This window comes from Bradyrhizobium campsiandrae (assembly GCF_014529705.1).
Taxonomy (GTDB): Bacteria; Pseudomonadota; Alphaproteobacteria; order Rhizobiales; family Xanthobacteraceae; genus Bradyrhizobium; species Bradyrhizobium campsiandrae.
This window is the reverse complement of the sequence record NZ_JAANIH010000011.1, coordinates 56,002-168,457: the sequence shown is the minus strand read 5'-3', so window position 1 is coordinate 168,457 and position 112,456 is coordinate 56,002. Positions and strand designations below refer to the sequence as shown.

Here is a 112,456-nt window from a genome sequence, read left to right as displayed (position 1 = left end):
AACCCCCTCCCTGACCCTCCCCCACAAGGGGGGAGGGAACGGAGAGAGTGTGCCTCGGAAGAGTTCGCAGCCACCGAGCTTAATCCGATCACGCCGCTTTCGACTCGGCCGCGAGCGAGGCAAACGTCTTGCCCTCTGCAGCGAGTTTCTTCAGCAGCGGCGCGGGCTCGAGGCTCGGGTCGTTGGTCTCCTTGGCGTAGAAGGCCAGACGATCGGCGATGTGCTTGAGGCCGACGCTGTCGGCCCAGAACATCGGGCCGCCGCGGTAGATCGGCCAGCCATAGCCATAGAGCCAGACCACGTCGATGTCGGAGGGACGCGCCGCAATGCCCTCTTCGAGGATCTTCGCGCCCTCGTTGATCATCGGGTACATCATGCGCTCGAGGATCTCCTCGTCGCTGACGATTCGCTTCTTGCGCCCCAGACGCAGCAGCGTCTCGTCGATCAGCTTCTCGACTTCAGGGTCGGGCAGCGGCGCGCGGGAGCCGGCTTCGTACTTGTAGTAGCCCTTGCCGGTCTTCTGGCCGAAGCGGCCGGCTTCGCACAGCGCATCCGCGATCTCGGACTTGATGCCGCGATCTTTCCGCGAGCGCCAGCCGATGTCGAGGCCGGCGAGATCGCCCATCGCGAACGGTCCCATCGGCATGCCGAATTTCGTCACCACGGCATCGACTTGTTGCGGCAAGGCACCTTCGAACAAGAGCTTCTCCGACTGCTTGCCGCGCTGGGCGAGCATGCGGTTGCCGACGAAGCCGTCGCAGACGCCGACCACGGCCGGCACCTTCGCGATCTTGCGCGCGATGCTCACGGCGGTGACCAGCGCATCCGGCGCGGTCTTGTCGGCGCGCACGATCTCACACAGCTTCATGACGTTGGCCGGCGAGAAGAAGTGCATGCCGAGCACGTCCTGCGGTCGCTTGGTCGACTTCGCGATCTCGTCGATGTTCAGATAGGAAGTGTTGGAGGCGAGCACGGCGCCCGGCTTGGCGTACTGGTCGAGCTTGCCGAACACTTCCTTCTTCACCGCCATGGTCTCGAACACGGCTTCGATGACGAGGTCGGCATCGCCGACATTCTCGATGCCGACGACGCCGTTGATCAGCGCCATGCGCTTGGCCGGTGCATCCGCGGGAATGCCGCCGCGCGCCGCGGTTGCCTCCCAGTTCTTCTGCATGATGCCCATGCCGCGCTTGAGCTGCTCCTCGCCGGTTTCGATCAGGGTGACGGGGACGCCGGCATTGGCAAAGGACATCGCGATGCCGCCGCCCATGGTGCCGGCGCCCAAAATGGCGACTCGGTTGACGGGACGGGGCTTGGTGCCTTCAGGCACGCCCGCGATCTTGTTAGCCTCGCGCTCGGCGAAGAAGGCGTAGCGCTGCGCCTTGGACTGGTCGCTGGCGACCAGCTTGAGGAAGCCCTCGCGCTCCTTCTTCAGACCTTCGTCGAATGGAAGATCGATCGCGTAGCCGACGGCATCGGCGGCCGCGAACGGCGCCTCCAGGCCGCGCGACTTCTTGGTCATGGCGGCGACCGCATTGGTGAAGATCGAGCGGTCGGCCTTGGCGGCCGCGATCTTGGAATCGTCGTCACGCAGGCGGCGCAGCGGACGCTTCTCGGCCAGCAGCTTTCGCACGAAGGCTTCGCCGCCCGACGCCGGCCCCTCGATGATCTCCTCGATCAGGCCGTGCTTGAGCGCTTCCGCAGCCCCGATCGGGTCGCCACCGACGATCATCTTGACCGCGAGCTCCGGCCCAACCGCGCGCGGCAGGCGCTGGGTGCCGCCGGCGCCCGGCAAGAGGCCAAGCTTCACCTCGGGCAGGCCGAGCTTGGCCTCTTTCACCGCGACGCGGAAATGACAGGCGAGCGCGACCTCGAGGCCGCCGCCGAGCGCGGTGCCGTGGATCGCGGCGACGACGGGCTTGGGCGAATTCTCGATCTCGGCGAGCACCTCATTGAGCGCAGGCGGCTTTGGCGGCTTGCCGAATTCGGTGATGTCGGCGCCGGCGATGAAGGTGCGGCCGGCGCAGGTCAGCACGATGCCCTTGATGGCGGGATCGGCGACCGCGGCCTTGATGCATTCCAGGATGCCACCGCGGACTGCGGCACTCAGCGCATTGACCGGCGGGCTGTCGACCGTGACGATCCCGATTTCGTCATGACGCTCAAGCTTGACCACTTCGCTCACGGTGTCCCTCCTTGGTGGGGATTTACTTTTGTTCGATTTCGCGGTGCGGAATTTAATTCCGCATCTTGACGGCAGGGTTATTTTGAAGCACGTGGCTTGTCAACGACTCCGCGCAAGAAGCAGATCAGGGATGAAGCGTACAGGAAAGAAGACTGCGACCGATCGGAATTTCGTCGTCGCGCTTTCCCGCGGACTGGACGTATTGCGCGCTTTCCAACCCCATGACGGTCTGCTCGGCAACCAGGAGATTGCGGCCCGCACCAATCTGCCGAAGCCGACCGTGTCGCGGCTGACCTACACGCTGACGAAGCTCGGTTATCTGACACCGGTTCCCCGTTTCGAGAAGTACCAGCTCGCACCGGCTGCGATGGCGCTGGGTTATGCGGCGTTGTCCAATCTCGGCGTTCGGCATTTGTCCGAACCGTTTCGCGAGGAAGTGATGCGCGCGACCGGCGGCGCCGTCGCGATCGGCGGCCGCGACCGCCACAGCATGATCTATTTCGGGCAAAGCCGCGGCAGCGAGACGGTCGGCGTTCAACTGGACGTCGGCTCCCGCGTGCCGATTGCAACCAGCGCGATGGGCCGCGCCTATTTCTGGGCGCTCGACGACGAGAACCGCGCCGAGGTCACGCGCATCCTGCGCGAACATTACGGCAGCCGCTGGCCCAAGATGCGCGATGGACTGGAACGTTCGGGCGAGACGGTCGCGAAATACGGTTTCGCGATTTCGGTCGGCGACTGGCATGACGACATCGGCGCAGCCGGCGTCGCGCTCAAGCTCAACGACGGAACCGGGCCTTACGCATTCAACTGCGGTGCACCCGCATTCCGCTTCACGGAAGAGCGCTTGATCAACGACATTGGACCGCGCTTGCTGGCGATGGTAAGGAACATCGAAGCGGCACTGGGGGGCCTGATGCCGCAATCGAAAAAAGAAATCAGCAAAAAGCTGAAACCAGGAGGAAAAGTTGCGCGTGTGGCCGAGGGGTTCAGATAGCCTTTGTCATCATCGGGAGCGGTCCGCATCGCCCCAACGCCCACTGAGTGACGTGGGCGAGACGACATGACGCAGGCACAGCTCGCGCAGGGGACATCGCCCCTGCTCGCGGTACGCGACGTCAGCGTCGTGTTCGGCGGCATCGTCGCGCTCAACGGCGTGTCCTTCGACATGCACCAGGGCCAGATCCTCGGCTTGATCGGCCCCAACGGCGCCGGCAAGACCACGCTGTTCAACTGCCTCTCCCGGCTCTATCAGCCCTCATCCGGCGACATCCTGATGGAGGGCGTGAGCATTTTGTCGCGCCCGCCGCACCGCATCGCCGAGATCGGCATCGGTCGCACCTTCCAGAACGTGGCACTGTTTCCGAACTTGTCGGTGATGGACAATGTCCGCGTCGGCACCCATGCCCGCACCTCCTCCGACATCATCAGCGACTCGCTGCGCCTTGCCTGGATACGCAAGAGCGAGAGCAGCGTGAACAAGAAGGTGCACGAGATCCTCGCCTATCTCGACCTGGAGGACGTCGCCCACACCGCCGTCTCCGGTCTGCCCTTCGGCACGCAGAAGCGCGTCGAATTGGCGCGGGCGCTGGCGGCTGACCCGAAGATCCTGCTGCTCGACGAGCCCGCCGGCGGCCTCAACCACGAAGAGGTCTATGTTCTCGGCGACCTCATCCGCAAAATCCGGGACGAGCGCCGCATGACCGTGCTGCTGGTCGAGCACCACATGGGCCTCGTGATGTCGATCGCCGACCACGTCGTGGCGCTGAATTTCGGCAAGAAGCTCGCGGAAGGCACGCCCGCCCAGGTGCAGGCGGACCCCGACGTCATCAAGGCCTATCTCGGGAGCAAGGACCAATGACGCAACTTCTCAACGTCAAGGACCTGCGCGCCTATTACGGCCAGGTCCAGGCGCTTCACGGCCTCACCTTCTCGCTGAACGAGGGCTCGCTGACGACGCTGCTCGGCGCCAACGGCGCCGGCAAGACCACGACGCTGCGCGCGATCTGCAACATGGTGCGCTCCACCGGCGGCATCGAGTTCGACGGCAAGCCGCTGAACAACCGATCCACCGAAAGCATCGTGCGGTTCGGCATCGCCCATGTGCCGCAGGGCCGCGGCACCTTCACCACCATGACGGTGGAGGAGAATCTCCAGCTCGGGGCGATCACGCGCAAGGACAATGCCGGCATCGTCTCCGACATCGAGCGCATGTACGCGCATTTCCCGGTGCTGAAGCAGCGGCACACCCAGCAGGCCGGCACGCTCTCCGGCGGCGAGCAGCAGATGCTCGCGGTCGCCCGCGCCTTGATGTTGCGGCCGCGGCTGATGCTGCTCGACGAGCCGTCCTTCGGCCTTGCCCCGCTCGTCGTGCGCGACCTGTTCGGCATCCTCGGCAAGATTAACCGCGAGGACAAGGTGTCGATCCTGGTGGTCGAACAGAACGCCCAACTCGCGCTCGAACTGGCCGACCAGGCCTATGTGATCGAAACCGGCCGTATCGTGATGTCGGGCAATGCCAAGGACATCGCGAACAACGAAGAAATCCGCAAATCCTATCTGGGTTACTGAGGAGCCGGCACGATGGAGCTGTTTACCAACCAGGTCCTGGCCGGCATTGCGACCGGCGCGATCTATGCCTGCATGGCGCTCGCGGTGGTCATGATCTACCAGGCCATCGACCATCTCAATTTCGCCCAAGGCGAGATGGCGATGTTCTCGACCTTCATCTCCTGGCAGCTGATACAGTGGGGCGTGCCCTATTGGGGCGCCTTCATCATCACGCTGGCGTTTTCGTTCGTCGCCGGCATCGCGATCGAGCGGATTCTCTTCAAGCCGCTCGCCAAGGCGCCGGTGCTGACCAACGTCGCCGGCTTCATCGCGCTGTTTGCGATCATCAACTCGTCGGCCGGCCTGATCTGGGACTTCACCATCAAGCAATATCCGACCCCGTTCGGCTCCGCGCCGTTCCTCGGCAGCCAGCTGATCTCGACCCACCAGGCCGGCATGATCGGCGTCACCGTGCTGCTGCTGCTCGGCCTCTACTTCTTCTTCCAGTACACCCGCATCGGCCTTGCCATGCGCGCCGCCGCCTCGGTGCCTGAATCGGCCCGCCTCGTCGGCATCAACACCTCCTGGATGATCGCGCTCGGCTGGGGCATGGCGACTGCGATCGGCTCGATCGCAGGCATGCTGATTGCCCCGGTCGTGTTCCTCGAGCCCAACATGATGGGCGGCGTCTTGATCTACGGCTTTGCCGCGGCCGTGCTCGGCGGCCTCACCTCACCGTTCGGCGCCGTGGTCGGCGGCTTCCTGGTCGGCATCTTCGAGAACCTCGCCGGCACCTACATTCCCGGTGTCGGCAACGAGCTGAAACTCCCGATCGCGCTCGCGCTGATCATCTCCGTCCTGGTCGTCAAACCCGCTGGCCTGTTCGGCCGGCACATCGTCAAGCGAGTTTGATCATGAGCGCAGCCGAAGAAGTCGTCGCCGAAGGCAACGAGGCGGTCGAAGCCGTTCCGAAGCGGGCCATGACGCTGGGCACCGGCACCTCGCTGGTGGTGCTGCTGCTTCTCATCGCCGTCCCCTTGTTTGCGAAGAATTTCGTGATCTTCCAGCTGACCCAGCTGCTGTATCTGGGCCTCGCCGTGCTGGCGCTGAACATCCTGACCGGCGGAAGCGGCCAGTTTTCGCTCGGCCAGAGCGCGTTCTACGGCATCGGCGCCTACGTCACCGCCGTGATGATGGAGCAGTTCAACGTCCCCTATTTCCTCTGCCTGCCGGTGGCGGGCGTGCTCTGCTTCGGCGCCGGCTTCCTGTTCGGCCAGCCGGCGCTGCGACTCTCCGGCGTCTATCTCGCGCTTGCGACCTTCGCGCTCGCCACCGCGATGCCGCAGCTGCTGAAGCTGAACTTCCTCGAGCACTGGACCGGCGGCGTGCAGGGCCTCGTCGTCACCAAGCCCGACGCACCGTTCGGGCTGAAGATGTCGCAGGACATGTGGCTCTACTACTTCACGCTCGTCGTCGTGCTCATGATCTACGTCTTCTCGGTGAACCTGTTGCGCTCCCGCTCCGGCCGCGCCTTCATGGCGATCCGCGACAACGAGATCGCCGCCTCCGCCATGGGCGTCAACGTCGCGCTCTACAAGACGCTCGCCTTCGGCGTCTCCGCCGGCATCACCGGCGTCGCCGGCGGCCTCAGTGCGATCGCGGTGCAGTTCGTCGCGCCCGACAGCTTCACCATCACGCTGGCGATCCAGCTGTTCCTCGGCATGGTCGTCGGCGGCGTCGGCTGGCTGCCCGGCTCGATCATCGGCGCCGCCTTCATCATCTTCGTGCCGAACATCGCGGAAGGCATCTCCAAGGGCCTCTCCGGCGCCGTGTTCGGCGTGCTCCTGTTCCTGGTCATCTACCTCGTGCCGCATGGCGCGAGGCAGGTCGCGATCCTGGGCCAGCAACTCGCCGGTCGGCTCAGGAAGAACTAACCCCATCGTCAAGACAGTCATATCAACCAAGGAGACCCAATTGCTTTTCGGAAGAACACTGCGAACCGCCACATTTGCAACGGCGGTCGCCGCGCTCGCGACCAGCGCCGCCCTCGCCCAGAAGACATACGACACCGGCGCATCCGACACCGAGATCAAGATCGGCAACATCATGCCGTACAGCGGCCCGGCCTCGGCCTATGGCATCATCGGCAAGACCGAAGAAGCCTATATCAAGATGATCAACGACAAGGGCGGCATCAACGGCCGCAAGATCAACTTCGTCAGCTATGACGACGGCTATTCACCGCCGAAGGCCGTGGAGCAGGTCCGCAAGCTGGTCGAGAGCGACGAGGTGCTCGCGGTGTTCAACCCGCTCGGCACGCCCTCGAACACTGCGATCCAGAAATACCTCAACGCCAAGAAGATTCCGCAGCTGTTCGTCGCCACCGGCGCCACCAAGTGGAACGACCCGAAGAACTTCCCCTGGACCATCGGCTGGCAGCCCTCCTACCAGAGCGAAGCGCAGATCTACGCGAAATGGCTGATGAAGGAGAAGCCCGACGCCAAGGTCGCGATCCTCTATCAGAACGACGATTTCGGCAAAGACTACCTCAAGGGCACCAAGGATGGCCTCGGTCCCAAAGGGGCTTCCATGATCATCATGGAAGAGAGCTACGAGATCTCCGAGCCGTCGATCGACGGCCACATCGTCAAGCTCAAGGCCGCCAATCCCGACGTGTTGCTGATCTATGCGACGCCGAAGTTCGCGGCGCAGACCATCAAGAAGACCGCGGAGCTCGGCTGGAAGCCGCTCCAGATCCTCACCAACGTGTCGATCTCGGTCGGCAGCGTGATGAAGCCGGCCGGCTTCGAGGCCTCGCAGAACGTGCTCTCGGCGGCCTATGCCAAGGACTCCACCGACCCGCAATGGGCCAACGACCCCGGCATGAAGAGGTGGAACGAATTCGTCGACAAGTACATGCCCGGCGCCGACAAGACCGACACCGGCATGGTCTACGGCTATGGTGCCGCATCGACCTTGGTCAAGACGCTGGAAATGTGCGGCGACAACCTGACCCGCGCCAACGTGATGAAGCAGGCCGCGAGCCTGAAGGACTTTGCACCGGATACGCTGCTGCCCGGCGTCAAGATCAACACCAGCGCCACCGACTTCGCGCCGATCTCGCAGCTTCAGATGCAGCGCTTCAAGGGCGAGAAGTGGGAACTCTTCGGCGACATCATCAACGGTGACGTCGCTCCGGAATAGCGCGTCGTCGCAATAGTCCAAACTGACGAGGCCCCCGCGAGCGATCGCGGGGGCTTTTTGTTGACGTCATGGATCAATCTTGTTCAATGCGATGCCGATCCAGGTGAGGCGGGAGAGCAATGGCTGTCGTTCGGTTTCAGGTTGCAGCGCTTTCGGCTGCATTCGCATTGTGCACTGCGATGAGCAATCCCGCGCTGGCGCAGAAGGCTTACGACAGCGGCGCCTCCGATACCGAGATCAAGATCGGCAACATCATGCCCTATAGCGGCCCGGCCTCCGCCTATGCCGTGATCGGCAAGGCCGAGGAGGCCTATTTCAACAAGGTCAATGCCGAGGGCGGCATCAACGGCCGCAAGATCAAATTCATCTCGTATGACGATGCCTATTCGCCGCCCAAGACGGTGGAGCAGGCGCGCAAGCTGGTCGAGAGCGACAACGTGCTCCTGATCTTCGGCTCGCTCGGCACCTCCACCAATGGTGCCATCCGCAAGTACATGAACGAGAAGAAGGTCCCGCAATTGTTCGTGGCGAGCGGCGCCTCGAAGTGGAACGATCCGAAGCAATATCCCTGGACCATGGGTTGGCAGCCGAGCTACGCCAGCGAGGCCAGGATCTACGCCAAGTACATCATGAAGGAGAAGCCTGACGCGAAGATCGGCGTGCTCTTCCAGAACGACGATTTCGGCAAGGACTACCTGAAGGGCCTGAAGGACGGGCTTGGCGCCAAAGCCGCGATGATCGTGTTGGAGGAGCCCTACGACACTTCGGAGCCTGCGGTCGACGAGCATGTCGTCAAGCTGAAGGCCTCGGGCGCCGACGTCTTCCTCAGCATCACCACGCCGAAATTCGCGGCGCAAGCGATCAAGAAGGCGGCCGAGATCAACTGGCACCCGGTCCACATCATCTCCAACGTCTCGGCGTCGGTCGGCGGCGTGATCGAGCCGGCAGGACTCGAGATCTCGCAAGGAATCCTGTCGGCAAGCTACACCAAGGACGGCTCCGATCCGCAATGGAATGCCGATGACGGCATGAAGAAGTTCTACAACTTCCTCGCGCAGTACGATGCGAAGGCCAACAAGCTCGACGCCGGCGTGGTGTTCGGCTATGCGGCCGCACAGACCATGGTGAAGGTGCTGCAGATGTGCGGCGACAACCTGACCCGCGACAACGTCATGAAGCAGGCCGCCTCATTGCGGGATTTCGAGCCCGACACGCTGCTGCCCGGCATCAAGATCAACACCGCGCCTGACAATTTCGCGCCGATCGAGCAGCTCCAGATGATGCGGTTCAAGGGCAAGGCCTGGGAATTGTTCGGCGACATCATATCGAGCGATCTCGGACACTGACCGCAGCCAAAGATTGCTTCTACTTAATAGATCAACCCGAGAGAGCTGCTCCGTCTCGCAGTTGCGCAGGCGTGTCTGACTACTAAAGACGCAGCCCCTGCGACGCCGGCGCGCGGGCTTTCTGTTGAAGGCCCCGCGCAAATCGTATTGAATTGCCCTCGCGCGGCCCAAGAACAATCAAGCCAAGAAAAGGAGCGCACACACCGAGAAAAATAGGGAGATTGGAATGCCCGCTGTCACCGGCAAGCTTGCGGCCGCGTCACTGGCGCTCGCGCTCATTGCGGCCACGACCTCCATCGCATCGGCCCAGAAGAAATACGATACCGGCGCGACCGACACCGAGATCAAGGTCGGCAACATCATGCCCTACAGCGGACCGGCTTCCGCCTACGGCCTCATCGGGCGCACCGAAGCCGCCTATTTCAAGAAGATCAACGAGGAAGGCGGCATCAACGGCCGCAAGATCAACTTCATCTCCTACGACGATGCCTATTCGCCGCCGAAGGCGGTCGAGCAGGCCCGCAAGCTGGTCGAGAGCGACGAGGTGCTGTTCATCTTCAACTCGCTCGGCACGCCGTCGAACTCGGCGATCCAGAAATATATGAACTCGAAGAAGGTGCCGCAGATCCTGGTCGCGACCGGCGCTACCAAATGGAACGATCCGAAAAATTTCCCCTGGACCATGGGCTGGCAGCCCTCGTACCAGAGCGAGACGCAGATCTATGCGAAATGGCTGCTCAAGAACAAGCCAGACGCCAAGATTGCCGTGCTGTTCCAGAACGACGACTACGGCAAGGACTATCTCAAGGGCCTCAAGGATGGTCTCGGCGCCAAGGCCGCCTCGATGATCGTTGCGGAGGAAAGCTACGAGACCTCCGAGCCGACCATCGACAGCCATATCATCAAGCTGAAATCGAGCAATGCCGACGTCTTCATGAACATCACGACGCCGAAATTCGCGGCGCAGGCGATCAAGAAGGTCGCGGAGGTCGGCTGGAAACCGCTGCACTTCCTCAACAACGTCTCGGGTAACGTCGGCGCCGTGCTCAAGCCCGCGGGCTTCGAGAACGCGCAGGACATCATCTCCGCCGACTACCTGAAGGACGTGTCGGATCCGCAGTGGAAAGATGATCCCGGCATGAAGGGCTTCCTCGCCTTCATGGACAAATACTTCCCTGAGGGCGACAAGCTCGACCACGGCACCGTCGTCGGCTACGGCGTGGCACAGACGCTGGTCCAGATCCTGAAGCAGTGCGGTGACGATCTCACGCGCGAGAACGTCATGAGGCAGGCCGCCAATCTGAAGGACTTCCGCACCGAAGTGCTGCTGCCGGGCATCCAGATCAACACCTCCCCGACCGACTTTGCCCCGATCAGCCAGCTCCAGCTCGAGCGGTTCAAGGGCGAAAAGTGGGATCTGTTCGGCGACGTGATCAGTGCCGATGTCGGCGGCTAAGCCCATCTAGACGATAGCAAGCCCCCGGCGATCACCTCGCGGGAGGCTTTTGTCGTCGGCCTGTTATCATCACGCGATTGCACAATCGAATGATGGTAAAGGCTGCTTACCCTTTTGCGCTCGATGCGCTAGGCAGGAGAATGGCGACGTCCTCGCCACAGCTCTAGTCTGCCCACGAGTCTGCTGAAGGCCATCGTCATGACCGACCGACGCCCCCTGCTCCGCGCGCTCTACGACGCCGCCGTCGCCGCCGCCCATCCGAGCACGATCCTGGCGCCGCACCTGCGCCCCGCGCCGAGGGGACGCGTCATCTGCCTCGCCGCCGGCAAGGGCGCCGCCGCGATGGCCGCGGCTGCGGAGCGGCATTACCTCGACACGCTCGAGCTCGCGCCGGAACGGCTGGTCGGCATCGCCACCACGCGGCACGGCTATGGCGTCCCGACGCGCCGCATCCGCCTGGTCGAGGCCGGCCATCCCGTGCCCGACGAAGCCGGCCTGAAGGGCGCGGCCGATACGCTCGCGCTCGCGAGCGAGGCCGGCCCTGACGATCTGCTGCTGGTGCTGCTCACCGGCGGCGGCTCGGCGAACTGGATCGCGCCGGTCGAGGGGATCAGCTTTGCGCAGAAGCAGGCGGTCAACAAGGCGCTGCTGCGCTCGGGCGCGCCGATCGGCGAGATGAACATCGTGCGCAAGCATCTGTCGCGCATCAAGGGCGGACGACTGGCGCGCGCCGGCAGGAATGCCGCCGAGATCGTGACGCTCGCGATCTCCGACGTGCCGCATGACGATGCTTCCGCGATCGCCTCGGGTCCGACCGTGCCCGATCCGACCACGCGGGCCGATGCGCGCGCGATCGTCGCGAAGTACAAGCTCAGCGTCGACGATGCCGTCACCCGCGCGCTCGCGGATCCCGCCAACGAGAGCTGCAAGCCTGGCGACACCGCTTTCGCGCGCGCGTCGTTCGAGCTGATCGCGCGCCCCAGGCAATCGCTCGACGCCGCGGTGAAGCTCGCCAAGGACGCCGGCTACGAGACCATCGATCTCGGCGCCGATCTCGAGGGCGAGGCGCGCGAGATCGCGGCCGATCACGCGAGACTCGCGCTGCAGGCCCGCGCACACGGCAAGCGCGTCGCCATCCTCTCCGGCGGCGAGCTCACGGTGACCGTGCGCGGCAATGGACGCGGCGGCCCCAACCAGGAATACGCCCTGGCGCTCGCCTCGCTGTTGAAGGACACGCCAGACATCTCGGCGCTCGCCGGCGACACCGACGGCGCCGACGGCGGCGCCGGCCATCCCACCGACCCCGCCGGCGCGCTGATCGACGCGGCGACGTTCGCGAAAATGAAGGCGCTGGCGCTGCAGCCGCAAGCCTATCTCGACAACAACGACGCGACGACGTTCTTCGAGGCGACCGGCGATCTGCTGCGGCCCGGCCCGACGCTGACCAATGTCAACGACATCAGGGTGATCCTGGTGGATTGAACCGTCCGGCAAGCGGCCGACCGCCGCGCACGGAGCTGTGCCGTGCGGCGGTTACGCCGGCTTGCCGAACGCCTCCCGGTAGGCGGCCGGTGTCGTTGACATCTGCAGTCGGAAATGGTGGCGCATCGTGGCCGTGGTGCCGAAGCCGGCGAGCCCGGCGACCTCCCCGATCGAGGCAGCGGACCCTTCGAGCAGATCGCGCGCTTTGGTCATGCGTTCCGCCAGAAGCCAGCGAGCCGGCGTCATGCCCGTCGCAGCTTCGAAGCGCCGCAGGAACGTCCGCCCGCTCATGCCGGCGCGCTTCGCGAGCGCTGCGACCGAATGGTCTGCTCCGAGGTTTTCCCGCATATGATCGAGCAGGGGACCGAGCCGGGAGCTTTCATCCGGCCTCGGCACCGGCTGAACGACGAACTGCGCCTGGCCACCGTCGCGATGCGCGGGGATGACGAGCCGTCGCGCCACCACATTGGCCGCCCGGGCACCGAAATCCCGGCGGATCAGATGCAGGCAGAGGTCCAGCCCGGCGGCTGTCCCCGCCGATGTCAGCACATCGCCCTCATCGACATAGAGCACGTCAGGCATCACGACGATGCCCGGGAAACGCTCCTCGAGGGCGTCGACATAGCGCCAATGCGTGGTCGCGCGCTTGCCTGTCAGAAGGCCGGCGGCGGCGAGAACGAACGCGCCGGAGCAGAACGACAGGACGCGGGCGCCGCGTGCATGAGCCGCCCTGAGGGCCTTGATCAACCGATCCGGGACCGGGCTGTCTGGTCCGCGCCAGCCGGGCACGACAATCGTTCCGGCCTTGCGCAGCAATTCGAGCCCGCCGTCCGTCGAAAACCGCAAGCCTCCCGTCGCGCGCATCTCTCCATCGTCGACCGCTGCGACGGCGAAGCGATACCAGTCAGGCCCCATCTCGGGTCGCGCCAGCCCGAAGACTTCCACCGCGATTCCGAACTCGAATGTGCAGAGCCGATCATAGGCCAGCGCCACCACCAGCGGATTGCCATGATATTTCGGGGCGTCGGAAATTGGCATGATCTTGACCATATTAGGCATATACGCCACCTGCAAGTCCGGCGTGACCGACGCTAGGGTGAGCCTCACGACATGCCGGAGCACACCATGAGCCTCGTCACCGACTTTCCTGCAGCGAGGGCCGACGTCGCCGCAGACCATTTCGTCAAGCGCCTCTCGGTCGAGACCGACTGCGACGACGTTGCGTCGGCGATGAGAGCCGGCGACCAGGACTTCGTGCTCTTGCATGTGGTCGGATCGCCCGACGCCTACGCGAGGCGGCATGTCCCTGGAGCGCTGCATCTGCGCCACCGCGATATCACGCCCGAACGCATGGCGGAGTGGCCAGGCGACACATTGTTCGTCGTCTATTGCGCCGGTCCCCACTGCAATGGAGCCGATCGGGCGGCCCTTGCGCTCGCGCGTCTCAAGCGCCCGGTCAAGATCATGCTCGGCGGCATCACCGGATGGGCCGACGAAGGCTTGCCTTTCGCGACCGGCCCGGAGCCCGGCAAGCTTCTTTGATCGGACATCGCGCGGGTCGCCGCCCCTCGGAATGGCGCCGTCGACAGGGCGGCCCATGCTTAACACCGGCTTTACGCAGGCGGCCCGTATCCCGATCGCACCGGATTTCTTAACGCGAAATTCGTTGCAACTCCAGGAACTGCCTGCGGAAGGGGCAGATCATGGCGATCGTTCACCCCTGCTCTGCTCTAATGGCCGGCGCGCTTGAGGAGGGCAGGGAGTCATGGACGATCGTGCCAGGCAGGTCGGGAGCCTCGACCCGCTCGTCCTTGGCGGGCTGCTCGACCAGGCCGTCAACAACCTCCGGCTCGGCATCATCCTCTTCAACGGGAACCGCGAGGTCGTCTATTGCAACCGCCGCTACATGGACATCTACGGCCTTTCGCCGGAGCAGGTGCGAACGGGCACGCCGGTCGGTGATCTGATCCAGCATCGGCTCAAGCTCGGGCTGAAGATCCGCGGCGAGGCCGATGCCTATATCCGCGCCCGGACCGAAGGCACGATCGTCAGCGAACGAACCGTGCAGGAATTCGCGGACGGGCGCATCATCGCCTACACCGTCCTGCCCATGCCGGATGGCGGCGGCATGGCCACCCACGAGGACATCACCGAGCGCGAGGAGCTCAGCGCACGGCTGCAACAGCGCAACATGCAGTTCGACATCGCGATCAACAACATGCCGCACGGGCTCTGCTTCTTCGACGCAAGCCACCGGCTGATCGTGTGCAACAAGGACTTCATCGACATGTACGGGCTGCCGCCCGAGCGCGTCCGCCCCGGCACGCCGCTGACCGATATCGTCGACATGCGCTTCGAGGCCGGCAGCGTGCCCGCGATGACGCGGGACGAGTACATGAAATGGCGAACCGGCGTCGTCGTTTCGGCCGAGCCGGTCGACAGCATCATCGAGATGCGCAACGGGCGCACCTTCAAGGTGCGCCATCGCCCGATGCCGGATCTCGGCTGGGTGGCGACCCACGAAGACATCACCGAGCAGCGCCAGGCCGAGCTCAGAATCGCGCATATGGCCCATCACGACGCGCTGACCGATCTCGGTAACCGGGCCTTGCTCAGCCAGAGGCTCGCGCAGGCTTTCGCGTCGGGCCGGGCGTTCGCCGTGCATCACATCGACCTCGACAAATTCAAAGCGGTGAACGACACGCTGGGACATCATGCCGGCGACGCCCTGCTCCGGGGCGTCGGCGAGCGCCTGCGCCGTCTCGCCCGTCCGGGCGATACGATCGCGCGGATGGGCGGCGACGAATTCGTCGTGCTGCAGACCCCGATCGAGAGCGAGGACGAGGCGGAGATCCTCGCGCAAGGGATGATCGCGCAGATGGCGGCCCCTTTCGAGATCGACGACGGGCAGACGATCGCGGGCGCCAGCATCGGCATCGCCATTGCGCCGGCCGACGGCACGACGCCGGAACAATTGCTGCGCAATGCGGACCTTGCGCTTTACCGGGCGAAGAGCGACGGCAGGGGCACGTATCGCCGGTTCGAACCCGCCATGGACGCGCAGGTGCAAAGCCGCCGCGCGCTCGAGCTCGATCTGCGCAAGGCGCTCGCCGGCGGCGAATTCGAGCTGCACTACCAGCCGCTGGTCAGGAGCCGGAACGGCGAGATCAGCGGCTTCGAGGCCCTGATCCGCTGGCGGCATCCGCAGCACGGGCTGATCGCGCCTGGCAGCTTCATTCCGCTCGCGGAGGACACCGGCCTGATCGTGCCGATCGGCGAATGGGTCATCCGGCAGGCTTGCAGGACCGCGAGCCGCTGGCCCGAACACCTCCACGTCGCCGTCAACATTTCCGCGGTTCAGTTCCGCTATGCCGGCCTCGCCGAGGTGATCGTCGGCGCGCTCGCGGCCAGCGGGCTCAAGGCCAGCCGGCTCGAAATCGAGATCACGGAGAGCGTCCTGGTGCAGGACAAGGAAGGGACGCTGGCGATCCTGCACAGGCTGCGCGAACTCGGGGTCCGGATCGCCATGGACGATTTCGGCACCGGCTATTCGTCGCTGACGTACCTGCAATGTTTCCCGTTCGACAAGATCAAGATCGACCGCTCCTTCGTGCGCGACGTTGCGACCGATGCCGGATCGCTCAACATCGTGCGGGCGATCACGGCGCTCGCGAACGGGATGGGAATGACGGCGACCGCCGAGGGCGTCGAGACGCGCGAGCAGCTCGACCGGATCGCGGCGGAGGGTTGCACGGAGATGCAGGGCTATCTGTTCAGCCGCCCCCTGCCCGCGGACGAGATCGAGCGCCGCTTCCTCACCGCGGAAGGACCCGCGATGCCGGACCGGTTCGCCGCGGCGTAACCGACCGGCTGCAGCCCGGCCCGAGGCCCACGCCTCACCGCTTGGCGCCGACGTGTTCCAGCAGGGCGAGCAGGCCCTTCAACAGGTCCGTTGGCGACGGCGGACAGCCGTTGATGTGCAAATCCACCGGAACGGTCTCGGAGACGCCACCGGCACAGGCGTAGCTGCCTCTGAAGATGCCGCCATCGATCGCGCAGCCGCCAACCGCAACGACCCATTTCGGATCGGGCGTTGCGTTGTAGGTCCGCTCCAGCGCCTGTCGCATGTTCTTCGTCACCGGACCCGTGACCAGCAGCACGTCGGCATGGCGCGGCGAAGCGACGAAGCGCAGGCCGAAACGTTCGATGTCGTAGAAGGCGTTGGACAGCGCGTGGATCTCCAGCTCGCAGCCGTTGCAGGACCCGGCGTCGACCTCGCGGATGGCGAGAGAACGACCAAGCCTGGCCTGGGCGGCGCGATCGACTTTCGCGGCGAGCTCCGCCAGCGCCTGATCGTCCGGCGCCGGCGCGGGCTCCGTCAGCGAACCGTAGGTGAGACTTTCGAGCAATGTCTTGCGCATGGCTTAGAGGTCCGCGCCGGAATAGGAGCAGTTGAACGACTTGTTGCAGAGCGGGAAGTCGGCAATGATGTTGCCCTCGATCGCCGTTTCCAGCAGCGGCCACTGGAACCACGACGCATCGCGCAGATGGCAGCGTTCGACGCGCAACGCGCCATCGAGCCGCAGCCAGACCAGAACGTCGCCCCGGAAGGCCTCGGCGAGCGCCATGCCCTCAACTGCACCGCGGCCGTTTCCGGGAGGCAGCGCGGTCTCGAGCGTTCCCGGCCGAAGTCGGTCGAGGATCTGCCCGATCAGCTCGACGCTCTGTTCGACCTCGCGGATTCGAATCCAGACCCGCGCGTTCACATCGCCGGCGTCCAGCACCGGCACCTCGAACGACAATTGGTCGTAGGGCGCGTAAGCCAGCGTGCGTCGTGCATCGAAATTGCGGCCTGAGGCGCGACCGACATAGCCGCCGGCGCCGAACCGGCGCGCATAGTCCGCCTTGACGATACCCGTGGTGACCGTGCGGTCCTGCAAGGACGCCGTGTTGTCGTAGAGCTCGATCAGGCGCGGGAAGACCCTGCGCAGCTCCGCAAGCAGCGCGCGCAACGCGGAAACGCCGTCCGGCGCGATGTCGCGCGTCACGCCGCCGGGCACGATGACGTCCATCATCAGACGATGGCCGAACGCGACGTTCGCGGCGCGCAAGCAGCGCTCGCGCAGAATGCCGGTCTGCGCATGCATCAGCGCGAACGAGGCATCATTGCAGATGGCCCCGATGTCGCCCAGATGATTGGCGAGCCGCTCCAGTTCCGCCATCAGCGCCCGCAGCCAGGTCGCGCGCTGCGGCGCCTCCACGTCCAGCGCGGCCTCGGCAGCGCGCGCAAAGGCGAATGCGTAGGCGACCGCGCTGTCGCCGGAGGTGCGGTTGGCGAGCTTTGCCGCGGCTCTGAGGCTAGCGCCCTGCATCAACGATTCGATGCCCTTGTGGGTGTAGCCGAACCACTGCTCCAACCGCACGACATGCTCACCATTGGCGGTGAAGCGGAAATGGCCGGGCTCGATGATCCCGGCGTGGACCGGGCCGACCGCCACCTGATGCAACCCCTCGCCCTCGGCCGGGAGGAACTGGTAGGGCCGCGTGTCGCGCGATGCGTTGTGGCCGGAGAGCGGATAGGATTTGCCCCACGCATCGTGATCGAGCCAGGGCCGTAAATCTGGCCGCAGATCGTCCGCGAGAGTTGGAACAAGCCCGAACAGATCATGAATGGTCCGTTCCAGCCGAAGCGCCGGCGGATGATGGCTGGCCACGCTTGGAAATGTGCCGGCCGTACACGCGTAGGTCACGACCGCGATCTCGGCCGAGCCGCCGTCGAGCACGGCCATATGCACCGCTTCCGTCTCACCCCAAAAGCCAAGCAGTGTGAGGCTTCCCTCGACCAGTCGATCTATCGCCGCCTGCCAGCCCGCCTCCCCGACGACCGCGCGCGGCCAGGGCCGATGCGACAACACCGCATTCACATGGGGGATGCTGTCGAGGATGCCCATCGCCTACCCCAGCAGCTTCGCGACGTTCTGGAAACCGCTGACCAGCACCGGCGGCAAATAGATGCCGGCCATCAGGACCAGCGCGAGGTGCGTGAACATCGGCACGTAGGAGGCCTCTGCGGGTGCGGTCTTGCCCTTGGGGTCGCCGAACATCACCGGGCCGATCCGCAAGAAAAGCCCGCCGAGCGCGATGATGATGCCGAGCACCAGGATCACGGTCAGCCAGGGCGCGCGGGCGAAGGTCGAGCTCACCACGAGAAACTCGCTCATGAAGATGCCGAGCGGCGGCAGCCCGACAATGGCGATGACGCCGAGCATGAGGCCCCAGCCGAGCGCGGGGTTGGTCGCCGTGAGCCCGCCGATCTCGGCGATCTTCTGTGTGCCCTTGACCTGCGCGATATGGCCGACGGCGAAGAAGATTGCCGACTTCGTCAGCGAATGCATGGTCATGTGCAGCAGCCCCGCGAAATTCGCGAGCGGCCCGCCCATGCCGAAGGCGAAGACGATGATGCCCATATGCTCGATCGAGGAATAGGCGAACATCCGCTTGATGTCGCGGCGCCGATACAGCATCAGCGCGGCGAAGATCACCGAGATCAGGCCCATGGTCACCATCAGAGGACCCGGCGTGATCGCCGCCGAGTTGACCGCGAGCATCATCTTGAAGCGCAGGAGCGCATAGAGCGCGACATTCAGCAACAGGCCCGAGAGCACCGCCGAGATCGGCGTCGGGCCCTCGGCATGCGCATCGGGCAGCCAGGCGTGCAGCGGCGCGAGGCCGACCTTGGTGCCGTAGCCGAGCAGAAGGAAGACGAAGGCGACGTTGAGCAACGCCGGGTCGAATTGTGCGGCGTGCCTGACCAGCACCGTCCACACCATGCCGTCCATCCCCTCGCCCACCACAGGGCGCGCCGCCATATAGACCAGGATCGTGCCGAACAGCGCCAGCGCGATGCCGACGCTCCCGAGGATGAAATATTTCCAGGCGGCTTCCAGCGCCTCATGGGTACGGTAGATGCCAACCATCAGCACGGTCGTCAGCGTCGCCACCTCGACCGCGACCCACATCAGGCCGATATTGTTGGCGATCAGCGCGAGGTTCATCGCCAGCATCAGCATCTGGTACATCGCGTGGTAGAAGCGCAGGAAGGCCGGCGTCAGCCGTCCGGTCTCGATCTCGTGATGGATGTAGCTCGCGCTGAACACGGATGTCGTGAACCCGATGAAGGTCGTCAGCACGATAAAGACCTTGTTGAGGTCGTCGAGCAGCAGATACTGCCCCGAATGCGGCTCGATCACGAACAGCGACAGCGAGGTGAGGAAGGTCGCAAGCGCCGCAACGACGTTGAGCTTCGCCGTCAGCATGTAGCCGGGCAGGATCGCGAGCAGCGCGGCCGAGATGGCCGGGATCAGGAGAATTGCGCCGAGGGCGTCGATGTTCATCGCCGCTCTCCGCGAAAACGATCGAGCGCCTGCACGTCCACGCTGTCAAAACGCTCGCGGATGCGAAACAGGAAGATGCCGATCACAATGAAGGCGATCAGCACCGAGAAGGCGACGCTGATCTCGACCACCAGCGGCATGCCCTTGGCGCCGGTCGCCGCCAGCACCAGCCCGTTCTCCAGCGACATGAAGCCGACGACCTGGCTCACCGCGTTACGCCGCGTCACCATGATCAGGAGCCCAAGCAGCACCACTGACAACGCAAAGGCGAGATCCTCGCGGGCGAGCGCATCCGCACCCGGCGTCACCCGCAGCATCACCACCATCGAAAGCGCGACGAGGCCGATGCCGGCCATCATGGTCAACCCGACGCCGATCACGTTCTCGATCTCGCGATGGATGCCGAGCCGCTTGATGATCCGGTGCAGCGCGACCGGGATGATGACGGCCTTGAAGACCAGCGCGATCAGCGCCGTGACATAAAGATGCGGCGCCTGCTGTACATAAGCCTGCCACGCCACCGACAGCGCCAACACGCCGGCATGCAGCGCATAGACATTGAGCAGCGCGTAGAGCCGGTCCTGGTAGAGCATCATGAAGCTCGCCAGCACGAGGGACCCGGCGAGCAGATGGGCGATGTCGAATTGCAGGCTGCTCATCTTCTAGAGACTCCCCGACACGAAGCGCAGCAGGGTGGCGAGCAATGCCAACATCAGCGCCACGCCCAGGAACTCCGGGATCCGGAACACGCGCATCTTGGCGATCGACGTCTCGAACACGGCGAGCAGAAAGCCGAGGACCGCCAGCTTGCCGAAATAGAGCAGCGCGCCGGAAACGAGCCTCGCAACGCTGGCGTCCGCGGTCGCCGTACCCCATGGCAGGAACACGCAGGCGATCAGCGAGACGTAGAGCAGGAGCTTGAGCTGCGACGACAGATCGATCAGCGCGAGATGACGGCCCGAATATTCCAGCACCATGGCCTCATGGACCATGGTGAGCTCGAGATGGGTGGCGGGGTTGTCGACGGGAATACGGGCATTCTCCGCCAGCGCCACGATGGTCAGGGCGACGAAGGCCATACCAAGCGACACGCGCAGGCCGACTGCATCCGAACCCATGAATTCGGCGACGTAGGAGAGCTGGGTCGAGCCCGCGATCATCGCCACTGAGAAAACGGTGATCAGCATCGCCGGCTCGGCGAGCGAGGCGATCATGACCTCGCGGCTGGAGCCGATGCCGCCGAAGGCCGTACCAACGTCCATGCCGGCGAGCGCCTGGAAGAAACGGGCGCTGCCGAGCAGCGCGATGATGGCGATGAGGTCGGCGGTCCAGGAGAACAGAAGCCCGTTGCCAAAAGTCGGCACCAGCGAGGCGGCCACCCAGGTCCCCGCGAACATCAGATAGGGAATGACGCGGAACAGCCAGGATGCGTTGTCCGCGAGCACGACGTCCTTGCGCATCAGGCGAATGAGGTCGCGATAGGGCTGGAGCAGCGGCGGCCCCCGCCTGCGTAGCAGCCGAGCCTTCACCTTGCGGACGAAGCCGGTGAGCAGCGGCGCGAGCAGCAGCACGAGGCCCATCTGGACGCCTTGCGAGAGGATGTCGCGAAACGCCGTCATAGCGCCACCACCAGGAGCAGCACGATCAAGGCGGCGAAAACGAGCGTCAGATAACTGCGGATGGTGAGGAACTGCAGCAGATTGATGCGCTCGGTGACAAAACCGATCACGGTGGCGATCGGCGCGTAGAGCGCATCCCAGATCAGGTCGCGCATCGCGACCGTCAGCTTGGCCGGCGCCGCCGCCAGCGGCTCCGGCATCTCGCCGATCTCGCGGGCGGCGAAGATCACGCTGCCGAAGACGCGGCGGATCGGCTGCGAGAAGCTGGAGGCCGAATACTGGATCGCCGGATTCGCGTCCGGATAGCCGCAGTCCCAGGCCGGCGCACGGCGCAGGCGATCGGAGGCGAGCCGATGGATGGCGGACGCCGCCGCCGTGCCACAAAACGCCGCGAACAGGAACACCAGCAGGCCGTTATAGGAGCTGCGGCTCTCCGCAATCGGCACGATGGTCAGCCACTGCAGTCCGGCCTGGTGCGGCATGATGTTGCCGACCATGGTCTTGCTCACCGGCGCCAGCGCGTCGATGAACAGGCCGGGCAGGACGCCAGCGAGCAGACAGAGCGCGGCAAGCGCGAGCATCGCGGCAATCGAGAAGCGATCGGTCTCGTGCGCGGATGCGGCAACGTCCGAGCGGGGACGACCGAGGAAGCTGATGCCGTAGAGCTTGACGAAACAGGCGGCGGCCAGCGCGGCGGCGAGCGCCAGCAGTCCGCCGACCGCCGGGATGATCAGCTTCAATCCCCAGCTCGGCAGTTGCGGCGAGAGCAGGATCGCCTGGAAGGTCAGCCATTCCGAGACGAAGCCGTTGAACGGCGGCAACGCGGAGATCGCGACGCAGCCGACCAGAACCGCGAACGCCGTCTTCGGCATGCGATGGATCAAACCGCCGAGCTTCTCCATGTCGCGCACGCCGGTGGCTTCCAGCACCGCGCCGGCGCCGAAGAACAACAGGCTCTTGAACAGCGCGTGATTGAAGACGTGCAGCAGCGCTGCCGTGAAGGCGAGCGCGGCGACCCAGTCGAGCCCCTGCGCCTTGAAGGCGAGCGCCAGACCGAGACCGGTGAAGATGATGCCGATATTTTCGATGGTCGAATACGCAAGCACGCGCTTGATGTCGCGCTGCATCAGCGCATAAAGCACCCCGAGCGTCGCGGTTGGTCCGCCAACGAGCAGCACCACGATGCTCCACCACCACACCGGCTCCGGCAGCAGATCAAAGACGATGCGCACGAAACCGTAGACGGCGACCTTGGTCATCACCCCGCTCATCAGGCCGGAGACGTGGCTTGGAGCAGCGGGATGGGCAAGCGGCAGCCAGGCATGCAGCGGCACCAGGCCGGCCTTGGAGCCGGCGCCCACCAGTGCGAGGATCGCCACCATGGAGGCGAGCGCGGCAGATGGATGCGAGGCTCGGATCGCATCGAAATCGTAACCGGCGCTGCTCGCGAGCAGGCCGAAGGCGAGCAGCAGCGCCAGCGTGCCGAAACTTGCCATCAGAAGGTAGACATAGCCGGCGCGGACATTCTCGGCCTCCCGGTGGTGCGACACGACCATCGCCCAGGAGGTCAGCGACATGAATTCCCAGGCGACCAGGAAGCTGAAGGCATCGTTGGCCAGCACGACGACGTTCATGGCTGCGAGATAGGCAGGATAGAACGGCAGCACGCGGCCAGGAGAGTCCTCGTGCCGGCCGTAGCCGAGCGCGAACAGACTCGCCGCCAAGCCGCCGAGATTGATCACGACAAGAAAGAAGGCGGACAGCGCATCGAGCCGGAAATGGGCCCCGAGCCAGGGCAGCCCGACCGGCAGTGTCGCGCTCAACACGGGATGCGCGGGATCGAGCAAATGAAGCAGCGCGGTAACGCAGAGCGTCGCAGTGACAACGAGGCAGGCGCCATAGAGCACGACCGAGCCGCGCGGACGCATCGACAGCGCGATTCCGGCAGGCGCCAGCGCCAGCAGCACCGCCACTGACCATAGCGCCACCGCGATCATGGCCGCTCCTCGATCATGATCCGCGCGCGCGCCGTCATCGCTGTTGGCCGCCCGCGCTCGGGGGTGGAGACTTCAGCCGCACACCGCGGCCCCCGGCGCTCGAGGTCGCCCCTTCGGCGATCAGTTCGACGCCGGCAACCGATAGCGCCTCGACCAGCTTCACCAGGGAATCGACATTGCCGCGGATCAGCCCTTCGGAAGCCTCCATGCGCTGGATCGTCGGCAGCGACAGCGAACAGAGCTGAGCGAGTTCGCGCTGATCGATCCTCAGCAGGGCACGGGCGGCTCGAAGCTGCGCGGCGGTGATCACGGGCTGTCCGTGGCAATTACAGTGATTGATTTAGCAAGCGTAGAGCACGCAAAGTGATGTTTCAAGCATCATTTTCTATATGCAGCGCATCATTCCGTCGGACGCCGACGGAGCTACGCCCAAGGCATGACGGCCGCACCCATGCGACGAGATTCCGGGGGCGCGCTCGCACGCGCGGGCGAGAATGACGGCCCCGCTCAAAACTCGTTGGCGATCTTCGAGAGCATCTCGAGCAGGGCTTCGCGATTGGCCTGGCCCAGCAGCTCGTTGAGCCGCGACTCGTGCTTGGTGGCGACCAGCTTCTTGGCGCGCGTCAGCACGGCCTTGCCCTTGTCGGTCAGGACCAGGATGTGCGAGCGGCGGTCGTTGGTGGAGCGGATCCGGGCGCAGAGGTCGCGGCTCTCGAGATTGTCGAGCAGGGCGACGAAGTTCGGCCGCAGGATGCCCAGGGTGGAGGCGATCTCGGTCTGATTCCGGCCGGGGTTCTTCTCCACCAGCAGCAGCACCGAGAACTGCGCCGGGGTGAGCTGGAGCGAGGCCATGCAACGCAGGAAGTTCTCGAACACCTTGAGCTGCGCCCGCTTCAGCACGTAGCCGAGCTGCTCGGAAAGCTCGCCGAGCTGAAGCGCCTCGGGCAGGCCTTCGGCAGTGTCCTTGCGGCCCTTGGCGGCGTCACCAGCCTTTTCAGAGGACTTTTCAGCGGTTTTGGAAACGGTCATCGCCTCGTGCTCGTAATCCCGTTAAATTCGGGACGGGTCGTCCGCCCACCCTTGATGTTATATTTGATAATTGTTATGGACCATATCAAATATCGTCAGCGTATTTCAATGGCTGTGAGGGGACCATCCACCGCAATCGCGGCGACCGGTCCCTAATCTTCGAGGGGGAGCGTCCGGTCTTGAACACCACCATCATGCTGTTCCTGCTGCAGGACGGCATCACCAATGGCGCGATCTATGCGCTGCTCGGCCTGGCGCTGGTGCTGGTGTTCGCCGTCACCCGCGTCATCCTCATCCCGCAGGGCGAGTTCGTCACCTATGGCGCGCTGACCTACGCCTCGCTGGCCTCGGGCCAGATGCCGGGCACGGCCAAGCTGGCGCTGGCCATGGGCATCGCCGCCTGCGCCTTCGACCTGTTTGTGGCCCGCAAGGCGCTGCATGGCCGGCTGATCCTGCGCAGCGTTCTCGCCAACATCGTGTTGCCGGCCGCCGTGCTCGCGCTGACGATTTACTTCGCGGCGCAGAAGCCGCCCGTCGCGGTCTGCATCGCGCTGTCGCTGGTGATCGTCGCCATGATCGGCCTCTATCTCTACCGCGTCGCGTTCCAGCCGCTGGCGCACACCTCGGTGCTGGTGCTGCTGATCGCATCAGTGGGCACGCATCTGGCACTTCAGGGCCTCGGCCTGTTGTTCTTCGGCGCCGAGGGCCAGCGCGGACCGGCGGTGCTGTCGGGCGCCTTTACCGCGGGCTCGCTGCGCTTCACCGGCCAGAGCCTCACGGTCTACGGCATCACCATCGCCTTTATCGTCGGCCTCTGGCTGTTCTTCGGCCTGACGCTCTACGGCAAGGCGCTACGCGCCACCGCCGTCAACCGGCTCGGGGCGCGGCTCGCCGGCATCCGCACCACGCTGTCGGGCCAGATCGCCTTCCTGCTGGCGTCCGTCATCGGCGCGCTGTCGGGCATCATGATCGTGCCGATCACGACGCTCTATTATGACAGCGGCTTCCTGATCGGCCTGAAGGGCTTCGTCGCCGCGATCATCGGCGGTCTCGTCAGCTATCCGCTCACGGCGGTGGCGGCCCTGTTCGTCGGCACCGTCGAGGCGTTCTCGTCCTTCTATGCCTCCAACTACAAGGAGGTGATCGTGTTCATGCTCCTGATTCCCGTGCTGCTGCTGCGCTCGCTGGCTGCGCCCGCGGTCGAAGAAGAGAAGGACTGACGCCACAATGCAGAGCCGTCTTCCCATCCTCGTCTTCGCGTTTGTCATGGCCGCGATCCCGTTCGTCCCGGGAATGCCGCCGTTCTGGATCGTGCTGCTCGACAATATCGGCCTTTCTGCGCTGGTCGCGATGGGCCTCGTGCTGCTGACGGGCGTCGGCGGCCTGACCTCGTTCGGCCAAGCCGCCTTTGTCGGCTTCGGCGCCTACACCACGGCGCTGCTGACGACGGCGTACGGCCTGTCGCCCTGGCTGACCTTGCCGCTGTCCCTCGTGGTCAGCGGTTTGCTGGCGGTGCTGCTCGGCCTGGTCACGGTCCGCCTCTCCGGCCATTATCTGCCGCTCGGCACGCTGGCCTGGGGGCTCGGCCTGTTCTACCTGTTCAGCAAGCTGGAGGTCTTGGGCCGCAACGACGGCATCTCGGCGATCCCGCCGCTGTCGATCGGCTCGTTCAGGATGCTCTCACCGGGCTCGATCTATTTTGCGATCTGGGTCGCGGTGATCCTCTCGGCTCTGCTGACGATGAACCTGTTGGATTCCCGCACCGGCCGCGCCATCCGTGCGCTCCGCCGCGGCCATGTCGCGGCCGAAGCCTTCGGCGTGCATACGCCGCGCGCCAAGCTCTTGGTGTTCATCCACGCCGCCGTGCTCGCCGGCCTGTCCGGCTGGCTCTACGCGCATTTGCAGCGCGCGGTGAATCCGACGCCGTTCGGAGCGCAGGCCGGCATCGAATATCTCTTCATCGCGGTGGTCGGCGGCGCCGGCTATGTCTGGGGCGGCGTGCTGGGCGCGGCGATCGTCGTGGTCCTGAAAGAAGTGCTGCAGAGCTATCTGCCGCTGATCCTGCCCGGCTCCGGCCAGGTCGAGACCATCGTGTTCGGCATCATGCTGGTGGCGCTGCTGCAGCTTGCGCCCGGCGGCGTCTGGCCCTGGCTGATGTCGTTCCTGCCCGAAAGGTCCGGCGGCAGGAAACCCGATACCTCGCTGAAGCTGGAGCAGCGTCCGCGCGCATCCGGCGAGGCCAGCATCCTCCTTCAGGTCGAAAAAGCGCGAAAACAGTTCGGCGGCGTGGTCGCGGTCAACAACGTCTCCTTCGACGTTCAGGCCCGCGAGATCGTCGCGCTGATCGGACCGAACGGCGCCGGCAAGAGCACCACCTTCAACCTGATCACCGGCGTGCTGTCGGCAACCTCGGGCTCGATCTCGGTGCTCGGCAGGAAGGTCGATCGCGCGCCGCCGCAGGAGATCGTCAAGCTCGGCATCAGCAGGACCTTCCAGCACGTCAAGCTGGTGCCCGACATGACCGTGCTGGAGAACGTTGCCATTGGCGCGCATCTGCGCGGCCATTCCGGTCCCGTCGCCGCGATGCTGCGGCTCGACCGGGCCGACGAGGCAAAACTGCTGGCGGAAGCGGCGCGGCAGATCGAGCGCGTCGGGCTCACTGACCAGATGCATCAGCTCGCAGGCTCGCTGTCGCTCGGCCAGCAGCGTATCGTCGAGATCGCGCGCGCGCTCTGCGTCGACCCGCTGCTGCTGCTGCTCGACGAGCCGGCCGCGGGCCTGCGCCACATGGAGAAGCAGCAGCTCGCCAAGCTGCTGCGCGACTTGCGCGACGGCGGCATGTCCGTCCTTTTGGTCGAACACGACATGGGCTTCGTGATGAACCTCGCCGACCGCATCGTGGTGCTCGATTTCGGCACCAAGATCGCGGAAGGCACACCCGCCACGATCAAGACCAATCCCGAAGTGATCAAGGCCTATCTCGGAGTGGCGGCATGAGCGCGCTGTTGTCAGTCACCGACGCGCATGTCGCCTATGGCAAGGTCGAGGCCGTGCGCTCGGTTTCGCTTCAAGTCGGCCAGAACGAGATCGTCACCATCGTCGGCGCCAACGGCGCCGGCAAGACCACGCTGCTGTCGGCGATCATGGGCGTTTTGCCGCTGAAGGGCCGCGTCGCCTTTGCCGGCCAGGACCTGGCGCAGCTCGACATCGAGGACCGCGTTGCGATGGGGCTCGGGTTGGTCCCCGAGCACCGCGAATTGTTCGTCACCATGAATGTCGAGGACAATCTCGAGCTGGGTGCTTTCCGCATCGAGCGGAGCCGGGCGAAGGCCTCGATCGAGCGGATCTACGCGCAGTTTCCGCGCCTGAAGGAGCGGCGCAAGCAGCTCGCCGGCACACTGTCCGGCGGCGAGCAGCAGATGCTCGCGATGGGCCGCGCGCTGATGGGTGAGCCAAAGCTGTTGATGCTGGACGAGCCGAGCCTCGGGCTCGCGCCGATCATCGTCGCCGATATCTTCCGCATCGTCAGCGAGCTCAAGGCCAGCGGCGTCTCCGTGCTGCTGGTCGAGCAGAACGCGCAAGCTGCGCTCAAGATCGCCGACCGGGCCTATGTGATGGAGCTCGGCGAGTTCGTGCTCAGCGGCAAGGCCAGCGACATCGCAGCGAATGAGCGGGTGGCGGCAAGCTATCTGGGCTTCCAGCACGAAGGTGAAAGCGCGATCTAGGCCCTCTGCGCGGTCTTCACGAATCCCCAGCCGGCGATCGCGGCCATCAGCAGCGAGATCAGCACATTGTAGCCGGCGAGCGAGAGGCCGAGGAAGCGCCACTGCACCTCGTCGCAGCGTACCACCTTGACGGTGTCGAGCCGGGACAGCAGGTCGCCGGCACTGCCGAGATTGCCGACAGGACCCGTGCAATCGGTCGGCCCCTTCCAGAACCCCCATTCGACGCCCGCGTGATAGGTGCCGAGGCCGGCATTGGCGAGCACCACCAGCGCAAGGATTGCGAGCCCCGCCAGCAGCAGCGCCCGCGGCGCCCCGCCCCGCGCCGCCAGTGCCGTAAGCGCACCGAGCGGGATCGCGACGTAATAGGCATAACGCTGCTCGAGACAGAGCGGACAGGGCAGGATCTGCAGGACCAGCTGGAAGAACCAGGCCCCCGCGATCGTCGCCGCCGCGATCAGGGTCACGGCCAGCGAGGCGGTCAACGCGGGGCCACCGGCGGCGGGGCGAAACGCTGATATTGCGGCACTCTGGGTCGTCACGGCGGTCTCTCCGGCTGGAGCTTTGGTTTAAGCCTCTAGCCCCGGCCCAGCTCCCTGTCGAGAACGGCTGACATCACTTTGGCGCGGGTTGACCGCGTCCTTCCCATGGCTATAGTCCGCCGGCTTCGCGACGCTCTCCTTCCGGAGGGGCCGACCGAGGGCCCCTGTGGCGGAACTGGTAGACGCGCTCGACTCAAAATCGAGTTCCGCAAGGAGTGCTGGTTCGATTCCGGCCAGGGGCACCAAGTATAAAACATAAGCAATAACAATAGCTTGCGACCCTGGTTCGATTCCTGATTTTTCAGTGGAATTTGGGCGGCGCATTTGAAAACGTTAGTAAAAGTTCGCGGAAGCGCCCGCTGCAGCCGATCGTTTTGCTGGTATTTTTGCTGGTATCTAGGGGCAAACGTTGACGGCGAATTTCGCGATTCCCGAACGAGGAAATTGAGTAGATAGCCCGCAAGAACGATGGCGAGAGCGCCAAGACCATCGTCAATCTCATTCGGCAACAGCGTAAGAAACTTGAGGTGGCGTGCTCGAATCAGTTGAAGGTCGCAAGCCGTTCACAGGCAAGATCGACAAGGCGATCCTCGAACAGCTTCAGTTTTCGCGCTGCTGAAGCTTCGCCGCCTGTCCATGTCTTGAGCGCTGTCTTGATCGATTCCCGATCCGCAGCAACGCCGTCATTTTTGAATGAGCTAGTCTGCAGCGGTGGTGCGAGGAATAAGGCGCCGTTTGTGCGCGCGATCAAGGACGCGTTCGGAGCGAGGCTGCGGGAGCGGGTGAAGCGCGCGCGAAGCTAAAGCTTGTGCTTGCCGAGCCACGACCTGATCGAACGCCCGATCTCCGCGCCGGAATCCTCCTGGAGGAAATGCCGCCCCTTCACGGTAACCTCATCCTGATTTTTCCATCCGCGGCAAAACTCGCGGCGTGCGCCATGCAGGATCGCACCGGGATCGCCGTTGATGAACAATTTTGGAATCTCGTTCTCGGCCATCCATGCCGAATAGACGTCGACCATATCTACGATATGCAGCGGCTCGCCTTCGATCGGCAATTGTCGCGGCCATGACAATGTCGGCCAGCGATCCTCGCGCTTCAGGAACGGCTTGCGATATTCGGTCTTTTCCGGCTCCGACAGCCCGCGCAGAATCGAGCCAAACAACACGCGCTCGACAAACATGTTCTGATCCAGGATCATGTCTTCGCCCTTGTCCGAGCGGAAGCCCTGGAACAGCGGAATGGCGGTCGGGCTCCAGTCGTCCCACTTGGGGTACCGGCTGACGATCGCCTCCATATAGGCGATCCCCGCGACCCTGTTGGGGTGGCTATAGGCCCAGTTGAACCCCAGCGCCGAACCCCAGTCGTGAATGACCAGCACGATCTTCTCGCGTGGTCCGACAAGCTCGTTGATCAGCGTCCAAAGATAGGTCCGGTGCGTCTCGAACGTGTAGGTCTTTGGGCCGGGATCAGGCAGTTTCTCGGACTCACCCATTCCGATCAGATCGGGCGCGATGAGGCGGCCACAGCCGTGAAGCTCGGCGATGACGTCTCGCCAGAGATAGGACGACGTGGGATTTCCGTGAAGGAAGACGATCGGAACGCCCTGACCCTCATCATAATAGGCCATCCTCTTGCCGAGAATGTTGGCGGTCTTCTTGGGTAGCGCTGCATCACTCATGTGCTCACCTGTCGGATTCTAGTGCTTCGATGCCGTGCCCTTGCGGCGCGCCGCGGCGTTATCCAAAACGGCCGACGCCATGTCCTTTGCCAGCATGAAGGGTGAAGTGTCCCCCAACGTGTGAGAAAGCGACAGCGCGCCTTGAAAAATCAGGTTGAGCTGTTTGGCGACACGTGCGGGCTCGGCGAAGCCTGCCTGCTTGCAAAGCTCGAGGAATTTCGCCTCCCCAAGCGACGCTGCGCATCGCCCGAGCGCGACGATATCCGCATCTTTTCCCGCATATTCCTGCGCAGCCTTCACGCCGAGGCAGCCGCGTGTCAGCATCCTGCCGGCGACCTTGCGCACATCGAAGAACGCGACGATCTGCTCCCGGGGCTCGCTGATATGTGCGACCGGACCGAAGAGCTGCTGCACGACGGCCTCGCCATAGAGCGTCAGCACGGCCTCGATCAGGTCTGCCTTCGACAGGAAATATTTGTAGAGCGTCCGCTTGGATATGCCGCTTCCGGCGAGTGCTGCTTCCATGCTCGTCGCGTGAAAGCCGCTCTCGTAGAACCGGCCGAACGCATATTTCACGATTTCGAGCTTCTTGCCTTCGAGCTCCACGTCTTCGCTCATCGCATCATCCTCACGAACCTGTGCGCCGCTGTCCCGGCGAATTCAATTGCCAATGTAAACGACATCGTTTACCTGTCAAGCCATGGTAAACGATACCGTTTACTTTTGCGACAACGACCGTGCCACCGCGGACCTCGGGAGACCACGCTCAAATGACTGATCTTTTAGAAAAGGTGCTCGATGTACATGGCGGCCTGGACAATTGGCGCCACGTGCGCACCGTCAATTTTCGACTGACGTTCCGCGGTGCTGCGCTTGCGATCAAAGGGCGGCCTGAGGGCCTGCGCGATGTTCTCGTCAAGGTCGACACGCGTCGTCAACGCACGTTGATCACGCCTTATCCCGTGCCTGGCAGCCGCAGCATCTTCGACGATGGTCGCGTGACGATCCAGACCGATGCCGGCGTGAAGACGGCAGGCCTCGACAACGCACGCCAGTCCTTTGAGGGCCATCAGCACGAAACGCCATGGACGGAGCAGCAATTCCTCTACTTCGTCGGCTACGCTTTGAACAACTACATGACGATGCCGTTCCTGCTCGCCGGGGATGGCGTGCGACGCGAGGAGATCGCGCCACACGAAGAGCATGGCGAGACCTGGCGCGTGCTTCAAGTGAGCTTTCCGGCCACCATTCACGTGCACTGCACGGAGCAGAAGTTCTATTTCAACGATACGGGCTATCTCGTGCGCAATGATTACGCGCCCGATGTCTCCCGCGGCATAGCCGCGCACTACACGTTCGATCACAAGAATTTCGACGGCTTCATCTTTCCGACCCATCGGCGCGTGGTCATGCGCGATGCGAACAATCGCACACTTCTGACAGGGCCCTCGATCTTCAGGCTCGACATCGAATCCGTGGTCGTCTCGCGAGACTAGGTCGCGGATCTCCATCAATCACCCCACCTCTCCCACTTCAACCAGTGCAGGACTCCTTATGCTCACGCGTCGCTCCCTTACGACAGGACTTCTTGTCGGCTCTGCAGCTACTGTCATATTCGAGACAAGGCCGGCTGGAGCCGAGATCACCGTTCCTGCCAAAAAGGCTCCTCGTGCCAGAGATGCAGTGAACCAGACTCACTACCGAACCATCGATGTCGATGGTGTTTCCATCTTCTACCGTGAAGCCGGGACGCCAGGCGCGCCCGTCATCTTGATGCTGCACGGTTGGCCGTCGTCATCAGCTATGTTTCGCGATCTGATCCGTGAGATGTCGGCGACCTATCACGTGTTCGCACCGGACTATCCCGGCTTCGGCAACAGCGACGCGCCAGATCGCGCGCGCTTCCGCTATACGTTCGACGCCTTGGGCGACGTCATGAGCAAGTTCGTCGACAAAGTCGGCATACGGGAGTTTGTTTTGTACGAGACGGATTTCGGCGGCGTTGTCGGCCACCGCGTCATGCTGAAAGCGCCCCACCGCATGAAAGCGCTGGTCGTGCAGAACAATCCGCTCATCCCCGGCGAAAGCCCGTGGTTCGGGCCGCTTGTGCCATATTGGAAGGATGGCACCGCCGAGAGCCGTGCAAAGGCCGGGCAACACTATCTGACACTCGATGTGGTCCGCGACCTTTATCTCACCGGTGTCCGCGATCCATCGCTGGTCGATCCGGAGCAGTGGCAGGCTGACTATTTCTGGATGCAGCGCCCAGGCGCGGGAGAGACTTCGCTCGATCTGCTCTACGATATCCGAACCAACGGCCCTACCTTCAAAGCCGCGCAGGATTACCTTCGCTCGCAGAAGCCGCCGACGCTTGTCGTCAGCGGCAAGAACGACATTCTGTTCCCCGGCGACAACCAGCAGCGCTATCGAGAGATCGTGCCAAACGCCGAGATCCGCTTGACGGACAGTGGCCATTGCGCATTGGCCGACAAGAGCGAAGAGATCGCCACCCGGATGCAAGACTTCCTCGGGCGGGTACTGTAGTTGCGACTCGGCGGCGGTCAGGTCCGATACCTTCCGCCGCCTTCGAAGTGCGGGGCATCCTCGATCACCGACCTCAGAGCTGGGGTGGCTATTTAATTCGGGCAGAATGCCGGAATTCGGGTAGTGGCGGAGAGAGGCGGAGCCAAACCCACGATTTTCGATCATTCCGCTCGAACAGCTGAGACTAACCTTCCGATCGATCCCTCCGAGAGTTCGGTCAGAGCCGGGTTCGATTCCGATCTGCGCGATTGTGAAGTCCGGAATGGCATCGGCGTGCCCGCTGCGGGAAGCCTGCTGCTTTATTTTTGTCGTCGAATGCCGCGCGTCATCCTGCTGGTATTTGTGCTGGTATCAGCAGCAATCGACGACAAAACTGATTTCAAATTCAAGTAGTTATGGTAGTAAGCGATTGCCGGCCAGGGGCACCACGCTTCGCCCGTCGGGCTTCGCGTGGCGCGGCCATGAAAGGCCAACGGGCGAAGCGTGTGCGGCGAAGCCTCTTGGCGAAGACGGACTGTATCTACAGCCTCGCCTCGCTCACACCACCCGCCTGTAAGTCGTGAGCATCGTGTAGTCCTTGCGCGGACCTGCCACGACGTGGCGAACGATGAATCCTCCATCGCTGCGGAACGTGTAGGTCGACTGATAACGATCGGCATTGCAGAGATGGATGGCGCTTCCGCTCACGGCGCCGCCATCGGATGCGGCGAGCTCGATCGTATGGAATAGCCGCAACGGGGTCTCCTTGAAGAACACGTCGAATCCACCGCCGTGCTCGCGGAAGACGTACTCGCGCTCCGCCTCGAGTTCTGTACCGGTCAGGAGCTTCAACCGTCCCTGTTCGCGATAGGCGAGGCCGTCTGGATCCAGCGGCGTGAAGGTCGCAAGACCCTGCATGCTCCCCTGCCCCGCGATGAGCCTGTCGAACGACCACGAACCGGTCAGCCGCTTCATCACCTCGGAGGCATCACCCCAGCTGTCGGTCACAGTTTCGTTCATATTCTTCGGACCCTAGCCCACGGCGACGCGTTCGACTTCGCTACGGCAATACCTATATCCTGTGAACCATGCGTGTCGAGGCGGTGAGCAAGTGATGGCCAGGAGAGCAACGACCGAGACCGACACCGATGACCTGCCCCGCTATTTCGTCTGGGTCCGCGGGCTGGAGGGGCCCGAGCCGCAGAAATGGGAGGCGATGGAGTTCGGCGTCGGCGACTGGAAGCGGCCGCTGGTGCTGGCCTGGCGGGAGCTGTCGGCGGACGAGCGGCGCCTGCCGCTGTCGATGCTAGCGCGGCGCTATCCGCCGCCGCGGGTCGAGATGCTATAAAGCGCGGCGAGATCAGGCGCGCCCTCTCACTTCCCCCGTGCCGCGGTCGACGTCAGCCCGAACCGGCGGCGAAAGCAGCGGTTGAAATAGGACAGATCGTTGAAGCCGCAGGCAAAGGCGATGTCGCTGATGCGGCCGTCGCGATGGGCCAGCAGGTCGGCCGCCTTGCGCAGGCGCAGTTCGGTCAGGCGGGTGGTGAAGCCGGCGCCGGCCTCGAACAGCAATTCGTTGACATAGCGCTCGGAAAGACCGGCCGCAGCGGCGAGTTTGTGCGCAGAAAAATCCGGCTCGTGGAAGCGCACATCGAGGATCGACAGCACGGCTTTCAGGCGGACCGCGCGCAGGCCCCGGCGCCGTGCCGCGGCCGCGACGTCGCTGCGGGCGCCGAGCCCGATGGCGGCGAGGTCGAGCAGATGGGATGCGATCGCCATGCCGGCTTCGTCGGCTGCGGCGGGATGACGAAGCAGGAGATCGCTGTAGTCCATCACCAGCGATAGCGCACCCCCGGGCTCGAGCTCGCAGCCGACGATGTCATCGACATCCGTCACCATCGCACGCAGTGACTCGACCGGCAGATGTACGTTGGTGAAGCGCTTGTGGCTGGCCCCGTCGGCGGCGAAGAACGGCTCGTCGAGCTTGAGCAGCACCATCGATCCCGGCCGCATGGTGAATTCGCGGCCGCGATGGACCACCTGCGAGGCCCGATCGCCGGTGTTGCGCACCAGGCAAAAGCGGTCGTCACCGGTCTCGATCACCTGGCGTTTTTCCCGCCTCACCGTGATGAAGCTGCCGTCACAGCGGCCGAGCATGGTCGTGCCGATATGGATCGAGTTCATCGTGGCGCGAAACGGCACGTCGGACGCCGGATCGAGCTCGCCGGTGTTGGAGAAATGCTCGAACAGCTCGGCGAAACGGATGAAGCGCTGCCGGTCGGACAGATCCTTCGGCAACGTCTCGGTCGAGAGCGACTTCCTGATGACGGACATCGAGAACGACTGTTCGAGAATGACTATTCTAAGGGCGTGAAAAAACGACTTGAGCGCGCGTCAAACCTTGCTGGCCGGACATGAACGCCCGCTGAAATCAGCCGCCTGCAAGCTATCAGCACATCGACCTGAATCGAGCTGCGCCGATCAGTCCAAGCGGCAAGGCCTCGGGCGCCGGACAGTCCAAGACGGCCCGCACGCCTCTATCCTATTCAATCACCGGATGCGACATCCCGCCACACGAGAATCGCGTCCGGGCAACCGGGCGGCCCCGGCCTGACGCCCGCTGGAGGAGACAACGACATGCCAACCTCTCTACCCCGCAGCCTCGTGCTCGGCGGCGCCATCGCAACCAGTCTCTGCATCGGCTATGCGCTCGGCGCGCAGCCGCATATGGACGAGGCCATCGCGATCCTGCAATCGGCCCGCGCCGAACTCGCCAAGGCCGAACCCAACAAGGGCGGACATCGCGAACGGGCGCTGGGACTGATCGACCAGGCGGTCGCAGAGGTGCGCGCCGGCATCGCTTTCGCAGCCAGCCACTGACGTCAGGCATCAGGGAGCAAGACACATGATTCGAACTGCTTTCGCCGCGATGCTCGCGCTCGGTGCCATCGTCGGCTCTGCCCGGGCCATGCCGCTGGCGCCATCTGGCACGCAGGCGAGCCGCGACATCATTGCCGTCGCCGGCGGCTGCGGCGCCGGCTGGCACCGTGGCCCCTATGGCGGCTGCCTGAGAAACTACGCCAACCCTGCCGCGCACGCCTGCCCGCGCGGCTACCATATCGGCCCCGGCGGAGCCTGCCGCGGCAATGGCAAGTAACGGCTAGCTGCGTCGCAGCAGCGGCTGCTTCGCAATCAGGAAAAAGTGCCCGGGCTCGCCCGGGCATTTCTTTGGCCAATTGTGGCGCAGATCATAAACAGTCGGGGTTAGACGGCGGCATCCTCGTTGCTACCTTAGGGCGATTATGAACGAAATACATCCATGATTTCACGGTCAAGCCACTGATTGAATTTTCCGGATGCCGCCCGAGCCGAGCCCGGCGCGTCCGCAACTGCATTTTCGGAGGAGTCCATGACGCACCAGGACGGGGCGCTGCATGGCGGTCGTGCAAGACCGGCCCCTGCGCATGATGATCCGGATGCCGACGCGGCTGCGATTGGCATGCCGAAGGGACGCAAGCTGGTGCTGTTCGCCGACGGCACCGGCAACGCGTTTACGACCCAGGAGTCCAGCGTCTGGCGGCTCTACGAGGCACTCGACCATACCCAGCCGGACCAGATCGCCTACTACATCAAAGGCGTCGGTACTGCAGGCTGGGCGCCGCTCGCCGCCCTCGACGGCGCCACCGGCATCGGCGTGCCCGCCAACGTCCGCAAGCTCTACCGCTTCCTGTGCTGGAACTGGCGCGAAGGCGACGAGATCTACATCTTCGGCTTCAGCCGCGGCGCCTTCACCGCGCGCACGCTGGCGGCGCTGATCGCAAGCCAGGGGCTGGTGCCGGCGGTGATTGACAAGGTCGCGGTGTCGCATGCGGAGATGCAGCGCAACGCCATGGCGGCATGGCGGGAGTACCGCGAGGAGTCCGTCGGCTATTACAGCCTGCCGACGATCTGGTTGGCGCGCTGGCTACGCAACCTCGTGATCCATCTCTATCACTTCCTGCTCAGGCATCGCTCCTATGCCAGCGTTCGCGAGGCGATGAACGGGCGCAAAGAGGTCAAGATCGAATTCCTCGGACTATTCGACACGGTCGAGGCGTTCGGCGTGCCGGTCGAGGAGCTCCGTGTCGCGATCGACTGGGCGATCTGGCCGATCTCGTTCCGAAACCACCGTCTCTCGGACAAGGTGAAACACGCCTGTCACGCGCTGGCGCTCGACGACGAGCGCACCACCTTCCATCCGTTGCGCATCGACCAGGCCGACCTTGCCGAGGGGCAGATCGTCAAGGAGGTGTGGTTCGCCGGAGTGCATTCCGACATCGGCGGCGGCTATCCGGAATCCACGCTGTCCTTCGTGCCGCTGGTGTGGATGGCCGAGCAGCTCGGCACCCAGCTCCGATTCCAAGACGGTACGATCGAGCGCTTCCGAGAGTATCAGTCGGCGATCGGCCCGATGCACGATTCGCGCAGCGGCGCCGGCGTGCTGTACCGCTACGGCCCGCGGCCGATCCATGACCGCATCGAGGATGGCGGACCGCCGGTGGTGCACTTCGCCGTGGTCGAGCGCATGCTGCACGGATGCGACAATTACGCGCCGTTGATGCTTCCGGCCAATGCGAGAGTACTTCTGCCGGATGGACAGGTGCTGCCGCTGACGCGGGACGAAACCCGCAAGGCCATGAGGTCCGCCTATGCGAAGCGGGAAGGCGACGGCCACAAGGCGGCCGAAGCCGACGCATTCATGGCCATGAGCCCGCCAAATCCCGAGATGGCGCGGCAGGTCCTCGATACGGTGTGGTGGCGCCGCGTGGCCTATTTCTCTCTGGTGATCACGCTCATCGTCTTTGCTGCATGGCCCTGGATCGCGCGCGCGGTCGTGGGATCGTCCAAGGAGCACGGGCTTGAAGATACCACCCTGCTCAGGTGGATTACGGCGATCGACAACGGCACGAGCACCGTCGTCAAGCCGTTCGCCGATCTGTTCGCGAGCGTGCTGCCGTCCTACGCCGCACCATGGCTTGCCATCACGCTCTATTATCCCTTCCTCACCACGGTGCTCGTCATCATCATCCTGATCGCGTGGAACCGGAATGCGGCATTGCGCGACAGCATTCAGGAGCGCGCGCGACTGGCCTGGTATCGCCCCGACCGGATGGCATCGCGAAAGCGGGTCAGCAAATCGGGCTGGCTGCTTGCGATCGGCCGCTGGATGCGGCTGCATGCCTGGCCGGTGCGCATGGCCTTCACCAATGTGCTGATGCCGGCGGTTTTCCTCATCGCCATTTTCGGCTCGGGGCTGCTGCTCCTGTCCCGCGGATATTTCGATTGGCGCGCGGGGGTCGGCGACTTCTGCAAGAGCAGCGCATCAACGCGCGCCGTTGGCGACACGGCGGTCACGGCCCGAGAAGGCGAGTTGTTCGACGTCAGCGATTTTTGCTGGCCAAGCCGCCTCGCGGTCGAGAAGGGCCGCAAATATCGCATCTGGATCGAGATGGCCGATCCCTGGTTCGACCGCACCATCATGACCGGCCTGAACGGATTCAAGACTCCGCCGGATCCAACCCATCGCCTCGCGATTCCGATCCTGCGGCTCCAGGGCGCTGACTGGTTCCAGCCGGTCGTGCGGATCGGCGCGCGCGGGTCATACGATCTGCCGCTGCAATCCATCAATGGACAGCCGGCGAGCGAGTTGCCGCGGCGCGTCAATGCGACGGTGCCGGCCTACGACGACGACAGCAGGAATATTTACCCGATCCATGTCGAGGACTCCGCAGAGTTCAAGACACCGGACAGCGAATTGAGCCGCGTCTGGAAGCCGTTCGGTGATTTCGAGCCGATCCCGGAGGCGGCGCTGCCGGCGGCGCGTGCGCTCTGGCGCAAGCAAGGATTGGCCGAGTCGTTTGTCGCCGAATTCGAGGCGCCCGAGGCAGGCGAGCTGTTCTTCTACGTCAATGACGCCGTCCAGATCTTCCCCCGCCTCGTGACCACGCGGCATGCGCCGCGGTGGCTGGTCCCGCTTCAGGGCCGACGCGTCCAGTTCTACAAAAACAACAGCGGAACGGCGACGATCCGGGTGCAACGATTGCCAGCGCCGCCGCTCCCATGATTATGGGTGTCGCGGGTGCCGCGCCGCGGCTAGACTTGGCCTCGCGCGCCGCGGGGGACACGCGGCCGGGACCATGATCATGACGGACCAGGGCGAGACCGGTGAGGCCATCACCATCCTCCTCGTCGAAGACGATGCTCCGACCTGCTGGCGCCTACAGGATGCGCTGGTGAAAGCGGGTTACGAGGTGCGCACGGCCGGCACGCTGGGCGAAGCCCGCATCGCGCTTGCCGCCGGCACGCCGCGGGTGCTGCTGACCGACCTGCGGCTGCCCGACGGCCATGGCGTCGAGTTGATCCGCGAGACCAGGCGGCGCTTTCCGGACACCGAGATCATGGTGATCTCGGCGCTCGGCGATGAGGAAAGCGTGATCTCCGCGATCACCGTCGGCGCCACCGGCTATCTCCTCAAGGACGCCTTCCCGACCGACATCGCCACCACCGTGCGCGATCTGGTCGCCGGGCATTCGCCGATCTCGGCCTCGATCGCGCGCTTCATCGTGCGGCGCACGCAAAACTCGGCCGAGCCGCCGCCGGGGCCTGCGCTCAACACCGCAAAACTCACGCCGCGCGAGATCGACATCCTCTGGGGCATCGCCAAGGGCTTCAGCTATGCCGAGATCGCGGGCCATCTCGGCTTGTCCCGGCAGACCGTGCCCGGCCACATCAAGAACATCTATCGCAAGCTCGAGGTGCATACGCGCAGCGAGGCGGTGTTCGAGGCCGTGCAGCAAGGCCTGATCAAGCTGTGAGCGAGATCGCAGCGAAGGCTGAGATCATCAGGCCCAGGCTGTGGCTCGCGCGCATCGTGCCGTATCTGCTGCTCCAGGTTCTGATCGTGTTCGCTGTCCTTCTCGGGCTGGATCTGCTGGAGCCGCGCGACCCCGATAATTTCGCCGTGAGCGAGTTCTCACTGCGCGAAGCCGGCATCACACGGCCCGTGACGCTGCCTCAATTCACCGCCTCGCGCTATTCACTCGCCGATCCGCCGCTCTATTCGGGCCAATTCGAGTTCAAGGCCGATGGTGCCGGCACGACCTGGTCGGTCTTCTTGCCGCGCTTCAGCAACGGCGTGGAGGTCGCGATCAACGGCGTCACGATCCTGGACTCCCGGCGCGATCCCACGGCCAACCGGCCCGACCGCAACACGCCCGAGATCGCGATGATCCCGGCCTCGCTGCTGCGCGAGGGCGGCAACGACATTTCCGTGCGGTTGTTCGTGTGGGGACCGCTGCGCGGCTTCCTTGACACCGTCTATGTCGGCCCGGACGCCGCCTTGCGCGCAGCCTATGAGACTCGCAAGCTGCTATTCGTCACGCTGCCCGTGGTATTTTCCGCCTGGCAGTCGATCCTCGCCGTCATCCTCGCCATCATGTGGCTGATGCGACGCCACGAGCCTGTCTATGGCGTGCTTGCGGCGGCGATGGTGCTCGGCGTCGTGCAGGCCTTCCTCACGCCGCCGGTACCGCCGGCCGCATCGTCCAGACTTGCCACGGTGCTGCTTTCCTCCGCGCCGATCGAGAGCGCGCTGATCGTGGCGTCAGCCGTGCTGTTTCTCGGCTGGCGCTGGCCGCGCTATGGTGTGCTGCTGTTCGTGCCCGGCATCATCGTGATCGCTGGCGGCCTCATCGCCGGCCCGCCACTGCCGCGCATTCTCTTCATGCTTCTGGGTATCCCCACGGTCGGATTCTGTCTGGTTCTGATGGCCGGCATTGCAGCCTATGCCGTGTTCCGACGACAGGACGTCGTCAGCATCGCGCTCGGCTCTGCGGCAACCATCGTGCTGACCTGCTGGGCCCACGACATGCTGTCGGTGTTCGAGATCATGCCCAACGAACGCACCTTCGTTTCGCGCTTGTCCTATTCGGCGCTGCTGATCGCGATCGGCGCCGGGCTGACCTGGCGCTTCGCGCGGGCACTGAACCAGGTCGACAGCTTTGCCGGCCAGCTCGTGGCCCGCGTGCGCGAGGCCGAGGATCGGCTGAAGGCGAGCTTTGCCCGCGAGGAGGCGCGCGCCCGGGCGGCTGCCCTCGCCAACGAACGTACGCGGCTGATGCGCGACCTGCACGACGGCCTTGGCGGCCAGCTCATCAGCATCGTCGCGCTCTCCGAGCGCGGGCAAGAGGGGACCAGCATCACCGATGCGGCGCGTGCCGCGCTGAAGGATTTGCGTCTGGTGATCGATTCCATGGACGATATCGGCGGCGACCTCATGCTCGCGCTCGGCTCCTGGCGCGAACGCGCGGCGATGCAATTGCGGCCGCACGATATCGCGCTTCATTGGCACGTGACGACGCCGCAAGGCCTGCCGCTGCACCCCGAGCTCAGGCCCTGGCACGTGATCCAGATCGTGCGCATTCTCGACGAGGCCGTGACCAATGCGGTCAAGCACGCGGCCGCGCGCCATGTCACCGTGACCATCGAAACGCGCAATGACGGCGAGGGGCCGTACGGCGTGATCAGCGTCGCTGACGACGGAAGCGGCTTTGCACTCGGCGACGACGGCGAAGCCGCGGGCGCGAGCCAGACCGCGCGCGGCCTGCGCAATATGAGGAGCCGCGCGCGGCGCTGCGGCGCAATCCTCGAACTCTGCACGGGAGAAACGGGCACACGCGTGCGGCTGCAATTGCCACAGGTCTTTCCCGACAGCGATGCGACCGTAAGCTGAAAAGGCCCCTCCCCGGACGCATGGGACGTACGAGGAGAGGGGTCGGACCAGGATCATGGCCTTGCGAAGGACGGGGGTTCGTTAGCATGCTCCGCTTGTACGCCTCCTCGGCCCGAAGGGATGCAATCAACTCAATTGAACGACATTCTCAGCGCACGCCGACGCGATTGACCGGTCCGCCGCGATTCATCGGCGTGCCGGCGCGAACACCGACCCCGGGCGCTCCGACGCCGGGCGTTGCCACGGCCGCGGCCGCAACCGGCGCGCCCGGTGCAACCACCACCGCCGCGGTCGGCCGCACCACGCAGCCCTTGGGCACACCCACCGTCTTGCAATAGACCACCGCCTGTGCCGGGCTCGTGCCCAGCGACACCATCACCGCACCTGCCAGCATCATCACCGTCAGCCCGGCGCTCAGCGCTCCCAGTCTTTTCGACATCTCGCTCTCCTGCTTCCCGTCGGGGCCCCGGTGCAATCACCGGATCTCGCAACCGACGTCCAGCCTCAATGGCAAAAGACGGCGGGCCAAGACATGCCATGAAGATGGGGGGCAGCAGGCCGGTCTCCGAGCCCGATGCCATGAACATGGCATGGACCGCTATGGACCTCCGCGGGATGGTCCGGCTCGCCCGATCATCACAGAGGTGCTTCATGAAGAGTTCAGTTCTTGCCGCGCTGCTGCTCACCGCGACTGTCCTGCCCGCCACGGCGCAATCCGGCCCGACGCCGCAGGAGCAGATGGCCTGCCGCAGCGACGCCAGCAAATTCTGCGCCGAGCATATCGGCAAGCCACCGCAGATGAATGCCTGCCTGCGCGAGAACAAGACCAAGCTCTCGGACGGCTGCCGCAAGGTGGTGGAGTCGCACGGCGGGTGAGGAATTTTCCTCGCGAAAAGTACCGTAGGGTGGGCAAAGCGAAGCGTGCCCACGATCTGTCGCCGTAATTGATGGATGGTGGGCACGGCGCAAGGGCGCCTTTGCCCACCCTACGATTTCGAGCGCGCGGACGGAGCAGCCGCTAATTCGTCAGCCCATAGACGTCGAGCTGCCCGTTATAGGTCGGGCGATAGATCCGGCCCTTCCAGACGATCGGGCGGTTGAACTTGGGATGCATGAAAGCGTGTTCCGGGCCCCAGTTCTCGCTGTCCCAGATCACCTGGAGCCGCTTCGAGCCATCAGGATTGGTGGCGAAATTCTGCGCGTCGTAGACCAGGAAGCGGCCCGGGCTCAGCATCATGTTGCTGTCCTTGTAGGGCACCATCGCGACGATGATGCCGTCCGCGCCGTTGTTGGCCGCGAGCGTGACGCTCCAGCCCGGCATGCCGCCGGACGGCCGCGGCGATTGCGGCGAGGCGATCTCATTCGATCCGGCAAGATAGGTCGAGGTCCCGTCGGCGGCGATCGACCAGGCCCGCAGCGCGCTGTTTTCGCCGCCGACAATGTGCATCACTCCGTGAGTGGCGGACGAGAACAGCAGCGGCGTTCCGTGCAGATGCCGCGTCGCGCCGCCCGGAAACAGGTTCAATTGCGTCGGCGATGCCGGCGCCGGCGGCACGGTGGGATCGAAATATGTATAGAGGATCGGCGGCATCTTGAGCTTGGCGTAATTGGTGGCGAAGTGTCCGGCCTGAAGATCGCCCGGTTGCGTGTCGCCGAGCGCCGCGGCATTGCCGGTGTAGAGAATGCCGTCCTTGCCCGCGGCAAGCACTGCATGGGCCGAGGCGACGTAGACCGGACCGCCCGACCCGAAATCCTGGTCGCTCCACGCCGATTCCTTCATCACCGCCAAATGTCGCGCCACATCGGGCGCGATCTGCGCATCCATGACGTCGGGCCCTGAGGTCACCGCGACATGCGCCGTCTCGCGCGCATGAAGCGGCGTCAGCGCCATTCCCATTCGCTTGGCATGGCCGATCACGGCGGTCAGCGAAACGTTCGACGGCAACGCGTGCGCGTCGTCATCATTGTCGTCGTCGATCGCCGCGGCGGCGGCCGCGCCGACGCGGTTGGCGTCCGTCCACGGTGACCACCAGGACAGCACCTCGAAATGCGCGTGGGGGCCGGTGTGCAGAGCGAGCCGCACCACGCTCTCGCCGAAATCGCCCTGCTGCGGCGAGAACGCGCCGTTGCCGGTGATGAGATAGATCGAACCGTCGGGAGCAATGGCGGGGCCGGCCCCGCTCTGCCACAACCCTCCGCCCGAGCGGGTCACGGTGGAGCACCAGGCGGCCGCAAGATGCCAGGCATGAACGTCGACCGCGATCAGCCAGCCTCGCGCCGCCGCTGAAGTTTCCCTGACCGTACCGAACGGAATCAGCACGTGGTTCTGCGTCAGCGTCAGGGCGCTGCGTTGCTTGCGCTGGATCGAGACGAATTTCTGCACGGGCAAGCCGCCCGGCGGAGTGTAGACCGCGCCCTCTAGATTGAGCAGCTCGTGCACCTTCGAGCCGTCGCCGATCCGCAAGGCGGCGAGAAAATGCTGGGCCCTGGCCACGCTGCCGTCGTCGCTGATCCAGGCGCAGGCGTAGAGAATGCCGGCGGCCTCGTCGATCACGGGCGTCGAGAGGATACCCCAGCTGACGTTGGTCATGTGGCCGTCGATGGCTGGCGTTCCGACGATCGGACGGCCGAGATTTGTCGCCCAGATCTTTTCGCCGGTCGCTGCATCGAACGCATAGACCCAATTGCCCATGGTGGCTTGGAAGATCAGGTCGCGGCTCTTGCCATCGGCGGTGTGCACGCCACCGACCGCCAGCGGCTGTGCCTCGAGCCGGGGATCGTCGGGAATGGGAATGCTAAAGAGTTTGACGATCCCCCTGGTCCGGACGGCGGTTGCGGTCAGCGCCGTCTCGGCATTGTTCGCGCCTGATCTGGCGAGGTCGTAGCTGCGGGTGGTGACGGAGGCGACCATGATCAGGCTCCCCAGGCGAGCAGGCTACCGGCCGCGATCAGGGAAATGCCAGCAAGCGGTCGTGCGTCGCGCAAGTCCCGACGCCACCAATTCAACACGACCGCGCCACACGCAAAGCCGAGGCCGGCCATCGTCGCGCTCGACAGCGCCGCGAGCAGGGGCGCATCGGGCGCGCGCAACACGGCATTGTCGATCGCCAGCAGGGGCGGCAACACGTAGAGCCATCCAGGCGTATTCAGCAGACGTGCCGCGACGGGCAGGCGAACGAGAAGCGCCGCGCCGGACACCATCAGCAGCATGGCGGCAAGTCCGTCAGCCAGCGGCAGGCTGACGCCAAGTGCAGATCCGACCCCGTCGCAGAGGCCAAATGCCAACGCGAGCGGCAATGCGTGTCGCCACGTCAAAGCGAAGGACAGCGCAAAGGCGACGATCAGGCTGTCGGCGGACGTCCACAACAGATGCAGCGACATGAGACCCTCTCAAATGATTTGCGGAGCAAGGTAGGTAATGTCGATCGAAAACGCCGCGCCATGGGCCGGCAATTGCCGGCCCGCCACGCGAATATGATGTTCGCCGCCCGCAGCGGCGATCGCGTCCGCGCTGACATGATCGCCGCTGCACACCGCCTCGACCACGCTGTGCCCTTGTGCGTCGGTGACGGTCACCTTGAGCGAGCCATCTGCCGAAACGCCGTGGCGGTCGAGGCTGACGTTCAGGGCGATCTTGCTCCCCTGCGCCACCCAGATCCGCGCCGTCTCGGCTTCAGCATTGGTGGCCGGCAGCGTATCGAGATCCGCTGCACCGAAGATCGTCTGGGTGGTGTGACGCGGAGGCCGGATCGACGCGAGATTGAGGCCCGCGCGCGAGAAGCAGAGATAGCTCTGTCCTTTGCTGAAGGCGTTGCTCGGAATCGTGAAGGTGGCGACGCCGTTTTCGTCGGTCGAGATATCGTGATGATGGCCGGTGTAGTCGTGCAGCCGCACAAAGGCGCCGAACGCGGTCTGGCAGCTGATGGTGCGCGCGTTGATGGTGTCGAAGTTGAGCGCAGTGAGCAGGCCAGGCGCACCGGTCCTGTTGAGCACGATGACCTTGTCATCCAGAAAGCGGCCGCTGGTCGGCCCGTTCGCCAGATGTTCGTGGATCCAGATCAGATTGTCGATCCACGGCTTCAAACCGTAGGCGCCGGGCCAGACGCGGGGCGGGAAGTAGTCCTTGCCGTAGACGAAGGGGTAGCCTTCGATCGACAGCAGGAAGGCATAGGCGAGCAGCTTGTTGCTGATGACTTGCTGGCCCGGCGAGGTGTCGGTATCTGGATTGTCGACGAAGGTGCAAGTGAGATCCGGGCGCCAACTGGTATAGCCGGCACCGTCCAGCACGCGCGCGTTGCCACCATCGCAGGCGGCTTGCAGCGCCCAGTGCATCGGGAAGTCGGCAACGAGCGACCGGCCGCTGAGCGGCGGTTGCGTCGCCCAACCGTTGAGGACGGCGCGGTTGCCGTCGAAATACTCCGAGTAGAAGAATTTCGAGGCCATCACGCCATGGGTCATGAACTCGCGCACGAACGGCGCCCAGGTGCCCTTGACATCGTCAAAGCGCGCACCGTCCGCGCCGGTGGTGCGGAACACCCATTCGCCGAAGTCGAGCGCATCTTCGATCGTGACGCGCGGCGGCCGGCAGCGCTGATAGGATAGTTCGCGGCCGAACGGAAAATCGTTGGGCGGACTCGGCACGTCATCGTCGGGCAGATCGTCCGGTGGCACGCCGCGAAACCATGACGGCGAGGTGGTATGCCGTCCGTTCAGCGTCTGCCCGTCCGCGCCGAGATAGCGAAACACGCCGGGTCCGCCATTCTCGCCGCTGCGCTGATGCAGCACGAGATCGAGATAGACGTCGATGTCGCAGGCATGCGCGACTGCGACCAGGCGCGTCAGTGATTCCTTGGTGCCGTAGCGCGTGGCGATCGAACCTTGCTGGTTCTTGCTGCCGATGTCGCGGGGATCGAACACGCCATAGCCGTCGCAGCCCGGCCCTGCACCGCCTTGCGCCTTCGACGTCGGCGGCAGCTGGATCGCGGTAAAGCCGACATTGCGCAAGGCGCGGGCATGGCTGGCAAGAAAGTCGAGCAACCAGGGGGCACCGCGCCCATCGACCGGTGCAGGCACGGTCACGCGCTCGCCGTGCGGACCAAAGAAGCGTCCCCAAGCTAGCAGCGCTACTCCCATGACGCGGCCTCTGGCTGGCTGCGTCAATCATGACTCGCACGGCGATCATCCGGAAGTTGAAAATTGAGGCAAGTGCCGCCGCTGAACGAACCGCCGCTCACGATCGCGTGCGCGGCGGTGTCAGGCGCGAGAGCGCCTTCAAGCCAAGTGCATCCCGGTTCGCGTCAAGAAGACGCGCCAGAACAAGAGGCTAGTCATCCTCGTCGTCGGGACCAAACAACCGGATTTGCGGGAAGGCGCCGCGTGGCCGGCTGGCATAGTCGCGCGCGCTGGAATCCTCGCGGATGCTGCGCGCGACGTCATCCCAATTGGTCTGATCGCGGCCACCGCGTGCATCGCGCGGATCATAACGGCGGCGCTCGGCCCATCGCTCGTGCCGCTCCGCCCTCCGCCGCTCGGACGCGGCGCGCTTCAGGTCAGAATCCCTGGCCTTGGCATAAGCATTGTCAGGAGAGGAGGCCGGCTCCGTGGAAACCTGTTGCTCCACGGGCTTGGTCGCTGGTGAAGACGACGGCGCGGGCTTGGGCGGCTCGACTGCCGCAGTCTGCGCAGACGGCGGTGCCGGCGGTCCGGCATTGGACTGACTGGCCGGCGCTTCAGGCTGCGCTTCCGGCTTGACCTCGCCCTGCGCCTGAGCCGGCGCGGCGATCATCGCGCCGAACGCCTGTGATCCCGTGACATATTGCACGCGCTCCGACGGCGCATTCGTTGTCGCCGGCGCGGCAGCCCCAGCGCGTTGCGCCACCTTGCTGCTGTCAGGCCCCTGCTTGGGCGCGATCGGATTCATGATGTTGCCGGCCACGATGCCGCCGCCGAGACCAATGGCGATGGCGGCAACGATCGTTCCGGCGCCGACGAAATAAGCTGTCGAGGCGCGCATGGACCACTCCCTGTTTGGAGCGAGCAACGCCGTGGGATTGCCGGATGTTCCTGACTGATGCTGTTCCTGGAAGGGAACGAAGTGTCAGATCTGCTGCGCGACCTTCTCCAGCCCGATGATGCGGGCGAGCTTGCGCACTTCTTCCTTCTGGTCGTCACGGAGCTGGAAGAGCAGCGGCATCGCGGCCGACTTCAACTGCTGGACCTCGTCGCAATTCGGATCGATCTGCACATTCGGACCGTTCGGATTCGAGAGCTTGTTGGCCGAGATCTTGCGGACGACGTTACGCAACGCGGTCTCGACCGACGGCCAATAATATTCCTGCGACGACGACAGCTTGAGGCGATCCCTGATGCCGGCGATCTGCACGTCGGAGAGCAGGGAGTAGATCTTGGGCGGCTGCGGCTTGGCGACGGGCTTCGGCTTGGCCGGGGCCTCAGCGACGGCAGGCGCCTCCGCCGGCGCCGGCGCTTCGTTCAAATTCGCTTTCGGCGTCGGGAAATCGGCCGGCGTGGCCGCCGCGAAGGCCTGGCGCAAAGGTTCTGTCAGAGCGGGGGCTTGGGAGAGCATGTCGGCGGGAACCTGAACCGGCTCGATCGCGGCCGAGGCCAGCGCCAACGTCGGAACCAGCCGGTCGGCCTTGGCGGCGCGGTTAGCGGCGAGCGGTTTCGGCGGGGCCTCGGTGATCATCTCCGCACTGGCACTGGGCACGCTGTCGCGGCCGAGAATGGCAGTCGTGGCGGCACCGAGGACGAGAAAGCAGGTCAGCACGGTGATGGTGATGGCTCTGGACAAACGTCTCTCCGGAAGGACCGCTTCACGATGTTGTTAGAGATGCCCGCGAAAAAGGCACGAATTAAGGCTTGAGTGTGCCTTTGCGGCGACAATCGCCACGCCCAAGGCGACAAGGTCGAAATACTCAGCGAAATCAAGCAGCTACGGTCAGATCGTAGGCGTCCTGGATGTCCGCGACGATCTCGGAAGCCTCCCAAACCGCTCGCGGCTCGACCGATTGCAGCGTCACCGTCCAGTTTCCGCCCCGGCGGGTGCGGGGGACGCGGACGATGTCGAAGCGGACATTGCGGCAGAGCGGGTGACGGGCGAGCGCATGGGCGACGCGGACGCGGATCTCATCCAGCGTCGCGCCTGTCTTGCTATTGAGAAAATCGAAATCCATCGCCTGTCCCTCTCGTCCTGATTGGCGGCCGTGAGAGGGATTGTTGGCGGGCGATGGTTAATCTGCCGTTAAGTGCGGGCCCGCGGAGCCATGCGGGATTAACCGTGCCGGGTGGCGCAGAGCGCTACTGGCCCCGCGCCTCGCGGTATTCAGTGGCCGTCCGGGCGACGAGGTCGTCGACCGCCATCACGGCGGTGACGCCTGACGTCGAATGCCCGGCGCTCCAGATATCGCGCCAGCGCCTGGGCCTGTTCTCGCGCGCGGTGACGTCGATGTCCTTGCCGATGTCGATCGCGCCACGCGCCGGCAGGTCATTGGGGTCGAGCCCGGCGGCGATGATGGACGGCGTCAGCATGCTGGTCTGCAAGCCTGTGAACGCCGTGGTGAGCAGGATGTCGTCGGCGCTGCTCTCGACCAGCATCTGCTTGTGGCGATCGTCCGCAATGCTCTCGCGCGTCGCGATGAATTTCGTGCCCATATAACCGAGGTCACAACCGAGCACTTCGGCCGCATACAGCGCGTAGCCGTCGCTGATACCGCCGGCCAGCACGATGATGCCGTCATAGAACGCGCGCACGGCGCGGACGAAGGCGAATGGATTGAGCCAGCCGGTCTGCCCGCCGGCCCCCGCGGTGAGCAGCACCAGCCCGTCAGCCCCTGCTTCTGCCGCGCGCTCGGCATGGCGGATCGTGGCGACATCCGCCAGCACCAAGCTGCCTGCATCATGCAGCGGCTTCACCACGGGTGCCGGCGAGCCGACCGAGGTGATGACGATCTCCGGCCTGTGCTTGAGCAGCACGGCGAGATCCTGCTGCAACCGTGCGTTGGAGCGATGCACGATCAGGTTCGGACAGAGCGGCGCGGCCTTGCGGCCGGTCTGGTCTTCGTGCTGATGCAGGCGCGTTGCGATCTCGGTGAGCCAGTCATCGAGCTGGTTCGCGCTGCGGCAATTCACGGTCGGGAAGCTGCCGATGACGCCGTTGCGGCAGGCCGCGACCATGAGCTCGACGCCCGACACCAGGAACATCGGCGCTGCGATCAGCGGCAGGCTGAGACGATCGCGAAATATTTGCAGTCGATCGGATGTCACCCGCGCCTCCCTATCGCTCCTGGCTCCGCGTGCGGGCTTTGTCGTTCCATCCCGCGTTCCCTGTGCTAGCCTCGCCGGCAACATTGGCACGCGAGAAGCCGATGACAAAGCAATGAGGAAACATATGTCCGATCCGCTCCACGCATCGTCCCCGACTTGTGCGCAGACGCTACGGGCGCTGGCGCGCTATCCCGACCGCACTGCGTTTGCGTGGCCTGGGGGATCGCTGAGCTATCAGGGCACGATCGATCTGATCGGACGCATCCAGGGCGTATTCATGCGGCTCGGCCTGCAACGAGGTGCGCGCGTCGCCTTCCTCACCGCAAACCGCGCCGACACCTGGTGCGCCGGCGTCGCGGCGCAATTGTCGCGATGCTGTGTCACCTGGCTGCACCCGCTGGGATCGGAAGCGGACCAGCTGTTTCAGCTCGAGGATTCCGACGCCGAAGTGCTGGTGGTCGATGTGGCCGCCTTCCGCGACCGCGGCGGTGAGCTCGCCGCCAAGGCTCCTCTGCTCAGGGCTGTCTTCACGGTGGGACCGGCCGACTACGGCGTCGATCTGCTGGCGGCGATCGAGAGCGCGGGGCACGCCAGCGCATGTTGCCTTGCAACTCTCGACGATCTCTCCACACTGAACTACACCGGCGGCACGACCGGCAAATCCAAGGGCGCGCTACGCTATCACCGCGAGAATGCCGGAGCGGCCGGCGCGATCCTGGCCGATTTCGAGATTCCTGACGCTGCGCGCTATCTCACGGTCGCGCCGATCAGCCACGTCGCCGGCACGAAGGTGCTGCCGACCTTGATGCGCGGCGGCACCGTGCACATGCTGAAGGGGTTCGATCCCGAGGCGGTGCTGGCCACGATCGCGCGCGAACGCATCAATTTCACGCTGTTCGTGCCGACCATGATCTATGTGCTGCTCGATCATCCCGCACTCGGCAAGACCGACCTCTCCTCGCTCGAGCTCGTGCTCTACGGAGCTTCGGCGATGTCACCGAGCCGCCTCGTCGAAGGCATCCAGCGCATCGGCCCGGTGTTCTCGCAGCTCTACGGCCAGACCGAATGCTATCCGGTCTCGGTGCTGCGCAAGAAAGATCACGATCCGAAGACACCGGAGCTGTTCCTGTCCTGCGGCTTTCCGATCGCGGCGTGCGAGGTCAAAATTCTCGACGACAATGACGAGGAGGTGAAGACGGGCGAGCCCGGCGAGATCTGCGTGCGGGCGCCGCATGTGATGGCGGAATACTGGAAGCGGCCCGACATCACCGCCGAGACGCTGAAGAACGGCTGGGTGCACACCGGCGATATCGCGCGCCAGGATGAGCGCGGCTACATGTTCATCCTCGACCGCAAGAAGGACATGATCGTCACCGGCGGCTTCAACATCTTTCCGCGCGAGATCGAGGACGTGCTGTCGCAACATGCCGATGTCGCCATGGTGGCGGTGGTCGGCGTCCCCGACGAGAAATGGGGCGAGGCCGTCACCGCCATCGTCGTGCCGCGCGAAGGTGCCAAGCTGGATCCTGACGAGCTGATCAATCTGGTGCGGACGCGAAAGGGCCCGGCGCATGCGCCGAAGCAGATCCGGTTCGTCAAGCAGTTGCCGATGACCGGCGTCGGGAAGGTCGACAAGAAGGTGCTGCGCGCAGGCTTCTGGAGTGGCCGGGACCGGATGGTGGGGTAATCTTCCTGATTGCAGCGATGGGTTCGGACTACACGCCTCGCGCGAAATAGCGGGGTTTGAGCCCTTTCAGCCGGAATTCTACGGGGCCGTTGTGGCCCCGGCACCACATCGCGCCGCGGAGTGCGTGCTCGCCCAGCCTGCGCGATTGCCGCCGAATCGGGGAATCAAATAGACCGCAGGCGGGGCTGGGAAGCGGAGTGGGACATGAGAGTCGCTTCCCTGGAAAGTGCAGTCGCCGCGGTCACGTTGATCACGGCCATCATCGTGGTGCTGTGGGAGATCAAGATCTTCTACGGATTGTGAACTGGCAGGATGCCAACGCATCCCTTCCGCGGCGGCGGAAGCCTGCCGTTCAAGAGCGATCACGGCGCTGCCCGTCACGCTCATCGCTTCTCGATCACCAAACTTTGCACCGCGCGGCCGAAATAGCCCTGCCTGTCCGCAAGCCGCGACATCGCCAGACCCGCGCCATCAGGACCAATCCAGGATTCACCGTCGAGCAGGATCCAGTCACCGACCGGCTGACGCGCGAGGCTCACCGTGAGGTCGGCGTTGATATAGGTCCAGCTGCGGAAGTCGAGCGTCGAGGCGGTGCCGTTGGAGAAATCAGCGGCGACCACAGCGCGCATCGCCTGCGAGACCGCCTCACCCTCGACCAGGGGATGATCGAGGCGAAACCAGATCGCGCCGGGACCGGCCTGGCCGAAGCGGCCGCGCGCGGCACGCATCGAAACCATGCCGGCGAACGGACTGGTGGCGCCGTGGCCGTCCTCGACCAGCGAGTCCTCCGGTGATGGCAGCGTCACCGGCAGATCCTTCACGTCGTCGGGCAGCGGCTGCGACTGCTGCCTGATCTTGAGCACAGTGGCGCCGACGACCTGCACGGCATCGGAGAAGAGCTTGACCTCGCAGAGCTGGATTTTGCGACCTTCACGCAGCACCTCGGTCTCGATGGTGAGCGGCGCGACGGGCACTGGGCGCATCAGATCGATGGTGACGCGCGCAATGTTCATCTGCATGGTCGTCGGAATCCGCTCCGCCGCCCACGTTACCAGCGCAGACGGCGCCGAGCCGTGCTGCATGCGCCGGTCCCAGGGACCGGCGGCATTGGGACTGGTGATGACGCTGTTGCCGTCGACGCGGTAGATCGCACCCATCGCCAGCGCCATCACAGCGGCGGATCGATCGCTTCGTCGTATTCCTTCTTGAAGCGCGCGATCAGCTCGGCGGCGGGGACGATGCCCTCGATGCTGCCGATGCCCTGGCCCGAGCCCCAGATCTCCTTCCAGGCCTTGGGCTTGGCCCGCTCGCCGGAGGCGTCGGTGCCAAAATTCATCTTGGAGGGATCGGAGGTCGGCAGGTTGTCCGGGTCCATGCCGGCAGCAAGGATCGACGGCTTCAGATAGTTGCCGTGCACGCCGGTGAAGAGGTTGGAATAGACGATGTCGTCGGCGCTCGAGCCCGCGATCATCTCCTTGTACTTCTCGACCGCATTGGCCTCCTTGGTGGCGATGAAGGCCGAGCCGATATAGGCGAAGTCGGCGCCGAGAATGCGCGCGGCGCGGATCGCCCTGCCATTGCCGATGGCACCCGACAGCGCGATCGGGCCATCGAACCATTTGCGCGTCTCGGCAACGAAAGCGAGTGGCGAGATGGTGCCGGCATGGCCGCCGGCGCCGGCCGCGACCAGGATCAGGCCGTCGGCGCCCTTCTCGATCGCCTTGTGCGCGAATTTCTGGTTGATCACGTCGTGGAAGACGATGCCGCCCCAGCCGTGGACGGCCTGGTTGAGCTCCTCGCGCGCGCCGAGCGAGGAGATGATCATCGGCACCTTGTACTTGGCGCAGAGCTGCATGTCGTGGTCGAGCCGGTTGTTCGACTTGTGCACGATCTGGTTGACCGCGAACGGCGCCGACGGCCGTTCCGGATGCGCGCGGTCATAGGCCGCGAGCTCTTCGGTAATCCGCGCCAGCCATTCGTCGAGCAGCTCCGGCGGCCGGGCATTCAGCGCCGGGAACGAACCGACCACGCCCGCCTTGCACTGCGCGATCACGAGGTCGGGCACCGAGATGATGAAGAGCGGCGAACCGATCACGGGGATCGACAGGCGTCCCTTGAAGAGAGCAGGCATGGACATTGCGGCGCGATCCTTTGCTGGCAGGCGCATGGAAGGTTGGGACCATACCAACAAGGCAATCTTTCCACTGTCAAGTATTGCGTTGGGACGCCGCGATCGATGCGGCGCCCGCAATTCCTACGCGCGGAATTCCTGTCCCCGCCGCCTGCCCCCGTCGTCATTGCGAGCGAAGCGAAGCAATCCAGACTTTCTCTGCTGGCAAGACCCTGGATTGCTTCGTCGCATCGGCGCAAAATTGCTACGCAATTTTGTCGCGAGCTCCTCGCAATGACGGTGAGAGGCTGCGGATTACAAACACCTAGCCGATCAAATCCGGATTGATCAGCCGCTCGAACGAGAACATCTCGTCCCATTTCTCCTGCGTCAGCAGCTTGCGCTCGACCACCACGATCTGGTGCAGCGACTTGCCGCTTTTGTAGCCCTCGCGCGCGATCTCGGCACATTGCTTGTAGCCGAGCAGCGGCTTCAACACAGTCACGATACCGAGCGAGTTCAGCACCATGTTGCGGGTATGGTCCTCGTTGGCGGTGATGCCGACGATGCAATTCTCCCGCAAGGAGTTGACCGCGCGCTCCATGGTGCGGATCGAGAAGAACAGCGCGAACGAGATCACCGGCTCCATCACGTTGAGCTGGAGCTGGCCGGCGCTTGCGGCCAGCGTCACCGTGGTGTCGAGCCCGATGACGAGGAAACTGGTCTGGTTGACGACCTCGGGGATCACAGGATTGACCTTGCCCGGCATGATGGACGAGCCCGGCTGCAATTGCGGCAGGTTGATCTCGTTGAAGCCGGCGCGCGGGCCCGAGGCGAGCAGGCGGATGTCATTGCAGATCTTCGTCAGCTTGCTGGCGGTGCGCTTGAGCACGCCGGAGAGCTGCACATAGGCGCCGGTGTCCGACGTCGCTTCGACGAGGTCGCCGGCGAGAATGAAGTCGACGCCGGTCAGCGCGCTCAAGTGTCGGACCGCGAGTTTAGGATAGCCGGCGGCCGCCGTCACGGAGGTGCCGATCGCGGTGGCGCCGAGATTGATCTCGCGCAGCAGCGCGCGCGCTTCCGAGATGCGGTCGACCTCCTCGCCGATCGTGGTGCCCCATCCCCGGAATTCGGCGCCGAGCGACATCGGCACCGCGTCCTGCAGATGCGTGCGGCCCATCTTCAGCACGCGGTCGAACTCGCGGCCCTTGGCGAAGAAGGCTTCCTGGAGCTGGCGCAGCGCCGTCATGTAGCTCTCGAGCCGCAGGATCAGAGCGAGGCGAAATGCGGTCGGATAGGTGTCGTTGGTCGACTGGCCGTAATTGACGTGGTCGTTCGGACTGACGTGCTGGTAGTCGCCCTTGACGAAGCCGAGCGATTCCAGCGCGAGGTTGGCGATCACCTCGTTGGCATTCATGTTGGTCGAGGTGCCGGCACCGCCCTGGATGAAGTCGGTGACGAACTGATCCATCATGTCGCCGGCGATGACGCGATCGCAGCCGAGGATGATCGCATCGGCGATCTTGGCGTCGATCGCGCCGAGATCGCGATTGGCCATTGCCGCGGCCTTCTTCACGAAGCCAAGCGCCTTCACGAAGTAAGGCTCCTGGTTCATCGGAATGCCGGTGATGTGGAAGTTCTCCTTACCCCGGATGGTCTGGACGCCGTAGTAGATGTCGTCGGCGATCTCACGCTGTCCGAGGAAGTCCTGCTCGTAGCGGCTCATGGGCGCTCCTTGCTGCTCGCGCGATGTGCCTAGTTCTGGCACAGCGCGCTGGTGACGACGGTATCGGTGCGGCAATCATCCGGTTTGCGCTGCCTGCCCGGAATCAGGACCTTGGCCGAGCACTTCTCGGCGGAGTCGGTATTGAGGCTCTTGCCTTCCTTGTAGCCCTTGCTCTGGCAGAGCTGGTCGGCGGCGGGCTTGCAGTCGGGCGCGCCGTTCGAGGAGACGGGACAGGCCGCGCGCCCCGAGACCATGGTCGAGGGCTTCGCCAGCCGCGACAGGTCGTTCATGGTCTCGCTTGGGCTTTTGATCGGCGGCAGGAACGAGGGCACCTTGTCGAACAGGTTGCGCAATCCGTGGATCAGCCCGGGATTGTCCTCGCCCGACGGAGATGCCGATGGCGCAGGCGTCGAGGGCGGCGGCCCCTGCTCCCGGATACCGAGGGCCGGCGGCGCGGATTGCGGCCATCCAGCCCCGGCAGCACCGAGCAGGAGCAGCAGCACCGCTGACGTCAGCGTCCCGAACCGCACGGCCGGATTGCCGGATCGAACCATCATGCGGGCAACCGTAGCCGAAGCCGGCGCGGCGTCAAAGCATTGTGGATCCAAATCCTAGAGCATGATCCGGAAAAGTGCGAAGCGGTTTTCCGAAAAGATCATGCTCAAACAATAATCTAAAGCGCGATGACGATTCATCCTAATCTCATCGCGCTTTAGATCAGCTTGATCGCCACGACGAAGCCGAGCACCAGCACGGCAGCTCCGAGCGCGACCCACAGACCGAGATGCCGCTCGATCCGCTCGCGGATCCAGTCGCCATAACGGTTGAGCAGGATCGCGGCGATGAAGAAGCGCCCGCCGCGCGCGATGATCGAACACAGGACGAACAGGACGAGATTGTAGCCGGCGAAGCCCGAGGTGATGGTGACGAGCTTGTAGGGGATCGGCGTCAGGCCCTTGAGCAGGATGATCACCGCGCCCCATTGGGCATAGGATGCGCGAAAAGCATCGACCTTGTCGCCGAGGCCATAGACCTGGATCAGCCAGTGGCCGACCGAGTCGAACAGCAGCGCGCCGATGGCATAACCCAAGAGACCGCCCAGCACCGAGGTCACGGTACAGACCGCCGCATAGATCCAGGCGCGCTGGGGACGGGCCAGCGACATCGGGATCAGCATCACATCAGGGGGAACGGGAAAGAACGAGCTTTCTGCGAAAGCCACGGCACCCATGATCCAGAGCGCGTAAGGCTTGTGGGCGGCGTCGATGCACCAGTCGTAGATACGTTTCAGCATGCGCCGCGATGAAGCACCATGGGACGGATTTGTCCATCGCGAGTTTTGTGAAGGTTTTTGGCGCGACCCCTGATCGCGCTTTAGTGCCGTTTTCGCGCGGCGCGGCCCTCGAGCGCGACGATTGGCCGCCGGGCCGAGATGCGCGGTGACGCCACTTTGGGCAGCTTCATCGACGACTTCGGCAGCTTTTCGGCAATGCCCAGCATGTCCTCACGCCGCGACATTTCGCGCCAGACGTCTTCCGGACGTACGCCGGCCGAAGCCCAGAGCACCGTGAGATTGTAGAGCAGATCGGCACTTTCCCGGACCACGGCCTCGGCGTCGCCGTTGACCGCGTCGATCACGACCTCGATCGCCTCTTCCGCCAGCTTCTTGGCCATTTTCGACGGCCCGCGCTGAAACAGCCGGGCGGTACGCGATGTTGCCGGATCAAGGTCCCTGGCCGCGAGCACAGCCAGATAAAGCCGCTCAAGCGAATCACTCATGGTACTCAAAATTACTCTAAACCAATGGCGAGCGCGTTAACGCCCGACAATAAAAGGTAAAACCGGCCGCCGCGGCAAGCGCGACGACCAGTTGTGGTCAATCCTCCGTCACCAAAGCTAGTAGCAGTTCGTATAGTAGCCTTGGCCGCAGAGCTCGGACGGAGCCGTGCCGCCGTACCGTTGATATTGGTAGTTCGGCCCCGGACCGTAATAGGGGCCATCACCATAGTAGGCGGGGCCGCTGTAGTAGGCGGGACCGCCATAATAGCCTGGACCGGCGTCATAGGCGTAGGCGTCGCGGGTCGCGGCAATCGCAAGGCCGGTGCCGATGGCGCCGGCAATGGCCGCACCGGCAAAGGCTGCACCGCCGCCGCCATGCCAGTGGCGGCCACCCGCGAATGATGCGGTGGGGGCGATGGTGGTCAGTGCCAGCACCGCGGCAGTGGCGAGAACGGCCTTGCGGCCGGCGAACTTCGAAATTCGGTCAAACATGACTTGGACCCTCCTTGGGACCTTGGGCGGTGCCTCGAGACAGGCTCATGTCCTTCAAACACGCGCATCCCATGTTGGGTTCCCCAACCCCAACAGAAGCTGAACGGGGTTGCGTGATCATGACGCAACCGACGCTCATCCGCCGTTCAGGTTGACACGATCCGGCGGCTTGCCCTGCCGACGCTGCGAGCGCGACCTCGACCGGAGATAACCGGTAGCTTCCGCTGTATCTCGCGCACAATCCCTGCTTAGAATATCGGTTCCGAGACCCCGACCGAGTTCTTCGCCCGCATGTCCATCCTCCGCCTCTACACCCGCGTTCTCGAGCTGCTCGGCAAGGAGGCCCGGCTCGGCTGGTTGCTCGCTGTCGCCAATCTCCTGTTGGCGGCCTCGCAATTCGCGGAGCCCGTGCTGTTCGGCCGCATCGTCGACGTGCTCTCGGGCAAGACGGTCGCGGGCACCAATTCGGCTTGGCCGTTCCTCGCCGCCTGGGTCGCGTTCGGGCTGTTCACGATCGGCTGCAGCGCGCTGGTGGCGCTGCAGGCCGACCGGCTCTCCCACCGCCAGCGCCAGGCGGTTCTGACCAGCTATTTCGAGCACATCCTGCAACTGCCGCTCACCTTCCATTCCGGCACCCATTCGGGCCGGCTGATGAAGGTCATGCTGAACGGAACGGACGCGCTGTGGCGGCTCTGGCTCGGCTTCTTCCGCGAACACTTTGCCGCGATCCTGTCGGTGGTGGTGCTGTTGCCGCTGTCGCTGTACCTGAACTGGCGGCTGGCGATCCTCCTGTTCGTGCTCTGCGTCGTCTTCACGGCGCTGACCACCTTCGTCGTGCGCAAGACTTTCGGCATGCAGATGGCGGTGGAAGAGCAGTACAGCGAGCTGTCCGCGCGTGCATCCGACGCGCTCGGCAATGTCGCACTGGTGCAGAGCTTCGTGCGGGTCGAATCCGAGGTGCAGGGCCTGCGTTCGGTCGCCGACGAGCTGCTCGCCGCGCAGATGCCGGTGCTGTCCTGGTGGGCGCTCGTCACCGTGATCACGCGGGCCTCCACCACCATCACGGTGCTCGCGATCTTCACGCTCGGCATCGCGCTGCACGACCAGGGCCTGACCTCGGTCGGCGAGATCGTGATGTTCGTGAGCTTTGCCACGCTGCTGATCCAGAAGCTCGAGCAGGTGGTGAGCTTCATCAACAACGTGTTCATGGAAGCGCCGCGCCTGCGCGAGTTCTTCAATGTGCTCGATGCCGTGCCTGCGGTGCACGACCGGCCCGACGCGATCGATGCGGGCCGCCTCTCCGGCCTCGTCGAGTTCAATGACGTCACCTTCTCTTATGACGGCAAGCGGCCGGCGATCGAAGACCTCTCCTTCACCGCATTGCCGGGCCAGACTATCGCGCTGGTCGGCCCGACCGGCGCCGGCAAGTCCACCGCGATCGCACTTCTGCACCGCGCCTTCGATCCGCAATCCGGCTTCATCAAGATCGACGGCATGGACGTCCGCGGCGTGACGCTGACATCGCTGCGGCGAAACATCGGCGTCGTGTTCCAGGAAGCGCTGCTGTTCAACCGATCGATCGCCGAGAACTTGCGCGTCGGCAAGCCGGATGCGACCGAAGCGGAGATGCGCAAGGCCGCCGAGCGCGCGCAGGCCATCGAATTCATCGACCGCAGCGGCGGCTTCGAGACCAATGCCGGCGAGCGCGGCCGCATGCTCTCGGGCGGGGAACGGCAGCGGCTGTCGATCGCGCGAGCGCTCCTGAAGGACCCACCGATCCTGATCCTGGACGAGGCGACCAGCGCGCTCGATGCCGTCACCGAGGCCAAGGTGAATGCCGCTCTCGACGAAGTGATGAAGGGCCGCACCACCTTTGTGATCGCCCACCGCCTCTCCACCATCCGCAACGCCACGCGGATCCTGGTATTCGAGAACGGACGGGTGATCGAAAGCGGAACTTTCGATGAACTCGTCGCCAAAGGCGGCCATTTTTCCGAGCTCGCCAAGGCCCAGTTCATGGTGCAGCAGCCGGGGCAGGCCGACGCGCGCGCTGGTATAAGTGCCGCCGAAGCCGCAACCTCTGCCGTCAAGTCCCCTTAGCAAGTCCCGGTCGCACCGTCGAAATTCGGCCTATTTCATTGCGGAATACCGGAGGGAAGCCCCTGTTCTCGACGCCCGAGCCGGTATAGGTTTGCGCTGCCGCGAGCGGCGGCGTTGGATTTCAAAACCGAACATCAGATCACGAGAGACGCTCCTATCAGGCGGATCTCCAAGGACCGGAATCGGATAGTGCACGCCTTTCGCCCGCTGCTTCGCAAATCCCTGTTCAACCTGTTCGCTGCGGCGCTCGCAGTCGGTACGCTTGTCTTGCCGCGTGCCGTCAACGCCGAAGCGCTGCTGCTGATCGAAGCCGACAGCGGCAAGGTGCTGCAGGCGGAGAACGCGACCATTCCCTGGTATCCGGCCTCGGTCACCAAGATCATGACCGCCTATGTGACGCTGAAGGCGGTCAAGGACGGCAAGATCACGCTCGACACGCTGGTCACGGTGTCGCCGATGGCCGCCTCGCAATCACCGTCCAAAATGGGATTTCGTCCGGGCACACAGCTCACCATCGACAACGCCCTCAAGATGATGATGGTCAAGTCGGCGAACGACATGGCGGTGGTCCTGGCGGAAGGCGTCGGCGGCTCGATCGACGGCTTCTCCGCGATGATGAACGACACCGCGAAGCGACTCGGCATGACGCAGACGAGCTACGTCAATCCGAACGGCCTGCCCGCCGACGGCCAGATTACGTCGGCACGCGACCTCGGCATTCTTGCGCGCTCCTTCCTGCGGGACCTGCCGGAATACGAATATTTCGTCCACATCCCGGCGATTCGCTTCGGCAAGCGGATCACGCCGAACTTCAACAAGCTGATTGGCCGCTATCCCGGCGCCGACGGTTTCAAGACCGGCTTCATCTGTGCCTCCGGTTACAACCTCGTGGCCTCGGCCACGCGCAATGGCCGGCGGCTGATCGCTGTGGTGCTCGGCGCCAACTCCGGCACCGCGCGCGCGGTGAAGGCGGCGCAGCTCTTGGAGCGCGGGTTCAGCCAGGACAATTTGTCGTGGCTGCGCCCCTCGCTCGGCACCGTCGAGAACCTCGTGCCGGTCGACGCCTCACCGCCCAATTTGCGCGAGGAAATGTGCGGTGGTCACCGCAAGCGCCCGGCCAGCGACGACGACGACGCGTTGATCGCGACCAATGGCGGCACCAGCGGATCGGCCTCCGCCACCGGGGGCGAGGCCCAGGTGACGTTCTTCACCGCAGGCCTCCAGCCGCCTCTGATGAAGGCGTCCGAGCTGATGGCCTCGGCGCCTGCGGCCGCGGAACCCGTGCTGGTCTACACCGGCCCGACCCGCACCGGTGCCGCCCTGGTCGCGGCGGTCGCGGCCGATTCCGACCAGCAGAACCCGCCGAAGGCGCGTGGCAAGAAGGCGCGCCTCGCCAAGAAGCCTGACGCCGGCAGCGAGGCCAAGGGTAACGCCAAGACGACTGACGCCAAAACAACTGACGCAAAGACCGCTGCGGCGAAGCCGACGGCCACCAGGCCCGATGCCACGGCCAAAGGCGATGCAAAGGCTGATGCCAAAACCGCGGCAAAGCCGGCGGCGACCAGGCACGCCGCGGCCAAACCCGATGCGGCGGCCAAGCCCTCGGAGAAGCCGGCGGGCGGCGATCAGGCCGCCAAACCCGCCAAGCCCAAGGCCGCCACGAAACCTGCGCCGAAGCCCGCGCCGAACAACAGCTAGGTTCACGCTCTCAGCTCGGCGGGCTGCGGGTCGCACTTCGCACCTGCGGCACGATTTGAGACGATTCCTGTAGCCTCCCCCCAGCCTTTGCCCTAAGCCTCGACGGCTTGCCAGCCGTTCCGGCAGGCTCGATACTGCCGGCAATGAGGCGGCCCGAGACCAACGGGCTCTGAAGTCAAGAGAGGGGAGTTTCCATGGAGCGTATCTGGCTCAAGCAATATCCGCCCGGCGTGCCCGCCGATATCGAGCCGACACAATACGCATCGCTGGTCGACCTCCTGGAGGAGAGCTTCACCAAGTTCGCCGACCGCAAGGCGTTCATCTGCATGGACAAGGCGATCACCTATCGCGACCTCGACCAGATGTCGCTGGCGCTCGCGGCCTATTTGCAGGGCCGCGGCCTGCAACGCGGCGCCCGCGTCGCGATCATGATGCCGAACGTGCTGCAATACCCGGTCGCCACCGCCGCGGTGCTGCGCGCCGGCTTTGCCGTGGTCAACGTCAACCCGCTCTACACCCCGCGCGAGCTGGAGCATCAGCTCAAGGATTCCGGCGCCGAAGCCGTCATCGTGCTGGAGAACTTCGCCCACACCGTCGAGCAGGTGATCGCGAAGACCCCGGTCAAGCACGTCATCATCGCCAGCATGGGCGATCTGCTCGGCTTCAAGGGCGTGATCGTCAATCTCGTCGTCCGCCGCGTCAAGAAGATGGTACCGGCCTTCGCGCTGCCGGGCGCGGTGTCGTTCAACGACGCGCTCGCGGCCGGCCGTGGCCAGACCTTCAACAAGCCGAAACTGTCGCCGGGCGACGTCGCCTTCCTGCAATATACCGGCGGCACCACCGGCGTCTCCAAGGGCGCCACCCTGCTCCACCGCAACATCGTCGCCAACGTGCTGCAGAACGACGCCTGGCTGCAGCCGGCGCTCAATGCGCCGCCGCATGTCGAGCAGCTCATGATCGTCTGCGCGCTGCCGCTCTATCACATCTTCGCACTGACGGCCTGCTATCTGCTCGCCGTGCGCGCCGGCGGCTGCAATCTCTTGATCCCCAACCCGCGCGACATCCCCGGCTTCATCAAGGAGCTCGCGAAGTATCAGGTCAACAGCTTCCCGGCGGTCAACACGCTCTACAACGGCCTGATGCACCATCCCGACTTCAAGAAGCTCGACTTCTCCAAGCTGAAGATCTCGAACGGCGGCGGCATGGCCGTGCAGCGCCCGGTGGCCGAACAGTGGAAGGCGATCACGGGATGCTCGATTGCGGAGGGGTACGGCCTGTCCGAGACGGCGCCGACGCTGACCTGTAACACCGCCACCAATGCCGAATTCAACGGGACGATCGGCATTCCCGTGCCGTCGACTTATATCTCGATCCGCGACGACGACGGCAACGAGCTCCCGCTCGGCCAGGCCGGCGAGATCTGCGCCAAGGGCCCGCAAGTGATGTCGGGCTACTGGAACCGGCCGGAGGAGACGGCGAAGGTGATGACGGCGGACGGCTATTTCCGCACCGGCGACATCGGCATCATGGACGAGAAGGGCTACACCAAGATCGTCGACCGCAAGAAGGACATGATCCTGGTCTCCGGCTTCAACGTCTATCCGAACGAGATCGAGGAAGTGATCGCGAGCCATCCGGGCGTACTCGAATGCGCCGTGATCGGCATCCCCGATTCCAAATCGGGCGAGGCGGTGAAGGCTTTTGTGGTGAAGAAGGATCCGAACCTCACGGCCGAGGACGTGATCAAGTTCTGTCACGAGCAGCTCACCGGCTACAAGGTGCCCAAGCACATCGAATTCCGCGCCGACCTGCCCAAGACCAATGTCGGCAAGATCCTGCGCCGTGAGCTGCGCGACGAAAAGAAGGCCCAGGCGGCGTAGGGCAGCCTCTCGACCTTCGGCCCGATGGCGGACTTGCGTGCCCCATCGTCATTGCGAGCGCAGCGAAGCAATCCAGGAATGCATCCGCGGATACATCTCTGGATTGCTTCGTCGCAAGGGCTCCTCGCAATGACGAGAAATTGGCAGCGTCCGCCTCGTCGCACAGCGGTGATGCCGTTTCCCTCCAGCGGTAAAATGCTCTAGAACAGCCCCGGCCCCTTTCAATGGAGAAACGACCATGGCGATCCAAGTTGGCGACAAGCTGCCCGAGACGAAATTCCGCGTGATGACGGCGGAAGGTCCGCAGGTGAAGACCACCGACGATATCTTCAAGGGCAAGAAAGTGGCGCTGTTCGCGGTGCCCGGCGCCTACACCGGCACCTGCCACAAGATGCATCTGCCGAGCATCTTCCTCAACGCCTATGCCATCAAGGACAAGGGCGTCGACACCATCGCGATCGTTTCCGTCAACGACGCCTTCGTCATGAACGCCTGGAAGCGCGATACCGACCAGCGCGACGAGGCCGTCTTCCTCGCCGACGGCAATGCCGACTTCACCAAGGCGATCGGCATGGAACTGGATGCCTCGGGCAACGGCCTCGGCATCCGCTCCAAGCGGTACTCGATGCTGGTCGAGGACGGCGTGGTGAAGAAACTGAACCTGGAAGCGATGCCCGGCAAGGTCGAGGTGTCAGGGGGCGATACGCTGCTGGGGCAGCTATAAGGCGCCCCGCGCCTCCCCTTCACTTTGTGGAAGAAAGTGGCGCATCTGACATGCGCGCGGGATGAGGGTCTCTCTCCCTGGAGCCAGACACCTCACCCGTCTGCGATGCTGCGCAGTGAGGACCGCGCATGCAGATTTGACGTCGCTCTTGCGTCCGCGAGATGACAGCGCCTCGCGGCTTGTGTCGCCATAGTATCCTTGTGTTTCTGGACTCCGGAAGCTAGTTTCAACTGAAGGTTGGGGCCAGCGCCGCGAATGGAGATCACGGCCCGAAGCCGTCCTCCGGGGGCACGATGAAGTTGCGGCACGCGAAATTATTTGGCGGCTTGATGGTGTTGTGCGCGGCGAGCGAGCCCGCATTTGCACAGACGGTTTGGACCGGCACGACCTCCACGGATTGGTTCACAGCTGGAAACTGGACGAACGGAGTTCCGGGAGGCGGCAACGACGCGAGACTGGATACGACCGCGCCCAATCCGACGGTGATCGGGACACCGGGTGCCACCACGACGAATCTACAAGTCGGGCTGTCCGCCGCCGGACAGCTGACAATCAGCGGCGGCGGCACGTTGGCCAGCTCGACCGGTACGCTCGGCCTCACATCCCCGGCGCAGGGCGCAGTCACCGTGACAGGCGCGGGCTCGACGTGGAATTCGACCGGAAACATTGTCGTCGGAAGCAGCGGCGCCGGGACGCTCACCATCGCGAACGGCGGCTCGGTGACGGCGGCAGCGCTTCAGGTGGCGGTGCAAGCCGGATCAAGCGGAACGCTGAATATCGGGGCGCCCGGTGGAAGCTCGGCGGCGGCGCCGGGCACATTGAATACCGCGAGCGTATCGTTCGGCGCCGGCACAGGAACGATCAATTTCAATCACACCTCGGCAAACTACGTCTTCGCCCCGACGATTGGCGGCGGCGGTTCGGTCAATGTGCTCGCGGGCACCACAAGCCTCACCGGAGCGAATAGCTACACCGGCGGCACGACTCTGACCGGAGGTAAGCTCTCGGTGTCGGCCGACCAGAATCTCGGCGCGTCGACCGGCGGTCTCACCTTCAACGGCGGGACGCTGCAATTCACCAACAGCATGACGCTCGCGGCGACGCGTGCCGTGACCATGAATGCGGGCGGCGGCACGTTCGACACCAACGGCAACAACGTGACCTTCGGAGGATCTTTCAGCGGCACCGGCGGCCTGACCAAGTCCGGGACCGGCACCCTGACCCTCACGGGCACCATTCCATCGAATCCCGGAGGCTACAGCGGGCCGACCAACATTCTCGCCGGAACGCTGCGCGCAGGAAACGAGTTTGTGTTCGCGCCGCAAAGCGCGGTCACGGTCGCCGCGGGCGCCACCCTCGATCTCAATGGTCACAGCGGCCTTATTGGGTCGCTCGCCGGCGCAGGCAACGTCACCCTGGGCAGCGTCGGAAACCTCTTGATAAACGGCTTCTATAAAGCCGACACCACATTCTCCGGCGTCATCTCGGGCAGCGGCAATTTCTCGAAGTTTTCGGACGGGATCCTGACACTTTCAGGCGCCAACACATATTCAGGCTCGACCTCGATCGGTTTCGGGGGCTTGCGGTTGAGTGGCGCCAGCACGCTGGGTCTTGCGTCAAATTCGATCGAGCTGCTCAGTCGCAGCTCCACGCTCGATCTCGGCGGGACGACACAAACGCAAAACGGCGGCCTGTCGATGCTCGCCGGTGCCATCACCAACGGTACCCTGGCTTCGTCGGGAACCATCCAAATCCAATCCGGCACTATCAGTGCGGCGCTCGCGGGGACCGGTTCGCTCGCCGTGCCCCTGATCAGTTCAACTCTCGAGGTGGTTCTCTCGGGCACCAACACCTACACCGGCACCACCACGGTAGGCGGCTTCCTGGAGGTGGACGGCTCGACTGCAAGCTCGGTCCTGACCACGGTCAACAGTTCCATCAACAATATTCCCGGCGTGCTCAGCGGCACCGGAACGGTCGGCACCACGCAGATCAATGGCGGCATCCTGGCGCCCGGCACCGTGGTGCCGGGATTGCTCACCGGCACGCCGGGAACGCTGACGGTCGCCGGCAATCTCGCCTTCACGTCCGCTGCCATCTATCTCGTGCAGGTCAACGCCGCGACGGCTTCACGCGCCAATGTCACCGGCAACGCCGCGCTGTCCGGCACCGTGCAGGCGGTGTTCGCACCCGGCAGCAGTTTGAGCAAGCAATACACCATCCTGCATTCGGCTGGGCTCGGCGGCACCAAGTTCGATACGTTGAAGACCGTCAATCTGGCCAACTTCACCGCGAGCCTGAGCTACACCAACACCGACGTGGTACTCAACCTGGTGTCGGCGCTTGGTCCGCTTCCGTCGGCGCCCAACGGCAATCAGCAAAGCGTCGCCAATGCGCTCAACAACTTCTTCAACAGCGGCGGCACGCTGCCCCCCGGCTTCCTCAACCTGTTCAACCTGACCGGTACCAATCTGTCCAATGCGCTGACGCAAATCTCCGGCGAGACCGCGACCGGCTCGCAACAGACGACGTTTGACGCCATGAACCAGTTCATGGGGCTTCTCACCGATCCGTTCGCGAATCGGACCGACGAAACGGATTTCAGGCCGGGCGCGTCGGGCTTTGCTGGAGAGAGCGGCAGCGTCAGCGCTTATACGGCCGGAAAGACCAACGATGCGTATGCGATGTTCACCAAGGCGCCACCCGCCGCGGCATTCCAACTGCGCTGGAACGTTTGGGTTGCAGGCTTTGGCGGTTCGCAATCGACTGACGGCAACACGGCAACGGGATCGAACAACACGTCCAGCAGCATCTACGGCACCGCCGTCGGCGCCGACTACCTGTTCTCGCCGAACACCGTCGCCGGCTTTGCGCTGGCCGGCGGCGGCACGAATTTTTCCGTGACGAATGGAGGCTCCGGCCGCTCCGACCTGTTCCAGGCCGGCGCCTATGTGCGCCATGCTCAAGGTGCGGCCTATGTCTCGGCCGGCCTCGCCTATGGCTGGCAGGACGTCACGACGAATCGCACGGTCACTGTCGCCGGCATCGACCAGCTTCGCGCCGAATTCAATGCCAATGCGTATTCCGGCCGTCTCGAGGGCGGCTACCGCTTCGTCACGCCACGGATCGGCGGTGTCGGCATCACGCCTTACGCAGCAGGGCAATTCACGCTCTTCAACCTGCCCGCCTATGCCGAAAGCGTCGTGGCCGGCACTCCGACCTTTGCGCTGGCCTATGCAGCCCAAAGCGTTGTCGATAGCCGCAGTGAGCTTGGCTTCCGCACCGACAAATCGCTTGCGCTATCGAATGGCGTGCTGACGTTGCGTAGCCGGTTGGCCTGGGCGCATGATTTCAACCCGAACCGCTCGGCCGCCAGCACGTTCCAGAGCCTGCCCGGCGCATCTTTCGTCGTCAACGGCGCCGCCCGGGCCAGCGAATCCGCCCTGACGACGGCATCGGTCGAGATGAGGTGGCTGAACAACTGGTCGGTCGCCGCAACCTTTGAGGGCGAATTCTCTGACGTGACCAACAGCTACGCCGGCAAAGGCGCGGTGCGCTATCAGTGGTAAGCAAACATCGTAAGGATAGCAGGGCGGCACGAGAGTCATCGCCTTCGTGCATCAAGGCCACCCGTTTCGCTGCGCTTGAGCCACGCAACGGAGTTGGCAGGCAACGTGCCTTAACTCTGCAACCTCGCCTTCGCGATCCCATCCCGCGCCAGCTGATCCGCGCGTTCGTTCTCGGGATGGCCGGCGTGACCCTTCACCCAATGCCAGCGTACCTGATGCGCCTTGAGCGCCGCATCGAGGCGCTGCCATAGCTCGACGTTCTTGACCGGCTTCTTGTCGGCGGTGCGCCAGCCGTTACGCTTCCAGCCAAAGATCCACCCCGTGATGCCCTGCCGGACATATTGGCTGTCGGTGTAGAGATCGACCGTACACGGCTTCTTCAGCGCTTCCAGCGCGGAGATCGCCGCCATCAATTCCATCTGGTTGTTGGTGGTATGCGGCTGGCCGCCGCACAGCTCCTTTTCCTTGTCGCCGAACTTCAGAATCGCGCCCCAGCCGCCCGGTCCGGGATTCCCGGAGCAGGCGCCATCGGTGAAGATCGTGACGTTGGGAAGCTCACTCACGCGACCAGTCCTGACGGCATCAGCCCGTAGTCACGCGCGCTGGAGACGCTCTGGTGGAAGCGCAGCTTGCGGACGTATTCGAGAGGGTCCTTCGGCTTGACCAGTGCACCGGGCGGCACGTTGAGCCAGTCGACCAGCCGCGTCAGCAGGAAGCGGATCGCTGCTCCCCGCGCCAGCAGCGGCAGCGCGGCCTCCTCCGCCTCGGACAGCTTCCGCACCCGTCCATAGGCATTGAGGAAGGCGCGGGCCTTGGTGACGTTGAAGGAATGATCCGGCTCGAAGCACCAGGCGTTGAGGCAGATCGCGACGTCATAGGCCAGCATGTCGTTGCAGGCAAAGGTGAAGTCGATGATGCCCGAGAGCTTGTCGCCGAGGAAGAAGACGTTGTCGTTGAAGAGGTCGGCGTGGATCACGCCCTCGGGCAGATTGTTCGGCCAGACGCCACCGGAGAGATAATCGAGCTCAGCCGAGAGAAACGCGCGCAGCCCCGGTTGCACCTCGTCGGCACGATCAGCCGCCGCATCGAACAGCGGCCGCCAACCCGCAACCGACAGCGCATTCGCGCGCTTGATCGCAAAGTTCGCGCCGGCCAGATGCATCCGGGCGAGCCCATCGCCCACGCCTGCGCAATGCACAGCGTTCGGCTTGCGCGGCCAGATGCCTTCGAGAAAGGTGATGATCGCGGCGGGTCGCCCCTGCAATTCGAGCAGCGCCTCGCCGTCTTTCGCCTTCACCGGCAGCGGGCAGGTCACGCCGTGCTCGGCGAGATGCGTCATCAGCGCGAGGAAGAATGGCAGGTCGTTCTTCGCCACGCGCTTCTCATAGAGCGTGAGGATGAACGATCCTTTGCTGGTGTGCAGCAGGAAGTTGGTGTTTTCGACGCCCTCGGCGATGCCCTTGTAGGAGAGCAATTCGCCGAGATCGTACTGCTTCAGGAAATCCGCAAGCTCGTCGGCGGCAACGTCGGTGTAGACCGCCATGCAAGATTACTCGGCGGCAGCTTCAGGGCGCACCTGACGCGGCAGCGGGAAGAACTCGTTCTCTTCCGCGGCCGAGACCGTCTCCACATGCAGCGTGTAGCGCTCGGCGAACGCGTCCATGATCTCCTCGACGATCACTTCCGGTGCGGATGCGCCCGCGGTGATGCCGAGGCTGGTGATGTTTCCGAATTTGGTCCAGTCGATGTCGGCGGCGCGCTGCGCCAGCACGGCGATCCTGCACCCCTCGCGCTCGGCGACCTCGCGCAGGCGCTGCGAGTTCGACGAGTTCGGCGCGCCGACCACGATCAAGGCATCAACCACCGGCGCCACCTTCTTCACCGCGAGTTGGCGGTTGGTGGTGGCGTAGCAGATGTCTTCCTTGTGCGGACCGTTGATGTTCGGGAAGCGCTCTTTCAGCAACGCCACGATCTCCGCGGTGTCGTCGATCGACAGCGTGGTCTGGGTCACGAAGGCCAGATTGTTCGGGTCCTTCGGATTGATGGTCTTGGCGTCCTCGGCGGTCTCGATCAGGGTGACCGCGCCGGCCGGCAGCTGGCCGAGCGTACCGACGACTTCAGGGTGATGCGAATGGCCGATCAGGAAGATCTCGCGGCCGCGCTTGAAGTGGATCGCGGCCTCGCGGTGAACCTTGGTCACCAGCGGGCAGGTCGCATCCAGCGAGAACAGATTGCGCGACTGGGCGTCTGCCGGAACCGACTTCGGCACGCCATGGGCCGAAAACACCACCGGCGCGGTGGTGTTTTCCGGAATCTCCGCCAGCTCCTCGACGAAGATGGCGCCCTTCTTTTTCAACCCATCAACGACGTATTTGTTGTGCACAATCTCATGGCGAACATAGACGGGGGCGCCATACTTATCGAGCGCCCGTTCCACGGTGTCGATCGCCCGGACCACCCCGGCGCAGAAGCCGCGGGGAGAACAAAGCACGATCTTGAGGTCTGGTTTGGCTGACATTGAGCGATCTCGGGACCGAATCACCCGTTTCGCCTTCCGGCGGGGGACGGTCGATGGGATGGAAAAGGGCCTAAAACGGTCTGCTTGGACGTCATAGCGACTTGAGAGGGAATTGGGCCCCCTTTCGGGCGCTGTCAAGGCACTATCTATAGCAGAACCATTGCGTGGCTACCCCCTCCCGGCTTATATAGCGGCAATTCCCTGTAATCGCTGATGACCACCGGTTTCGCCTCCTGAGGGGGTGGGCGAAGCACAAAGGAGATTTGCCATGAGCAACGCACCTCTGATGCCCAAGGCGACCGCCGTCTGGCTGCTCGACAACACCGCGCTGACCTTCGACCAAGTCGCCGATTTCACCAAGATGCATCCCCTCGAGGTGCGCGCGATCGCCGACGGCGACGCCGCCCAGGGCATCAAGGGCATGGATCCGCTGTCCAACGGCCAGCTGACCCGCGAGGAGATCGAGAAGGGCGAAAAGAATCCGGACTACCGGCTGCGCCTCCAGGAGAGCAAGGTCGTGCTGCCGCCCCAGCCCAAACGCAAGGGCCCGCGCTACACCCCGGTCTCGCGCCGCCACGAGCGCCCCAGCGCCATCCTCTGGCTGCTGCGCAGCCATCCGGAGCTGAAGGACGCGCAGGTCATGCGCCTGGTTGGCACGACCAAGAGCACGATCGCCAGCGTCCGCGACCGGACCCACTGGAACACGTCCCAGCTGACGCCGATCGACCCGGTGACCCTCGGCCTCTGCTCGCAGATCGAGCTCGATTTCGAAGTGGCGCGTGCGGCCAAGGAAAAGCCGATCGACGCGAACTATGGCGGCGCCACCCTGCTGCCGGCCTCCGAGACCACCAAGAAGGACGAGTACGAGACGTCGGAGAAGTCGAGCGACGACCTCAATGTCGACGCCGTGTTCGCCAAGCTGAAGACCCTCGGCGGCAAGAAACACGAGGAAGAGGAGGAGTAAGGCTCCTTCACTCACTCATCACCAAGTGCAAACGCGGCGGCACAACCCGCCGCGTTTTTTCTTTGTGACTCTGTCACACCCGCAACCGATGGATCACGCGGTGGTCCCGGCCTTCGCCGGGACGACGTCGACCTCAGAACTTGTACGTCACACCGCCGCCGACCAGCCACGGATCGATATGCGCGTTGCCGGTGACGGCCAGCCCGCTCACGGTCGCGGTGTAGTCCGGCCGCAGCCAGAGCTTCTTCACGTCGACGTTGAGGCCCCAGTGCCGGTCGAGCATGTAGTCGAAGCCGAACTGCACGGCGCCGCCCCAGGCATTACTGACGTGAAGAGCGGTGGTCGTGACGGGCCCGACCGGCGGTCCGACGATGACGGCCGGCACGTTGGCGGCCGAGTTGTTGAAGAACACGGTGTAGTTCACGCCGGCGCCGATATAAGGCTTGAACGCGCCGAAATTGTCGAAGTGGTATTGCAGGGTCAGCGTCGGCGGCAGCAGCGTGGTCTTGCCGATCGGCAGGTTCGCGAGCGAGCCGGTGCCGCTGATCGAGTGCCGGGTCACGCCGAGGATCAGCTCGGCCGCGATGTTCTTCGTGAAGAAGTAGCTGATGTCGAGCTCAGGCACCGCCTGATTGCTGATCGAGAGGCCGGAATTCGGCGACGACAGCGACGGCACGCCCGCGACATTGACGGTCGAGCCGCCGGCGTCCGGCAGCACGCCGAGGACGCGCAGACGCACCATCCAGGGATTGAACGCCGCCTCCACCGGCGGTGGTGCCTTCTTGTAGACAGGCAAATCGGCGGCCTGCACCGAGGCAATAGTTCCCGCGAGCATCGCGCCAACCGTCGCGATCCGCGCCAAGCTTCTTATCGTTCCGTCCATATCAACTTCCCCTTCAGCCATCTCGCGCGTCTTTGCGCAACATGAGCGTCAGAGCAGAAAGGGGACGGTGAAGGATTTGACGCCGATCAAATCAGGACTGACGCGACACGATTTGGTCGCAGCGTTGCAGATGTGTCACGAAAAATGCGGGCGCGAGGCCGTGGCGCGGCAATATATTTCCGCCCCCCCTACACGCAAAAGTCACGGCCGCTCGGGATGGTTCAGCATGTATTCGCCGAGGTCGCGCTGGCGACGATCGGCGCGGGCCGTGGCGGCGCTGCGCTGGACGTCCCGGTCCTTCCGGCAGGCCACGTATTCCGGCGAGCCCTGTGCATAGCCGCGGCTCTGGCACACCGCATCGTCGTCGTCACCGCCCATCGCCGTCGGCGTCTGGTAGCGCGCCGAGCAGGCGGAAAGCGCGATGGCAAGGCTCACGCCCATGAGCAGGCGCGTCGCGGTGGCGAGTGGCATACGGAATCCCCTGTTAGCCGGCCCTGTTTAGCGCGGAATGCGGAGAATGTAAGTCACCCGACGCGGTCATTCAGGGCGGTCCGCAGGACCGCTACCGGAATGACAGGCCAGAACCTCAGACCCTCCCCTTCAGCGCCTCTCCGATCTCGTCCAGCGCCTTGGGATCCTCGATCGTGGCCGGCATCGACCAGGTCTCGCCGTCGGCGATCTTCTTGATGGTGCCGCGCAGGATCTTGCCGGAGCGCGTCTTGGGCAGGCGGCCGACGGTGATGGCGAGCTTGAAGGCGGCGACGGGGCCGAGCTTGTCGCGCACCAGAGCGATGATCTCCTTCTCGATCTCGCCGGGAGCGCGTTTCACGCCGGACTTCAGCACCAGGAAGCCGCAGGGAACCTCACCCTTGATCGCATCCTTGACGCCGAGCACGGCGCATTCGGCGACATCGGGATGCGAGGCCAGGATCTCCTCCATGCCGCCAGTGGACAGACGATGGCCGGCGACGTTGATGATGTCGTCGGTGCGGCCCATGACGAAGACATAACCGTCCTCATCCTTGTAGCCGGCGTCCGAGGTTTTGTAGTAGCCAGGGAATTCACTCAAATACGCTTCCTTGAAGCGCGCGTCCTGATTCCACAGCGTCGGCAGGCATCCGGGCGGCATCGGCAGCTTGATGACGATCGAGCCCATGGTGTTGGGACCGACCGGCTTGGCGGCCTCATCGACGACATCGACCTGGTAGCCCGGCATCGGCACCGTCGGCGAGCCGTGCTTGACCGGCAGCAATCCCAAGCCCACCGGATTGCCGGCGATGCACCAGCCAGTCTCGGTCTGCCACCAATGGTCGATGACAGGCACCTTCAGCTGCTGCTCCGCCCATTCCACCGTCGGGGGATCGGCGCGCTCGCCGGCGAGAAACAGGGTACGGAATTTCGACAGATCATATTGCCGGATGAACTTGCCGTCCGGATCCTCTTTGCGGATCGCGCGGAACGCTGTCGGGGCGGTGAACAAGGCCACCGCCTTGTGCTCCGAGATCACGCGCCAGAACGCGCCGGCATTGGGCGTGCCCACCGGTTTGCCCTCATACATGATCGACGTCGCACCATGCAGCAGCGGACCGTAGATGATGTAGCTGTGGCCGACGACCCAGCCGATGTCGGAGCCACACCACCAGACCTCGCCCGGCTTGACGCCATAGAGGTTGAACATCGACCATTTCACGGCAACTAGGTGCCCGCCATTGTCGCGCACGACGCCCTTGGGAATGCCTGTCGTGCCCGAGGTGTAGAGGATATAGAGCGGATCAGTCGCAGCGACCGGCACGCAAGTCGCCTTCTTGCCCTCGTTCATCGCCTTGCGGCGCAGGCTTGCCCAATCATAGTCGCGCTTGGGCGTGAGGTCGCAAACGAGCTGCGGACGCTGCAGCACGATGCAGGCCTTCGGCTTCGCCGATGCCAGCTTGATCGCCTCGTCGAGCAGCGGCTTGTACTGCACGATGCGGCCCGGCTCGATGCCACAGCTCGCGGAGAGAACGAGTTTTGGCTGCGCATCGTCGATGCGGGTGGCCAGTTCCTTCGCCGCAAAGCCGCCGAACACGACCGAATGCACCGCGCCGATGCGCGCGCAGGCGAGCATGGCGACAACCGCCTCCGGCACCATCGGCATATAGATGATGACGCGATCGCCCTTGGCGACGCCGAAATCCTGCATGATGGCGGCGAGCGCCTGCACCTCGGCCAGCAGCTCGGCATAGGTGAGTTTCGTGACCGAATCGGTCAGCGGCGAATCGTGGATCAGCGCGACCTGGTCGGCGCGGCCGCGTTCGACATGCCGGTCGAGCGCATTGTAGCAAGTGTTGACGACACCACCGGTGAACCAGCGGCCATAGACGCCCTGGGCGGGATCGAAGATCTTCCTGGGCGGCTCGATCCAGTCGATCTCCTTCGCCGCCTCGGCCCAGAAACCTTCAGGGTCCGCCAGCGAGCGCGCATGGACCTCATGATAGAGACTCTTCCCCTGGACGTTCATTTCCGCGCTCCCGTTCCCTTTATGGCCTCGCTTTGACCTGACGGAAGGATGTCAGTCCCGCCATGACGGGGATCAAATGCCGACCGTGTTTGAGGGGTATTTTCCCGGGAACTGGCCGCGGTTCAAGCTGAAAAGAAGGCGCAACGAGAGGGGAAGCCACGAGCCTCGCTCTGAATCTGTGGACCCTCCCTAACTTTCCCCGGCAGGGGCGCAATTGGCTCGCGAAAGCAGCTACCCCTCCATCGCATTCAACCGTTGCAACCGGTCCTGCATGACCTTCTTCAGGTCGTAGCCGGGTCGACGGAAGCTGGCATCGCGGATGGCGAGGAACTCGTGCTGGGATTTGCGTAAGGCATCGGCCGCGCGCCGGCTCATCGATTTCAGCACGCGCTCATAGGCTTCGGCGAGCTGGCGGTCGAGCGCGCCCAATTGCGGATCGGCGCAGATCACCTTCTCGACCTCGCGCTTGGCAGAGGCGCAATCGAATGACGGGCCGTTGCCGGAATTGGCGGCCAGCGGCTGCGGCGGCTCGGCGCCGAACTTTGCGATCTCGGCGATCATGGTGCGGCGACCGTCCGCGGCGTTGGCGTTGCCGGGGTCGAGCCGCAGCGCGGTCTCGTAGTCGGCAAGTGCTTTCTTGCGCTCGCCCATCTTGGCATAGAGCACCGCGCGATTGTTGTAGGTCTTCGCGAAACCAGGATCGAGCTTCAGGGCAGCCTCGTAATCACTGAGCGCCGCGCCGAACTCGCCCTTGAACTGGTAGGAATCGCCGCGGTTGGTGAAGAAGTTCGGCCGCGGCGCGAGCCGCAGCGCCTGATCGTAATCGGCGATCGCCTTGTCGTAGTCTTTCAAAGCGGCATAAGACAGTCCGCGATTGTCGTAATACTCCGGCACTTTCGGATCGAGCCTGATCGCCTCGCTGTCGTCGGCGACCGATTTTTCGAGCTGACCGAGCTTCTTGTAGGCCGCCCCGCGATTGGTGTAGCTGCGCGCCCGGCTCGGATCGAGCAGTAAGGCCTGACTAAGGTCGTTGACCGCCCTCTCGTTGTCGCCGTTGAGATAATAGGTCGCGCCGCGGTCAGACCAGGCCTGCGCATAGTCCGGCTTCAGCTTGATCGCCTGATCATAATCGGCGATCGCGCGGTCGAGACGGCGCTGATTGGTATAGGCGACGCCGCGCAGTTCATAGGCTTCGGCATCCTGCGGATCGAGCTCGATCGCCTTGCTGAGATCGGACGTGGCGCGATTGAGATCACCGCCCGCCTCGCGCAGCAGGTCACCGCGCAGCCGCCAGGCGCGCGCGTTCCTGCCATCGAGCGCGATGGCGCGGTCGATATCCCGCAGCGCCTGCGTCAGACCGCCGGAGGTGCGCGCGTTGGCATCGGCCCGAACCAGCAGCGCCGCAACGCGATCGGCCGTTGGATTCGAGCTCTGGTCGATGATGGCGCTGCACGCGGAGATCAGTTCTGACGAAGCGGCTTTGCTGCCGGCTACGCAATCGACGGCTGCAGAGGCCGGCGCCGCCAGCGCGAGGCTGATCGCTGCACCGAGCAGGCCGAGGCGCAAAGAGACCTTGGATATTGGCGCGGGAGAATGCGTGCGCATGCCGAAGCACTCCGTCACATCAGGTTTTCACCGTTGTCGCGGCGGGCGAAGGACCGGTTCAAACCGGGCCCGTCCACGCCGTGACGATCGCGCGCATCTCCAAAATGACGGCATCTCGAGCGCCGAAGAAGCTCAGTACCCGTCCACGCCGTTCAGCTTTTGCAGCCGATCCTGCATCGCCTTCTTCAAATCATATCCGGGCCGGCCGAATCCGGCATTGCGGCGCACGATGAAATCGTCCTGGTCGCGCTGGAGTTTTTTTGCTTCGTCCGCGTTACGCGCTTCCTGGATCACGCGTGCATTGGCGGCATAGACCTCGCGATCAAGATCGGCGAGCTCGCGGTTGGCGCAGATCGCCTTCTCGACCGCGCGGCGTGCGCCGGCGCAATTGAAGCTCGGCTTGCCGGCGACCGCCATCTGCGCGCCGATCCGCTCGAGATCGCGCGCCATCGCCCTGTGATTGGCCTTTGCCTTTTCGTGGTTCGGGTCGATCCGGAGGGCCGCGCCAAAATCCTGCACCGCCTTCGGCTTGTCGCCCTTCTTCAGCCAAAGCTCGCCACGCGCGTTGAAGACATCGGCCAGCGCGGGATCGAGCAGCAGCGCGCGGCTGTCGTCGGCAATGGCGCGGTCGATCTGATCGTGCCGCGCATAAAGCGCGCCGCGCGCGACCAGCGCCTTGATCAGGTCGGGCTTTGCGGTCTTCTCGTTGTCGATGACGGCTGCGCAGGCCGGGCCCGCTTTGTCCATGTCATCGGCCGCGACCGCAGCCAGGCATGTGGCGATATCGACCTGCACGACGGCGGCAGGCTCGCCGCCCGTCGCAGCCTTGGCCGAGCCGGGCCAGAGTGCCGAGAGCATCAGCACGGCGGACAATTGAATGAGTTTTTCGGAACGCATGCTCGCTGCAATCGGAAAGCCTTGCCTAAAGCCCATACTATCCATCATACGGCCCGATTGGTGCTAGCTTGGGGCACCGCTCAATTCGGCTTCGGGGACCAATTTGTCGACATTCGAATGGATCATCGTGCTTCTGCTGGGTGCCGTTGCATTATCGGCGCTGGCGCGGCGGATCAAGGTGCCTTACCCGACGTTTCTTGCCATCGGCGGCGCGTTGATCGCCTTCGTGCCGAACAGCCCGTCCTGGACGCTCGAGCCCGACCTCGCATTGGCGCTTTTTGTCGCACCGGTCCTGCTGGATGCCGCCTTCGACACCTCGCTGCGCGATCTCCGCAACAACTGGGTTCCGGTCTCGACCCTGGTCGTGGCTGCAGTCGGCCTGACCACGGCCGGCGTCGCCTATGTCGCGCATCGGCTGATGCCTGACATGCCTTGGGCCGCGGCGGTCGCGCTCGGGGCGATCGTCGCGCCGCCGGATGCGGCGGCTGCCGTTGCGATCCTGAGCCAGGTCAAGCTGCCCTATCGCATGGTGAAGGTGCTGGAAGGCGAGAGTCTGCTCAACGATGCCAGCGCCCTCTTGATCTATCGTATCGCCGTCGGCGCGGTCGTCACGGAGCATCTGAGCTGGAGTCAGGTCGCACCGACGACGGCGCTGGCTCTGGTCGGCAGCGTCATCGCCGGTCTTGTCGCGGCCCGCCTCATCCCGCCCGTCATGGAGCGCGTGACGGAAGCGCCGAGCGCGATCATCGTTCAATTCGCCACCACTTTCATGATCTGGATCGCCGCCGAGCATCTCGGCCTCTCCGGCATCCTGACCATCGTCGTCTACGCCATCGCGCTTGCGCGCACGGCGGGCGAGCGCATGCCGGCGCGGCTGCGGGTGCCGTCCTACGCGGTGTGGGAAACCACCGTGTTTGTTCTCAACGTCCTCGCTTTCATGCTGATCGGCATGCAGATGCGGCCGATCTGGTCGCGGCTGGAGGTGGACATACGCTGGGAATATTGCGTAGCAGCGGCCTGGATCCTGCTCACGGTGGTGCTGGTGCGGCTGCTCTGGGTGATGTTCTACCGAACCACGCTGCGCCTGCTGATCGCGCACGATATCTACCATCCGAAGGATCCCAAGCAGGTGGCCTCTCCCAAGGGCGGCCTCATCATCTCGTGGTGCGGCATGCGCGGCCTCGTCACGCTCGCCACCGCCTTCGCGCTGCCGGAGAACTTTCCCTATCGCGACTTCATCGTCTTCATCGCCTTCGCGGTGGTGCTGGGATCGCTGATCATCCAGGGGCTGACGCTGCGACCGCTGATCCTCGCCTTCGACCTCAAGGACGACGACCCTGTCGGCATCGAGGTCGCGCGCGCTCGCGCCGCGGCCTATCGCGCCGCGCTCGATGCGATCGAGGACGATCCGTCGGAAGAGGCCGAAATCCTCAGGCTCGAATATCGCGCCATCCTGATGCAGGCCGACGACAATCCGCATGGCGGCATCGCCAACGGTGAACTGCCAGCCGATCCTCTGCGCCGCCGTGCCATCGCGGCCGCGCGCAAGTCGATCTTCGACCTGCGGGCCACCGAAGTGATCGGCGACGACGCGTTTCATCGGATTGAGGAGGAGCTGGACAGGGCGGAGCTGAGCGCCGGCGGATGAACCGGGCGCGGCAGGTCGCCGCTATCTGGGGATGAACCAAACTCCGCCTCCGCAGACTCATTCCAGATGACGACCCTGATCGACGACCGTCGTGTGCGCGCGCGTGATGCGTCGCCCGCACGATATTTTTACCTCCACATGGCGCTGGCCTGCGCGGCCACCGCCTTCCTCGGCTTTGCGCCGACCTATTGGGTGCCGCTTGCCCACCGGACGTTTTCGGCAAGCCCGGTGATTCATTTTCACGGATTCTTGTTCTTTACCTGGACGCTTTATTTCGTGCTGCAGACCTGGCTCGCGGCCTCTGGCCGCGTGGTCAATCACCGCTCGCTCGGGATTGCCGGCGTCTCGCTCGCGACCGCGATGACGATCTTCGGCTTCCTCGCCTCGGTGCATGTGATGCAGCAGTCCGCCGCGCTTGGACAGAAAGCCGCCGGCATCGCCTTCTCGATCGTGCCGATGAGCGGAATCGCGTTCTTCGCAGCGGTATTCGTGCTCGCTATCACCAACACGCGCCGGCCGGAGATCCACAAGCGCCTGATGCTTCTTGCCGCGGTCTCGCTCCTCGATGCCGCGGTCGCGCGCTGGTTCCTGACCTTCCTTGCCCCTCCCGGGCCTCCCGGCCCGCCACCGGTGCCCGTCACCATCGCGCCGGCGGTGGTCGCCTCCCTCCTGCTCGTCGTCGCCATGGTGCGGGACTGGCGTGCCGAGGGCCGCGTGCATCCGGTCTACATCTTCGGCACGCTCGCGTTGCTCGCCGTGAAGGTCCTGAACTGGCCGATCAGCGAGACGGCGGCGTGGCATTCATTTGCCGGCGGGATTCTGGCGCTGGCGCAGTAGCGCTCTTGCCGCCGTCTCGAAGCATTAGTGCCAACCCGTCACCTGAGGCGGCCGCTTCTTCAGCGGCCCTCGAAGGGCGACGCCCGGCTGCAGCTTGGCCGTTCATCCTTCGAGGCTCCCGGCGCGATGCTCCGCATCGCGCCACTCGCACCTCGGGATGACGGGGCAACAGCTGCGTATCAAGCCCCCGCCTTGCAGGTGATCCCGCCGTCGACCACGAGCTCGATCCCGGTGACATATTTCGACTCGTCCGACGCCAGAAACAGCGCGGCATTGGCGACGTCGAAGGCATCGCCCATGTGACCCATCGGCACCTGCGCATCGCGGGCGCGCCACATCGCTTCGACATCGCCCTTGGCGTAGCTGTTGGCGAGGCCCGCGGAATGCTCGACCATCGGCGTCTTCATCAGGCCGGGCAGGATCGCGTTGACCCTCACATGATGGCGCGCGAACTCGATCGCCGTGGTGCGCGTCATCTGGTTCATCGCCGCCTTCGAGGTGCCGTAGGTCACGTAGGAAATGCCCATGTGGCGGATCGAGGCGATCGAGGAAATGTTGATGATCGAGCCGCCACCCTGCTTCACCATGACAGGGATGACGTGCTTCATGGCGAAATAGGCGCTCTTGAGATTGACCGAGAAGACGCGGTCCCAGCTCTCCTCGCTGACCTCGACCACGCTGCCCATCTCGGCGATGCCGACATTGTTGTCGAGCACGTCGATGCGGCCATAGGTCTTGAGGCATGCGGCGACCATCGCCTCGATCTCGGCGTGCCGGGAGACGTCGGCGGTGAAGGCAGTCGCCTTGCCGCCTTCGCCGGTGATGATCTTCGCGGTCTCCTCGGCCGCGGCGCCGTTGCGGTCGACGCAAAAGACTTGCGCGCCCTCGCGTGCAAACGTCACCGCAGTCGCCTTGCCGTTGCCCCAGCCAGGCCCGATCGAACCGGCGCCCACCACCATCGCAACCTTGCCCTTGAGCCGGTCCATCGCGTGTCTCCCTTATTTCTGCTGTTCGTCGCAGATGCTCATCGTCGTGACGTTAGCACCGATGGGATGGCCGACAATCTCCGAAAGCGTCCGGCAGCTTCCATCATGGCATAGCCGCCATTCCCCTGCCGCGCCGGAATTGCCGAGCACCACTTCCGCCATCGGTGCGCGCGCGGGCCTCCATTGAAACCAGCCATCGACGAGCCGAGCCTCGGGCGGCGGCTCCATGCCGGGGCCGGTGCCCTTGACGCGGGCCTGCATCAGTTCGAGACCATCAGGCGTGACGCGCCAATCCTCCTGCCACTCGACCTTTGCGATCGAATGCGTCCATGCGAGCGTGAACGCTGACAGCGCCAGCGCCTTGATGCCGCCGGCTGTCGCGAAGCAGAGGCTCACGCGGCCTCGATCGCGGCCGGCGGACGCTGCCGCCACTGCCACAGCACCAGCGCTGCGGAGAGCACGAAGCCGGCGGTGTCGCTGAACGGGAAATCGCCGAGCAGGCAGAACGCGGCGCCCAGCGCGACCAGGCGCTCGATGATCGCCAGCCGCGTGAACAGGAAACCGATCGCAACCATGCCGAACAGTGCGATTGCGACCAGCGCCTTGAAGGTCGCGAGCGCGACCGCGCCGTAGAAGCCGAGCTTGGCCGCCATGGGATCGCCGGCCTGGAGCATCAAGGCCGGCGAATAGACGAAGATGAAGGGGATGACGTAACCGGCCAGCGCGATGCGCATCGCCTCCCAGCCGATCCTGTCCGGATTCTCCTTCGCGATCGGCGCGGCCGCGAGCGCGGCGAGCGCAACCGGCGGCGAGAGGTCGGCCATGATGCCGTAATAGAAGGCGAACATGTGGCTCGCGATCAGCGGCACGCCGAGCTTGGCCAGCGCAGGCGCGGCCAGCGCGGCGGTGATGATGTAGGTCGGAATGGTCGGGATGCCGGTGCCAAGCAGGATCGACAGCAGCATGGTCATGATCAGCGCCAGGAACAGGCTCTTCTCGCCGAGGCCGATGACCCAGCTGCCAAAGATGGTGCCCACACCCGTCTGCGACATCATGCCGATGATGACACCAACGATGGCGCAGGCCATGCCGACGGTGATGGCGGACTTTGCGCTTTCCGCAAGTGAATCCCGGCAGGCACGAAGTGCCGCCATCCCGCCGCGGATGAAGGCGGTGATCACGATCAGGCCGACCACGACGCTCGCGACCGGCACGATCTGGAGGCCGTCGCGCGACAGCGCGGCGACGACGAGCGCAAGCCCGACCCAGAAGATCGTGCGGATGACCACGGACGGCGCGCCGGCCGTGATGCTGGCGCCGAGGATCAGCGTCACCGTGAGCGCGAGGCCCATGCTGCCGGCATAGAGCGGGGTAAAGCCCTCGAACAGCATGTAGACGAGAGCGGCGAGCGGCAGCACGAGGTACCAGCGGGTCACCAGGGCTTTCCAGGCGCTGGGGATCTCCGAACGTTTCATGCCGACGAGACCGTGCTTGCCGGCTTCGAGATGCACCATCCAGAATGCGGAGGCGAAATACAGCACCGCCGGGATCGCGGCCGCCTTCACGATCTCCGAGTACTGGACGCCGAGCGTCTCCGCCATGATGAAGGCGACCGCGCCCATCACCGGCGGCATGATCTGGCCGCCCATCGAGGCGGTCGCCTCGACGCCGGCGGCGAAGGCGCGGCGGTAGCCGAACCTGATCATGAGGGGAATGGTGAACTGCCCGACGGTGACGACGTTGGCAACGCCCGAGCCGGAGATCGTGCCCATCATGCCGGAGGCGAACACGGCAACCTTGGCCGGTCCGCCGCGGGTCCGGCCAAACAGCCCGAGAGAAACATCGGTGAACAGCTGGATCATGCCGGCGCGCTCCAGGAACGAGCCGAACAGGATGAACAGGAAGATGTAGGTCGCCGAGACGTAGATCGGCACGCCGTAGAAGCCCTCGGTGCCGTAGGACAAATGCGTGACGATCTGGTCGAAATCATAGCCGCGATGATTGAGCGGCGACGGCAGATATTGTCCGAAGAACCAGTAGAGCAGACACGCGCCGCACATCAGCGGCAGCGCCGCGCCCATCAGGCGCCGCGTGCCCTCGAAGATCAGGACTGCGAGCAGCGTCCCCACGGCCAGATCAAGTTTTGTCGGATCGCCATCGCGCGCGATCAGATCGGCATAAAAGATCCACTGATAGAGCCCACAGAAGAAGCCGGCTGCGCCGATCACCCAGCCGAGCGCGCGGCCGGCATTGCTCCTGGCGGTGAAATTGGCGATCAGGCCGAACGTGAGCAGGATTAGGAAGCCGACATGGACCCCGCGCACCACCTGGCTCGGCAGATAGTTGAAGGCAGCGACATAGAGCTGGAAGGTCGCAAAGGCGATGCCGATCCAGTAGGCGAGCGCGCCCCACCAGCCTGGGCCAAAGCCTTCCGGAAAACCGTGCTCGAAATTGTCGAACTCGACCTTGATGGGCTCTGCGGTGCCCTCTGCCTGCAACATCGATATTTCCCCCCGCCCTGAATATGTCATGCCCGGGCTTGACCCGGGCATCCATCGAAAAACGACATCTTCAATGATGGATGGCCAGGTCAAGCCGGCCATGACGAGTGTCCTACTTGATCAGCCCTTTTTCCCTGTAATAGCGGATCGCGCCGGGATGCAGCGGGATCGGGCTGCCGGTCGCCGCCGTCTCGAGCTTGATCTCCTTGCCGGCCGCATGCGCGTTGGCGAGCTCGGGCAGCGACTCGTAGACCAGTTTCGTCATCTGATAGGCGAGGTCGTCGGACACGGCTGAACTGGTGACGAGATAGTTGACCACGGCCGCGGTCGGCACGTCCTTGTCCTGGCCGGTATAGGTGTTGGCCGGAATGACCGCCGAGATGAAGGGCGGGCCGATCTTGTCGACGGTCTCCTTCGGCACGGCCACGACGTTGATGGCGGCCGAGGTCGAGAGATCCTTGAGCGAGGCGACGCCGAGGCCGGCCGATTGCAGCGTCGCACCCAGCTGGCGGTTCTTCATGAGATCGACGGATTCGGCGAACGGCAGATATTCGACCTTGCCGAGATCCTTGTAGGTCATGCCGGCGGCGGCCAGGATCGCGCGCGAGTTCAGCTCGGTGCCCGACTTCGGCGCGCCGACCGACAGGCTCTTGCCCTTGAGGTCGGCGAGCGTCTTGATGCCGCTTTCGGCGGTGGCGACGATCTGGATGTAATTCGGGTAGATCGCGCCGATGGTCCTGAGCTTGTCGAGCTTGGTCTTGAAGCCGGCTTCCTCGTCGCCGTCCCAGGCGGCTTTCAGCGAGTCGCCCAGCGTGAACGCCAGCTCGCCGCGGCCCTGCTGCAGCAGGATGAGATTTTCGACCGACGCCTTGGTGGCCTGCACCTGCGTCTTCACGTTCGGAATCTTGTCGCCGTAGATCTTTCCGATCGCGACCCCGAGTGGGTAGTAGACGCCGGAGGTGCCGCCGGTCAGTACGTTGATGAAGGATTGCGCGTGCGCGCAAGGCGCCGAGGCCGCCAGCGCCAAAGCCGCGGCCGCGCCGAAAATCGTCCGTTTCATGGTTGTTATTCTCCCCAAACCGGCGGCGAAATTGGCCGGATGAAGGATGCGGGTCAAGCCATCCAAAAGGCAAAACAGGGCTGCGGACGCGCCTGTTTTCGCTGGGTTTTGAGGGAACCTGGCGGGTGCGGCGAGGTGGCGCAGCCAGATCACCGGCTTGCGCCACATCGCCGCGAGAGAGCCGTCACCGCCAAGCCGTTACTGGAACGTCATGTCCAGGCACTTGGAGATGTCGGAGCCGAGGCCAGAGGAGATGGTGATGCAGCCGCGGATCTTCTGCGCGGTCATGTCGGCGGCCCAGACCGAATAGCCGCCGGGGCCGAAGAACGAGTTGGTGTTCGGCGGCTCGGTCTCGGTCGCATCGAAATCATAATGGCCGTCGGTCTCGAAGATGCGCGGCTTCTTGGTGCAGCCACCATCGGTCTGGACGTTGATGACTTCCTTGTTGTCGCGGGTCAGGGCCAAAGAGACCTGGCAGCGGAAATATTCCGAGGTCCTGGTGTTGAAGAGATAGGTGTAGGACTTGCAGGTCGCGGTGTTGAGCTTGCCCGGCGCAAGGCCGCGGCTGCACGAAATTCGCTGGTTGTGGCTGAGCTGGTAGTCATCGGCCCGGGCAGCCGGCACGAGCGCCGTCAGCGACATCAAGGCAACCCAGCAAAATGTAATGACATGGCGCATTCGAATCATCCCACCCAATATCTTTGTCGTGTTGCGTTCTAGACTGAAAGCGGAACATAGTCGCGAGGGGACGAGGGGAAAATCACAAACTGCTGGCCGAGACGTGATGCGCCGCGGCGTCATCGCGGATTGACCCGGAAATACCGTTCGTGATTTGTTCGACAGCGCGCCCCACCATGGGGAGGATGGATGATGGCATTTTCAATCAAGACATTTGCACTGGCAGCCGCATTCGGCGCATTCGCGGCACCCGCCTTGGCACAGACCGAGGCGACGCCCTGGGAGCTCAAGCCCGATATGGGCTACGCCTATGACAAGGAGGGCAAGACGTTCTCCTACAAGATGGGCACCAGCAATGCCGGCGAACTGCTGAAGGGCGCCAAGAAGGTGCCGAAGGGCACGCTGTTCTTCATCGGCCACAACGGCCAGCTCTACATGCGCAGCGGGCAATATCTGGAAGGCGACGGCAAGTTCAAGTTCGGGCCGGATCAGTAGGGGCTGCGATTACGGTGCGCTCCCTCGCCCCGTTCTTGCGGGGAGAGGCGAAGAGGCAGCGTCCTAAAACGCCGCCGCCAGCTCCCTGGCGCCGGCGTTGTTGCTGTTCGAGTCCATCCGCGCATCCGTCACCGCCAGCAGCTTCGCCACCGTATTGTGGCGGATCGCGACCGGGTTGCGCTCGTAGCCGCCGCGCTGGAAGAAGTTCGAGGTCGGCACCTGCTCGCGCATCGCCTGCGGCATCGTCACCATGTCGAGCCCGGTGCCGTCGCCGGTGAGGTTCATCATTTCGAGCTCTGCCGCGGTGAGCGGACGGGTGTAGCCCTTGGCGCGGGCGAACAGCACCGAGGTCAGGAGCTTGTGGGTCTGCAGCATCGGCCCGACATCGACATCGAGCACCATCGCATGCATGGCCCAGCCCTGCGCGGTGTCGCCGATCTTCTCGTGCTCCGACCAGGTGTCGGGCACCGACTTCGCATGCGCCACCATCTTCTTCAGCACGACCAGCTTGTGCTCGAGCGACTGGCGCGCCGGACCCGAGGTGCGCGCGACTTTGTCCGAGAGCGCGCGGATGAACTCATGGCCCTGCTCGGCCAGCAGTTCGACGCTGTTGGTGGTGAGCAGTTGGTTGTAGCCCATCGCGGTCGAGATCGCGCGCTTGCCGCCATGCTCGATGCCCGCCTGCACGTCGTAATTGCCGGTGCCGCCCGTTTCGAACGAGTAGACCCGCACCGCCTGCTCACGCGTCAGCCCCGAGGCGAGCGCGTAGCGCGCATAGGCGCGCTTGAACTCGGCCTCACTGGTCGGACGCTGCGGGGTGAATTGATAGAGATCCTGCGCGGCGCGCAAGAGATCGGAGACCACCGGCAACGGCTTGCGCGGCGGTCGCTCCGGCGTTTCCTCCGGCTCCGGATTCACCGGCCGCTTCGGCCCGGTATAAACAGGCGGCTGTTCCAGCACGTAATCGTCGAGCGTGATCTGCTGCCCGCTGCGCCGTTTGGCATTGCGGCCTTTGCGCTTCTCCGAGACCTGGCTCCAATAGGCAGCGGCCTCCTGGTCAAAGGCGCCCCTGATAGCCTGATACTCGGCAAGCTTGCGGCGATATTCGAGCACGGCCGGCGAGGCACCACCTTGCGCAAAAAACTGCGACAGCAGCTGGGCGTTGGCATTGCCGACGGCCGGCGGCAGTGCGTCGGACTCGCCGCCACGCGCGGCGGGAACGAGCAGGACGAGCGCGAGTGGAACCAGCGCCAGTTTCTTTCGAATCGAATGATGCATGCTGCCCTCTTAGCAGGCATCCGGTAACCGGCACGTTAACGCGCCGTTTACCATCATTTCCAGGCGAATACAGGCTGTTCCAGGTCGGTGACGCGGGTCTGACGCCCCGCCAGCACCTCGCGGAACTGGTAGATCAGCGCCGCCGTCGGTGCGTGGATCAAGCTCATCTGGTGATGGAAGCGGATCACGCGACGGCTGCTTTCGGGGATCGCGGCAAAGTCGAACGCATCATTGCGCTCGATCGCGTCGAGCGCGATGCGGTGAACCGAGGCGACCTCGTCGGGGTTCGGGACGATGGCGTCGCTCGCGGCAGCCCAGACCACGACCGGCGTGATCAGATAGCCCGAGCGCGTCGGATAATCGTCGAGCAGGCCGAGCACGGCGTCGGCCGAAAGCGTGAGCGCGAGCTCCTCGTCGAGCTCGCGCAGCGCTGCCTCGACCGGGGTCTCCCCGGCGTCGCAGCGGCCGCCCGGCAACGCCCATTGACCGCGGTGCGAGCGCAAACTCGATGCGCGCCGCGTCAGCAGAAACGCGGTGTCGTCGCCGTCATCGGCTGCGGTCAGCGCCAGCACCACCGCGGCGCGCTTCAGCGCCGACGGCTCGGCGGCATCGGGCAGCCGCGCGAAGGCCGCGCAAGCCTCTGCGATATTCCGTCTGGTGGCATCGCCAAAAGGTCTCATGATGCTTGACTACACCAGGACCGCATCTGATGAAACGAGGAGAGATGGCCTGCCAAGGATGGACGGAGAGATGATCGACAAGACCGCCGCAAGGCTCAAATCAGACGGCTGGACCATCGTCGACACCAGCGGCTTCATCCATCTGATCGGCCCGCTCTGGGAGCGCAAGGTCGCCGGTCACTATGAATTCGCGCTGGGCACCGAAGACAAGCACCACAACCGTCGCGGCATGGTGCAGGGCGGCGTCATGATGACCTTCGCCGACCGCACCTGCGGCATGACCGCTCGCTACGAGACCGGCAAGCACTACATGGCGACCGTGCAGCTCGACACCCATTTCGTCGAGGCCGGCAAGATCGGCGACATCCTGATCTCCCGCCCCCGCGTGGTCCGCACCACGCGCAGCCTGATCTTCATGAGTACCGAGGTGACGGTGGACGATCGCTGCGTGGTGATGGCCAATGGCGTGTTCAAGATCCTGAAGGGGCCGGAATAGTCGCGCGCTCAGGCAGCCATCGCCCTTTTCTCGTCATTGCGAGCGCGGAGAAGCAATCCAACGTCTTTCCGCGGATGCAGTTCTGGATTGCTTCGCTGCGCTCGCAATGACGGCAACAGCTGGCTATGCTGCCTCCCGGCCAAACATCGAGGAAACAGCCCATGCAATACCGCCAACTCGGCCGCAGCGGCCTGAAAGTGTCGCCGATTTGTCTCGGCACCATGCTGTTCGGCGGGCCGACGGACGAAGCGGTATCAAAGCGGATCATCGCGAAAGCACATGAGGCCGGCATCAATTTCATCGACACCGCGGATGCCTATTCGAAAGGCGGCTCCGAGGAGGTCGTGGGGCGCGCGCTTCGAAACGACCGTCATGCCTGGGTGCTCGCCACCAAGCTCGCCAATCCCATGAACAGCGATACGCGGGACGATCCCAACCGCGTCGGGCTGTCGCGGCGCTGGGTGTTGCAGGCGGCCGAGGAGAGCCTCAAGCGACTCGGCACCGATCACATCGACATCTATTATCTGCACAAGGAGGACCATACAACGCCGCTGGAGGAGACGGTGCGCGCGATGGGCGACCTGATCCGGTCAGGCAAGATCCGCTATTTCGGCGTCTCGAATTATCGCGCCTGGCGCGTCGCCGAGATCTGCAACATCTGTGACCGGCTCGGCATCGATCGCCCCGTGGTGAGCCAGCCCTATTACAACGCGATGAACCGCATGCCGGAGGTCGAGCATTTTCCGGCATGTGCCTATTACGGCCTCGGCGTCGTGCCCTACAGCCCGCTGGCGCGCGGCGTGCTCACCGGCAAATACAAGCCCGATGCCGCACCGGACAAGGACACGCGCGCCGGCCGCAACGACACCAGGATGATGCAGACGGAGTGGCGGCCGGAATCACTCCAACTCGCGCAGGAGATCAAGACCCACGCCGAGAAGAACGGCATCACCGCCGGCCAGTTCGCGGTGGCCTGGGTGCTCAACTCCACTTTCGTCTCGTCGATCGTCGCAGGCCCGCGCACCGAGGAGCAGTGGGACGGCTATATCAGTGCGCTCGACTATCGCTTCACAGCGGAGGACGAGGCGTTGATCGACCGGCTGGTCGTGCCGGGCCATCCTTCGACGCCCGGCTACAACGACCCCGCCTATCCGATCGAGGGACGCCGCGCGCGGACGGCGTGAGCGCGGGAGACGACGATGGCGCATGAAGACCGCTACGGCCTGCCGCTCTCCACCAGCTCCGATCAGGCCGCGTCAGCCTATCGCGAAGGTGTCGACCTCATGCTGGCGGGGTGGACCGGCACGGTGGAAACGCTGGAGCACGCGATTGCGGCCGATCCGGATTTCGCGCTGGCCCACATCGCCCGCGCCCGCGTGCATGCGTTCTACCAGCAGGGCGATCTGGCGCGGCAGAAGGCGGCCTTGGCGCGCGAGCTCGTCGGCGTCAGCGGCACGGAGCGCGAGCGCTCGCATGTCGAGACACTGGCGCTTGCGATCGAAGGCCGGCTGCCCGAGGCGATCGTAGCGATGCGCAACCACATCGATGCGTGGCCGCGCGATGCCGTGGTGCTGTCGCTACCGCTCGGCGCTTTCGGTCTGTTCGCCTTCTCCGGCATGGCCGATCATGACCGTGCCCGGCACGAGCTCTGCGAGAGCGTCGCACATCACTACGGTGAGGATTGGTGGTTCCTCACCATGTCCGGCTGGGCGATGACGGAGAATGGCGACGTCGCGCACGGCCGGAAAGTGACCGAGCGCGGTTTTGACCTCCGCCGGGCGAACGCTCATGCCGCCCATGCTGTGCTGCACGCGATGTTCGAGGACGGCTCGATCGAGGCGGCCGACCGCCTCGTCGACGAATGGATCCCGAGCTACGACCGCGCCGGAATTTTGCACGGTCATATCCGCTGGCACCAGGCGCTCGGCGCGCTCGAGCATGGCGATGCAACGCGCGCGCTTGCGATCTATGCCGACGTGCTGCAGCCCTCCGCCACGCAGGCGCCGCCGCTCAATGTCATCACCGACAGCGCCTCGCTGCTCTGGCGGCTGTCGGCCTACGGCCACGCCGTGCCGAAGCCGCTCTGGGTCGAGGCCGATGCCGCGGCGCAAAGACTCTTCCCCAAATCGAGCCTACCCTTCGCCGACGTCCACATGGCGCTGTTCGCAGCCGCGACGCAAAATCGCCAGGCGCTGGCCACACGTCTCGCCGCGATCGAACAGCGGCTCACTGAGGGCAAACTACCGGCCGGCCCCGTGGTACCGGCGATCTGCCGCGCGCTCGCGGCCTTCGCAGATGAGAATTACGCGGCCTGCGTACGCGAGCTTTCGCCTGTCCTCAGCGAGGTCGTGCGTATCGGCGGAAGCAACGCCCAGCGCGAGCTGTTCGAGGACACGTTCCTCCTCGCCCTGATCCGTAGCGGCGAGCTGCCACGCGCCCGCAACCTGCTCGACGCCCGCCTGCACCGCCGACCGTCCTTGCGCGATACGCGCTGGCGGGCGGCGATGGCTTGAGGCCCCATCATGCCAACCGATATCGGTTTTTCCGGCGTGAGGCCTCCGCCACGAAAAAAACATCCGCCTGACGGCAAGTGCCCGCCGGAACGGTTCGAGCGATCGGGGGGCAAATCGCTGATGGGTGGCGCGGTGGTATTCCAGGCGGGCTTGGCGAAACGAACGGGATCGCAACCAATTTGCGATTCGGTGGTTATCGGGCGGAATTGTCGCCCGTCCGTGGCCCCCTGGCACATGAGCCTGACGATGCGCCTTCGCCGACCGGTCCTGGCTGCAATCCTGGTCTCGCTCGCAAGCCCTTGTTTTGCCGAGTCTTCTACCGCGGTCCCGATCAACAACCCGCCGGCCCAACAGCATTCCTTCATCGATCTCCTGGCGCTGATATCAGGCCATTGCAAAACGCTGAAGGTCGCCGGGCGCACCTTTGCCTGCAAGACGGTGGCTTATGCTCATGGCGACAAGGGCCGGGTCAATTTCGCGGTCGCGGTTGACGACCCCAGCGACGGGAATCACGTCGTCTCGTTCTCCGGCGAGAACGGCAAGCGGGCCGACGACAATTCCTACGAGCTGCCGATCGACCGCGTGCTGCTCAACTCCAAGGACCGGCCCAAGATCGACGGCCTTCCGGTCCCGGCCGAGCAGACCTCCACAGGCATCTGCCGCCAGACCGGCAATTTCGCCGCCAAGAAAGTGAAGGATGTCACCTGCTCGGCGACCGACGACGAGGGCCGGACGTACGAACTGCTGTTCGTCTCCGACGGCACGCCGGTGAGCGTGCGCCGCATCAGGCAATCGTCACCGTCAGTCCAGGATCCGTTCAGGTAAGCGCGGTCACGCGAACGCCTTCTCCAGCGTCGCGAAGATCACGGCCAGGGACTTGTCGTGGCGGGTCACGGCCGGCACCGCGCGGTCGATCTTCATCAACTGGTAAACCGCCATCTGCGCGGCACGCACCGAATATTCGACCGTGAAGACGACGTCGTCGGGGATCTCGACGAACTGGCTGACGAAAGCGAGATTCACCGAATTCGTCGGCACCGGCAACGGCCGGTCAGTTGCGCTGCGCGGCATGAACATGCTGGTGATGTAGGGCATGCGGCAGGGAATGCAGATCGCGTCCTCGAACACGGTGCGGTCGAAATTCAAATGGCCGCAGAGCTCCCGCAGGATGTCGGCGCCGCCGCAATCCGACATTGGCTTGGCGACGAAATTGCCGATGCGGTCCGGATGCAGCGCGTAGCCCCAGAACACCTGAACGTTGTTCGGCTGGCCGGCGAAATGCGGTTGATGATAGAGCACGACCGACATCAACCAGTTCGAATCCTTGAACGTCACGAGACCGCCGGTTCCGGCCTTGTTGCCGGAGAACGCTTCCATCTGGTTGAAGAAGCGCCGGTCGCGGCAGGTCACGGTGAAGGACTGCCAATAGGATTCGGGAATCGAGCTGTTGAACGCCGACGGATTGCCGAATTCGGGACGCCCCTTGGCGATCGTCTCCCAGAGCGCCCAGCCCTGGCTGTCCGCCTTGGTCAGGCAGGGCGCGGGCTCGGTCATGGTTCCCAGGCTCGACGCATCCGTCATCGAGCCGTTCTGGAAGAACACGAGATCGCCGTCCTCGAGGCGGACATTGGCGGTGCGGCTGTCGCGGTCGAGCACGAGCTGGCGCACCCGCAGCTTGTCACCCTCCTGCTCCAACGCCATGTCGGTGACACGCGTGCCGCGCACGAATTGCACGCCCTGCCGCTTCAGCCAGTCCTCCAGCGGCCGCACGATCGCGTCATATTGATTGTAGACGGTGCGCTTGACGCCGCCCAGCGTCTCGATGCGCGGAAACTCATTCATGAAGCGATGCAGATAGCGCTTCAGCTCGACCGCGGAGTGCCAGGGCTGGAAGGCAAAGGTGGTCTGCCACATGTACCAGAAATTGGACTCGAAGAAGCCGCGCGACAGCCAGTCGGTAATGCGGCTCGCGCCGAGCGTCTCCTCGGAGGTCTCGGTGAGCCGCAACAGCTCAAGCCGGTCGCGGGAGGTGAAACCCATGTGCGAGACGTCGACCTTGAAGCGGTTGCGATCGACCAGGCGCGCCTGCGAATGCGCCGGGTTCTCCAGATTGAAGGCGATGGTCTCTTCCCGCACGCTGAGGCCGGGATGCTCGAGCGAGGGGATGCTCGACAGCAGGTCCCAGGTGCATTCGTAATGGTCGGTGGTCAGCATGCGGCCACCGCGCAGCGAATAGGCGCCGTTCGCGAGCTGCGCGCCGTCGAGGCTGCCGCCCAGCAGCGGCTGCGCCTCGTAGATCATGATGTCGCGCCCCGAGAGCCCCGCGTCACGAATCAGGAACGCCGCGCCCGCGAGCGATCCGATGCCACCGCCGATGAAATGTGCCTTCATGCCTTGCCTCGATTGCCGTCCAACTTCGGCTGGGACATTGCATCGGCGGGCGGCGACCGAAGTTGCGCTGGATCAAGCGCGGCCGGCGGAGGCATCACGTTGATTTGAGGCTGGATTTTCGGGGGCTTCTCCCTGTTGGCCACGCAACTCGGGCCTCGCCGGAGGCTTCTTCGCGTAAATCTGCTCGATCTCGGCGGCAAAGCGGCGTTCGAGTGCCGGGCGCTTGTTCTTTAACGTCGGCGTCAGCAATCCCGCGGCAATGGTCCAGGGGTCCAGTGTCCACCACACCGCGCGCGGCGTCGCGTAGGACGGATAGGCCTTCACGGCCGCTGCGATTCTTGCGAGCAAAGCGGCGCGCTCGGCCGCACCGCCTTGCTGGCCGCTGGCCGCGAGCCGTTCCTTCTCCCGCACCCAGGCTTTTGCATCGAGCACGACCAGCGCGGCCAGGAAGGGGCGCTGCTCGCCGACCACCAGCACCTGTGCGAACAGGGGATCGGCCAGGATCGCGGTCTCCAGATCCACCGGCGCGATCTTCTCGCCCGTCGAGGTGACCAGGATGTCCTTGAGGCGGCCGGTGATGGTGATGCGACCGTTCTCGATCCGCGCCTGATCGCCGGTGTGCAGCCAGCCATCAGCCTCCTTCACGCGTCGCGTCTCCTCGGGCTTGTTCCAATAGCCCAGCATGACGCTTGGCCCGCGGACGAGCAGCTCATCGTTTTCGCCCAGCCTGACCTCGACGCCGTCAAGGACATGCCCGACCGAACGCGGATCGTTGTCCTCGATGGTGTTGACGGAGACCACGGGCGAGGTCTCCGTCATGCCGTAGCCTTGGAGGATATCGAGCCCGAGCGCGAGAAACAAGCGGATCACCGGCTCTGCGATCGGAGCGCCGCCGGAGACGGCGACCCGCAGGCGTCCGCCAAGCTGGGCCAGCACCTTGTCGGCGACGAGGCGCTTCAAGAGCGGCCAGACCAGGCGATCGATCAATGACGGCGCGCGGCGCCTCTGCCGCGCGTCGAAACGCCTGTTACCAATAGCGAGCGTGAGGTCGAGCAGCACGCGCTCGACGCCTCCGGCCGTAGCACGGTGCTGCATGATCAGCGCCGAGATGCGCTCGTAAATCCGCGGCACCGAAACCAGCACCGTCGGCCGAACATGCTTCAAATCCTCCGACAACAGCGGCACCGAGCGCGCATAGGCAACGCAGGCGCCGGCCGCGATCGGATAGTAGTAGCCGCCGGTGCGCTCGAACGTGTGCGAGAGCGGCAGAAACGACAGAAAGACGTCATCCGGCGCGGTCGCGATGCGCTGCGCGATCGCTTTCACGTTGGCGACGACGTTGCCATGCGACAGCATCACGCCTTTCGGCCGCCCCGTCGTCCCGGAGGTGTAGACGATGGCGGCAAGATCGTCCGGTTTCACGACGACATCCGTCATTGGCGCGTTCGCCCCCGGCGCGGCGGCGAGCCAGCGATCGAGCGCTACGACACGCGCGTCGGCTGCCGCCGATCCGGTCGTATCCGCACAGATGACACGCCTGAGACGGTCGAGCCGCTCGCCGGTCGCAACGATCGCCCGCCAACGCTCCAGCGTGTCGACGAACAGCAATTGGGCGCCGGAATCGGCGAGGATGTAGGCGATGCTGTCGGGGTTGTCGACCGCATGCATCGGCACCGGCACGAGGCCGCGCGACAACGCCGCCTGGTCCATCGCGACATGCGCCGTGCCGTTCGGCATCAGGATCGCGACGCGCTCACCGGGCGCGAGCTCTTCGGCGGCGAGCGCCCGTCGCCAGATCTCGAATTCGGCGTTGATCTCCTGCCAGGATTGGCTGATCCAGCGTCCCATCGACGCGTCGAAATGGCGGTAGGCTTCCGCCGCCGGTGTCGCGCCGACACGCCAGCGCAGCAGCTCCGGCAACGTTCTCACCTCGGCAGGCGTTTGCGGTTGACTGATCGGCTCCGGCATGGCGTCCTTTCGGATGTCTCGATTCTCAATTGATCTGGGAACCCGACCTTAGGTCGGCTAGTCCTTGCCGCTTTGATCCGTAACAAAGCAGTCATGCTTCGGAGCAACCCAGGAGCCCCCATGACGCGCGACCGCCTGTTTCTGCTGCGCCCCGGCTTCGAAGACCCTGCCTACCCTGGACAACGCTTTTATTGCTGGCATTGCGCGCTGATCGAGGGTGTGCTCGCCTCGTTTCCGGCGCTGGCCGAACAGCTCGACGTCGAGCGCATCGCCTGGCCGAAGCCGCGACCGGCCGTGATTGCGCTGGTCGGCGAGGAGAACCAATGGCTGCCGCTGCTCGTGCTGGCGGACGGGGCGACATCGCCGCACCAGACCGGCAACCATCAGGGCCGGGCCTTCATCGCCGACAAGGATGCCATCCTCGCCGCGCTGTCCGAGCGTCACGGCTTTCCCGGCCCGCATCCGTAAGGCCGTCCCGAAACGAGGGAAAATCGGCATTGCCCGGCGCCGCAATCGCCTCACATACTCGGCCAAACTGCGGAATCTCTCGTCATGCCCCATCCCCTCCCCGCCCTCATCGTCGTCGACGTCCAGCGCGCATTCGACGAATGGGAAGCGGCGGGCAAGCGGCGCAACAATCCGGACGCGCTGGCGCGCATCGTCGGTCTGCTCGCGGCGTTCAGGGCGAACGGCGCCCCGATCTTCCACATCCGCCACGAAGGCACCAAGCCGAACTCGACGTTCCTGCCCTCACGGACCGGCTACGCCGTCAAGGACGAGGCACGCGAGCAAGCCGGCGAGCCCGTGATCGTCAAGCGCGTCAACAGCGCCTTCATCGGCACCGACCTCGAGGCGCGCCTGCGCGCAGACGACATCGCCACGCTCGTGATCTGCGGCGCGACCACCAATCATTGCGTGGAGACGACGACGCGGATGGCCGGCAATCTCGGCTTCGACGCTCACTTGGTGCGCGACGCGACCTGGACCTTCGACCGGACGGGCCCCGACGGCGAGACGCATGCGGCCGAGGACATCCACGCGATGACGCTGTCGAATCTGAACGGCGAATTCGCCCGCATCGTGACCGCGAACGAGGTGATCATCTCGCTCGCAGCGATGCGACAATAAACCTCAGCGCGATTTGCGCGACGATCGTCTGCGTCGTTTCGACGCCCGCGCTCGCGGGAACGCGCAGGACGCCCATCTGTTGTCACTCGACATCTCAACTGGAGTGATGACATGAAGTATCTCTTTGTCGCGATGGCTATCGGTGCTGCGGCGCTGGCCGGCGGATCGGCAGCCAACGCGGCCGGCGGTGACAACGCCAAGCCGAATACGCAGGCGCGCCAATCAACCGACATCAGCGCGCAGCATCGGCACGGCCATCACGGTCACCGCCACCATCATTGGCGCCCACACCATCACGGCTATCATCGGCCGCACTATCGCAATTATGGCTACTACCCGCGGCACCACGGCTATTATGGTGGCGGGCCCTACGGTTATTACGGCGGTGGCGGTCCCGCCGTGACATTCGGCTTCGGCGGCAGTCGCTGGTGAGACAGAAGGCCCGCAGAGATGCGGGCCTTCTCTTGCTATCGGCGCAAGATCATCCCCGCCGTCTCCAGCCCGCTCGCGAGCGCGGCTTCGACCGTTCCCATGTCGCGCCCGCGATAGAGCGCCTCTCCGGAGAACAGCACGCGGCCATCGACGCGCGCGAGCCTCTCCTGCGCCGCGCGCGTCCGCGGCGTCGCCCAGGAATAGGCGCCGCGCGCGAAGCGATCATGCGCCCAGTTGGTGGCCGCGGCCGCCACGACGTCCCGCGCGATGCCCTCGCGCGGGAGGCGGAACATCGTGGCGAGGGAGTCGATCCCGGCATCGATCAGTCCCTGCGGATCGAGATGCGACAGCTCCGCCGTTCGCGGACCGCCGAACCATCCGGTGAGCACGGGATGCTGATCCGGATAGCGCGTCCACCATACCGGTATCGTCTCGTCCGACAGCAGGAAGATCATGTCGGCAAGCTCTTCGCGCTGCTCGCGCCACCACGGCCGCGTAAACCGCAGCAGGATCTTGATGACACTGCCGAAGCCGATGTCGTCGGCCGCCGCGGCTTTCACGCGCGCGTCTGGCGGCAGCGTGATCTCGCGCAGCAGCGGCAGCGGCACCGTGAGGATCACGCGATCGCAATTGTGCAACTCGCCGCCGGCGCCGCGGACGACCGCCTTGTCCCCGCTCTCCTCGACCGCGGCGACCGTGGCGCCGAGGCGAATGGCCGCACCGGACCTGCGGCACTCGGCCGCGAGATGATCAATCAGGCGACCATAGCCGCCGTCGATGCGCGCTTGGGCGGCGTGTCCGTCATTCATCCATTCCTCGCGCAGCGCCAGCGTCGAGGCGCGCCCGGGATCGGCCGCATCGTAGCCCTCGACCATGCGTTCGACGGCGTGACGCAAGCCGGCGAATTCCGGCCCGGAGAAATGACGACGCAGGAAGTCGGCAACCGGGAGATCCTCCGTCAGATCCTTCAGCGCAAGATGGAGCCTCTCGTCATAGGGATCACGCGGGCTCTGCCGCGAAAACTCCGCACCGTCGAAACTCCATTGCTCGCCGCCGATCGCCCGCAGCGTGAGCCCCGCTTCGCGCGCGATGGCGCGGGTGACGGGCGCCTCGCCATGGACGAACTCGGCCCCGCCGTCGGCGGGGTAGCCGAACTCCGACGCCGGCAGCGGATGGATGCGTCCGCCGCAGCGGTCGCGCGCTTCCAGGATCGTCACGCGTTTCCCGCCGCGCGCAAGCTCGCGCGCAGCCATCAAGCCGGCCGCGCCTGCGCCGACGATGACGATATGGTCTGGTTGATCGGACATGAAGGTCGCTATTGCGGCGCGACGTCGTTCCGGATCAGATAGCGCAGCAGCAGCACGCCGCCGCCGAGATTTCGCGTGCTCTCCAGTGTCATCGCGGCGAGCGGCGCGCGCTTGTCGGCATCGGCCTCGGTCGAGTCGAACACGAAGGGCGCGCCTCTGGCGCCATCGATCGCGGGACTGAGGATCAGGTTGAATTCGTCGATCAGGCCGGCGCGCAGGAACGCGCCGTTGGCGATGCCGCCACCTTCCACCAGCAGGCGTTTCACGCCAAGCTCACGGTTGAGGATCTCGACAGCCAAAGCAAGGTCGATCTCGGACTTGCCCGCAAAGATGTAGGACACGCCCTCGCCGCGGAGCCCTGCGAGATGCGAAACCGGCACGCTCTCGGTCAGCACCACGACGATGGGATCGCCGCCGATGTCGGAGCGGCCCCAACCGATCTTGCCGTGGGCATCGAGCACGACACCGTAGGTCTTGGCATCGCGTCGCGCGAACCAGTTTTCGCGCGGAAGCCTTTCGCTGGCCGTCTCGGGATAGGGCTTGCCCTTGGCAAACTCCGAACCGGTGACGCGGCCGATCACCCAGGCATCGCCGCCGAGCTCGTCATGGATCTTCTCGAACCAGTCGGTGCCGGCGCCCTTCGGGCGCCAGCGGCTCGGATGGGTGCGGCCGTCGAGACTGGCGTGCATCAGACAGATGACATAGGGCTTCATTGAAAAGTCTCCGCGCCAGCTTCTCAGACCGGCTTGTTGCCCTTCTCGCGATCGTTCACGATCGCCGCGAGCGGATTGAGTTTGGGCGGCGCGACCAGCTTGAGCGTATTGCTGTCGTGATGATTGAACGGGGCGCCGCGGACGAACAACTCGGTCTGGATCTGATAGCTCCAGCTGCCGTCGTCATTGAAGGTGATGTCGCAGCGATAACTATCCGTGCGAAAGGCTTGTTCCAGAAAGTCGGTCGAGCAGATCCCGTAAGCGGTGTCGCCGCGCTTCGCCGTGACGGAGATCTTCTTGTCGTCCGGCGCGGCTTTGCCGGAGGCGAGCAGGACCTGCCCGCGCGGAATCGCCAGCGTCTGCATGATCAGTCCGGTCGCGGGCTCCCACAGCCAGTAGCCGACCTGGTCGTGGAAGGTGATGTCTTCCTCGGGCGTGTTGATGTGGATGTGATAGCGCAGCCCGTAGAGCAGTTGCGGCCCATTGGCTTGCGGATCGATCGGATCCATCCGGATGTGCTCGATAAAAGTTCGCCTCTCCGGCCCGTCCGCCTTCGGATTGATGTCGATGCCCTTGTCCGCCTGCCAGGTGCCGGCAAGCCGGCGGAGCGGCCCGAGATTGGCGAGACTGTCGGGAGACACGTCCTCGGGTTCGGTGAAAATGTCGGCGGGAATGGGCAGCATGGGGACCTCGCATCGTTGCGCGCAGCAGCAATAGCACACGGGCGGTGCGAAACAGCTGTCATGGAACCGGAAGGCTGCCCCGCGCGTTGGGAGGCCCTGAGTACGAGCCCCCGAATTTCGGGTTCGAATGGGCAAGGACGCCCATGTGACGCGTCGCGAGGGGGATCCGGTGCTGTCTGAGACAACTGCTCGGCAGTCGATCGATGTGGGCTTCCTCTCCGACGGAGGCGAATTGGGTGCGAAGATGCGCACCTTCGATTGGTCGACCTCGCCGCTCGGCCCGCCCCATCAATGGTCCCAGGCCCTCAAGACGACGGTGAGCATGCTGCTGGCCGCACAGGCCCAGATCGTGCTGTTTTGGGGTCCCGAATACGTCGCCCTCTACAACGATGCCTATGCGCCCGGTATCGGCGCCAATCACCCCCGCGCCCTCGGCCGGCCCGCGATCGAGAATTGGGGCGAGTTGTGGGACGATCTCGAGCCGCTCCTGTCGAGCGTGCGCCGGACGAGAAAGACCTTCGCCGCGAAAGATCGTCCCTTCTACGTCGAGCGCCATGGCTATGGCGAGACGAGTTACTGGGACGTCTCCTACTCGGCTGTGCCTGATGACGATGGTTCGGTCGGCGGCGTTCTCTGCATCGTCTCCGAGACGACCGAACGTGTCCTCGGCGAGATGCAGCTGCGGGCGAGCGAAGCGCGCTACAGGGAGCTCAATGCCACGCTCGAGCAGCGCGTCGCCGAACGCACCGCCGAGCGCCATTTGCTTGCCACCATCGTCGAGACCACCGACGGGCAGATCCAGGCACTCGATCCCAACTATCGCTGGCTTGCCATCAACGCATCCTGCGCCGATGCCTATCAACGCATCTATGGCAAGCGGCCGAAGATCGGCGATTCCTTGCAGGAATTCCTGGCCGACCGGCCCGATCATCTTGCCGCGGCAACGGCCCTTTGGGCTCGTGCGCTGGGTGGTGAAGCCTTCACCAGCATCGAGGAATTCGGCGATCCCAGTTTCGACCGTCGCGTCTACGAGATGAAATTCGAGACGCTGCGCGCACCTGATGGCACACGGATCGGCGCTTTCCTGACCGGGATGGACGTGACGGATCGCCTGGAGGAGCAGGCGCGGCTGGCGCAGGCCGAGGAGGCGCTGCGTCAGGCCCAGAAGATGGAGGCGATGGGCCAGCTCACCGGCGGCGTCGCGCACGACTTCAACAATCTGCTGACGCCGATCGTCGGCCTGCTCGACCTGTTTCAGCGCAAGGGCATCGGCGGCGAGCGCGAGCAGCGTCTGATCGCCGGCGCCGCGCAGGCCGCCGAGCGCGCCAAGACGCTGGTGCAGCGCCTGCTTGCCTTCGCCCGCAGGCAACCGCTTCAGGCCGTTCCCGTCGATATCGGCCGGCTCGTCGCCGACATGGGCGAGCTGATCTCCAGCACGACCGGCCCGCAAATCCAGGTGACGGTGGACACGCCGGAAGGGCTGCCGGAAGCCATGGCCGATCCGAACCAGATCGAGATGGCGATCCTGAATCTCAGCGTGAACGCGCGCGATGCGATGCCTGACGGCGGCAAATTGCGTATCTCCGCCAAAGCGAGAACAGTCGAGCCCGCGCACGGCTCGGACCTCGCACCGGGCACCTATGTCTGCATCTCGGTTGCGGATACCGGCATCGGGATGGACGAAGCAACGCTGACTCACGCCGTCGAGCCGTTCTTCTCGACCAAGGGCATCGGGCAAGGGACCGGCCTCGGCCTGTCGATGGTCCACGGCCTCGCGTCACAACTCGGCGGAGCGCTGACGATCACGAGCTCGTTGGGAGCAGGCACCACAGTCGAATTGTGGCTGCCGATCAGCCACGCGGTCGCAGGCACGATCGATGCTGTCCCGCAAACAACACTGCGGCCGCTGCCGGCCGGCACGGCACTGCTGGTGGACGACGAGCCGCTGGTGCGCATGAGCACCGCCGAGATGCTGAGCGAGCTCGGCTACAGGGTCGTCGAAACAGGTTCAGCAGAGGATGCGCTCCAGCGCGTCAAGGATGGCCTGCGGCCGAACCTGCTGGTCACGGACCATCTGATGCCCGGCATGAGCGGGACGGAGCTCGGGCTGACTCTGCGCAACCAAATTCCCGAGCTGCAGATCCTCGTCGTATCAGGCTACGCCAACAACGAAGGCATCACGCCGGACCTGTCGCGGCTGACCAAGCCGTTCCGAAGCGACGAGCTCGCGGCGAGCCTGGCCAATCTGGCGAAGGCGGGAGGGTAAGGCAAAGCGCGCGCCTATGAAACGATCTGTATACGCAGCACCGCATCTGCCGCAGTTTTGGTCAGACGCCGCGTAAGCCGACCGTTTGCACTCAGCGGCCCATTGCGTCACGGAGTCGCAATGATAAGACTTTGGCTCATAAACGCCTTTGTTGTCGGGCAGTGACATCCGCGATCGGGGCCAATGATCGTCGGCCCAAAATGACTTTGAAGTGACGCCAATACGTTCGTCAGGGCGTCCGGTTGAGCAAGTTGGAATGCAGCAGGCTTCGGTCGAAAAATTCTCGGATCTCATCGGCAGCATCTACGATTGTGTGATTGCACCTGAACGCTGGTCTGACGTTCTGGAGGGGATTTGCGCCGAGCTCGGCTTTGCCACCGGTGCTCTCTCGGTCGCCAGCCTCACCAACATGAAGGCTGTCGTCAACGCAGTCTCCGGTTCCGATCTGGCCCAGATGACCCGGAACGCGATCGGCTATGGGCCCGATATCATCGAGCTCTGGGGCGGCGCCGAACGCATCCAGCAGTACCCGCTCGGGGAGCCGATCGTTCAATCCCAGGCCGTCCGGCAGGACATCATCGCCGGCAATCGTTACTATCGCGAATGGGCTCTGCCGAGGGGCCTGTTCGACGCCGTGGCCGTCGGCCTCGTTCGCGACCGGGCGATGGTCGGCAACGCGATCTTCAGCCAGCATGAACAGGCCGGCCCCATCGACGACGCGCAGCTCGGTGGGTTGCGGCTCCTGACGCCCCACATCCGCCGCGCCGTGACCATCAGCAATCTGTTCGACATGAAGGCGGTGGAAGCGGCGACATTCTCCGCAACGGTGGAGGCGCTGACGGTCGGTGTCGTGCTCGCCGACGAGAATGCCGGGATCGTCCATAGCAACGCCGCTGCGACGGCAATGCTCGTGGCCGAAGACCCGATCATGGTTCGACAAGGCCGGATCGCGGTTCAAGCTGCGAACACGACCAGCTCGCTGCAATCGGCGATCGCACAGGCGGCGAAGGATGAGGCCGCACTCGGCCAGAAGGGCATCGGCATCCCGATCCTTCGCGGAAGCGGCGATCCGCTCGTCATTCACGTCCTGCCATTGCGACGCGGCCAGATGCGTGCCGGCCTTAGCCAGCGCGCCGCCGCTGCCTTGTTCGTGGCGTCGGCCTCCGGGCCGCCGCGGATGTCCCATGTCGCGCTCGACCAGCTCTACGATTTGACGCCGGCCGAGATCCGGATCTTCGAACTCATCTGCGAGGGACACACGCGCGATGCGATCTCGGATCTGCTCGGCGTATCCGTCGCGACGGTGAAGACCCATCTGCTTCATGTGTTCGAGAAGACCGGGTGCCGCCGCCAGGTCGATCTGGTCAGGCTGGCGAAGTCGCTGACGTTCCCGGTGTAAGGCGCCGGCTGAAGCATGATCCGCAAAGGTGCGAACGGTTTCCCTCGATGGCAATTCATCCTGATCACATCGCGCTTTGGGCGCGACGTCAGGTGTCGTCAGGCCCGAGCGATTGAGCGGGGCGCACGCGATCATCGATATAGCGCCGCAGCGCCGCGGCGGCGTTCAGCATATGGGCCCGCATCCGCCGCGAGGCGGTATCGCCGTCGCCTTCGGCGATCGCCTGCATGATGGCGTCGTGCTCGTCGCGGGACTTGCGGATACGATCGCCCTGCCGCAATTGGGTGCGGCGAAAGGCGCTGAGGCGCGCCCGGACATCCTGCGCCTGCTCGGCCATGAACGAATTGTGCGTGGCGCTGTAGATGCATTCGTGGAAGGTCCGGTTGAAGGCATCATAGGCATCGACGTCGCTGGCCTCGACCATCGCCAGCGAGCTCTCGTGGAGCTCGATCAAATGACTGCGCTCGAGCGGCGTCATGCGAAAGGTCGCAAGGCGCACGCACATGGCTTCCACCTCTGCGCTAGTCTCGAACATGTCCATGATGCGCTCGGGCGTCATCCGCGCCACCACGACCCCACGGCGCCCGCGGACCTCGACCAGCCCGCTGACGACGAGCTGCCGCAGCGCCTCCCGCACCGGGGTGCGGGACGCGCCGAAGCGATCGGCAAGCTGCTGCTCCTCCAGAGCCGAACCGGCGACGAGCGCACCGGAGGCGATCTCGTCCGTGAGCGCATTGCGGATGCGGTCGGAGAGGAGCCCGCCATCTTCTTCGGCTTCGGCTGCAATCTTGAACAGACTTGCCATTCAGCTTCCCATGATAGCGCGCACCGTGAAGTAGAGGATGGACGGTGCGACCAGGCATCCGAGGCCCGTGTGAAACGTCGCGGTCAATGCGCCGTAAGGCACCAGGCGCCGATCGGTCGCCGCAAGCCCTCCGGACACGCCGCTGACCGTTCCCATCAAACCGCCAAACACCATGGCGCTGCGCGGATTGTTGAGGCCGATCATCCCGGCAACGAAGGGCGTTCCGATCATCACGATCACCGCCTTGAATACACCGGTCGCGATCGAGAGTGCAATAACCGGCGAGGATGCCCCGATCGCGGCGCCCGTTACCGGTCCGACGATGTAGGTGACCGCGCCGGCCCCGATCGTGGTCAGCGAGATCGCGTCGGTGTAGCCGAACGCCGCGGCGACGAACACGCCGAGGATGAAGGGAACGACCGTCCCCAGGCCGAGCGCGACCGCTCCGATCAATCCGGCCTTGCGCGCATGCACGACATCGACCTCGAAGGCGGTGGCGACGATGGCAAAGTCCCGCAGCATCGCGCCGCCCATCAAGGCGATCCCGGTCAGCGCCGGCAGGTCGGCGACGCCCTTTTCGCCGCCGGTGGCGATGCCGCCGAAGAAGGCGAGCAGCAGGCCCAGCATGATCGCGATGGCCGAGCCGTGGATCCGTCCGAAGGTGAGATAGTTCGAGATCGCCCCGGAGATCCACATCAGGATTCCGACGGCGGCGAACGCCGTGATCAGCGAATTGGCGGCGAGAACGTGGGATATCATGGTCATCCGATCCTCCCCGACTTGAAGTGCGGCACGCTCGCCTCGATCGCCTCTCGGGCCTGGATCTCGTCCATGGTCTCGACCCGACCACTGAGCCGGCCAATCAGCGCCACCATCGCGAAACACACCGCGACCGCACCTAGCCCGGCAATGACGACGATGGGGCCGCCCTTTGCGGCGGCGACAACGTTCTGCTGCGCGGCCATCGCGACCACGATGGGAATGTAGAAGCTGCCCCAGAACTCGACGCCGGTCTTGAGACCGAGGCTGAGCGCGCCGTGCCGCACCAGCCAAAGCCGGGCCGCGATCAGGAACATCATCGCAATGCCGACACCGCCGACATTGGCCTTCACACCGAGGGCGACGCCGAGCAGGTCACCCAGATAGCCCCCCAACAATGTGCAGATCGCGAGGAGCGCGACGCCGGAAATGGTCACGAGCGCCTCCCCTCTGCACGCGGAGCACCGCTCACGGCAACGTGACGTCCTGTACGCATTCGCATCATAACTTCCCTCCTGTGTATGCGAATTCCGATCGCTTATAGGCTTTCGTATACATTAATTGACAAATAAAGGCAATACGCATACATAAAGGCCATTCCAGTGAGTTCCAGCATGCCAAGGAGCCGAAATGAGCGATTGGGGTATGCAAAAGGCCGCCCTCGGTGAGCGCCTCGCGGCCGGCCGGCAGCACGCCAAGGGAAAGGTGGTCCCGACCCCGAGCCTCGGCGCGTTTCTGAAGGCCGTGATCCGGTCAGGCGACCGGGTGTGCCTGGAGGGCGATAATCAGAAGCAGGCCGACATCCTCGCCTCGGCGCTCGCCAGCCTCGAGCCAGGGGACGTCCGCGACCTGCACATGGTCCAGTCAGGCGTGGTGCTATCAGCGCATCTGGACATCTTCGAGAAGGGCATCGCGCGGCGGCTCGACTTCTCCTATTCGGGCCCGCAGTCGGCGCGTATTGCGCGCATGCTGTTCGGCGGCAAGATCGAGTTAGGGGCCGTCCATACCTATCTCGAGCTGTTCGCGCGCTACTTCATCGACCTCACGCCGAACGTCGCGCTGATCGCGGCGGTCAGCGCCGACAAGGATGGCAATCTCTATACGGGGCCGAACACCGAAGACACGCCGACCGTCGTCGAGGCGACCAGCTACAAGAACGGTGTCGTCGTGGCGCAGGTCACCGAGATCGTCGACAAGGTGCCGCGCGTCGACATTCCCGGCGACCTCGTGCATTTCGTGGTCGAGGCGAACAGGCCCTTCTATGTCGAGCCGCTGTTCACGCGCGATCCCGCCGCCATCACCGAGACCCAGATCCTGACGGCGATGCTCGCCATCAAGGGCATCTATGCGCCCTACGGCGTGCGCCGGCTCAACCACGGCATCGGCTTCAACACCGCCGCGATCGAGCTATTGCTGCCGACCTATGGCGAGAAGCTCGGCCTCAAGGGCAAGGTCTGCACGCACTTTGCGCTCAATCCGCATCCGACGATGATTCCGGCGATCGAATCCGGCTGGGTCGAGCAGATCCATTGCTTCGGATCGGAAGTCGGCATGGAGGATTACGTCGCGGCGCGTTCCGATGTGTTCTTCACCGGCCCCGACGGCTCGCTGCGCTCCAACCGCGCCTTCTGCCAGACCGCGGGCCTCTATGCCTGCGACATGTTCATCGGGTCGACGCTGCAGATCGATCTCGAAGGCCACAGCTCGACTGTGACGACCAGCCGTATCGCCGGCTTCGGCGGCGCGCCCAACATGGGCTCCGATCCGCGTGGCCGCCGTCACCCGAGCGAGCCCTGGCTCAAGGCCGGCGCCGAAGCCGCCCCTGGTACCAACGCGGCGCTGCGCCGCGGCCGCAAGCTGGTGGTGCAGATCGGCGAGACCTTTGGCGAGCGCAACACGCCCCTGTTCGTCGAACGGCTGGATGCGCTCGAGCTGGCGCGCAAGCTCGACCTCGATCTTGCGCCGGTGATGGTCTACTCGGACGACGTCACCCACATCGTCACCGAAGAAGGCATCGCCAACCTCTTGATGTGCCGCAGCAAGGACGAGCGCGAGCAGGCGATCCGCGGCGTTGCCGGCTACACCGATATCGGCCGCGCGCGTGATGCGAAGCTGGTCGAGCAACTCCGGCAGCGCGGCGTGATCCAGCGTCCTGAAGATCTCGGCATCGATCCGCTCGACGCCGATCGCAATCTGCTGGCGGCGCGCTCGATCAAGGATCTCATGCTGGCCTCGGGCGGCCTCTACCGCCCACCCAGCCGCTTCCGCAATTGGTGAGGAGTTCTGCATGGAAAAGCTCAGCTTCAGACTGGCGGCGCCCCGATCGGCCGGCGGCACTCGCGCGCAGGCGATCGTCGGCGTCGTCGCCTCCGGCAATCTCGAAGTGCTGCTGGAACGCAGCCTTCCGCCCGACATCTGCACCATCGACATCGCAACGGCAGCCCATGGCTTCGGCATGGTGTGGGACGCCGTGGTCCGCGATTTCGCCGCGCGGCGCTCGGCCGGAGGCTTGCGTATCTCCATCAATGACGGCGGCGCCCGGCCGGACACGGTGGCGCTGCGACTAGCCCAGGGCGTCCGCAAGATCGAGGAGCCGGAGCGATGAGCCAGGTGGCAGCCAACACTGTTTCACTAAGCTGGTACGAGGCGAGCGCGCGGCAGCGCATCGACGCACTGGTCGATGCCGGCAGCTTCTCTGAATTCATCGGCCCTGAGCTGCGCGAGATCAGCCCGCATCTGTCGATCTTCGACCTGCCGGAGCAGTTCGACGACGGCATCGTCGTCGGACGCGGCCGCCTGGACGGCACGCCGGTGCTCATTGCCGCGCAGGAGGGACGCTTCATGGGCGGCGCCTTCGGCGAGGTCCACGGCGCCAAGCTCACCGGCCTGTTGCGCGCGGCACATGCGCTCAAAGAGGACGTGTTGATCTTGTTCGACACCGGCGGCGTGCGGCTTCAGGAGGCCAATGCCGGCGAGCTCGCCATCGCCGAGATCATGCGCGCGGTGATCGAGGCACGCCGCGCCGGCATCAACGTCGTCGGCCTGATCGGCGGACGCGCCGGCTGCTATGGCGGCGGCAGCCTGATCGCCGGCACCTGCTCGCGCCTGATCATCTCCGAACAGGGCCGGCTCAGTGTCAGCGGCCCCGAAGTGATCGAGACCAACCGGGGCATCGAGGAATTCGACTCGCGCGATCGCGCCCTGGTCTGGCGCACCATGGGCGGCAAGCACCGCTATCTGATCGGAGCTGCCGACGTGTTCGTCGACGACGAGGCGCTGGCATTTCGCCGGGCCGCGATCGATGCACTCAAAATGCACGGGCGATGCGACGTCGCGGTTCTCGAAGCCGAACAGGCGCGCCTCGCGCGGCGGTTGCAGCGATTCGGCGAGGCCGAGGACGCGGTCGAGATCTGGCAGACGCTCGGCATCGGCAGTCCGACCGACCTTCCCGCACTTCCGACCGGCGCGTTTCTTCGCGCCGCCAACGACAGGGAGACCGCCGATGACGCTCGATGAGATCCTGGCCAGCCTGTTCCCGAACGGCCGCAAGCTCGAGACCACGGACACAACGATCGCGGGACAAGCGATCCTGCCCGACGGCCGGCCGATCCACGTGCTCGGCGTCATCAAGGGACAGCCGCTCGGCGTCGACGAAGCGATCACGCTGGCAGGCCGCGTGATCGAGATCGTCAAGTCAGGCGATCGCGCCCCGATCCTGATCCTGGTGGATTCCGCCAGCCAGCGCATGAGCAAACGCGACGAGCTGCTCGGTCTCAGCGAATATCTGTCGCATCTTGCCAAGGCGTTGCTGCTCGCGGAGGCCGAAGGACATCGCACCATCGGCCTTCTCTACGGCGGCAGCGCCGCCGGCGCCTTCATCGCGACCGCGCTTGCCGCCGCTACGCTGGTGGCACTGCCCGGCGCGCAGCCTGCGGTGATGGACCTGCCGTCGATGGCGCGGGTCACCAAGCTGTCGATCGATGTGCTGAAGGCCAAGGCCGAAGCAACGCCCGTGTTCGCGCCCGGCCTCGACAACATGGTGCTATCTGGCGGCATTCATGTCGTCTGGGACGAAACGGCGCCGCTGGCGCCGCAGCTTGCCGCCGTATTGCAACGGCCGCGGGGACAGGATGAACGCAGTCGGCTCGGCGCCGAGCGCGGCGGCAGGCGGAAGGCGGCCGAGATCGCCGATCGCGTGATTGCGCTCGCGGCGGCTGCGCATGGGAGAGCGCAACATGGCTGAAGCTCTGGCACGCCACAGCATGGTGAAGGCCTCGGCATCCGGATGGGCCGCCGTGATGAACCGCTCTCCCGAGCTCGCCAGCGAGCCAATCGTCGCGGGCTGGGTCGATGCGGGACGCCCCCTCATCGTCCGCCGACCGGGATGCAGCGATACCGCCGACCTCGTGCCGCTCGGCCTGCCGCTACCGCCCTGCCACGGCAAACGACGTATTGCGGTCTCGCTTGCCGCTGCCGATATCCTCACCTCCGCACCGCCTCCCTTGCTGGCCGACGCGGCTGAGGCCGCGCCTGCGCACTGGCGTGCGACGATCGACCTGCTGCTTCAGCTTGTGCCGGAGACGCGCACGTTCGGCAGCCTGGCCTGGCAGCATCTCACCGGCCTTCCCTATCTCTCGGAGCGTTCGGACCTCGATCTGCTGTGGCCGCTGCCGGCGGTCATGCAGGCAAAGACGCTGCCGTCCGACATTGCCGCGATCGCGAAACAGGCGCCGATGCGGCTCGACGGTGAGATCACCGGCCCGGCCGGCGGCGTGCAGTGGCGCGAGCTGACCGGCGCTGACGAGGACGAAGTCCTTGTGAAGAGCTCGGCCGGCGTCGCGAGCATGACACGCGCAGCTTTTCTGTCGGGTGCCGCGTCATGAACCTTGCGTTGAGATGGCAGGCGCAGCCGCAACGCGCGCTTCGTGCCGAGCAGCTCGGCGACCTCGCGTCGCTCTCCCTGAAGCGCGAAGTTGAAACCTATCCCAAGCCGGGACTGGTCAGCCATGTCGACAATGGTGCGCATCGCGACATGGATGCCGCGCTGTTGTGCCGAAGTGCCGACACGCTGGCGCCATTCTTCGGCGAGCTCGCCGCCGCAGGCGCCGAGGGTGCGGGCATGGACCGGTTGCGCGCGATCGGGGTTGCGGCGGAGCGCGCGATGCTGGCGGCGACTTCAGGCGTGAACACGCATCGCGGCGCGATCTTCGGGCTCGGCCTGCTCTGCGCCGCGGCCGGCTATCGCGGCGCGCTCGGCATCCGCAAGCCGCTCGGCGAGATGGTCTCGCAGCGTTGGGGCGCGGCCATCCTCGACGGCCCCATCTCACTGCGCAGCCATGGCGCCTTGGCTGCGCGCCGCTACGGCGCGGGCGGCGCCAGAGCGGAAGCTGCCTGCGGCTTTCCGTCGGTCTACGACATCGCCCTTCCCGCGCTGCATGCGGCACAGCAGCTCGCACCTCGAGATGAAGAGGCGGCCCGCGTTCAGACCTGCATGGCGTTGATCGCTGCGGTCGCCGACACCAATTTGTTGCACCGGGGCGGGGCAGAGGGATTGCGCTTCGCGCAGGCCAGCGCATCCGCATTTCTGGCTGCCGGAGGCGTCGGATCTTCAGGCTGGCGCAAGCGCGCCGCCGATATTCACCAGGCGTTCGTAGCCCGCAATCTCAGCCCGGGCGGCGCGGCGGATCTGCTCGCCATGGCCCTGTTCGTCGATCGGATCGAAACCGGATGCTAGCGCTTCTCTGCGGCGGACAAGGCACGCTCTCGGACAAGATGTTCGATCTTGTCGCGGACCAGCCCGCTGCCGAGCCAGTTTTCCTTGCCGCAACGGCTTGTCTCGGGGAAGACCCGCGAGTGCTCGTCAAGACGCGCGGCGCGGACGCGCTGTCCGCCAACCGGGTCAGCCAGATCCTGACCGTCACATCGGCGCTCGCGATCCACGCCTGCATCGCCGATCTGCTGACCGGGGAGACGGCCGTCACGGGCTATAGCGTCGGCGAGATGGCGGCCTGGAGCGTCGCGGGAGTATGGACCGCCGCCGAAGCCCTGCGTCTGACCGATGTGCGCGCGCGCCTCATGGACCGCGCGGCCGGCCCGAACGGACGGCTCGGCTATGTCCGCGGGCTGGAGCGGGCCAGGCTTGCTCAATTGCTTGAAAGGCATCGCTGCGAGATCGCGATCAGGAATCCAGCTCTGCTCACCGTGGTCGGCGGCGAGGAGCAGGATGTCGCCGACCTCTGCGATGAGGCGATAGCGCAGGGCGCAGGGCGCGCCGGACTTCTCGCCGTGCGGATCGCTTCGCACACGTCTCGGCTTGAAGCAGCCTGCGAGCCCCTGCAACAGGCGCTCGCAGCAAGCTCGCGCAGGCCTATCGCCGATCGGCGAATCCTCCTCGCGGGAGATGGCGGCGAGCGCATCTTCTTCGCGTCCGATGCGACGGCGAAGCTCGCCGGCCAAGTCGCACGCCCGATCGACTGGGCCGCGACGCTGGAGGCGCTTGCGGAGCAAGGCGCCGAGCGCGCGCTGGACCTTGGCCCGGGACACGCGCTGGCCGAGATGATGCAAGGCGCCTTCCCGTCGATCCGCAGCTACGCAGCCGACGGATTCCGCAGCATCGACGGCCTGCGCAACTGGGTTGCCGCGGGCTAAAGCATGATCCGGAAAAGCGCGAAGCGGTTTTCCGAAAAGATCATGCTCAAACAATAAAGCGCGATGACGATGGCCGAACCCGGAACGCCATGGGTGCCCTTCGCGGTGAGCAGCGCGACACGTCATCGGCCTCTCTCGTGGCGCCTTGCCCGATCCGACATCGCTGCACGGGGCGGTTCGACGACGATGATGAGTTCGGCCGGCGTTTTACTGTGACGATTGTCAAAACCATGCGGCAAATCGGCGTAGCACGAGCAACTATCGCCTGCCTTAAGGTCTGCGACGTCGTTGCCGAGGGTTATCTGAAGCGCACCCGACACCAGATAAACGTGCTCTATCGTACCCGGCGCGTGAGCAGGAAACGGTCCCGCCAGGGTTTTTGGCGGCACCACGTAGCGCAAGAACTCGACTTCGCTGCCGGCAACCGTCGGCATGAAGCGATCGCGCTTTGCGCCGGTGCCCGGCTCAACAAGCCACTGCCGCTCTGCGGCTTTGACGACGCGGAGTCGGGTGGGCTCCGGGCTCTCGACCAGGGTCGAGAGCGGCATCTCGAGCGCCTCGGAAAGCGCCGCAAGCGTCGAAATCGTCGGCGATTTGGCCGCCCGTTCCACATCCGAGATCATCGAGGAGGAGACCCCGCTCCTGCTCGCGAGGGCGCGCACCGATAAACTCAACTCCTCCCGCCGCCTGCGAATCGCCTGAGCGATCCGGCTTAGAAGCTTGTCATCTATAGAGGACAAAAACCGGACTCCATATTTTTATAGTGGACACCACCACTTGTCCGCAATAGAGTACACGCATTCGCTTTCGTGGACAAAGCTGGAGCTTGACCTGTGGGTGTCAGAGATTGGCGAAACGACGGTGTGAAAGTGGTGCGTGCAGCCGCGACGCCGCAGGAGGGACGGGCGACAGCTTTTGAGTTTGCCGGGACGGGCGGTGCAAGCATCTGGATGGGAACCGTGACCTTGCCGCCAAATGGGCGAACCGGCGCACATCACCACGGAACGCACGAAGTCGCGGTCTATGTCAGCAAGGGCCGCAGCCGGATCCGGTGGGGCGAACGGTTGGAGTTCACCGCGGACGTCGGCCCTGGCGATTTTGTCTATTTTGCCCCGAACGTGCCCCATCAGGAAATCAATCTCGACCCCGGTCAGCCCGCGCATTTCGTCGTCGTGCGCAGCGACAACTCGGGACTTCGCATCGACCTCGACATCGAGCCTTTGGAGCAACCGGAAACGGTTTACTGACGGCCTCCATTCAGGGAGGCCTGAGTTCAATCGAATATCCAATGCTGGATGGCCTCAATCGACTGCGATCTGAATCCACTCCCGAATGATCATCGCATGCGAGCACTCGAAATCAGACAAGTCGGGCCAGCCGATCTTGACGCCGTCTATGCGATCTCTCTTGCTACCGGCCACAATGGTGGCGATGCCTCGCACCTCTATCAGGACGGCAAGCTGCTCGGCCACATTTACTCTGCGCCCTATGCCGCCCTTGAAGCACGCCTGGCGCTCGTCATTGAAGACGACGAGGGAGTCGCCGGTTTCGCTGTCGGCACGCCCGACACCCAACGATGGCACGACAGGCTCGAGGCCGAGTGGTGGCCGCAGCTTCGTCGCGAGTACGACGACCCAAGCACCATCCCGTCAGCCCAATGGTCAGCGGATCAGCGCCGGGCATTTGCGATTCATCATCCGGAACAACCTCCCAAACAGGTGGTTGAAGCCTATCCGGCACATGTGCATCTGAACTTGTCCCCGAGGCTTCAGGGCCGCGGCGCTGGAGCCTTGCTCTTCTCGGAGTGGGTAGCCCGCGCCTCACGGCTGGGCATCAAGGCCATGCATGTCGGCGTCAACCGCGCAAATGGGCGAGC

General features: G+C 64.7%; 107 protein-coding genes, 1 tRNA gene and 1 pseudogene (1 of these 109 cut by a window edge). 53 read left to right on the top strand and 56 right to left on the bottom strand.

Annotated features, from left to right (window positions below; all coding sequences use genetic code 11):
- Positions 1-88: 88 nt before the first annotated feature.
- On the bottom strand, positions 89-2,185 hold the full coding sequence (locus tag G8O24_RS10940; protein WP_188099024.1) for a 3-hydroxyacyl-CoA dehydrogenase NAD-binding domain-containing protein: 2,097 nt from the start codon (positions 2,183-2,185) through the stop codon (positions 89-91).
- 130 nt (positions 2,186-2,315) lie between these two features.
- Here G8O24_RS10940 and G8O24_RS10935 point away from each other — a divergent pair, with 130 nt between their 5' ends.
- From G8O24_RS10935 to G8O24_RS10895, 9 genes are all read left to right on the top strand, one after another.
- The gene (locus G8O24_RS10935) at positions 2,316-3,182 is read left to right on the top strand and encodes an IclR family transcriptional regulator (RefSeq protein ID WP_188099034.1); all 867 of its coding nucleotides are present in this window, start codon (positions 2,316-2,318) and stop codon (positions 3,180-3,182) included.
- A gap of 66 nt (positions 3,183-3,248) precedes the next feature.
- Positions 3,249-4,046, top strand: a complete 798-nt coding sequence (locus tag G8O24_RS10930; protein WP_188099022.1) for an ABC transporter ATP-binding protein — start codon at positions 3,249-3,251, stop codon at positions 4,044-4,046.
- The gene (locus tag G8O24_RS10925) at positions 4,043-4,756 is read left to right on the top strand and encodes an ABC transporter ATP-binding protein (protein ID WP_188099020.1); all 714 of its coding nucleotides are present in this window, start codon (positions 4,043-4,045) and stop codon (positions 4,754-4,756) included. Before G8O24_RS10930 ends, G8O24_RS10925 begins: the two co-directional genes overlap by 4 nt.
- Before the next feature lie 12 nt (positions 4,757-4,768).
- Complete coding sequence (locus G8O24_RS10920) at positions 4,769-5,647, top strand: branched-chain amino acid ABC transporter permease (protein WP_188099018.1); 879 nt, start codon at positions 4,769-4,771, stop codon at positions 5,645-5,647.
- 2 nt (positions 5,648-5,649) lie between these two features.
- On the top strand, positions 5,650-6,669 hold the full coding sequence (locus tag G8O24_RS10915) for a branched-chain amino acid ABC transporter permease (RefSeq protein ID WP_188099016.1): 1,020 nt from the start codon (positions 5,650-5,652) through the stop codon (positions 6,667-6,669).
- A 40-nt stretch (positions 6,670-6,709) separates the two neighbouring features.
- Positions 6,710-7,939, top strand: coding sequence for an ABC transporter substrate-binding protein (locus G8O24_RS10910; protein WP_188099014.1), 1,230 nt, complete (start codon positions 6,710-6,712; stop codon positions 7,937-7,939).
- Between the two features lie 119 nt (positions 7,940-8,058).
- The gene (locus G8O24_RS10905; protein WP_188099012.1) at positions 8,059-9,285 is read left to right on the top strand and encodes an ABC transporter substrate-binding protein; all 1,227 of its coding nucleotides are present in this window, start codon (positions 8,059-8,061) and stop codon (positions 9,283-9,285) included.
- A gap of 226 nt (positions 9,286-9,511) precedes the next feature.
- Complete coding sequence (locus G8O24_RS10900; RefSeq protein ID WP_188099010.1) at positions 9,512-10,741, top strand: ABC transporter substrate-binding protein; 1,230 nt, start codon at positions 9,512-9,514, stop codon at positions 10,739-10,741.
- 198 nt (positions 10,742-10,939) lie between these two features.
- Positions 10,940-12,223, top strand: a complete 1,284-nt coding sequence (locus G8O24_RS10895) for a glycerate kinase type-2 family protein (protein WP_188099008.1) — start codon at positions 10,940-10,942, stop codon at positions 12,221-12,223.
- 51 nt (positions 12,224-12,274) lie between these two features.
- Here the strand turns inward: G8O24_RS10895 and ftrA are convergent, their stop codons facing one another.
- The gene (gene ftrA, locus G8O24_RS10890) at positions 12,275-13,282 is read right to left on the bottom strand and encodes a transcriptional regulator FtrA (RefSeq protein WP_188099006.1); all 1,008 of its coding nucleotides are present in this window, start codon (positions 13,280-13,282) and stop codon (positions 12,275-12,277) included.
- A 66-nt stretch (positions 13,283-13,348) separates the two neighbouring features.
- Between ftrA and G8O24_RS10885 the strand changes: the two genes are divergently transcribed.
- Both G8O24_RS10885 and G8O24_RS10880 read left to right on the top strand, forming a co-directional pair.
- Complete coding sequence (locus G8O24_RS10885; protein ID WP_188099004.1) at positions 13,349-13,765, top strand: rhodanese-like domain-containing protein; 417 nt, start codon at positions 13,349-13,351, stop codon at positions 13,763-13,765.
- A 223-nt stretch (positions 13,766-13,988) separates the two neighbouring features.
- Positions 13,989-16,085 (top strand): sensor domain-containing protein, encoded by a 2,097-nt coding sequence (locus G8O24_RS10880; protein ID WP_188099002.1) that lies wholly within the window; start codon positions 13,989-13,991, stop codon positions 16,083-16,085.
- A gap of 34 nt (positions 16,086-16,119) precedes the next feature.
- Here the strand turns inward: G8O24_RS10880 and G8O24_RS10875 are convergent, their stop codons facing one another.
- The 8 genes from G8O24_RS10875 to G8O24_RS10840 all read right to left on the bottom strand — a co-directional run bounded on the left by G8O24_RS10875 (position 16,120) and on the right by G8O24_RS10840 (position 24,262).
- Positions 16,120-16,644, bottom strand: a complete 525-nt coding sequence (locus G8O24_RS10875) for an NADH-quinone oxidoreductase subunit B family protein (RefSeq protein ID WP_188099000.1) — start codon at positions 16,642-16,644, stop codon at positions 16,120-16,122.
- Between the two features lie 3 nt (positions 16,645-16,647).
- Positions 16,648-18,174: a hydrogenase large subunit gene (locus G8O24_RS10870; RefSeq protein WP_188098998.1), complete on the bottom strand. Its 1,527-nt coding sequence runs from the start codon at positions 18,172-18,174 to the stop codon at positions 16,648-16,650.
- Between the two features lie 3 nt (positions 18,175-18,177).
- Positions 18,178-19,617, bottom strand: a complete 1,440-nt coding sequence (locus tag G8O24_RS10865; protein ID WP_188098996.1) for a hydrogenase 4 subunit F — start codon at positions 19,615-19,617, stop codon at positions 18,178-18,180.
- Entirely contained in the window at positions 19,614-20,276 is a 663-nt protein-coding gene (locus G8O24_RS10860) for a hydrogenase-4 component E (RefSeq protein ID WP_188098995.1), read from the bottom strand. The genes G8O24_RS10865 and G8O24_RS10860 overlap by 4 nt, the downstream gene beginning before the upstream one ends.
- A gap of 3 nt (positions 20,277-20,279) precedes the next feature.
- A complete protein-coding gene (locus G8O24_RS10855) occupies positions 20,280-21,236 on the bottom strand; it encodes a respiratory chain complex I subunit 1 family protein (protein WP_188098993.1) in 957 nt (318 codons plus the stop codon).
- Positions 21,233-23,233 (bottom strand): hydrogenase 4 subunit B, encoded by a 2,001-nt coding sequence (gene hyfB / locus G8O24_RS10850; RefSeq protein ID WP_188098991.1) that lies wholly within the window; start codon positions 23,231-23,233, stop codon positions 21,233-21,235. Before hyfB ends, G8O24_RS10855 begins: the two co-directional genes overlap by 4 nt.
- 34 nt (positions 23,234-23,267) lie before the next feature.
- The gene (locus G8O24_RS10845) at positions 23,268-23,543 is read right to left on the bottom strand and encodes a transcriptional regulator (protein ID WP_188098990.1); all 276 of its coding nucleotides are present in this window, start codon (positions 23,541-23,543) and stop codon (positions 23,268-23,270) included.
- Between the two features lie 197 nt (positions 23,544-23,740).
- Positions 23,741-24,262 (bottom strand): MarR family winged helix-turn-helix transcriptional regulator, encoded by a 522-nt coding sequence (locus G8O24_RS10840; RefSeq protein WP_188098988.1) that lies wholly within the window; start codon positions 24,260-24,262, stop codon positions 23,741-23,743.
- 179 nt (positions 24,263-24,441) lie between these two features.
- On the opposite strand from G8O24_RS10840, the gene G8O24_RS10835 reads away from it, so the two are divergent.
- The 3 genes from G8O24_RS10835 to G8O24_RS10825 are packed head-to-tail and all read left to right on the top strand — an operon-like array spanning position 24,442 to position 27,987.
- Complete coding sequence (locus G8O24_RS10835; RefSeq protein WP_188098986.1) at positions 24,442-25,482, top strand: branched-chain amino acid ABC transporter permease; 1,041 nt, start codon at positions 24,442-24,444, stop codon at positions 25,480-25,482.
- A gap of 7 nt (positions 25,483-25,489) precedes the next feature.
- Positions 25,490-27,259 (top strand): branched-chain amino acid ABC transporter ATP-binding protein/permease, encoded by a 1,770-nt coding sequence (locus G8O24_RS10830; RefSeq protein WP_188098985.1) that lies wholly within the window; start codon positions 25,490-25,492, stop codon positions 27,257-27,259.
- Positions 27,256-27,987, top strand: coding sequence for an ABC transporter ATP-binding protein (locus G8O24_RS10825; protein WP_188098983.1), 732 nt, complete (start codon positions 27,256-27,258; stop codon positions 27,985-27,987). Before G8O24_RS10830 ends, G8O24_RS10825 begins: the two co-directional genes overlap by 4 nt.
- Here G8O24_RS10825 and G8O24_RS10820 read toward each other — a convergent pair.
- Positions 27,984-28,526, bottom strand: coding sequence for a disulfide bond formation protein B (locus G8O24_RS10820; protein WP_188098982.1), 543 nt, complete (start codon positions 28,524-28,526; stop codon positions 27,984-27,986). The two genes, G8O24_RS10825 and G8O24_RS10820, sit on opposite strands and share 4 nt — an antisense overlap.
- A 160-nt stretch (positions 28,527-28,686) precedes the next feature.
- Between G8O24_RS10820 and G8O24_RS10815 the strand changes: the two genes are divergently transcribed.
- A tRNA-Leu gene (locus G8O24_RS10815) sits at positions 28,687-28,771 on the top strand.
- A gap of 296 nt (positions 28,772-29,067) precedes the next feature.
- Here the strand turns inward: G8O24_RS10815 and G8O24_RS10810 are convergent.
- The 3 genes from G8O24_RS10810 to G8O24_RS10800 are packed head-to-tail and all read right to left on the bottom strand — an operon-like array spanning position 29,068 to position 30,825.
- Positions 29,068-29,277: a hypothetical protein gene (locus G8O24_RS10810; RefSeq protein ID WP_188098980.1), complete on the bottom strand. Its 210-nt coding sequence runs from the start codon at positions 29,275-29,277 to the stop codon at positions 29,068-29,070.
- 48 nt (positions 29,278-29,325) lie between these two features.
- Entirely contained in the window at positions 29,326-30,207 is an 882-nt protein-coding gene (locus tag G8O24_RS10805; protein WP_188098979.1) for a haloalkane dehalogenase, read from the bottom strand.
- Positions 30,208-30,225: 18 nt separating this feature from the next.
- On the bottom strand, positions 30,226-30,825 hold the full coding sequence (locus G8O24_RS10800; RefSeq protein WP_188098977.1) for a TetR/AcrR family transcriptional regulator: 600 nt from the start codon (positions 30,823-30,825) through the stop codon (positions 30,226-30,228).
- Positions 30,826-30,977: 152 nt separating this feature from the next.
- Between G8O24_RS10800 and G8O24_RS10795 the strand changes: the two genes are divergently transcribed.
- From G8O24_RS10795 to G8O24_RS10785, 3 genes are all read left to right on the top strand, one after another.
- Positions 30,978-31,703: a hypothetical protein gene (locus G8O24_RS10795; protein ID WP_188098976.1), complete on the top strand. Its 726-nt coding sequence runs from the start codon at positions 30,978-30,980 to the stop codon at positions 31,701-31,703.
- Between the two features lie 187 nt (positions 31,704-31,890).
- Positions 31,891-32,751: an alpha/beta fold hydrolase gene (locus tag G8O24_RS10790; protein ID WP_188098974.1), complete on the top strand. Its 861-nt coding sequence runs from the start codon at positions 31,891-31,893 to the stop codon at positions 32,749-32,751.
- A gap of 123 nt (positions 32,752-32,874) precedes the next feature.
- Positions 32,875-33,144 carry a hypothetical protein gene (locus G8O24_RS10785; RefSeq protein ID WP_188098973.1) on the top strand — a complete coding sequence of 90 codons (270 nt, stop codon included), beginning with the start codon at positions 32,875-32,877 and terminating at the stop codon, positions 33,142-33,144.
- 144 nt (positions 33,145-33,288) lie between these two features.
- Here G8O24_RS10785 and G8O24_RS10780 read toward each other — a convergent pair whose 3' ends face one another.
- The gene (locus G8O24_RS10780; RefSeq protein ID WP_188098971.1) at positions 33,289-33,750 is read right to left on the bottom strand and encodes a DUF6314 family protein; all 462 of its coding nucleotides are present in this window, start codon (positions 33,748-33,750) and stop codon (positions 33,289-33,291) included.
- A 94-nt stretch (positions 33,751-33,844) separates the two neighbouring features.
- Here G8O24_RS10780 and G8O24_RS10775 point away from each other — a divergent pair, with 94 nt between their 5' ends.
- Entirely contained in the window at positions 33,845-34,078 is a 234-nt protein-coding gene (locus G8O24_RS10775; protein WP_188098969.1) for a hypothetical protein, read from the top strand.
- Positions 34,079-34,104: 26 nt separating this feature from the next.
- Here G8O24_RS10775 and G8O24_RS10770 read toward each other — a convergent pair whose 3' ends face one another.
- Positions 34,105-35,064 (bottom strand): helix-turn-helix transcriptional regulator, encoded by a 960-nt coding sequence (locus tag G8O24_RS10770; protein ID WP_188098968.1) that lies wholly within the window; start codon positions 35,062-35,064, stop codon positions 34,105-34,107.
- Between the two features lie 303 nt (positions 35,065-35,367).
- Here G8O24_RS10770 and G8O24_RS10765 point away from each other — a divergent pair, with 303 nt between their 5' ends.
- From G8O24_RS10765 to G8O24_RS10745, 5 genes are all read left to right on the top strand, one after another.
- Positions 35,368-35,610, top strand: coding sequence for a hypothetical protein (locus tag G8O24_RS10765; protein WP_188098966.1), 243 nt, complete (start codon positions 35,368-35,370; stop codon positions 35,608-35,610).
- 25 nt (positions 35,611-35,635) lie between these two features.
- Positions 35,636-35,887: a GCG_CRPN prefix-to-repeats domain-containing protein gene (locus G8O24_RS10760; RefSeq protein WP_188098964.1), complete on the top strand. Its 252-nt coding sequence runs from the start codon at positions 35,636-35,638 to the stop codon at positions 35,885-35,887.
- A gap of 252 nt (positions 35,888-36,139) precedes the next feature.
- Positions 36,140-38,833, top strand: coding sequence for a T6SS phospholipase effector Tle1-like catalytic domain-containing protein (locus tag G8O24_RS10755; RefSeq protein WP_188098963.1), 2,694 nt, complete (start codon positions 36,140-36,142; stop codon positions 38,831-38,833).
- 79 nt (positions 38,834-38,912) lie between these two features.
- Entirely contained in the window at positions 38,913-39,584 is a 672-nt protein-coding gene (locus G8O24_RS10750) for a response regulator (RefSeq protein WP_188098961.1), read from the top strand.
- Positions 39,581-41,500, top strand: a complete 1,920-nt coding sequence (locus tag G8O24_RS10745; RefSeq protein ID WP_188098959.1) for a sensor histidine kinase — start codon at positions 39,581-39,583, stop codon at positions 41,498-41,500. Before G8O24_RS10750 ends, G8O24_RS10745 begins: the two co-directional genes overlap by 4 nt.
- A 148-nt stretch (positions 41,501-41,648) precedes the next feature.
- Here G8O24_RS10745 and G8O24_RS10740 read toward each other — a convergent pair whose 3' ends face one another.
- Positions 41,649-41,939, bottom strand: coding sequence for a hypothetical protein (locus G8O24_RS10740; RefSeq protein ID WP_188098957.1), 291 nt, complete (start codon positions 41,937-41,939; stop codon positions 41,649-41,651).
- A gap of 212 nt (positions 41,940-42,151) precedes the next feature.
- On the opposite strand from G8O24_RS10740, the gene G8O24_RS10735 reads away from it, so the two are divergent.
- Positions 42,152-42,376 (top strand): cysteine rich repeat-containing protein, encoded by a 225-nt coding sequence (locus tag G8O24_RS10735; protein WP_188098955.1) that lies wholly within the window; start codon positions 42,152-42,154, stop codon positions 42,374-42,376.
- A 142-nt stretch (positions 42,377-42,518) separates the two neighbouring features.
- On the opposite strand, the gene G8O24_RS10730 is transcribed toward G8O24_RS10735, so the two are convergent.
- The 7 genes from G8O24_RS10730 to G8O24_RS10700 form a co-directional block, all read right to left on the bottom strand.
- The gene (locus G8O24_RS10730) at positions 42,519-44,411 is read right to left on the bottom strand and encodes a PQQ-binding-like beta-propeller repeat protein (protein WP_188098953.1); all 1,893 of its coding nucleotides are present in this window, start codon (positions 44,409-44,411) and stop codon (positions 42,519-42,521) included.
- A 2-nt stretch (positions 44,412-44,413) separates the two neighbouring features.
- Positions 44,414-44,881, bottom strand: coding sequence for a hypothetical protein (locus tag G8O24_RS10725; RefSeq protein ID WP_188098951.1), 468 nt, complete (start codon positions 44,879-44,881; stop codon positions 44,414-44,416).
- Positions 44,882-44,890: 9 nt separating this feature from the next.
- A complete protein-coding gene (locus G8O24_RS10720) occupies positions 44,891-46,633 on the bottom strand; it encodes an alpha-amylase family protein (protein ID WP_188098949.1) in 1,743 nt (580 codons plus the stop codon).
- A gap of 190 nt (positions 46,634-46,823) precedes the next feature.
- Positions 46,824-47,513 carry a hypothetical protein gene (locus G8O24_RS10715; protein ID WP_188098948.1) on the bottom strand — a complete coding sequence of 230 codons (690 nt, stop codon included), beginning with the start codon at positions 47,511-47,513 and terminating at the stop codon, positions 46,824-46,826.
- Positions 47,514-47,597: 84 nt separating this feature from the next.
- Positions 47,598-48,308 (bottom strand): hypothetical protein, encoded by a 711-nt coding sequence (locus G8O24_RS10710; protein ID WP_188098946.1) that lies wholly within the window; start codon positions 48,306-48,308, stop codon positions 47,598-47,600.
- A gap of 133 nt (positions 48,309-48,441) precedes the next feature.
- On the bottom strand, positions 48,442-48,690 hold the full coding sequence (locus G8O24_RS10705) for a hypothetical protein (RefSeq protein WP_188098944.1): 249 nt from the start codon (positions 48,688-48,690) through the stop codon (positions 48,442-48,444).
- 124 nt (positions 48,691-48,814) lie between these two features.
- Positions 48,815-49,780 carry an NAD(P)H-dependent flavin oxidoreductase gene (locus G8O24_RS10700; protein ID WP_188098942.1) on the bottom strand — a complete coding sequence of 322 codons (966 nt, stop codon included), beginning with the start codon at positions 49,778-49,780 and terminating at the stop codon, positions 48,815-48,817.
- A 124-nt stretch (positions 49,781-49,904) separates the two neighbouring features.
- Between G8O24_RS10700 and G8O24_RS10695 the strand changes: the two genes are divergently transcribed.
- The gene (locus G8O24_RS10695) at positions 49,905-51,467 is read left to right on the top strand and encodes an AMP-binding protein (RefSeq protein WP_188098940.1); all 1,563 of its coding nucleotides are present in this window, start codon (positions 49,905-49,907) and stop codon (positions 51,465-51,467) included.
- Between the two features lie 383 nt (positions 51,468-51,850).
- Here the strand turns inward: G8O24_RS10695 and G8O24_RS10690 are convergent, their stop codons facing one another.
- The 7 genes from G8O24_RS10690 to G8O24_RS10660 form a co-directional block, all read right to left on the bottom strand.
- Entirely contained in the window at positions 51,851-52,624 is a 774-nt protein-coding gene (locus G8O24_RS10690) for a thioesterase family protein (RefSeq protein WP_188098939.1), read from the bottom strand.
- Positions 52,625-52,635: 11 nt separating this feature from the next.
- Positions 52,636-53,604, bottom strand: a complete 969-nt coding sequence (locus tag G8O24_RS10685) for an NAD(P)H-dependent flavin oxidoreductase (RefSeq protein ID WP_188098937.1) — start codon at positions 53,602-53,604, stop codon at positions 52,636-52,638.
- Positions 53,605-53,902: 298 nt separating this feature from the next.
- Entirely contained in the window at positions 53,903-55,303 is a 1,401-nt protein-coding gene (locus G8O24_RS10680; protein ID WP_188098935.1) for an aspartate ammonia-lyase, read from the bottom strand.
- A gap of 29 nt (positions 55,304-55,332) precedes the next feature.
- Positions 55,333-55,860, bottom strand: coding sequence for a hypothetical protein (locus G8O24_RS10675; RefSeq protein ID WP_188098933.1), 528 nt, complete (start codon positions 55,858-55,860; stop codon positions 55,333-55,335).
- A gap of 155 nt (positions 55,861-56,015) precedes the next feature.
- Entirely contained in the window at positions 56,016-56,597 is a 582-nt protein-coding gene (locus G8O24_RS10670; RefSeq protein WP_188098931.1) for a YqaA family protein, read from the bottom strand.
- Between the two features lie 80 nt (positions 56,598-56,677).
- Positions 56,678-57,082 carry a phosphoribosyl-ATP diphosphatase gene (hisE, locus tag G8O24_RS10665; RefSeq protein ID WP_188098930.1) on the bottom strand — a complete coding sequence of 135 codons (405 nt, stop codon included), beginning with the start codon at positions 57,080-57,082 and terminating at the stop codon, positions 56,678-56,680.
- 117 nt (positions 57,083-57,199) lie between these two features.
- Complete coding sequence (locus G8O24_RS10660) at positions 57,200-57,574, bottom strand: hypothetical protein (RefSeq protein ID WP_188098928.1); 375 nt, start codon at positions 57,572-57,574, stop codon at positions 57,200-57,202.
- A 291-nt stretch (positions 57,575-57,865) separates the two neighbouring features.
- Between G8O24_RS10660 and G8O24_RS10655 the strand changes: the two genes are divergently transcribed.
- The 4 genes from G8O24_RS10655 to G8O24_RS10640 all read left to right on the top strand — a co-directional run bounded on the left by G8O24_RS10655 (position 57,866) and on the right by G8O24_RS10640 (position 63,976).
- The gene (locus G8O24_RS10655) at positions 57,866-59,674 is read left to right on the top strand and encodes a glucan ABC transporter ATP-binding protein/ permease (protein WP_188098926.1); all 1,809 of its coding nucleotides are present in this window, start codon (positions 57,866-57,868) and stop codon (positions 59,672-59,674) included.
- A gap of 189 nt (positions 59,675-59,863) precedes the next feature.
- The gene (locus G8O24_RS10650; RefSeq protein WP_188098924.1) at positions 59,864-61,372 is read left to right on the top strand and encodes a D-alanyl-D-alanine carboxypeptidase family protein; all 1,509 of its coding nucleotides are present in this window, start codon (positions 59,864-59,866) and stop codon (positions 61,370-61,372) included.
- A 194-nt stretch (positions 61,373-61,566) separates the two neighbouring features.
- Positions 61,567-63,252, top strand: a complete 1,686-nt coding sequence (locus tag G8O24_RS10645; RefSeq protein WP_188098922.1) for a long-chain fatty acid--CoA ligase — start codon at positions 61,567-61,569, stop codon at positions 63,250-63,252.
- Between the two features lie 238 nt (positions 63,253-63,490).
- Positions 63,491-63,976 (top strand): peroxiredoxin, encoded by a 486-nt coding sequence (locus tag G8O24_RS10640; RefSeq protein WP_188098920.1) that lies wholly within the window; start codon positions 63,491-63,493, stop codon positions 63,974-63,976.
- Between the two features lie 262 nt (positions 63,977-64,238).
- On the opposite strand, the gene G8O24_RS10635 is transcribed toward G8O24_RS10640, so the two are convergent.
- On the bottom strand, positions 64,239-64,544 hold the full coding sequence (locus G8O24_RS10635; RefSeq protein ID WP_188098919.1) for a hypothetical protein: 306 nt from the start codon (positions 64,542-64,544) through the stop codon (positions 64,239-64,241).
- Position 64,545: 1 nt separating this feature from the next.
- Here G8O24_RS10635 and G8O24_RS10630 point away from each other — a divergent pair, with 1 nt between their 5' ends.
- A complete protein-coding gene (locus tag G8O24_RS10630; protein WP_188098917.1) occupies positions 64,546-67,545 on the top strand; it encodes an autotransporter outer membrane beta-barrel domain-containing protein in 3,000 nt (999 codons plus the stop codon).
- A 110-nt stretch (positions 67,546-67,655) separates the two neighbouring features.
- Here the strand turns inward: G8O24_RS10630 and rnhA are convergent, their stop codons facing one another.
- The 3 genes from rnhA to ispH are packed head-to-tail and all read right to left on the bottom strand — an operon-like array spanning position 67,656 to position 70,063.
- The gene (gene rnhA / locus G8O24_RS10625; protein WP_188098915.1) at positions 67,656-68,108 is read right to left on the bottom strand and encodes a ribonuclease HI; all 453 of its coding nucleotides are present in this window, start codon (positions 68,106-68,108) and stop codon (positions 67,656-67,658) included.
- A complete protein-coding gene (locus G8O24_RS10620; RefSeq protein WP_188098913.1) occupies positions 68,105-69,088 on the bottom strand; it encodes a homoserine kinase in 984 nt (327 codons plus the stop codon). Before G8O24_RS10620 ends, rnhA begins: the two co-directional genes overlap by 4 nt.
- A 6-nt stretch (positions 69,089-69,094) precedes the next feature.
- A complete protein-coding gene (gene ispH / locus G8O24_RS10615; RefSeq protein WP_188098911.1) occupies positions 69,095-70,063 on the bottom strand; it encodes a 4-hydroxy-3-methylbut-2-enyl diphosphate reductase in 969 nt (322 codons plus the stop codon).
- 268 nt (positions 70,064-70,331) lie between these two features.
- Here ispH and G8O24_RS10610 point away from each other — a divergent pair, with 268 nt between their 5' ends.
- A complete protein-coding gene (locus tag G8O24_RS10610; protein ID WP_188098909.1) occupies positions 70,332-71,027 on the top strand; it encodes a DUF1013 domain-containing protein in 696 nt (231 codons plus the stop codon).
- A gap of 133 nt (positions 71,028-71,160) precedes the next feature.
- Here the strand turns inward: G8O24_RS10610 and G8O24_RS10605 are convergent, their stop codons facing one another.
- The 5 genes from G8O24_RS10605 to G8O24_RS10585 all read right to left on the bottom strand — a co-directional run bounded on the left by G8O24_RS10605 (position 71,161) and on the right by G8O24_RS10585 (position 76,909).
- Positions 71,161-71,910: an OmpW/AlkL family protein gene (locus tag G8O24_RS10605; protein WP_188098907.1), complete on the bottom strand. Its 750-nt coding sequence runs from the start codon at positions 71,908-71,910 to the stop codon at positions 71,161-71,163.
- 201 nt (positions 71,911-72,111) lie between these two features.
- Entirely contained in the window at positions 72,112-72,381 is a 270-nt protein-coding gene (locus G8O24_RS10600) for a hypothetical protein (RefSeq protein ID WP_188098905.1), read from the bottom strand.
- Between the two features lie 115 nt (positions 72,382-72,496).
- The gene (locus G8O24_RS10595; RefSeq protein ID WP_188098903.1) at positions 72,497-74,407 is read right to left on the bottom strand and encodes a propionyl-CoA synthetase; all 1,911 of its coding nucleotides are present in this window, start codon (positions 74,405-74,407) and stop codon (positions 72,497-72,499) included.
- Between the two features lie 231 nt (positions 74,408-74,638).
- Positions 74,639-76,012 carry a tetratricopeptide repeat protein gene (locus tag G8O24_RS10590; protein ID WP_188098901.1) on the bottom strand — a complete coding sequence of 458 codons (1,374 nt, stop codon included), beginning with the start codon at positions 76,010-76,012 and terminating at the stop codon, positions 74,639-74,641.
- A 132-nt stretch (positions 76,013-76,144) separates the two neighbouring features.
- On the bottom strand, positions 76,145-76,909 hold the full coding sequence (locus G8O24_RS10585; protein ID WP_188098899.1) for a tetratricopeptide repeat protein: 765 nt from the start codon (positions 76,907-76,909) through the stop codon (positions 76,145-76,147).
- A gap of 103 nt (positions 76,910-77,012) precedes the next feature.
- On the opposite strand from G8O24_RS10585, the gene G8O24_RS10580 reads away from it, so the two are divergent.
- Together G8O24_RS10580 and G8O24_RS10575 are read left to right on the top strand one after the other, a co-directional pair.
- Positions 77,013-78,557 carry a cation:proton antiporter gene (locus tag G8O24_RS10580; RefSeq protein WP_188098897.1) on the top strand — a complete coding sequence of 515 codons (1,545 nt, stop codon included), beginning with the start codon at positions 77,013-77,015 and terminating at the stop codon, positions 78,555-78,557.
- Between the two features lie 66 nt (positions 78,558-78,623).
- The gene (locus G8O24_RS10575) at positions 78,624-79,394 is read left to right on the top strand and encodes a hypothetical protein (RefSeq protein ID WP_188098895.1); all 771 of its coding nucleotides are present in this window, start codon (positions 78,624-78,626) and stop codon (positions 79,392-79,394) included.
- A gap of 179 nt (positions 79,395-79,573) precedes the next feature.
- Here the strand turns inward: G8O24_RS10575 and G8O24_RS10570 are convergent, their stop codons facing one another.
- The 5 genes from G8O24_RS10570 to G8O24_RS10550 form a co-directional block, all read right to left on the bottom strand.
- On the bottom strand, positions 79,574-80,380 hold the full coding sequence (locus G8O24_RS10570; protein ID WP_188098893.1) for an SDR family NAD(P)-dependent oxidoreductase: 807 nt from the start codon (positions 80,378-80,380) through the stop codon (positions 79,574-79,576).
- A gap of 12 nt (positions 80,381-80,392) precedes the next feature.
- Positions 80,393-80,776, bottom strand: a complete 384-nt coding sequence (locus G8O24_RS10565; RefSeq protein WP_311972226.1) for a DUF1850 domain-containing protein — start codon at positions 80,774-80,776, stop codon at positions 80,393-80,395.
- Complete coding sequence (locus G8O24_RS10560; RefSeq protein ID WP_188098889.1) at positions 80,773-82,881, bottom strand: TRAP transporter permease; 2,109 nt, start codon at positions 82,879-82,881, stop codon at positions 80,773-80,775. The genes G8O24_RS10565 and G8O24_RS10560 overlap by 4 nt, the downstream gene beginning before the upstream one ends.
- Before the next feature lie 112 nt (positions 82,882-82,993).
- Positions 82,994-83,941: a TAXI family TRAP transporter solute-binding subunit gene (locus G8O24_RS10555; RefSeq protein ID WP_188098887.1), complete on the bottom strand. Its 948-nt coding sequence runs from the start codon at positions 83,939-83,941 to the stop codon at positions 82,994-82,996.
- A gap of 198 nt (positions 83,942-84,139) precedes the next feature.
- Entirely contained in the window at positions 84,140-84,619 is a 480-nt protein-coding gene (locus tag G8O24_RS10550; RefSeq protein ID WP_188098885.1) for a hypothetical protein, read from the bottom strand.
- Between the two features lie 192 nt (positions 84,620-84,811).
- On the opposite strand from G8O24_RS10550, the gene G8O24_RS10545 reads away from it, so the two are divergent.
- A complete protein-coding gene (locus tag G8O24_RS10545; protein ID WP_188099032.1) occupies positions 84,812-85,114 on the top strand; it encodes a hypothetical protein in 303 nt (100 codons plus the stop codon).
- A 63-nt stretch (positions 85,115-85,177) separates the two neighbouring features.
- Here G8O24_RS10545 and G8O24_RS10540 read toward each other — a convergent pair whose 3' ends face one another.
- Entirely contained in the window at positions 85,178-86,392 is a 1,215-nt protein-coding gene (locus G8O24_RS10540) for a hypothetical protein (RefSeq protein ID WP_188098883.1), read from the bottom strand.
- A 53-nt stretch (positions 86,393-86,445) separates the two neighbouring features.
- Complete coding sequence (locus tag G8O24_RS10535) at positions 86,446-87,072, bottom strand: NUDIX hydrolase (RefSeq protein WP_188098881.1); 627 nt, start codon at positions 87,070-87,072, stop codon at positions 86,446-86,448.
- A 70-nt stretch (positions 87,073-87,142) separates the two neighbouring features.
- Between G8O24_RS10535 and G8O24_RS10530 the strand changes: the two genes are divergently transcribed.
- The 4 genes from G8O24_RS10530 to G8O24_RS10515 all read left to right on the top strand — a co-directional run bounded on the left by G8O24_RS10530 (position 87,143) and on the right by G8O24_RS10515 (position 90,906).
- Positions 87,143-87,568 (top strand): PaaI family thioesterase, encoded by a 426-nt coding sequence (locus G8O24_RS10530; RefSeq protein ID WP_244645813.1) that lies wholly within the window; start codon positions 87,143-87,145, stop codon positions 87,566-87,568.
- 161 nt (positions 87,569-87,729) lie between these two features.
- Positions 87,730-88,752, top strand: coding sequence for an aldo/keto reductase (locus G8O24_RS10525; RefSeq protein WP_188098877.1), 1,023 nt, complete (start codon positions 87,730-87,732; stop codon positions 88,750-88,752).
- 15 nt (positions 88,753-88,767) lie between these two features.
- Positions 88,768-90,081, top strand: a complete 1,314-nt coding sequence (locus tag G8O24_RS10520) for a tetratricopeptide repeat protein (protein ID WP_188098876.1) — start codon at positions 88,768-88,770, stop codon at positions 90,079-90,081.
- Between the two features lie 246 nt (positions 90,082-90,327).
- On the top strand, positions 90,328-90,906 hold the full coding sequence (locus G8O24_RS10515; RefSeq protein ID WP_188098874.1) for a hypothetical protein: 579 nt from the start codon (positions 90,328-90,330) through the stop codon (positions 90,904-90,906).
- A gap of 6 nt (positions 90,907-90,912) precedes the next feature.
- Here the strand turns inward: G8O24_RS10515 and G8O24_RS10510 are convergent.
- A pseudogene (locus tag G8O24_RS10510) lies at positions 90,913-92,490 on the bottom strand (oleate hydratase); the annotation flags it as partial.
- A gap of 54 nt (positions 92,491-92,544) precedes the next feature.
- The gene (locus G8O24_RS10505; RefSeq protein WP_188098870.1) at positions 92,545-94,440 is read right to left on the bottom strand and encodes an AMP-dependent synthetase/ligase; all 1,896 of its coding nucleotides are present in this window, start codon (positions 94,438-94,440) and stop codon (positions 92,545-92,547) included.
- A gap of 120 nt (positions 94,441-94,560) precedes the next feature.
- Between G8O24_RS10505 and G8O24_RS10500 the strand changes: the two genes are divergently transcribed.
- The 3 genes from G8O24_RS10500 (at position 94,561) to G8O24_RS10490 (ending at position 96,000) form a co-directional block, all read left to right on the top strand.
- Positions 94,561-94,908: a DUF3088 domain-containing protein gene (locus G8O24_RS10500; protein ID WP_188098868.1), complete on the top strand. Its 348-nt coding sequence runs from the start codon at positions 94,561-94,563 to the stop codon at positions 94,906-94,908.
- An 84-nt stretch (positions 94,909-94,992) separates the two neighbouring features.
- The gene (locus G8O24_RS10495) at positions 94,993-95,568 is read left to right on the top strand and encodes a cysteine hydrolase family protein (protein ID WP_188098866.1); all 576 of its coding nucleotides are present in this window, start codon (positions 94,993-94,995) and stop codon (positions 95,566-95,568) included.
- Positions 95,569-95,679: 111 nt separating this feature from the next.
- The gene (locus tag G8O24_RS10490) at positions 95,680-96,000 is read left to right on the top strand and encodes a hypothetical protein (RefSeq protein WP_188098864.1); all 321 of its coding nucleotides are present in this window, start codon (positions 95,680-95,682) and stop codon (positions 95,998-96,000) included.
- A gap of 35 nt (positions 96,001-96,035) precedes the next feature.
- On the opposite strand, the gene G8O24_RS10485 is transcribed toward G8O24_RS10490, so the two are convergent.
- The 3 genes from G8O24_RS10485 to G8O24_RS10475 are packed head-to-tail and all read right to left on the bottom strand — an operon-like array spanning position 96,036 to position 98,703.
- A complete protein-coding gene (locus tag G8O24_RS10485; protein WP_188098862.1) occupies positions 96,036-97,307 on the bottom strand; it encodes a flavin monoamine oxidase family protein in 1,272 nt (423 codons plus the stop codon).
- A gap of 8 nt (positions 97,308-97,315) precedes the next feature.
- Positions 97,316-98,020 carry a RibD family protein gene (locus G8O24_RS10480; protein ID WP_188098860.1) on the bottom strand — a complete coding sequence of 235 codons (705 nt, stop codon included), beginning with the start codon at positions 98,018-98,020 and terminating at the stop codon, positions 97,316-97,318.
- 23 nt (positions 98,021-98,043) lie between these two features.
- A complete protein-coding gene (locus G8O24_RS10475; RefSeq protein ID WP_188098858.1) occupies positions 98,044-98,703 on the bottom strand; it encodes an FABP family protein in 660 nt (219 codons plus the stop codon).
- Positions 98,704-98,830: 127 nt separating this feature from the next.
- On the opposite strand from G8O24_RS10475, the gene G8O24_RS10470 reads away from it, so the two are divergent.
- Both G8O24_RS10470 and G8O24_RS10465 read left to right on the top strand, forming a co-directional pair.
- Positions 98,831-100,969 (top strand): hybrid sensor histidine kinase/response regulator, encoded by a 2,139-nt coding sequence (locus tag G8O24_RS10470; RefSeq protein WP_191093131.1) that lies wholly within the window; start codon positions 98,831-98,833, stop codon positions 100,967-100,969.
- A gap of 256 nt (positions 100,970-101,225) precedes the next feature.
- Positions 101,226-102,368 carry a helix-turn-helix transcriptional regulator gene (locus tag G8O24_RS10465; protein ID WP_188098854.1) on the top strand — a complete coding sequence of 381 codons (1,143 nt, stop codon included), beginning with the start codon at positions 101,226-101,228 and terminating at the stop codon, positions 102,366-102,368.
- A gap of 88 nt (positions 102,369-102,456) precedes the next feature.
- Here G8O24_RS10465 and G8O24_RS10460 read toward each other — a convergent pair whose 3' ends face one another.
- Genes G8O24_RS10460 through madL form a run of 3 tightly spaced genes read right to left on the bottom strand, consistent with a single transcriptional unit; the run spans position 102,457 to position 104,369 of the window.
- A complete protein-coding gene (locus G8O24_RS10460; RefSeq protein WP_188098852.1) occupies positions 102,457-103,173 on the bottom strand; it encodes a GntR family transcriptional regulator in 717 nt (238 codons plus the stop codon).
- Positions 103,174-103,938, bottom strand: a complete 765-nt coding sequence (madM, locus tag G8O24_RS10455) for a malonate transporter subunit MadM (RefSeq protein WP_188098850.1) — start codon at positions 103,936-103,938, stop codon at positions 103,174-103,176. It abuts the gene before it with no gap.
- Entirely contained in the window at positions 103,935-104,369 is a 435-nt protein-coding gene (madL, locus tag G8O24_RS10450; protein ID WP_188098848.1) for a malonate transporter subunit MadL, read from the bottom strand. Before madL ends, madM begins: the two co-directional genes overlap by 4 nt.
- A 193-nt stretch (positions 104,370-104,562) precedes the next feature.
- Between madL and mdcA the strand changes: the two genes are divergently transcribed.
- Genes mdcA through G8O24_RS10415 form a run of 7 tightly spaced genes read left to right on the top strand, consistent with a single transcriptional unit; the run spans position 104,563 to position 110,580 of the window.
- Positions 104,563-106,209: a malonate decarboxylase subunit alpha gene (mdcA, locus tag G8O24_RS10445; RefSeq protein ID WP_188098846.1), complete on the top strand. Its 1,647-nt coding sequence runs from the start codon at positions 104,563-104,565 to the stop codon at positions 106,207-106,209.
- A gap of 10 nt (positions 106,210-106,219) precedes the next feature.
- A complete protein-coding gene (gene mdcC, locus G8O24_RS10440) occupies positions 106,220-106,537 on the top strand; it encodes a malonate decarboxylase acyl carrier protein (RefSeq protein WP_188098844.1) in 318 nt (105 codons plus the stop codon).
- Complete coding sequence (locus G8O24_RS10435) at positions 106,534-107,448, top strand: biotin-independent malonate decarboxylase subunit beta (RefSeq protein WP_188098842.1); 915 nt, start codon at positions 106,534-106,536, stop codon at positions 107,446-107,448. The genes mdcC and G8O24_RS10435 overlap by 4 nt, the downstream gene beginning before the upstream one ends.
- Entirely contained in the window at positions 107,435-108,175 is a 741-nt protein-coding gene (gene mdcE, locus G8O24_RS10430) for a biotin-independent malonate decarboxylase subunit gamma (RefSeq protein WP_188098840.1), read from the top strand. Before G8O24_RS10435 ends, mdcE begins: the two co-directional genes overlap by 14 nt.
- Complete coding sequence (gene mdcG / locus G8O24_RS10425) at positions 108,168-108,815, top strand: malonate decarboxylase holo-[acyl-carrier-protein] synthase (protein ID WP_188098838.1); 648 nt, start codon at positions 108,168-108,170, stop codon at positions 108,813-108,815. The genes mdcE and mdcG overlap by 8 nt, the downstream gene beginning before the upstream one ends.
- Entirely contained in the window at positions 108,812-109,666 is an 855-nt protein-coding gene (gene mdcB / locus G8O24_RS10420) for a triphosphoribosyl-dephospho-CoA synthase MdcB (protein ID WP_188098836.1), read from the top strand. The genes mdcG and mdcB overlap by 4 nt, the downstream gene beginning before the upstream one ends.
- The gene (locus G8O24_RS10415; RefSeq protein ID WP_188098833.1) at positions 109,660-110,580 is read left to right on the top strand and encodes an acyltransferase domain-containing protein; all 921 of its coding nucleotides are present in this window, start codon (positions 109,660-109,662) and stop codon (positions 110,578-110,580) included. The genes mdcB and G8O24_RS10415 overlap by 7 nt, the downstream gene beginning before the upstream one ends.
- Before the next feature lie 122 nt (positions 110,581-110,702).
- Here the strand turns inward: G8O24_RS10415 and G8O24_RS10410 are convergent, their stop codons facing one another.
- Positions 110,703-111,320 carry a helix-turn-helix domain-containing protein gene (locus tag G8O24_RS10410; protein WP_188149090.1) on the bottom strand — a complete coding sequence of 206 codons (618 nt, stop codon included), beginning with the start codon at positions 111,318-111,320 and terminating at the stop codon, positions 110,703-110,705.
- A 123-nt stretch (positions 111,321-111,443) separates the two neighbouring features.
- Between G8O24_RS10410 and G8O24_RS10405 the strand changes: the two genes are divergently transcribed.
- Both G8O24_RS10405 and G8O24_RS10400 read left to right on the top strand, forming a co-directional pair.
- A complete protein-coding gene (locus G8O24_RS10405) occupies positions 111,444-111,827 on the top strand; it encodes a cupin domain-containing protein (RefSeq protein ID WP_311972227.1) in 384 nt (127 codons plus the stop codon).
- A 96-nt stretch (positions 111,828-111,923) separates the two neighbouring features.
- Positions 111,924-112,456: the 5' portion of a GNAT family N-acetyltransferase gene (locus G8O24_RS10400; RefSeq protein ID WP_188098827.1), read on the top strand. It continues 88 nt past the right edge of the window; only the first 533 of its 621 coding nucleotides appear in the window; its start codon is at positions 111,924-111,926; its stop codon lies off the right edge, out of view.

What these genes read in the sequence shown, in the direction of transcription:
- G8O24_RS10715 (WP_188098948.1), bottom strand. Translation starts at nt 47,513, where the DNA reads ATGCGCGCCTCGACAGCTTATTTCGTCGGCGCCGGAACGATCGTTGCC.
- mdcA (WP_188098846.1), top strand. Translation starts at nt 104,563, where the DNA reads ATGAGCGATTGGGGTATGCAAAAGGCCGCCCTCGGTGAGCGCCTCGCG.
- G8O24_RS10730 (WP_188098953.1), bottom strand. Translation starts at nt 44,411, where the DNA reads ATGGTCGCCTCCGTCACCACCCGCAGCTACGACCTCGCCAGATCAGGC.
- madM (WP_188098850.1), bottom strand. Translation starts at nt 103,938, where the DNA reads ATGACCATGATATCCCACGTTCTCGCCGCCAATTCGCTGATCACGGCG.
- G8O24_RS10530 (WP_244645813.1), top strand. Translation starts at nt 87,143, where the DNA reads ATGATCGACAAGACCGCCGCAAGGCTCAAATCAGACGGCTGGACCATC.
- mdcG (WP_188098838.1), top strand. Translation starts at nt 108,168, where the DNA reads ATGGCTGAAGCTCTGGCACGCCACAGCATGGTGAAGGCCTCGGCATCC.
- G8O24_RS10610 (WP_188098909.1), top strand. Translation starts at nt 70,332, where the DNA reads ATGAGCAACGCACCTCTGATGCCCAAGGCGACCGCCGTCTGGCTGCTC.
- G8O24_RS10575 (WP_188098895.1), top strand. Translation starts at nt 78,624, where the DNA reads ATGACGACCCTGATCGACGACCGTCGTGTGCGCGCGCGTGATGCGTCG.
- G8O24_RS10855 (WP_188098993.1), bottom strand. Translation starts at nt 21,236, where the DNA reads ATGACGGCGTTTCGCGACATCCTCTCGCAAGGCGTCCAGATGGGCCTC.
- G8O24_RS10695 (WP_188098940.1), top strand. Translation starts at nt 49,905, where the DNA reads ATGTCCGATCCGCTCCACGCATCGTCCCCGACTTGTGCGCAGACGCTA.
- G8O24_RS10590 (WP_188098901.1), bottom strand. Translation starts at nt 76,012, where the DNA reads ATGCGCACGCATTCTCCCGCGCCAATATCCAAGGTCTCTTTGCGCCTC.
- G8O24_RS10800 (WP_188098977.1), bottom strand. Translation starts at nt 30,825, where the DNA reads ATGAGCGAAGACGTGGAGCTCGAAGGCAAGAAGCTCGAAATCGTGAAA.
- G8O24_RS10865 (WP_188098996.1), bottom strand. Translation starts at nt 19,617, where the DNA reads ATGAACATCGACGCCCTCGGCGCAATTCTCCTGATCCCGGCCATCTCG.
- G8O24_RS10595 (WP_188098903.1), bottom strand. Translation starts at nt 74,407, where the DNA reads ATGAACGTCCAGGGGAAGAGTCTCTATCATGAGGTCCATGCGCGCTCG.
- mdcE (WP_188098840.1), top strand. Translation starts at nt 107,435, where the DNA reads ATGACGCTCGATGAGATCCTGGCCAGCCTGTTCCCGAACGGCCGCAAG.
- G8O24_RS10915 (WP_188099016.1), top strand. Translation starts at nt 5,650, where the DNA reads ATGAGCGCAGCCGAAGAAGTCGTCGCCGAAGGCAACGAGGCGGTCGAA.
- G8O24_RS10805 (WP_188098979.1), bottom strand. Translation starts at nt 30,207, where the DNA reads ATGAGTGATGCAGCGCTACCCAAGAAGACCGCCAACATTCTCGGCAAG.
- G8O24_RS10620 (WP_188098913.1), bottom strand. Translation starts at nt 69,088, where the DNA reads ATGGCGGTCTACACCGACGTTGCCGCCGACGAGCTTGCGGATTTCCTG.
- mdcC (WP_188098844.1), top strand. Translation starts at nt 106,220, where the DNA reads ATGGAAAAGCTCAGCTTCAGACTGGCGGCGCCCCGATCGGCCGGCGGC.
- G8O24_RS10795 (WP_188098976.1), top strand. Translation starts at nt 30,978, where the DNA reads ATGACTGATCTTTTAGAAAAGGTGCTCGATGTACATGGCGGCCTGGAC.
- G8O24_RS10825 (WP_188098983.1), top strand. Translation starts at nt 27,256, where the DNA reads ATGAGCGCGCTGTTGTCAGTCACCGACGCGCATGTCGCCTATGGCAAG.
- hisE (WP_188098930.1), bottom strand. Translation starts at nt 57,082, where the DNA reads ATGAGTGATTCGCTTGAGCGGCTTTATCTGGCTGTGCTCGCGGCCAGG.
- G8O24_RS10925 (WP_188099020.1), top strand. Translation starts at nt 4,043, where the DNA reads ATGACGCAACTTCTCAACGTCAAGGACCTGCGCGCCTATTACGGCCAG.
- hyfB (WP_188098991.1), bottom strand. Translation starts at nt 23,233, where the DNA reads ATGATCGCGGTGGCGCTATGGTCAGTGGCGGTGCTGCTGGCGCTGGCG.
- ftrA (WP_188099006.1), bottom strand. Translation starts at nt 13,282, where the DNA reads ATGCCTAATATGGTCAAGATCATGCCAATTTCCGACGCCCCGAAATAT.
- G8O24_RS10670 (WP_188098931.1), bottom strand. Translation starts at nt 56,597, where the DNA reads ATGCTGAAACGTATCTACGACTGGTGCATCGACGCCGCCCACAAGCCT.
- G8O24_RS10525 (WP_188098877.1), top strand. Translation starts at nt 87,730, where the DNA reads ATGCAATACCGCCAACTCGGCCGCAGCGGCCTGAAAGTGTCGCCGATT.
- G8O24_RS10860 (WP_188098995.1), bottom strand. Translation starts at nt 20,276, where the DNA reads ATGAGCAGCCTGCAATTCGACATCGCCCATCTGCTCGCCGGGTCCCTC.
- G8O24_RS10735 (WP_188098955.1), top strand. Translation starts at nt 42,152, where the DNA reads ATGAAGAGTTCAGTTCTTGCCGCGCTGCTGCTCACCGCGACTGTCCTG.
- G8O24_RS10780 (WP_188098971.1), bottom strand. Translation starts at nt 33,750, where the DNA reads ATGAACGAAACTGTGACCGACAGCTGGGGTGATGCCTCCGAGGTGATG.
- G8O24_RS10495 (WP_188098866.1), top strand. Translation starts at nt 94,993, where the DNA reads ATGCCCCATCCCCTCCCCGCCCTCATCGTCGTCGACGTCCAGCGCGCA.
- G8O24_RS10685 (WP_188098937.1), bottom strand. Translation starts at nt 53,604, where the DNA reads ATGTCCATGCCTGCTCTCTTCAAGGGACGCCTGTCGATCCCCGTGATC.
- G8O24_RS10585 (WP_188098899.1), bottom strand. Translation starts at nt 76,909, where the DNA reads ATGCGTTCCGAAAAACTCATTCAATTGTCCGCCGTGCTGATGCTCTCG.
- mdcB (WP_188098836.1), top strand. Translation starts at nt 108,812, where the DNA reads ATGAACCTTGCGTTGAGATGGCAGGCGCAGCCGCAACGCGCGCTTCGT.
- G8O24_RS10485 (WP_188098862.1), bottom strand. Translation starts at nt 97,307, where the DNA reads ATGTCCGATCAACCAGACCATATCGTCATCGTCGGCGCAGGCGCGGCC.
- G8O24_RS10935 (WP_188099034.1), top strand. Translation starts at nt 2,316, where the DNA reads ATGAAGCGTACAGGAAAGAAGACTGCGACCGATCGGAATTTCGTCGTC.
- G8O24_RS10870 (WP_188098998.1), bottom strand. Translation starts at nt 18,174, where the DNA reads ATGGGCATCCTCGACAGCATCCCCCATGTGAATGCGGTGTTGTCGCAT.
- G8O24_RS10515 (WP_188098874.1), top strand. Translation starts at nt 90,328, where the DNA reads ATGCGCCTTCGCCGACCGGTCCTGGCTGCAATCCTGGTCTCGCTCGCA.
- G8O24_RS10765 (WP_188098966.1), top strand. Translation starts at nt 35,368, where the DNA reads ATGCCAACCTCTCTACCCCGCAGCCTCGTGCTCGGCGGCGCCATCGCA.
- G8O24_RS10920 (WP_188099018.1), top strand. Translation starts at nt 4,769, where the DNA reads ATGGAGCTGTTTACCAACCAGGTCCTGGCCGGCATTGCGACCGGCGCG.
- G8O24_RS10640 (WP_188098920.1), top strand. Translation starts at nt 63,491, where the DNA reads ATGGCGATCCAAGTTGGCGACAAGCTGCCCGAGACGAAATTCCGCGTG.
- G8O24_RS10600 (WP_188098905.1), bottom strand. Translation starts at nt 72,381, where the DNA reads ATGCCACTCGCCACCGCGACGCGCCTGCTCATGGGCGTGAGCCTTGCC.
- G8O24_RS10480 (WP_188098860.1), bottom strand. Translation starts at nt 98,020, where the DNA reads ATGAAGCCCTATGTCATCTGTCTGATGCACGCCAGTCTCGACGGCCGC.
- G8O24_RS10830 (WP_188098985.1), top strand. Translation starts at nt 25,490, where the DNA reads ATGCAGAGCCGTCTTCCCATCCTCGTCTTCGCGTTTGTCATGGCCGCG.
- G8O24_RS10755 (WP_188098963.1), top strand. Translation starts at nt 36,140, where the DNA reads ATGACGCACCAGGACGGGGCGCTGCATGGCGGTCGTGCAAGACCGGCC.
- G8O24_RS10725 (WP_188098951.1), bottom strand. Translation starts at nt 44,881, where the DNA reads ATGTCGCTGCATCTGTTGTGGACGTCCGCCGACAGCCTGATCGTCGCC.
- G8O24_RS10475 (WP_188098858.1), bottom strand. Translation starts at nt 98,703, where the DNA reads ATGCTGCCCATTCCCGCCGACATTTTCACCGAACCCGAGGACGTGTCT.
- G8O24_RS10905 (WP_188099012.1), top strand. Translation starts at nt 8,059, where the DNA reads ATGGCTGTCGTTCGGTTTCAGGTTGCAGCGCTTTCGGCTGCATTCGCA.
- G8O24_RS10535 (WP_188098881.1), bottom strand. Translation starts at nt 87,072, where the DNA reads ATGAGACCTTTTGGCGATGCCACCAGACGGAATATCGCAGAGGCTTGC.
- G8O24_RS10770 (WP_188098968.1), bottom strand. Translation starts at nt 35,064, where the DNA reads ATGTCCGTCATCAGGAAGTCGCTCTCGACCGAGACGTTGCCGAAGGAT.
- G8O24_RS10460 (WP_188098852.1), bottom strand. Translation starts at nt 103,173, where the DNA reads ATGGCAAGTCTGTTCAAGATTGCAGCCGAAGCCGAAGAAGATGGCGGG.
- G8O24_RS10680 (WP_188098935.1), bottom strand. Translation starts at nt 55,303, where the DNA reads ATGAGCCGCTACGAGCAGGACTTCCTCGGACAGCGTGAGATCGCCGAC.
- G8O24_RS10880 (WP_188099002.1), top strand. Translation starts at nt 13,989, where the DNA reads ATGGACGATCGTGCCAGGCAGGTCGGGAGCCTCGACCCGCTCGTCCTT.
- G8O24_RS10660 (WP_188098928.1), bottom strand. Translation starts at nt 57,574, where the DNA reads ATGTTTGACCGAATTTCGAAGTTCGCCGGCCGCAAGGCCGTTCTCGCC.
- G8O24_RS10570 (WP_188098893.1), bottom strand. Translation starts at nt 80,380, where the DNA reads ATGGACCGGCTCAAGGGCAAGGTTGCGATGGTGGTGGGCGCCGGTTCG.
- G8O24_RS10720 (WP_188098949.1), bottom strand. Translation starts at nt 46,633, where the DNA reads ATGGGAGTAGCGCTGCTAGCTTGGGGACGCTTCTTTGGTCCGCACGGC.
- G8O24_RS10760 (WP_188098964.1), top strand. Translation starts at nt 35,636, where the DNA reads ATGATTCGAACTGCTTTCGCCGCGATGCTCGCGCTCGGTGCCATCGTC.
- G8O24_RS10540 (WP_188098883.1), bottom strand. Translation starts at nt 86,392, where the DNA reads ATGCATCATTCGATTCGAAAGAAACTGGCGCTGGTTCCACTCGCGCTC.
- G8O24_RS10555 (WP_188098887.1), bottom strand. Translation starts at nt 83,941, where the DNA reads ATGAAACGGACGATTTTCGGCGCGGCCGCGGCTTTGGCGCTGGCGGCC.
- G8O24_RS10550 (WP_188098885.1), bottom strand. Translation starts at nt 84,619, where the DNA reads ATGCGCCATGTCATTACATTTTGCTGGGTTGCCTTGATGTCGCTGACG.
- G8O24_RS10505 (WP_188098870.1), bottom strand. Translation starts at nt 94,440, where the DNA reads ATGCCGGAGCCGATCAGTCAACCGCAAACGCCTGCCGAGGTGAGAACG.
- G8O24_RS10500 (WP_188098868.1), top strand. Translation starts at nt 94,561, where the DNA reads ATGACGCGCGACCGCCTGTTTCTGCTGCGCCCCGGCTTCGAAGACCCT.
- G8O24_RS10775 (WP_188098969.1), top strand. Translation starts at nt 33,845, where the DNA reads ATGGCCAGGAGAGCAACGACCGAGACCGACACCGATGACCTGCCCCGC.
- G8O24_RS10690 (WP_188098939.1), bottom strand. Translation starts at nt 52,624, where the DNA reads ATGGGTGCGATCTACCGCGTCGACGGCAACAGCGTCATCACCAGTCCC.
- G8O24_RS10750 (WP_188098961.1), top strand. Translation starts at nt 38,913, where the DNA reads ATGACGGACCAGGGCGAGACCGGTGAGGCCATCACCATCCTCCTCGTC.
- G8O24_RS10435 (WP_188098842.1), top strand. Translation starts at nt 106,534, where the DNA reads ATGAGCCAGGTGGCAGCCAACACTGTTTCACTAAGCTGGTACGAGGCG.
- G8O24_RS10705 (WP_188098944.1), bottom strand. Translation starts at nt 48,690, where the DNA reads ATGGATTTCGATTTTCTCAATAGCAAGACAGGCGCGACGCTGGATGAG.
- G8O24_RS10655 (WP_188098926.1), top strand. Translation starts at nt 57,866, where the DNA reads ATGTCCATCCTCCGCCTCTACACCCGCGTTCTCGAGCTGCTCGGCAAG.
- G8O24_RS10930 (WP_188099022.1), top strand. Translation starts at nt 3,249, where the DNA reads ATGACGCAGGCACAGCTCGCGCAGGGGACATCGCCCCTGCTCGCGGTA.
- G8O24_RS10740 (WP_188098957.1), bottom strand. Translation starts at nt 41,939, where the DNA reads ATGTCGAAAAGACTGGGAGCGCTGAGCGCCGGGCTGACGGTGATGATG.
- G8O24_RS10465 (WP_188098854.1), top strand. Translation starts at nt 101,226, where the DNA reads ATGCAGCAGGCTTCGGTCGAAAAATTCTCGGATCTCATCGGCAGCATC.
- G8O24_RS10900 (WP_188099010.1), top strand. Translation starts at nt 9,512, where the DNA reads ATGCCCGCTGTCACCGGCAAGCTTGCGGCCGCGTCACTGGCGCTCGCG.
- G8O24_RS10470 (WP_191093131.1), top strand. Translation starts at nt 98,831, where the DNA reads ATGGGCAAGGACGCCCATGTGACGCGTCGCGAGGGGGATCCGGTGCTG.
- G8O24_RS10415 (WP_188098833.1), top strand. Translation starts at nt 109,660, where the DNA reads ATGCTAGCGCTTCTCTGCGGCGGACAAGGCACGCTCTCGGACAAGATG.
- G8O24_RS10875 (WP_188099000.1), bottom strand. Translation starts at nt 16,644, where the DNA reads ATGCGCAAGACATTGCTCGAAAGTCTCACCTACGGTTCGCTGACGGAG.
- G8O24_RS10490 (WP_188098864.1), top strand. Translation starts at nt 95,680, where the DNA reads ATGAAGTATCTCTTTGTCGCGATGGCTATCGGTGCTGCGGCGCTGGCC.
- G8O24_RS10645 (WP_188098922.1), top strand. Translation starts at nt 61,567, where the DNA reads ATGGAGCGTATCTGGCTCAAGCAATATCCGCCCGGCGTGCCCGCCGAT.
- ispH (WP_188098911.1), bottom strand. Translation starts at nt 70,063, where the DNA reads ATGTCAGCCAAACCAGACCTCAAGATCGTGCTTTGTTCTCCCCGCGGC.
- G8O24_RS10895 (WP_188099008.1), top strand. Translation starts at nt 10,940, where the DNA reads ATGACCGACCGACGCCCCCTGCTCCGCGCGCTCTACGACGCCGCCGTC.
- G8O24_RS10675 (WP_188098933.1), bottom strand. Translation starts at nt 55,860, where the DNA reads ATGATGGTTCGATCCGGCAATCCGGCCGTGCGGTTCGGGACGCTGACG.
- G8O24_RS10545 (WP_188099032.1), top strand. Translation starts at nt 84,812, where the DNA reads ATGGCATTTTCAATCAAGACATTTGCACTGGCAGCCGCATTCGGCGCA.
- G8O24_RS10840 (WP_188098988.1), bottom strand. Translation starts at nt 24,262, where the DNA reads ATGACCGTTTCCAAAACCGCTGAAAAGTCCTCTGAAAAGGCTGGTGAC.
- G8O24_RS10560 (WP_188098889.1), bottom strand. Translation starts at nt 82,881, where the DNA reads ATGTTGCAGGCAGAGGGCACCGCAGAGCCCATCAAGGTCGAGTTCGAC.
- G8O24_RS10605 (WP_188098907.1), bottom strand. Translation starts at nt 71,910, where the DNA reads ATGGACGGAACGATAAGAAGCTTGGCGCGGATCGCGACGGTTGGCGCG.
- G8O24_RS10885 (WP_188099004.1), top strand. Translation starts at nt 13,349, where the DNA reads ATGAGCCTCGTCACCGACTTTCCTGCAGCGAGGGCCGACGTCGCCGCA.
- G8O24_RS10520 (WP_188098876.1), top strand. Translation starts at nt 88,768, where the DNA reads ATGGCGCATGAAGACCGCTACGGCCTGCCGCTCTCCACCAGCTCCGAT.